Genomic DNA, 84859 nt, shown 5'->3' on the forward strand with positions numbered 1-84859 from the left:
GGCAACAAATGATGAATGGGATGAATACCGCGTTTTTTATGAGGTAATGGATAAAGTAGTCGATAACTTTTTCCCGATTGTATACGAACTCGAAGATAAAATTAATGAGGTGGAGGAAAATCCGGATAATAAATCAATGGACGTTCTTTTGGACAATTTATTTGATTTTAGACATGCATTATTAAAATTGCGGCATACAATCAACCCAATACGAGATTTATTTTACCGTGTTTTGAACTCCCATCATTTAGAAGGAATAAAGGATCGGCGGGAATATTTTGCGGATATCTATGATCATTTATTGAAGCTATCAGAAATGGTTGCATCTAACAGAGAGATTACAAATGATATTCGGGATAACTTTATTTCCCTCAACTCTTATCAGCAAAATAAAGTTATCCAAGTATTAACTGTTATTACATCCATATTCGCACCACTCACCTTCATAGCTGGCATCTATGGTATGAATTTTGTAAACATGCCTGAATTAACGTGGGAGTCTGGCTATTTTGTTGTATTGATCATCATGTTCGTTCTTACAGTAGCCATGGTCCTCTGGTTTAAGAAAAAAGGCTGGTTTGGCGGTAAAAGTTAATACATTGATTTTGCTTTGGTTTGAGTTTATCCAATTTAAACGGTGCCTTAGCAGCCTTAACTGCCAAGGCACCGCTATTAGAATCCCTTTTCCAAGGCCTTCACTACTTCATCAAGTGACTTATTCATTCCAGATTCAACAGCCGCTACGTAAGATCCTTCCAACAATGGGGCTTCAACAATTTTAATGTTATCTTTTTCGGACATTTCAATTGCCATTTCAGCATTCATTTTTGCACTTCCCAAATCATACATCAATAAAACGCCCTTTTCACTATAGGCTTTATCAATTGCCACTTGAATTTTTTCAATACTTGTACCAATTTCGTTCTCATCCGTTCCACCAGCTAGTTCAATAGGAACGTCATGAATCACTTGTCTGATAATATCTTTGATGCCCTCAACCACTTTTGGGCTATGAGAGATTAATACAATTCCAACGTATGACATATCATCATGCTCCTTCATTTATTACTTCTGCTAAAGACTCGAATAGATAAAATGAAGAAACGGAACCCGGATCCAGATGTCCGATGGAACGATCTCCTAAATATGCTGCACGTCCCTTCGTAGCCTTTATATCCTTTGAACCTTCCATTCCCGATTTAGCTGATTGCAAAATCACTTCACTATCAAATCCTTCATTCTCCCGAAGTGCATTTGCAACCGCCGACCAGACATCTACAAGCGTCTTTTCACCAATTTCAGCTTTTCCGCGTTGTTTTACACCATTTAGCGCATCCTCAATTCCTTTAGAAAAAGTGGCATAATCCACGTCCGTTCCTTTAAAAGTCATGGACAGCTTCAAAAACGCTGTTCCATACAACGGTCCTGCTGCACCACCTACTTTGGACATCAATGTCATGGCTGCATCCTTCATAACATCGGCTGCATGCTGATATGCTTCTCCGTTCAGTTTTTTCATGACTTCCCCGAAACCGCGAGCCATATTAATTCCATGGTCTCCGTCGCCAATAGCCTGATCGAGCGTGGTTAAATACTCCTTATTATCCTGTATCTTTTCGTTCGTTTTTGCCATCCAATCCAGTGCATGTTCAACCTGTAAATTATCCACGTTAGACTTCTCCCTTCAATCAGCTATGAAAAGCGGATCCAAGAGCCTCCGCATCAAGCAATTCTTTCAATTCGTCATCTAATTTCAACAAAGTCACAGAGCATCCTGCCATTTCTAATGATGTCATGTATTCTCCTACAAATGTTTTGTATACATTTATACCCTTTTCCGCCAAAATGTCATGCACTTTTCCATTCAAAATAAAAAGTTCCATTTCTGGAGTTGATCCGAGTCCATTCACCATAACTGCTATTTCATCATTACGTTTAAGTTCAAGATCTTCTAAAACTTTTCCAGTAAGCTCAACCGCAATTTCATCTGCTGAAGCAATTTTTGTCCGTTCAATACCAGGTTCTCCGTGAATGCCCATACCAACTTCCATCTCATCAGCAGCTAACTCAAAGCTTGGCTTGCCCGCTGCAGGCACTGTACATGGACTTATTGCCATACCCATTGAACGCACGTTAGCTACTACTTTCTCAGCAATCACTTTCACCTCATCCAGTGATCCGCCTTTTTCCGCCATCGCCCCGGCAATTTTATGTACGAAAATTGTTCCAGCAATGCCCCTGCGCCCTGTTGTAAATGAGCTGTCTTCAACGGCAACATCATCATTAACAACTACCTTCTCTACCTTAATCCCTTCTGCTTCCGCAAGTTCAGCAGCCATTTCAAAATTTAGTACATCTCCAGTGTAGTTTTTAATAATTAAAAATACACCAGAGCCACTGTCAACTGCTTTTATTGCCTCAAAAACCTGATCGGGGGTTGGTGAGGTGAATACTTCTCCAGCAACTGCAGCATCGAGTAACCCTTTTCCAACAAATCCAGCGTGGGCAGGTTCATGTCCGCTCCCCCCTCCACTAACCAGTCCAACTTTATTAGCGACAGGAGCATCTTTTCTCGCAATAACTGTTGTTCCCTGTAATTGCTTGACACTGTTAGGATATGCAGCAACCAATCCTTTAATCATATCTTGTACAACTTGATTCGGATCATTAATAATTTTTTTCATTTAGTGCTCACTCCTTAAACAATATTTTGAAAAGAGACCATTCCCAAATCTGTGGTACTGGTCTCTTTTGCTTAACTTAATTAAATGGTCGCACATTGCTTATTTAAAAACTCTTGTAGCCTCAACTGCCTTTTTCCAGCCACTGTATAGCTCGTTACGCTTCTCCTCTTCTAATACATTGTTAAACGTTTTTTCATTTTGCCACTGTTTTGCAATTTCATCCTTATCTGCCCAATATCCAACAGCTAATCCTGCTAGATATGCTGCACCTAATGCCGTTGTTTCCTGTACAACAGGACGTTCTACCGGTACACCCAGGATGTCGCTTTGGAACTGCATAAGAAAATTATTTTTTACTGCACCGCCGTCTACACGCAATGTTTTTAAATCAATACCAGAATCCGCAATCATGGCATCTAATACATCCTTTGTCTGGTATGCAAGTGATTCAAGTGTGGCACGAATAAAGTGTTCCTTGGTTGTACCGCGTGTTAACCCAAAGACCGCACCTCTTGCATCACTATCCCAATAAGGTGTTCCAAGGCCGACGAAAGCAGGAACTAAATACACACCATCTGTTGAGTCCACCTTAGCAGCAAAATCTTCACTTTCTGGCGTATTTTCAATAATCTTCAATCCATCACGCAGCCATTGAATTGCTGAACCTGCTACAAAAATACTACCTTCAAGGGCATATTCAACCTTTCCATCAACGCCCCAGGCAAGGGTAGTCAACAAACCATTTTCAGACGCAACCCCTTGTTCACCAGTATTCATAAGCATGAAACAACCTGTTCCATACGTGTTTTTCGCCATCCCTTTATCAAAACATGCTTGACCAAACAATGCTGCCTGCTGGTCACCTGCAATTCCCGCAATCGGAACTTCATGGCCAAAGAAATGATAGTCAACCGTATTCGCATAAACCTCAGACGATTGTTTCACTTCCGGAAGCATGCTCTTTGGAACAGTGAGAATATCAAGCAGCTCTTCGTCCCATTTAAGATCATAAATATTAAACATTAACGTTCTGGATGCATTTGAATAATCCGTAATATGTGTTTTCCCGCCAGAAAGTTTGTAAACCAACCAAGTGTCCATCGTTCCAAATAACAAATCACCATTGTCAGCCTTTTCCCTCGCGCCTTCAACATTGTCAAGAATCCATTTTACCTTTGTACCAGAGAAGTACGGATCAAGCAATAATCCAGTTTTTTCTCTAAACAAATCATTGTATCCCTTTTCACGTAATTCTTTACAGATACCATCTGTTTGTCGAGATTGCCAAACGATTGCTTTATAAATTGGCTTTCCTGTATTTTTGTCCCAAACAACTGTTGTTTCCCGTTGATTCGTAATACCAATCCCTGCAATGTCACTTGGGTCGGCATCTGCCTTTCGAAGAACCTCTGCTACACATGCTAGAACCGATGTCCAAATTTCATTTGCATCATGTTCTACCCAGCCTGGCCGCGTGAAAAATTGCTCAAATTCTTTTTGGGCAGTTTCCACAATTGCACCACTATGGTCAAAAAGAATTGCACGTGAACTAGTTGTCCCTTGGTCTAGTGATAAGATATACTGTTTACTCATCATTCATTTCCCCTTTAGCTTATTTTTTCTTCTACCTGATCGGCTACCGTTTCGCCTTTTTTTAGCTCGGCACTAGCGGCACCAATTACAATAACAGCTACTACAATACTTAATACCCAGAATAGCACAGAAAATTCACCCAAAAACATTGCTTGATAGAATACTGCACCATAGACACCTCCAAGAATCGGTCCGAGAACCGGGATCCAAGCATAACTCCAGTCAGATCCTCCCTTGCCCGGAATCGGCAATAGTGCATGAGCAATTCTTGGTCCAAGGTCACGGGCTGGGTTTATTGCATATCCAGTCGCTCCCCCAAGTGACATACCAATTGCAATTATTAATGCACCAACAATCAACGGATTTAGTCCCTCAGTAAATTCATTGGCACCAATAAACATCAGACCTAACAACAGAACAAATGTACCAATCATTTCACTAACAAGGTTGGAAAAAGGACTGCGGACTGCGGGATCAGTTGAAAATACGCCTAATTTAGCTGCTTGATCCTTTGTTTCCTTCCAATGCGGCAAATAATTTAAAAATACAATACAGGCACCAATAAAGGCACCAATCATTTGAGCACTAATATACATTGGCACTTTCGACCATGGAAATTCACCAGCTGCCGCAAACCCCAAAGTCACTGCAGGATTAATGTGTGCACCTGTAAAATTGCCAACAGCATATACCCCCATCGTAACCGCTAGCCCCCAGCCGATCGTAATAACTACCCAGCCGGAATCCTCTGCCTTCGATTTTTTTAATACAACGCCACCAACTACACCTCCACCAAAAATTATTAGAATCATTGTACCAATCAATTCCGCTAAAAACTCTGACATGTACTGCACCCCTCTTTATTTAAATTTGTGAACCTACACTTTTATCAAGAAAAATTGATGGATAAGAAAAAAGACCCACACTTCAATAAACGCACTTTACCTAAGGCACGTACTATTGCAATGTGGGTCTCCGAATCTCAACCACGAAAATTAACTTGTTCTAATAATATAAACCATAATGAAAACGTTGTCAATGGTTGTACAATATATTACCATAGCTCTGCTCCGAGAAGTGGTTACCGCTATAGCACCACCGACAATTGCGTATTGAACCTCCTGTATTGTATGAACAAGTCCACCTGCAATAACTGGAATAGTTGCCCTTTCATAAATTTCTTCAAATAGTTTAGGAACAATCCCCGGCAAAACTTCTATTAACATTATTGATAATTGCAATATTTTTATCCAAAGCACGCGAATCCAGTGCAATAATCGCTGAATCGCTATTAGATTATTCCTCTTCCCCAATGCTATTATAATTAACCCTGAATTCCATTTAACACTGATATTGGGTATCACTTTTTGATTAAAACCGTATTGAATTTGTCCAAAATGGTATATTAATCTTTATGAATTTAGGGCTATGATTATTACTAAGTAGGATAAATAAAAATGTCCCTATTTGTGGACTTTATTATCTGCTCTCCTGCCAATGTTTCCGTATTTACGGGCTGCTAGTATGAAGATATATAATTTTTTTATTCCCGCCATTTTGGTGATTACATCGCAGTCTAGTCTTTTATGTAAAAATAAACATTTTAAATGCAGCAAAACTAAAACCAAAAAGTGCTTGGGAATGCCCAAGCACTTTTTTTATGCGATTAACTTCTTACCATGCCATGGGGATCAATTACAAACTTTTTCGATGCGCCGCCATCAAATTCCTGATAGCCTGCCGGAGCTTGATCAAGTGAAATAAGTGTAGCGTTAACAGCCTTAGCTATTTGAGCTCGACCGCTTAAAATAGAATTCATTAGATCTCGGTGGTATTTCATAACTGGAGTTTGTCCAGTTACAAAGGTATGAGCTTTTGCCCATCCTAGACCAAGACGGATTTTAAGCGTTCCTTCCTTTGCGTCCTCATCAATAGCTCCAGGGTCCCCTGTCACATACAGACCCGGAATTCCCAATCTTCCACCTGCCCTAGTTGCCGTCATAATCGAGTTCAATACCGTGGCAGGTGCTTCTCCAGCACCTTCTCCATGGCCGCTAGCCTCAAATCCAACGGCATCAACTGCGCAATCGACTTCTGGCACTCCTAAAATTTGTTCAATTTGCTCCCCTAGATCAGCATGTTTGCGTAAGTTAACCGTTTCACAACCAAAACTTCTTGCTTGTGCTAGACGTTCCTCATTTAAATCACCAACGATAACAACGGATGCACCCAATAATTGAGCTGAGTGGGCAGCGGCTAATCCAACAGGTCCCGCCCCTGCAACATACACAGTTGATCCCGGTTTTACCCCTGCACTGACCGCACCATGATATCCAGTTGGGAAAATATCGGAAAGCATAGTCAGATCAAGAATCTTTTCCATCGCTTGGTCTTTATCAGGAAACTTTAAAAGCTGGAAATCAGCATATGGCACCATGACATATTCAGACTGTCCACCGACCCAGCCTCCCATGTCTACATAGCCATATGCGGACCCAGGTCGATCGGGATTTACATTTTCACAAATATGAGTGTCCTGATTTTTACAGCTTCTGCATCGGCCACAAGCAATGTTGAATGGAACTGATACTAAATCACCTTTTTGGATAAATTCTACATCACTGCCAACTTCAATAACCTCACCAGTGATTTCATGACCTAACACTAACCCACTTGGTGCTGTCGTTCGTCCTCTAACCATATGCTGGTCACTGCCGCAAATGTTCGTTGTAACAACCTTAACAATGACCCCATGGTTGCATTTCCTTCCAACATTCAGCGGATTTACACCAGGTCCATCCCGAAGCACCAGGTCAGGATAATGAATATCCCGAACTGCCACTTCACCTGGTTTGACATACACTACTCCACGATTACCAGCCATACCGAACCACTCCCTTTTATTGTAATAGTTTGTATATAATACAAGCCGTTACCATTCTATGATAGAAGCAGGAAAATATGACTACAAACGAAAGAGTAGTAATTTCTATCATTTTATCCAAACGTATAATTGAATAGCTTTTCCCTGGAAAAATGGCCCTTTATCCCCCTTTTTCCATAAAAGTAATCGATAATTTCTGAATGACCTAAACCTAGTTCCAAAAGCCCGTTTGCTATAGTAGATAAATAGGCAGACGATGGTTTATTATAAAGATATTTATCCATAGGGGCGTTACTTGTAAACGTGAACATTGGATACCCTTCTTTATCACCTAAATAGATAATTCTTCCGTACCAGCCATCTGTTATTTGCTGGTAGCCCCTTGCTATGACGCTGCTAAAGTTTATTCGTAATTTACGTTTATTGTTTTCCTGGGAAACAACTTCTGAAAATTGCTCATCAGTAATTAAGAACATTCGCCCAATAGTTGTTTCATATACATTCTGATCGTGTCCAATAAATGCAACTCCACCAATACCCCATTTACTCTGTTCCTTAGCAAAATAGAGCGGATAAGGAATAGCAGCTTTTCTGCTGGCTTTTGGTGGTGTTTTATCATGACATCCAGTCTCCCTTTGATCCGATCCAAGTGGTCTATCCCCATTGATATAGCACATAAACCGATCCTCACAGAGGTTGGAACCATAACTCACGTACCAAACATCCACCTTAATTCCCCTTCCTATTGTGGCCTGTGATCTAAAAAGTTTTGATACGCAAAACCTTTCACTTCATTCTCAGAATAATAGTTTAGCAGTTCATCTATTAGATTTTGATAGTGTGACGCATTCTCCAGTCCTTCTGTGAAGCTTGTGATCCCATCAAAATCAGAACCAAAACCTATGCGACTGACTCCACCAAGTGAACATAAATGGTCAATATGTTTAATAAGATCGGCAATAGTTGTCTTTTCTAAGTCTCCCTTAATGAATGGCGGCCAAAATACAATGTGAACAAGGCCATTATTTTGAAACATACTTTTTATTTGATCATCATAAAGGTTTCGCGGATGATCACAAATTGCACGCGTATTTGAATGACTAGCGATCGGATAATCTGCTAGTTCAATTATGTCCCAGAACCCTTTTACCGTTGAATGGGATACATCCGTGAAAACACGGTTCTCATTATTTAGCTTTACCACTTCTTTACCAAGCAATGTCAACCCTCCGCCACGCGGTTCTTCCGCGCCATCTGCACAAAGATTTGCATTGTTCCATGTTAAGCCAATTGAAAGTACACCGAGTCTATAAAGATGACGTAATTTGACAAGATCATTTCCAAACGCATCAGCACCTTCCAAAGTTAGAACTGCACCAATTTCACCGTCGGCTAAGCAATCAAAGTCCTCCCATTGTTTAATGTGTTTCATTTCGGGATTTTTCCCTAGAATTTCGCTATAAAATAAATCAATTTGCTCCAATGCATGCTGCCATTTTTCATCTGAAGGTACATCAGGATGAATAAAAATTGCAAAAAACTGTGCCACAACACCGCCCTTTTTTAAACGGTATAAATTACTGTTTAATTGTTTGGAACTTTTGAAACTTAATGGTTCCCTATCGTACATTATTCCTCTTTTTGCCGTTTGCAGTTTTAGTAGAACATCACAATGTGTGTCAATTATTTTCACCTGAAAACTCTCCCTTTTGCTTACATGATGTAATGAATCCTTGAAAAATCTTCTGTGAGTCTTTATCATCAATCATGCTTTCTGGATGCCATTGAAGACCAAGAACAAATGGCAGATCTATACTCTCAATCGCTTCAATGATCCCGTCGTTTGCCTTTCCGCTAATTTGAAAGGAATCTGCTACAGCACGATTCGCTTGATGATGACGGCTATTAACTTTTAACGTTTCTTTGCCAATTAAATGATGGAGAAGACTTCCCTTACACACATTGACGAGGTGTGATCCATGCGTTGATGGAGCATTTTGATTGTGCTGCAATAACTCATGATGAATCTGCGCATAAATATCCTGATACATATCCCCGCCAGCAGCAATATTTAAAATCTGGCAGCCGCGGCAAACTGCGAGTACCGGCTTACCCAATTCAAACATCTTTTGTATCAAGGGAATCTCAAATGCGTCGCGTGACGGTATAATCGTACCAAGGTTTGGATGTGGTTCCTCAGTAAAATATGTGGGATCAATGTCATATCCACCAGTTAAATATAATCCATCAATTGTAGACGCCAATTGGCCAACATCTTCATCTGCCAGCAAATACGGAAGCATAACCGGCATTCCTCCTGCCCCGGCAATAGCATTTATATTATCCTTGTTAATCATATAATTCGTTTCATCCAATTCCATTGATGACGTAATTCCAATAAGCGGCTTCAAATCTTTCACCCCATATCCTTTTCAGGAAAATTCTTATATAGCTTTCGAATATCAACATTTCCACCTGAAAGAACGCAGGCCACCTTTTTATCCGATATTCCCAATTTATTAAACATGGCAGCTGCAACGGTCACAGCACTGGAAGGTTCAATTAATTGTTTCATCCGCTCCAATACAAAAAACAATGCATGCCGGATCTCCTCTTCACTTACTAGCATGATATCATCCACATATCTATTGATTATCGGAAATGTCATATCCCCAGGCTGATTCACCCGCAGCCCATCCGCAATCGTAGCAGTACCAGATATCGAAGTAATCCTGCCGCTCTCTAATGAAAGGTATGTGTCATTCGCCATTTCCGGTTCCACGCCGATTACTTTAACGTTTGGTTTCGTTTCCTTTATCGCGGTAAGTATTCCGGAAATTAAACCGCCCCCACCTATAGGGACGACAACAACGTCTACATCTTCTATTTGTTCAAGTATTTCCAAGCCGACGGTTCCCTGACCCGCAATAATATACGGATCATCATATGGTGGAATAAAGACACCATTTTTCAGTTTTGCCAGTTCATTCGCTCTTGGCAAACGTTCAGCTGATGTTGTACCGCATTTTTCGATATTTCCATTGTAGCCTTTTATTGCATTTAGTTTACTAACAGTCACATCCTCAGGGACTACAATTGTTGCAGGAACTCCAAGAATATTCGCTATATATGCCACTGCCTGACCGTGATTTCCAGATGAAGCAGCGGTTACAAAAGAAGCACCTTCCCTTACTGTCTGCTTCACCTTATTCGTTGCACCCCTAATTTTGAAAGAACCAGTCTTCTGTACATGCTCGCCCTTTAAAAAAATCGAGTTGCCGCAAATAGAAGAAAGCTGATTGGAACTGATTATTGGTGTTTCATTAATAATGGCTTTGATTTGCTCACGTGCTTCATAAACCTGTTTAATTGTCACCATATGATCTACTCCTTATTTTGATCGATGAAAAAGAGCGTGAACCAAAAATCCATCCACAGCTCTTCCACATAATATGTTATAGTCGTTTTATAAATTCAATGCATTTTTCAGCAATTAATTCCTTATCATTGTCCAGTGTAGCAACATGATAGCTGTTTTCAAGTACAATAATAGAACGATCTTCTGATGAAATAGTTTGATAGATTTCCTGTGAATTTTCCGGTGGTACAACGTGATCAACGGGCGACGAGAAAATTAAGGCAGGAGTATTTATTTTATCCAGATTTACCCGTACCTGTTCTGAAAGAGTTATAATCTCTCCCATTGATTTTACCGGTGTTTTGGGATAAGCAAGTTCTTTGACACCTTCTTTTTTAATATCCGAACCAATCCCATCTACAAATCTAGTATCTGTGGAAGCAAGTGCTGCATACGTTTCGATTAACTCTGGCATATTTATAGCAGCATTAATCGGCATAATACCTTTTATTTTGGGGTAATTTTCCGCTAAATACAGTGTTAGTGTTCCACCCATTGATAATCCAGCAACATAAATTTCCGAACAAGTTTCTTTTAATTTTTTCAATCCATTTTCAACCGTTTGAATCCAATCCTGATATTTTGCATTTTCCATATCTTCCGGAGTGGTACCATGACCTGTCAGTCTTGGTCCATAAACCGTTAGACCAGCTTCAGCTAATTGTTCGCCAAGAAACCGCATACTTTGTGTTGTTCCTGTAAATCCATGTATGACTAGAACTCCTGTCTTATTTCCCGTAAAATAAAACTCTTTAGCATCTTCCATTACCTGAAAAGTTTCAGCCATTGTATTTCCTCCTTCACACTATCGAAATTCATATTTTAAATTTCAGATAATTATATATTAACATATTCTTCACTTAATATAATATAATTAGGGCTAAGCAACATAACCATTACTCAGCCCTTCGTTTATTAAGCATTCGCCGAACCTTCTCCACCCTGCTCAATCATTGTCTGATAAATATCATCAAGCGACCATGTTTTTCCTTTTTCATCTTTATAAACTACGTGTTCCCTCTTAAAATGCACTGGAGAGTCTAACCCAGCAGCTGCCGCTAGACGAAACAACCCCTTACGCATGGTAATCACGTAATTAGCCGTGCGGTATTTTTTCTCATTGATTACGAGCGCTTTTTGCAGCTCGGGATCTGTTGTTGCAACACCGACAGGACACGCATTTGACGAACATTTAAGTGTTTGGATACACCCCACAGTAATCATAAAACCACGCGCGATATTAACGAGGTCAGCTCCCATTGCCAGGGCTATAGCAACCCTGTCAGGGGAAAATAACTTCCCTGAGGCTATAATTTTTACTGTATCTCGTACTCCATATTTTTTTAAAGCATTATCCACCAACGGTAATGCAGATTTTATAGGTAGTCCAACACTGTCAACCAGCTCCTGGTATGAGGCACCTGTACCACCTTCTCCACCATCAACCGTAATAAAATCCGGCCCTTTACCCGTATCTCTGATATTTTTCGCAAGCTCATCCGCCTCCGAATGACTCCCAATTACAATTTTCATTCCAACTGGTTTTCCAGTATGTTCCCGGATTCGTCCTATGAAATCAAATAGTGATGGAAAATCGTCAAATTCCGGAAAGCGGTTTGGACTATCAACCGATTTAAAAGGTTCAACCATCCGGATTCTTGCAATTTCCTCTGTAACTTTTTCACCATCAAGGTGTCCTCCACGCGTTTTCGCACCTTGAGCTAATTTCACTTCAAAGGCTTTCAATTGCGGTATTTTACTCTTTTCTAACAGTTCGTCCCAGTTAAAGTTTCCTTCACGGTCCCTGACACCGAACATCGCCGGTCCAATTTGCATGATGATATCGACCCCGCCTTTTAAATGGTAATCAGATAATCCACCCTCACCCGTATTCATCCACGTTCCTTTAGCAATCCCTAATCCTTCTGACAATGCAGTAATTGCACGGTCACCCAACGACCCATAACTCATGGCAGACATACCTATTTGCCCTCTTGCACGAAATGGATATTTACATTTTTCTCCTACTACGATTGCATCTTCTTCTTTCAGTAAATATACGGGAGACTCATGCTCTTCCCAATATTCCTTCCGCTGCGTGAATAAGGGGTCCTTAACAAGCAAATAGCGATTGGTTGTCGCCTTTACCTCTTTATCCATATTCAATTCTTCGGTTAATTTTGGAAACATTGAATTTCTTATATAATATCCCGGTTCTTCAAAATCACGCTCCGAACCAAACCCAAAAACATCACGCTTATATTTTGCCTTTTTCACAATATGTGTATAATCGTAGCGCGAGAAAGGCTTTCCCTCTAGATCACTGCTGAAAAAATACTGACGTAGCTCCGGACCGATTTTTTCAAAAAAGTATCGTGCTCTCCCCACTACAGGATAATTACGGAGTACTGGATGCTGCTTTTGTGTGCGATCAACAAAAAATATATATCCAACAATACTTATTAGTATAAGAACCACAAGGACAACAGCGATAAAACCAATAATAATAAATATATCTGCCACATTCATCTTCTAGTCCCACCTTTATAAATAACTATATAAATAATTATATAAAGTTAGGATGTATCGTTAGCAAAAAACTATCCATTTTATTGCATCGATTGATCTGTACAAGTTTTTTTACAGTTTTCATACTTACAAAAAAAGGAACCCTTTAAAAGAGTTCCTTTTTCCGTATGCTATTTGTTTCCATTCTGCATACTTGATTCGGCGATTTTGATCATTCGTTTGACCATTTCGCCCCCCACCGATCCGTTTTCGCGTGCTGTAGTGTCTGCCCCTGGCTGAACACCGAATTCATTTGCAATTTCTTCTTTCATGTTATCCATTGCATTTTTCGCACCAGGCACTAACAATTTGTTGCTATTATTGTTTTCAGCCATAACCGATCACTCCATAGCGGGAATTTGAACAGTTAAAATCTGTTCTTCACTTAGGTTATGAACACTAACCTTCTTTACACCTGTAAAATAATGACACAGGCTATTTCCACAAATTTTGTTGCCCTTATGCTGACAAGTTTCCGTAGACTGCGACGTAATGAAATGCTTAGAATATCGTTTCGGAAATACACTAATGTGATATTTTATAACTTCATACGTTTATAGGGATGAGGAAATAAAAAAAGCATATTCATTCCTACTAGCAGCCCGTATACACGGAGACTCCTGTGGGAGATGAGGCATCGGTGAGACCCCGGAGCGCGTCAGCGTGAGGAGGCTCATCAGCCGCCCACGGAAAGCGGAGTGTATACGGGCTGCGGGGTCAAAGAGCAACATAAAATGCAAAATTTACCTCGCAGTTTACGTCTGCTGCGAACAATCAATAAACTTTTTTGTAAACAGCATTACACAATGTAACATCAGCTATTAATTTCATCCCAGGTTCTTATCAAACCATCAACAATTGGTTCAATGACATCATTATCAGAACTATATTTAATATGGGAGAGCGGATTCCAGCTCGTCAATAAACCGCCGGCGTTCACCGCTACATCATCAGTCACATGCGTTTGAAAAATATCATTCAAGGCTTTAAGCGGAAACGAAAGGACATCATCCTTATCGTAGAAATTTAACCACTCACCTTTTAAATTTGGGTAATAGTTGTTCAATAATGGTGAAGGGACACTTATTGGCGAGCCAAAATCAATATAACGGAGCGACCACAATGCCATAGGACTTCCCATTGTATAGAAAAGTGTTAATGTGTCTCCTTTTTCTAATGGTGTATCTTCAACAATATTTTTCGTGAGATCACCTAAGCTTCCCTGCCGATACTGCATATCAAAAAAATAATTACTTGCAATTATGGAGCCGAGACTATGGCTGATCACACATAACGGGGCTTTTGATCCTGCTTTTTTCTTTAACCTTCTGAGAGATTCTGCAAAAAAAGAATGGACCTTATCATAATTCTGATTACCTATTGTTGTCGGCTGATATGCAATTGCATCTGCAAGAAATTCAATCGCAAATCGCCGTAAATAAGTGAAATCCAATTCCGCATTCCGCTGTACTCTCTCCCATAGTTCCTCTTGTTCGCGTTCAAAAATAGATGACCAGAATACAGGTTCAAATACCAATGACTGTTCGGTATTTTTCGTGTGCAATTTTTCAGCAAAACGTTTCGATATTGATTGAATCATTTCTTCTGCAAAATTTTCTTTTGGTGTACCTGCGCCGTGAAGTATCGCAATAGCAAGCTTCTGGGTCATGCGCTCACTCCTCAGGATATAATTGACCTTGATTTGAAGAAGACTTTATAATTAGGTTAATCGTACGCTAATTCGAGGATTAATTTAATGGAGATTTTGACCTATTTATTTGTTTTATTATTATTTTCGTTAGTCCCGAACCGTTACATTATACTTTCTCATCCAGTAATCAATCTGGCATAAATGGGCAATGAGCTGTGGTCCTTTCATTAACTGGCCATACCATGGATCCTTAAATTCCTTCCCTTCATTTCTTACAATTTCCCCTACTTTATCGCGATTCAAAAATTCAAATAGGGGTGCATTTTTGTCTGCTAATATTTCGTTCATCCACTTTACTGTCTCTCTCGTATACATTGGCTGAAACGTTTTCGGGTAAGGACTCTTTTTGCGATATAAAATTTCATCTGGCAGCATTCCTTCTAATGCTTTTCGTAATATACCTTTTTCCCTGCCATGCAACGTTTTGATGTCCCATGGTACGTTCCAGACGTATTCAACTAATTTATGATCGGCAAATGGAACCCTTACTTCTAGACTAGCCCCCATACTCATCCGGTCCTTACGATCTAACAATTGAGCCATAAACCAATGCATATTTAAATAAAAAAGTTCACGCCTGCGTGCATCCTTCTCGTTTTCACCATCTAAACGGGGAGTTTCATTAATTGTTTCCTGATAACGATCATGTACATATTCTTTTAAATTTAATTTCTTTTGCCACTCCGGATGAAGCAAATTAATTCTTGATTCCAATGATGTCACCCAGGGAAAATCATTATCCTTTGCTTTAGGCGGGTCATGAAACCATGGATATCCGCCAAATATTTCATCGGCACATTCGCCTGACAAGCTAACTGTCGTATGCTGCTTAATTTGCCGGCAAAACCATAATAGCGAGGAATCAATATCGGCCATTCCAGGCTGATCACGTAATTCAACCGCTTCTCTTAAAAAATGTGCTAAGTCTTCTCCAGATATAACTTCATCATGATGATCAGTCGAAAAGCTGCTTACCATCTTCTGAATCCAGGGTTTGTCGCTGGAAGGCTGAAACTTGCTCACTTCAAAATGTTGATCATTTCCCTCATAATCGATTGAAAAAGTAGCAAGCGAACCCTTACCATTCGCTTTGAAATAGTCAGCTGCAATTGCAGTAATGGCACTCGAATCCAATCCCCCAGATAAAAACGTTGATACTGGTACATCCGCAACTAATTGCCTTTTAACAGCATCAACAAATAACTCTCTTACCTTTTCTGATGTTTCTTCAATAGAATCATGATGCTCTTTACTTTGAACATTCCAGTATCTCCAAACATTTAAACCATTTTTGGAAAAAGTTAAGGAATGTCCTGCTCTCAATTCTTTAACACCCCTAAATAATCCGTGACCAGGTGTCCGTGATGGACCTAATCCAAATATTTCTGAAAGTCCATCACGATCAACCTCTGATCTCACAGTAGGATGTGCCAGTATCGCTTTTAATTCAGACCCGAAAATAAAGCATCCCGATTCTTCCAAAAAAAATAGCGGCTTTACACCTAGTCGATCGCGAGACATAAATAGTTGTTCTTTACCATCATCCCAAACACCAAATGCATATATTCCATTTAAATAATCAACACATTGCTCTTTCCATTCGATATAAGCGGTTAATAAAACTTCAGTATCTGATGATGTTCTAAATGAATACCCTCTATTACGTAATTCACTTCTTAATTCCTCTGTGTTGTAAAGTTCACCATTATAAACAAGTGTGTACGTAATGCCATTCTTTTCCTTCAACATCGGCTGCTTACCGCCGTCAAGATCAACAACTGCAAGTCTTTTGTGTCCAAAGCAAACATGTTGATCAAACCAAAGCTGTGAATCATCTGGTCCTCGCAATGTCAATGTATCCGTCATTCCCTGTAATGCAGTTCGTTCAGCCCTAACGTCTTTCTGCCAATTAACCATACCTGTGATTCCACACAAAGTGTTTCATCCTCCCTTGGAAAATATTAAACCGTTTTTTACTTGGTCATTGTATGCGCTTGGATGTTGGAATATTCCAGAATAACAACTTATGAATATATGAATAAAGAATATTTTTTATGCGTATAATTCTTAGTTCTCGCAGTTTATGTAATTTGTATAATGAATGGTAAATGCTGATAACAATCAGTAAAGACATTACATCCAGCAAATACGATAATGAATTATTTCTGGAATATAAAGGAATATTAATTATTAAAAGTGAAATTAATAAATTTATCAGGGAAATATGAACTTAATATCTTGATAACACAAATGAAAAGAAATTGTAAGATTATTTTCACCAATTTGGGTAATAGCGTTATAAATGAAGTTTACCAAATAATTAGGTCCAGGAGTGGTATTCATGAAGGGCATTATTCTTGCCGGCGGTAGCGGCAGCAGATTATCCCCAAGTACAAACAGCATCAACAAACATCTGTTAGCAGTTTATGATAAACCAATGATTTACTATCCATTATCTGTTTTAATGCTAGGCGGAATGAAGGAAATTATGATTATCAGCACACCGTATGACAGACCAAGATTTGAGGAATTGCTTGGCGATGGATCAGCTTTTGGAATTTCACTTACCTATAAGGAGCAGTCAGAGCCAAATGGGATTCCAGAGGCATTTATTATCGCGGAAGACTTTATTGGAAATGATGATGTCACACTAATTCTTGGCGACAATATCTTTTATGGGCAAGGCTTCACAACTCTGTTAAGGAAGGCAATAAAAAATCATCACTATGCTACTGTATTTGGTTATCGGGTTAAGGACCCTGAACGTTTCGGAGTAGTAGAGTTCGATCATCTTAAGAAGGTAATATCGTTAGAGGAAAAGCCAGAAGAACCGAAATCCGACTTTGCTGTGACGGGATTATACATTTATGACAATCGATGTATTGACTTCGCAAGAAAACTCAGTTTTTCCAAACGAGGTGAACTTGAAATTACGGATCTGAACAAGGAATATTTGAAACGCAGTCAATTGGATGTTCAATTGTTGGGCAGAGGGTTCGCCTGGATGGATGCCGGTACACATGAATCTTTATTTGATGCAGCAGAATTTGTAAAAAATATTCAGCAGCGTCAAGGTTTTAAACTTGCTTGTCTTGAGGAAATCTCTTATTACATGGGGTATATCGATAAAGAGACTTTATTCAAAAAAGGAAAATCAATGGAAAAGAATGATTATGGAAAGTACTTGCTGGAAATTGCCGACCGGAAACATACACAGCAGTATTGGGAAGCTATTGACCGCAATCCGATGTTAGGACTGGTAGAAAATGAATAACCGACAGCCAACACTCCTTGTAACCGGTGGTGCAGGATTTATCGGTTCAAATTTTATCACATATTTTTTGAATAAGTATCCGGAACAGCAGCTAATAAATTTTGATAAACTCACATATGCAGGATTGACAAACAATCTCAATGAGGTGGAAAATCTTGATACCTATCACTTTATTAAAGGTGATATTGCAGATGAAAAAGCAGTTAATGAGGTTTTCACAAGCTTTGATATCTTGGGAGTTATAAATTTTGCCGCTGAATCTCACGTTGACAGGTCTATCCAAAACCCAAAAGCATTTATTGAAACAAATGTGTTAGGTACGAATGTTCTTCTTCAGGCAGCAAGGAATACTTGGGAAAAACAAGGCGTGCTGACAAATAGACGATTTCACCAAATATCAACTGATGAGATCTATGGGTCCTTAGGTGCAACGGGGAAATTTCACGAATATACGTTATATGACCCTCGCAACCCATACAGTGCATCAAAAGCTGGTGCCAATTTGCTAGTGAAGAGCTTTGGCCATACGTATGGAATGGATGTTGTTATCTCTAGCAGTTCAAATAATTTCGGACCAAAACAGCATTCCGAGAAACTCATTCCCACAATAATTTCAAAAGCACTTGAATTGAAGCCAATACCCATTTACGGAGATGGCAAACATATAAGGGATTGGCTTTATGTTATGGACCATTGCCGTGCATTGGAGCTCATCTTTCATCATGGGAAAACCCTTGAGACGTATAATATTGGCGGTGGCAATGAACGGACAAATGTTGAACTTGCAATGGAAGTTTGTGAAATACTCGATTTATTAAAACCGGAAATCAAATCAGAAGTTGCAATTGAAAGTTTTAAGGATTTAATTACATTTACCGTGGATCGCCAAGGTCATGATAGGAGATATGCCGTTGATGACACAAAATTAAGACAGACATTGGGCTGGAAACCAGATATAACATTTAAGTCAGGACTTTATCAAACAGTAGATTGGTATGCAGAACAATGGAACAACATTACCCTTTAATTTCTGTAGTAGTCCCGGTTTACGGTTGTAATAGCTGTTTGAAAGAGCTTTGCAGCCGTGTTGCAATCACCATTGAAAAAATTCCAGCCCAACTGGAAATAATCTTAGTAAACGATGCAAGTCCAGATAATGCTTGGGAGATAATCAAACAATTAAGTGTGGATGATAAACGAATCAGGGGGATTGACCTTGCCAGGAATTTTGGTCAGCATCACGCGATAACAGCAGGTCTTGATTATGCCGACGGAGACTGGGTCGTTGTAATGGATTGTGATCTTCAGGACCGCCCAGAAGAAATTAGAACATTATATAACAAAGCTCAAGAAGGATATGAAGTTGTTTTTGGCAAACGAATGGAGCGGCAGGACAGCTTGCTGAAACGGAAATCTTCTCAATTCTTTTATCGTGTCTACGATTATTTTGCAGGCAGCAAGTCCGATCACACGATTGCCAATTACAGCATTAGCGCAAAAAAAGTAATTAAGAGCTTTCGCAGAATGAAGGAGCAAAACCGTTTTTTCCCGCTGTTTATCCAATGGATGGGGTTTAATACAGCTACGGTACACGTCGAACACAATGCCAGAAAGACTGGAAAAACGTCTTATAATGTAAAAAAACTGATAAAGCTGGCTACCGATGCAATTATTTCTCAATCCAATAAACCGCTTCGATTATCTATCCAATTTGGCTTTTTAATCGCGTTTGCATCGTTCATTTACGGTGTGTATTTATTTGCACGGTATTTTTTCTTAGCGGAACCTGTTCAAGGCTGGACCAGTGTTATGGTCTCGATTTACTTTATTGGAGGGTTAATATTTTTTAACATTGGTGTCCTTGGATTATATATCGGAAAAGTATTTAACGAAACGAAGGGCAGACCACTTTATCTAATACGAGAGACGACTGATGAAATAAATGAATTTGACAAACGGAGCTGATCATCTAATGACTTATTTAAGACCTACCCCGTGGGATAAGCGGAATTTTAATATCAACACCTATGAAGTCACCTCGTCAGGAGAAGATGCGCTTCAGGAAACAGATAAACACGAAGGGCATTTCACCCTGAAGGTAAACCCATTAGAGAATCCAAAAGAACTATTAGCACACGGTTTTTATTATATGGATACGTTGATTGAACCAGTTTGCAAAAAAGAAAACCTGCGTTACTTTGAGCATGAAAATACCTTCATTTCACAAGAATATAATGCCCAGGAGGTCTTTGACATTGCAGAGGAAGCATTCATGCATGGCCGATTTCATCGCGATTTTCACATAGCTTCATCCTTAGCTGATTTGCGCTATTTAAACTGGGTAAAGGATTTACATGAAAAGGAGCAGCTATTTGGTCTTTATTTCGAGAATAGGTTAGCAGGATTTTATGCTTTTGAAGACGACAAAGTACTGTTACTAGGAATTAAAGAACAATTTCGCAATAAAGGACTTGCCAAAACATTTACAAGTCAAGGATGCAAAGAGCAATTTAAGCTCGGTAACCAAAAATTAAGAACATCCATTTCTGCAGCAAACGTTGCATCCCTGAATCTGTTTTATTCACTTGGGTTTAAATTGACAAATACGATTGATGTATACCATAAATTAACTGGCCCATCGCCATCGGAAGTGCTGTAATGGGGTACGCATATATTTTCGGCACCATCTTTTTTACTGTTTATGGACAATTAATTTTGAAGTGGAAAATTGACAAAGCGGGCAGTCTTCCAGATGGATGGAAGGATAAGCTTGTGTTTCTGCTGCAGCTGCTGCTTGATCCAATCATTTTATCTGGGTTTCTATCGGCATTTGTAGCATCCCTATTTTGGATGGCGGCAATGACTAAATTTAATATCAGTTATGCCTATCCATTTATGAGCCTGTCGTTTGTTCTTGTTTTTTTACTTTCAGTGGTGTTATTTCAGGAACCAGTAACAATTCAGAAGATAGCAGGTTTGTCGCTCATTGTTTTAGGCATAATCGTGACAAGTCAGTCTTTATGAGGTGATAACAATGATTCCGTTTAATAAGCCATGTGCAATCGGAGTAGAGGAAGCAGCAATCAATGAAGCAATATCTTCAAGTAAACTAGCAGGTAACGGTCCATTTGGAAAGAAATGTTCTGATTGGCTGGAAAATCGATTGTCATGCGAAAGGGCATTATTGACTCCATCGTGTACTGCGGCATTGGAAATGACTGCATTGTTAACGGAAGTCGGTACCGGCGATGAAGTGATCATGCCGTCGTATACGTTTGTATCAACAGCAAATGCCTTCGCAATTAGAGGTGCGAAAATTCGATTTGTCGACGTTACACCAGATACACTGAACATTGATCCAGGGAAAATCGAAGCTGCCATAACAGAACGAACAAAAGCTGTAGTTGTTGTACACTATGCTGGAATTGCATGTGATATGGACGCAATAATGGATATTGCCTACAGACATGATTTATGGGTCATTGAAGATGCTGCCCAGGCGTTATTAAGCACATATAAGGGTAAACCATTAGGATCCATTGGACATTTTGGTACCATTAGCTTTCACGAAACAAAAAATTATACTTGTGGTGAAGGTGGTGCTTTAATTATTAATGATTCATCAGCTGTCGAACGTGCTGAGATAATACAAGAAAAAGGCACAAACCGATCGCAGTTTAAGAAAGGAATGGTCGATAAATATACATGGCGTGATATTGGCTCATCCTTTTTATTGAGTGATCTGAATGCGGCCTACCTTTATGTACAGCTTCAGCATGCAGATTCCATAAATGAAAACCGCATCCAATCATGGAGACAATATGAAGATACATTAAAAACAGTTGATTCAATAGCAATTCCCTACGTACCGGATCATTGCAAGCATAATGCACATATGTTTTATATCAAAACAAAGGATGAAAATGAACGCGATCAGCTTATCCGCTTTTTATATGAAAACAATATCATGGCGGTGTCCCATTACGTTCCATTACACACCTCACATGCAGGTGAAAAATACGGTGAATTTATTGGCATGGACCAATACACTACAACCGAAAGCGCGCGATTACTGCGTCTACCTTTATATTACGGAATAGGAGAAGAGGCAATCGATCATGTGGTCAGCACTATACAAACATTTTACCAACCATAAATATATCTGTTTCGCATGCCTCATTATCCTTGCTTACCTAATGCCTTACTATATTCTGGGCGAAGATACCCACATCAGAGTTCACGACAATCTGGATTCAAATATTGTTTGGTATAAATTACTTGCTGAAAGTGGACAGATATTTTCCCTGACAGACGTAACGATACCGAACGTTATAAATGGTTTGCCGAGAAGCTCTCTTCCGTCCGCTCTTGATGCAATGGTATGGCTATATGTAATTTTTAAGCCTATGACCGCCTATGCAATCGGTCAAACAATTATGAGATTTACCGCTTTCTTTGGTATGTATTTACTGTTAAAAAACCATGTATTCCGTGATGATAAACTTCCATTAATAACTGTTGGTTCGGCATTGGCATTTGCACTGCTGCCTTATTGGCCATCCGGACTCTTATCAATTGCAGGGTTACCGTTAGCTCTTCACCTATTTCTGTCAATCAGAAAGATGGGAAGAGCAGCCCCCAGCTATTACTGGGTTGTTTTATTTATCATTCCGTTCTTCTCCAATTTTATTTTAACGTTTGTGTTTTTCTTAAGTCTAATGGGATTATTCTGGTTGATTGACTGGATTCGCATGAGGCACTTTAATGGTACATTTTTCGCAGCAATTGCTGGAATGACAGCAATTTTTATAATTAAAAACTATTTGCTTATATATGCGATGTTCTTTAATAGCGGCTTTACTTCTCATCGCAATGAAAATGATCTTGGACATAAGAATTTGTCTGGTACGTTAGACTTATTCGTGGATAATTTCGTCAATGGACATACACATGATATGTCAATCCATTACGCGATTATTCTCCCTGTTATTGGACTCGCGCTGTTAGTCGCTGCATACCATAATTTGAAACCCCTCAAGCTTGTGATCCTTTTCATTGCCAATATAATCCTTTCTTTTTGGTATGCGTTGTGGTACTGGGAAGGATTGCGTGTGATTAAAGATCATTTCATGGTTGCTAATACGTTTAACTTTAGCCGTATCCACTTTTTTGATCCAGCTATTTGGTATATTTGTTTTGCTATTGGATTAGCTATTTTATGGAAGCATTTAAAATTTGCCAAGCCATTCATTAGCATATTAATCATCGTCCAATGCTTCTTGCTATTTCAATTGAATGAGGAAAACAAGTATAGCAAGATAGGTACACCAACATTTAAGGAATTTTATGCAGAGGAATTATTCCAGAACATTGAGGATTATATCGGAAAGAACCAATCAAGTTATCGTGTGGTAAGCATTGGACTTCATCCAACAATTGCGCAATATAATGGATTTTATACACTTGATACATACAACACCAGCTACCCGCTTGCCTATAAATTCAAGTTCCGGGAAATTATTGCACCCGAGCTTGAGAAAAATCTTAAATTAAAAAATTACTACGACACATGGGGCAGCAGGGCATATATGTATGTAAGCGAATTAGGAAAGCATTATATGTTTACCAAAAAAAGTGATAAAGTAATTCATAATCTTGATATTAATACGGATGCTTTAAAAGAATTGGGCGGCAAGTACGTTTTTTCTGCTTTGCCTATTGAGAATCATGCTGCGATTGGTCTTCAATTGGAACAGCAGTTTGAGGTAGAAGGATTACCTTGGAAAATCTGGCTGTATCACTTGGAATAGAGGCATATTAAGAAAGAGTGCATGCCTGATTGCACTCTCTCTTGCAAACTAGTTAGTAAAAATTTCAGTGTCTGCATATTCATTTAACAACTCGACAAACCTGTCACCGACCTCTCCCGTTGATGCACTGCCGCCTAAATCAGGTGTTAGCTGCATTGTTTCTTTTAGCATATCTTTAATGCAGGAAAGCACAGCTTCTCCCCATTCTTTCTCTCCAAAAAAGTCGAGCATCTGACTGACAGACCAAATTGCCGCAATCGGATTAGCAATCCCTTTTCCAGCTATATCCGGGGCAGAACCATGTACAGGCTCAAACATGGAAGGAAAGTCTTTTTCAGGATTAATATTTGCTCCAGTCGCAAGCCCAAGCCCGCCGGTAAGTGCAGCACCAAGATCAGTTAATATGTCACCAAAAAGATTAGAAGTAACAACGACTTCAAACTTTTTCGGATCTGTAACAAAATACAGACTGGCAGCGTCAACAAGATACGAATACGTCTTCACATCAGGATATTCTTTTCCTATCTCATCAAAAACTTCATCCCAGAAAACCATGGAATAATTCAATGCGTTACCTTTACTAATGCTCGTTAATGTCCTGTTCGATTTACTTGCTTCTTCATATGCATAACGTATAATCCGCTCTGTACCTTTCCTTGTGAACACCCCTGTTTGCAATACTACTTCTTCCTGATTTCCTTTGAATAATCGTTCTCCCGCACCAGCATATTCACCTTCACTATTTTCTCGGATTACAAGGAAGTCAATATCTTTTTCCATTTTCGATTTCAATGGTGTCAACGATTGGTTTAAAAGTGTAACGGGACGCAAATTTACATATTGATCAAATTCTTTTCTAATCCTTAACAAAAGGTCCCATAATGAAATATGGTCTGGAACCCCAGGATAACCGACAGCACCTAGATAAATAGCATCAAAAGTCTTTAGTTTGTCGATACCATCATCGTCCATCATTTTACCGTTATCAATATAGTACTCACATCCCCATGGGAACATCGTGAAGGTAAATGAGATGCTGGAATCCAGTTTTTCAATCGCTTTTAAAACTTTTACACCTTCTGCCACAACCTCTGGTCCAATTCCATCACCTGGTATTAATGCAATATTGAACGTTTTCATCTGTGACCTCCTTAATCGCTTAAATTGTTATTTTTCTAATAGGTTATTTTATTATGTTCTTTCGGTAGACATAAACTTTATTACACATACACACGTCGAATTCGTTGCGTCATGCTAGCCAGTACTTCATCGACAATACTATTCATCCAGCCTGCCATTTCACGTGCAGTAATTTCATCATTCCCTTGTTTCCCCATTACAACAACTTCATCCCCAACTTCAACACCAGGAATATGGGTAACATCAATTAACGTTTGGTCAAGGGAAACAGTCCCAACAATTTTTGCCCTTATCCCTTTTACCAGCATTTCTCCGTTATTTGAAAATGATCTTTTGTAGCCATCACCAAGACCAATCGGAACAACTGCTATCTTTTCAGTTGATGTAGTTACATAATTTCCACCGTAACCAACTGCTGTATTCGGTGGAAGCTCCCTTATCTGGAGAAGCTGCGACTTTAATTTCATAACCGATTTTAATGGAGCAATATTCCGTTGGCGAAGTGCCGGATGATAGCCAAATAAAGCAATCCCGGGCCTTATCATGTCAAGCCGCATATCTTCCCTTTCAATTGTAATGGTTGAGCCCCCAACATGGTGAATGGAAAAAGTGAATCCAGCATTTTTCAGTTCCTGAACAGTGCCCATAAATAATGCAAATTGTTTCCCGGTCGTCACCCAATCCCCCTCATCGGCTCGTGAGAAATGTGTGTAAATTCCTTCCCAATTCAGTCCTGGCTGATGATAGCATGTCGTGCAAAAGTCTATAGCATTGTCCGGGTCGACCCCAAATCTGTGAAGACCTGTATCTATTTTCAAATGTACAGGAATGATACGGTTCTTTAGTGTCGCTTCCCTGCTGAGTTCTTTAGCAAGCTGCAAAGAGGAAATCGAAGCTACCAGGCTATATGTAATAACGTCAGCTACCTGCATTGGAGAAATGGTACTCAAAATATGAATGGGTGCAGTAATACCACTTTCACGGAGCATTGCACCCTCTTCAACTGTACTCACACCAAGACGGTCCGCCCCCGCTTTAATTGCTTCATGCCCAATTGGAACAATACCGTGCCCGTATGCATTTGTTTTAATGACCGCTAACAAGAGATTGTTTTTCGTATGCTTTTTTAACACCTGTATATTCTTTCTAAAAGCTTTCAGATCAATTTCTGCAATAGTTGGGCTATAAGATGATAAACGTAATGATTGCAGCACAGTACTGTCCCCCCAGTGGTTAATTATTTTTAATTTTACTTATGACCGTTTCTTTACATTTTGTTGATAGAGTGAACGAAATGCCTGTAAAACTTTTTTCGTTGCTTCTCCCGGAATACCTGTCCCAATCATGTGGTTATCAACTTTTAAAATTGGTACAACATCCAACTTAGTTGCCGTTATAAAAACTTCATCCGCATCCAGCAACTCATTAACCGTAAACGTAGCTTCTTTTATCTTCAAATTTAATTCATCACATAATTGAAGTACTTTTCGCCTTGTAATTCCATTCAAAATAAAGTTGTTAGCTGGGTGGGTCCATATTTCACCGTCTTTAACCATAAACACGTTTGAGGCACTTGCCTCCGTGATCGTTTCGCCACGGTGGAGTATAGCTTCAATTGCATTATTTTCCACTGCCTTTTGCTTTGCCAGAACATTTGGAAGCAAATTAAGTGTTTTTATATCGCACCGTAACCAGCGTATATCTTCTGTGAGTACTGCTGCTGCTCCCTCATTTTCAACATCTGTCATTCTGTCCTCCGCTCTTGTATATGCTACAGTAACTGGAGATACATCTGCTTTCGGAAACTCATGCCACCTTGCCGCTGTTCCCCTTGAAACCTGCATATAGATAATGCCTTCAGCCAATTCGTTTCCCGCGACTAACTCTAGCAATTTATTTTTCAAGTCACCAATCGAATCTGGTAATGTAAGCTGAACCTCTTTAGCACTTCTCTCTAACCGTCCCAAATGTTCATCCAGCATCAGCGGTTTTCCATCGTAGACACCGATTACTTCATAGATTCCATCACCAAATTGATAGCCCCGGTCTTCTATATCGATTAGGTTCTCCCGCTCCATAATTTTGTCGTTATAAAGCATTTTACTCAAATTAAAACCTCCCTCAATTATAAATATCAATCATTCTGGGATTTTGGATTTATATTTCTCTGCTATATCCAATATGACGGACGTGTCGACACTGCTGCCAGTGATTACAACTGCCACATGAGAACCTAGTCGAACTTTATCATGTAAAATTGCACTAATCCCTGTTGCTGCAGCACCTTCAATTACCATCTGATGTTTATCAAGCATGAATGCCATGCCTTCAGCAATCTCAGCCTCATTCATTAAAAAGATTTCATCAACATAACGCTGAACCATATCAAATGTATATTGATTGTTAAGACCTATTCCTCCTAGCAAACTATCAGCTAATGTATCCTGTTCCTCCATTGTAATCGGTTTTCCAGCCTGGATACTCTCATACATCGTTGCCCCTCGTTCGGTTGACAGGCCAACAACCTGAATCGAGGGATCGGTCGATTTCAATGCAACCCCTAATCCAGAATGCAGACCACCACCGGATAAACCCGCGATTACAGTATCCACTTCAGGTAAATCCTCCAGTAACTCCAGACCAATCGTACCTTGCCCTGCAATAATGTATGGATCGTCAAACGGATGAATAACTGTTTGGCCACACTCCTTTTCCAGCTCATAGCTCCGCTTCTCAGCATCATCCTGTGACACACCAAAAATTTCTATCTTTGCACCTGAACGTTTCAATTGTTCCACTTTCACTCTTGGAACCCGATTAGAAATACAAATCGTCGCATTAATTCCCAGTTTTTTGGCAATATATGCAACACTCATTCCGAAATTCCCTGTAGAAAAGGTCGTTACACCATGTTGCCGTTCCTCCGGCGTCAGACTCAAAATCTTGTTCGCTGCTCCCCTGATTTTAAACGAACCACTGACATTCAAATTTTCCAGTTTTAAGTAAACTGAGGTCCCTGCATACTCGGATAATGCTTTAGAATATATTAAAGGGGATTTCTGTACGATAGATGAAATCCGCTTACGTGCCCTCCATATGTCACGCAAGGCAATTGGTTTTTCTGCCATTCTATTCCCCCCTATGGCATTTTATTCATTCCCGGTGGTTACGCACCCATTTTCTATTATTTTCCATACACTCCAATTGGTTAAGCGTTCCATTCCGGTATTTCGGTCCTATCCAAATTACCGCGTCCTTCACTATTCAGCTGCCAAAAACCGTCTTGCTGCTTCTGTCAAAATAGAAACGCCAACAGGCAATACACGTTCATCGATATCAAAATGTGGTGTGTGCAAATCCCGATTCTCTCCGTCCCCAACAGCACAGCCGAGAAAGAACATCGCCCCCGGTACAGCCTGGGTCATATGAGCAAAATCCTCCCCGCCTAAGCCAAAGGGAGTTTCAAACACAGTATAGTGCGGGTAAAGATCTTTAATCGTTGCCCTAATTAAGCTATTAACACCTGGATCGTTTTTAAGTGCCGGATCCTCGGGTGTAATCGTTAATTCGTATTTACCGTCCAATGCACTAACCAAGGAAAATGCCTTGTCTAATTCAGTATGCAGTAATTTCCGAACGTTAGGATGATAGCTGCGGATTGTTCCGCTAATCACTACCTCAGATGGAATAACATTGCTGGCAGCACCACCTCGAATAGTGCCAATACTAATCACAGCAGGGTCTAAAGGAGATACGCGTCTCGCCGCAATACCGTGCAATGCCTGTAATACGGGACCGAGCATCCATATTGGATCTGTGCCAAGATGTGGATAAGCGCCATGCCCGCCTGTTCCAATAACTTTTGCTTCAAACACATCCACATTTGCCATACTATAACCATCATGAACACGCACCTCGCCAAGCTGGTTCTCCGGGCTCATATGGAGCGCCATTACACAATCCACATCTTCTAATGCACCTGCCTGAATCATATACGGAGCACCGGTTGAACCAAATCCATCCGCCATTTCCTCAGCAGGCTGAAACAAAAATTTTACAGTACCTTGAATTTCACCTGCTTGAAAACTTTCACCCAGTAAATTTGCGACACCTAACACAATTGCGGTATGGGCATCGTGTCCACACGCGTGCATCACACCGTCATGGATGGATCTATAGTCATGATTATTTTCCTCTTGAATTGGCAATGCATCCATATCTGCACGAACAGCAATTGCCGGGCCAGAACCGGACGAAAGTGTACCAACAACTGCCGTTTGATATCCTGCCCCAACCTCCACATGCATGCCGGGAATTTTTCTCAAATTGTCAGCGACAAAGCTTGATGTTTCCAATTCCTGAAAACTTAGCTCCGGGAACCGATGAAGGGTTCGCCGCCACTCAACAAGCTGCTTGGAAATCCCTTTCGTCCGAATCAGTATTGCCTTATTTTTCGTAACCACAACAATCCCCCCTTATTAAAAAGAAGAGAGTCACTTCAACTCCCTTCACAGTGGATTAATTCACGGATGCAATAGCGGTAATTTCTACTTTTACTCCCAGCAGCTGACTGCCAACAGTAATACGTGCAGGTTTTACCTCAACGTCTTCAAAGTAGGTAGCATAAACCCTGTTAAACTCATTAACATTCTCTTGATTTAATTCAGATAAATGACACGAAACATGAACAATATCGGATAGCCTTGCACCTTTTTCTGCTAAAACATGTTTGATATTTTCCAGGCTAGCTGCTGCTTGTGATGCAATCGTATCTCCTGCCAATTCTCCATTCGGATGTACGCCATCCATACCTGACACAAATATAAATTCGCCAGCTTTTACGCCTTGCGAATACGGACCACTTGGCTTGGGAGCATTTCCGGTTTGAATAATCTCTTTCAATAAGACCACAATCCCTTCTCCAATTTACTCCATTCCAATTGAAACGTATTGCGATTCTACAAATGCATCGATTCCTTCGTGTCCACCCTCACGGCCAATGCCGCTCTCCTTCATTCCGCCAAAAGGAACTTGAGCAGCTGAAGGAGCACCATCATTCCAGCCAACTATGCCGAAATTAAGCTGTTCGATTACTCGTGTCCCCCTCGCAACATTTTCAGTGAAAACATAGGCGGCCAAACCATATGGTGTATCATTAGCCAACTTAACTGCTTCAGCCTCTGATGCAATTTTTTGAACGGGTGCTACTGGACCGAATGTTTCCTCTTGCATCACGACCATCGATTGATCCACATCCTTGATTACGGTAGGTGCAAAGAATACACCCCCATCTTTTGTAATAGGCTCTCCCCCTGTTACAACCGCCGCACCTTTCGATAGTGCATCCTGTACATGATGGTTCACCTTATCCAATCCGGCCTGATTGATCAATGGCCCAATATCGACCTCTTCACTTGCGCCGTTACCAACCTGTAATTTCTTAACTGCTTCAGCAAATTTTTCTACAAAATCATTATAAATACCCGCCTGGACATAAATACGGTTTGCGCAAATACATGTTTGACCGGCATTTCTGAATTTGGATGCCATAACGCCTTTAACTGCCAAATCAACGTTCGCGTCATCCAAAACAATTAACGGGGCATGCCCTCCTAGTTCTAATGACAATCGTTTTACCTGTTCTGCACTTTGCCTGATTAAAATTTTGCCAACCTCTGTTGATCCAGTAAACGTAATTTTACGAACCCTTGCATCGTCCATAATTGCTTTAGCTATTTTGGATGATGAGCCTGTGACCAGGTTGACGACACCTTTTGGAAATCCTGCTTCCTCACATAACTCCATCAGTTTAACAGCCGATAAAGGACTTTCACCCGACGGCTTCATAATCACGGTACAACCTGCCGCGAGTGCTGGCCCTATTTTGCGTGTTAGCATTGCTGCTGGAAAATTCCAGGGTGTGATTGCAGCAACAACACCAACAGGCTTCTTCCATACCTGCAGCCGCTTACTCCCTGCGTGTGAAGGAATCGTTTCACCATACACTCGTTTTCCTTCCTCGGCGAACCACTCAATAAATGAAGCAGCGTAATTGACCTCTCCTCTGGATTCATTAATTGGCTTCCCCATTTCCATGGTCATTAATTGCGCGAGTTCTTCCTGGTTATCTAGCATTAGCTGATGTAAACGCTTTAAATATCCAGCACGTTCATATGCAGTTGTTTGTGACCATGTAAGGAAGGCATGATGTGCTGCCTCAATTGCTTGTGCAGCTTCCCTTTCTCCACCATTTGGCACGGTACCAACAATTTGACCATTGGCGGGGTTAACAACCTCTAGTAAATCTAGCCCTTCCCCAATCCATTCTCCATTTATACTCATCCGATAATTTTTCGTTTTAACTTCATTCACCTTTACTCACTCCAATCTTCAAAAGCGTTTATTTCCAAAACTAATCTGCCATTCTAGTTAACTTTCAGCACCAACGAGAACCGCTTCAATAGATTCCTCTAAAATATTCAACCCTTCTTCAAGCTGTTCATCCGTGATAACAAGTGGCATTAGCAAGCGAATCACATTATCATAAACACCGGCTTTAAGTGCAATAACGCCGCGGCTATGTGCTTCTTTAAGAATCTGGTTACTTATTTCCTTGGCAGGTGTTTTACTTAAACGGTCTTCAACAAACTCAAGTGCGCACATTGCCCCAAGACCTCTATAGTCACCGATCACGTCATACTTATCGTGTAAATCTTTAAATTTCCCCATGACACGTTTGCCTATTTTTTCAGCACGTTCATTAAGGCGCTCTTTTTCCATAACTTCCAGTACAGCGAGTCCTGCGCGGCATCCAAGTGGACTTCCGCAATACGTTCCACCCAATTCACCAGGACGTGCCCTGTCCATAACCTCTTCCCGGCCAATCACCCCACTTATTGGCAAACCAGCAGCCATTGATTTTGAAATCGTAATCAGGTCGGGCACAACGCCATAATGCTCCATTGCAAAATATTTACCCGTACGTCCAAACCCTGTCTGAATTTCGTCGGCTATGAATAAAATGCCATGTTCTTTACATAATTCATATACCCCTTGAACAAATGCTTTATCCGGAATGATAAACCCACTTTCCCCTTGAACCGGCTCCATAATAAAAGCAGCTACTAGACTCGGATCAACTTCACTGATAAAAAAGTCTTCCACTTGTTTTAATAAAAATTCTGTATATGCCTCATCGGTCATCGAATCTGGACGCCGATAATTATAAGGGAATGGTGCATGATAGACCTCTGGTGCAAATGGTCCATATTCATATTTATACGGTTTTACTTTTCCAGTTAGTGACATCCCCATTAGTGTGCGTCCGTGAAATCCACCGGAAAATGAAACAATTGCTTGGCGATTCGTATATTTTCTAGCAATTTTCACTGCATTTTCAACTGCTTCAGCACCACTGTTTAAAAACATCACTTTCTTTTTAAAATAACCGGGAGCAAGTGCTGCAACTTTTTCTGCAAGTTCGATGTATGGATCGTACATCATGACATTGAATCCAGTGTGAATATAGCGGTCAACTTGATCATGCAATGCATTTACCACTGTATCGTGACTGTGCCCAACATTAATACATCCAATCGCCCCGGCAAAATCAATAAAACGATTCCCATCAACATCCACAAGCAGTGCGCCTTTTGCATTATTTACAAATGTTGGAATACCATAACTGACCCCATGCGGCACAACGTTTTGTCTGCGTTCGAGCAATTCTTTTGCCTTAGGTCCCGGCAATTCTGTTTGAACGGTTGCAAACTTTTTGTTCATTTGATTATACCTCCTCTTTTTCTAATTCACTTTTTTGGCCTGCTCCGACGCCAAGCAATTTTTCCTCAACGTATTCGATGTGGTTTTTAACCCTTTCGTTAACGATCTGAACGTCTTTAGATGCTAATGCCTGAAGCAATTCTTTATGTTCATCATAAAATGATTGATGACTGGAATAATACTGATCCAGATGCATGAGAAACGTTCGAATTTGCACTTGCAGTGAATCATAGATTTTTATAATACGTGAATTCCCGCATAAATTAACAACATAGCTATGGAATTTCATATCCAGATCAAACAATTCATTCCAATCTTTTTCATCAACCTTTGCCTTCATCTGATTGGTTATTTCTTCAAGATCCCGAAAATGCTTTTGATCCAGATTATTAACCGCATGTTTAAATGCTTGCGACTCGATTAATGTACGCAATTCAATAATTTCATCTAAATCCTGCTGTGTGAAATCTGCAACATAGGTACCCTTTCGTGCCTGGCTGATGACAAGTTCCTCAATTTCAAGAATTTTCAACGCCTCGCGTATCGTACTTCGGCTAACATCATATGTTTCGGCCAGATCAGTCTCGAGTAATCTTTCACCAAACTGAATTTCTTTATTCCATATTCTTCTCTTTAACTGATCCGCAATGAGCTGACTTAATGGTTTTTGCAAGATAATACTATCTTCATCCATATGCAAAACCCCTTTCTTCATTTCATCAATGTTTAATGTCGACAATCGACATAATCTTATCTTCATCATAATTCAGACTATTTGGATTGTCAATTATTATTTTAATAATTTTAAATTTTATATTTTTTTATTGACATTCATTTAAATTGTGTCTATTTTTAGGGTAGAAACTTTGTCAGGACTACTATAAGAAACGAGGGGAGTTATTTAATGAAGAAAAAAATTATTGCATATAACCGTATAGAAAAACCTGTATTGGAAGAGCTGCAGAGGAAATATGATGTTGAATTTTTTAGAAACATTGATACAAATAATGATTCTAATTTTTTAAAACAATTAAATCTGGCAGAAGGGATTATCGGTTTGGAATTGGTTGTCGATCGCAAGCTCCTGGACCGTGCCCCAAATCTGAGAATCGTCAGTAATGTCTCAGTCGGGTATAACAATCTGGACATGAATGAACTCACCAAACGAAATATTATGGCAACCAATACTCCAGGGGTCCTTACCGATACTGTAGCGGATACAGTCTTTGGCATTCTTATCGCCACAGCTAGACGCATTCCCGAACTCGATCAATTCGTTAAAAATGGTGAATGGACATCTGAGGCAGTTGATCCCGAACAGTTTGGGACAGATGTGCATCATAAAAAGCTGGGCATTATTGGCATGGGAAGAATCGGGCAGGCAATAGCTAAACGTGCCCACTTCGGATTTGATATGGACATTCTTTACCATAGCCGAACACGGAAGCCCAATGTTGAGAACAAATTTGATGCCGTATTTTGTTGTCTTGATGATTTATTGGAACAATCTGATTTTGTCTGCTTGATAACCCCCTTAACACAGGAAACTGAAGGTCTTATTGGGAAACGTGAATTTCAGCTAATGAAAAAATCAGCAATTTTTATTAACGGATCCCGAGGAAAAACCGTTGTGGAACAAGATCTAATCCATGCACTTAAGACTGGAGAGATTGCTGCTTGCGGGCTGGACGTATTTGAACAAGAACCGATTACTTTAAATAATCCTTTGCTGAAAATGAAGAATGTAGTCACAACCCCTCACATTGGGTCTTCTACATATGAGACCGAGTTGAAGATGTCCCAACTGGCTGCCATAAATCTAGAAGCAGGGTTGAGTGGGGATAGACCACCAAACTTAATAAATTCAAATGTTTGGTTCTAATTACATAAAACGAACCCAAAGGCGGCGAAACGTTTGGGTTCGTTGGATATTCGGAAATGTCAGCTGATTTTATCGCTCATCTCCTAAACCTTCGCAAGAAACTATCCAGCCTCTCATTTTCTGAATGCCCAAACACTTCACTCGGTGTCCCTTGTTCTGCAATTACACCTTTATCCAAAAACAGTACCCGATCCGCGATATCACGGGCAAATTCCATTTCATGTGTAACTAGAACCATTGTCATTCTTCCCTCGTGTGCAATATCCCGAATAACCTCCAGTACTTCTTCAACAAGCTCGGGATCAAGCGCGGAGGTCACCTCATCAAACAGCATGATCTTTGGTCGCATTACTAATGCACGCGCCATTGCTACACGCTGTTTTTGTCCACCAGAAATTTGGCTAGGGTAATTATCAAGTTTATCACCCAGTCCTACTTTATCGAGCATCTCTATTGCCCTTGCTTTTGCCGATGCTTTATTTTCTTGTTTTACATGGATTGGTGCAGTCATGCAATTTTGTAATATCGTCATATGCGGAAACAAATTAAAGTGCTGAAATACCATTCCTATATCCCCGCGAACCTGGCGCAAATGCTTTTCATTAGCAGTAACGAGCCGGCCGCTTTTTTCCATTTGCCAGAGATTTTCTCCATCCACAATTATTGACCCTGATGTCGGCTGCTCCAGCGTCATCAGCATTCGAATGATCGTTGTTTTCCCAGAGCCGCTAGGACCGATAACGGCAACCTTTTCGGCAGGCATTAGGTCCAAATTAATTCCTTTTAGCACCTCTACATCGCCAAATGATTTATGCACGTCTTTAAATTTTACCATTGGTTCATTCATTACATCACTGCTCCTTTTCCCTTGTTCATCCTGCCCAGAACCGTCTTTTTATCAAACCGGCGATTCATTTTTTTCTCCAACCTGTTTATCAAAATTGCTGATGGATAGCTTAAAATCAAAAATAGGATTGCTACAATCGTTAAGGGCTCCAGGTATCTCCAATATTGTGCCCCGTAATCGTTTGCCATTGAGAGGATTCCAAGTACACCAATTGTTGATGCAAGCGGGACCTCTTTAAACATAATGATTAAATAATTTCCTAACATTGGAATAGTTGGTGGTATTGCTTGAGGCAAAATAATCTTTGTCCATTTTTGCCGATTTGAAAAATTCAGTGCTGTTGAAGCCTCCCACTGTCCAGAATCTACATTTTCAATACCGGATCGATATACTTCCCCAATATATGTGCTGTAATGTATCCCAAGTCCGAGTACAGCGCTTGTAAATGGATCCAATGCAACACCGATTACAGGTACCATTGGCCATGCATAAAAGATGAAAAACAATTGAACAAGTGGCGGGGTGGAACGGATAAATTCCATTACCCATATGATGAGCCATCTGATTGGTTTTATAGGAATTCTTCTAATAAATGTCCAGCCAAACCCAAATACCAGTGCAAATAAGTAACAGGCAATTGTCAAAGAAATGGTTATACCAAGGCCTTCCAATACGGCAGGAAATGCATCAAAGAATACCTCCCAGCTCCAGCTATTCATTGACTCGCCACCCCTTTCTTAGAAAACCCTTCCAATTTTCTTGTTAGCCAAATTAATGGCAAAGCTAAAATAAAGTAGAAAATTAATACTAATAAGTAAACCATTGGCGCTTGTGATAGATTAGAGCTCCGCAAAATGTCACCATAGTAAAGAATATCGGTCATTCCTATTAACGAAACGAGCGATGTGGATTTTAGCATAAGAATAAGATAATTACCAAACTCCGGTAACATCATGCGAACCGCTTGGGGGAAGACAACTAATCTCATGCGTTGAAACCGTGACATATTAAGTGCAGTAGCCGCCTCTGTTTGTCCTTTTGCAACCGATAGAATTGAACCCCGAACAATTTCTGACATGTAAGCACCATAATTTAAAGAAATTGCTAAAACACCTGCCCAAAAGTTGCTGCCCACTTCAATCCCGAATAAAATTGGAAAAGCATAATAAAGCCAAAATAACTGGACAATTAAAGAGGTGCCGCGAAAAACTTCAACATAGAATCCGGTTATTTTACGAAGGATAACATTTTTGGATAAACGGCAAAATCCCGCAACAAATGCTGTAAGATACCCCAACACAATTGAGGCAAGCAATACAGAAACTGTTATTTTAATTCCCTGAATCAAAATAGGAAAGACATCATTTAGCGCATTAATTGTAATCACTCCCTTTAGAGAATATAGAAAAAATAGGGTCCCTAACCCCTGCCTTGAGGGATCTGGACCCTATCGAGCGTTGCGGGGAAGATTAAAGTTTAATACTGTTCACCGCTGCAAACTCCTTCTGTTGTAATATCTGCTGGAACTGAATTACCTTCAGCACTGAATCCGTTAGCTTCCAATATTTCTTCCACCGTTCCATCTTCTTTTAATTTTGCTAGTTGTTCATTATAAGCTTCTCGTAAAGCATCATTATCTTTATGAAACGCGGCTGCACCATAGCTTGGTATTCCCTCAATATCTGGTTGTTCGAAGTCCTGAACAAATTCGAGCTTGTCATTTCCGGAAGACTCTAAAGCCATTTTCACAGTCATTTCTGTACCGGTTGTTGCATCCGCACGACCGGATTCTACAGCTGAGAATGTTGCAGGAATATCTGGTGCACTTTGAATTTGATCGTCTTTTACACCTTCATGCTTAACATATTCATTCTCAGTTGCGCCTGCCATAATAGATACTGTGGCCCCCGATGAAGCAATGTCGTCATAACTATGTAAATCCATTGGGTTCCCCTTTTGAACAATAAGTCCCTCACCGTACATCATTTCCGGTTCACCAAAATCGGCATTCTCACAACGGTCTGGATTAATGGCCATACCAGCAGTTATTACGTCGAACTTACCAGCGTTTAAACCAGGAATTAACTGACCGAAATCTGATAGCTGCCCTTCTACCTTGTCAATCCCCATTTCTTTAAATACAGCTTCTGCAATATCTACCGCAGCGCCCTTTAACTCACCATCCTCTTGATATGCATACGGTTTTTCATTGGCAAAACCAACTGTAACCGTACCCTTTTCTTTAAGCTCCGCTAGTTTATCTTTTCCGTTATCCCCACCATCACCACTGGCGTCATCTGAACCACATGCAGCAAGCAGAATGAAAGAAAAGCTAAAAATGAACACTATTAATAACTTTTTCATCAGCTAACAAGACCTCCCCTTCCTATTTTGAATACAATTGTCTAAGTTCATGTCTATGTTGTTTATTAAAAAAACCTAAATTGGTAAAGCTTGTGGAGAAGAACACACTTCTCCACTGGTATTAGGCCAACCGAATATTAGGTTTAATCATAAGTTCACGAGGAAAATCAGCAAGGACCTCACATCCTGTTTCAGTCACACGAAATGACTCGCTAATTTCAACCCCCATGTTTTCCATCCAGATGCCTGGAATTAAATGGAACGTCATATTTGGCTTGAGAATCGTTTTGTCTCCTGGTCTAAGACTTGCTGTATGCTCTCCCCAGTCGGGAGGGTAGTTAAGACCCATGGAATAGCCCATGCGCGATTCTTTTTTAATCCCGCTTTTTTCTATGACCTTTCGCCAAACAAGTTCAAGCTCTTCACATGTAATGCCAGGTCTGACAGCATCCAATGTAGTATTTATTCCTTCAATTACAACATCTGAAACGAATTGCATTTCTTCTGTTGGCATCCCGATAACTGCTGTTCTGGCAAGCGGTGAATGATACCGTTTATAGCAGCCAGCAAGCTCAATAATAACTGGGTCGCCTTGTTTAAATCGATCATCGGTCCATGTCAAATGACATGCGGATGTTTTTTCACCAGTAGGAAGCAGTGGAACAATGGCCGGATAATCCCCACCGAAATCCTCCGTCCCGCTTATTTGGGCGTGAGCTATTCCCGCAACGACATCACATTCCCGAACCCCTTCATTTATCGCATCAAAAGCAACCTGCATCGCCTTTTCTGCTATTTTAGCAGCATGCTTAATATACGTTATTTCATTTTCAGACTTGATGATACGAACCCAGTTAACCATATTCGTACCATCTTTAAATATTGCATTTGGCATGCCTTGGATTAATCGCATGTAACATTTAGCTGTAAAATAATATGCATCAAGTTCTACCGCGATAGTTTGCTTATCACGATTTCTCTCTTTCAATAAATCACATACAAAGTCCATTGGGTGCCGAACTGTTGATTGAACATAGTTATCCGCATAGGGAATTATATGATCTTCCTGAAGCCACGTGGTATGCATTGCCGCACTTCTATCCTGGCCGCGGCCAACCCAAATTGGCTGTTCCTCATCAATCATAACGATAAGTAATTGATGGACGTAAAATGACCACGCATCATATCCTGTCAAATAGTTCATGTTAGCCGGATCAGTTACTAACAGGACGTCAATCCCAGAGTCAGCCATACGCTGCTTTGTTTTGGTTAATCTCTCTTGAAACTCTGAAATAGGAAATGTTAACACAACCATCCCTTCCCCTCGTACTTAATATTGTTGGAAACGCTTACTTATTACTATGAATTTATAAGTCTTTCATTGATGAAATTTTTGCGATTAGTTGAATTGTTAATTGAAGATTTTTAGAATTGAGTAGTTATTATTATGACAAATGGTGCAGTTCAATAGATGGACAATGGCAAATTGATGGGTAAAATTATGAGCACATTGTCTTAGATGTATTTATACATGAAATGCATAAATGACTATGATTAAAACATACTATTATTCTGTCGATTGTCGACATTGTCCTTAATGATATTATAGTTTAGAGTATTTTAGAATGTCAATAATTATTTTAATTATTTTAAATTTTATATTTTTTATTTTCGGTTTATAATCGCTTATTACTTAATATAAGGCCAGAATACACCTCCGTTTCCCAGTGGAAGTCAATCCTGGCCTTATTAATCATCTAAAAATTTGGTTAAGCAATCCGATCAATTTCTTTTTTCATATGCTCCTCTGCATACCCTTTACCGTACTTAACCATGGAGATCTTATAAAGTATTATACCTAAAACCGCCCATAAACCCACAATTGCCCATTCATATGGCCAAATAAGCGCTGAAGGCATTCCCGGCATATAAAGAAGTGCAATTCCTGTTGCCATAACCACTGCAATCCAGCCTAAAGCTGTACCTCCGGGAAGTTTAAAAGGACGTTTCATATCAGGAGCTGTTTTACGCAAAATAATAAATGATATTGCCACCATCAACCATGCAACGACCAGTCCAAGCCCGCCTGCATCAACTAACCAGACAAGTGAGGGACGTCCGAGCAATGGTGCAATAGTAGAAAAGAAACCAATTAACAATATTGCTTTATGCGGGGTTTTATATTTTGGATGCAATTCTCCTAAGCTTTTTGGCAGCATACCAGCGTTGGCAAGGGCATAAATCGCACGGCTCCCACCTACATAAAAACCAATCCAGCTCGTAAGTATTCCACCGATACCACCGAGAACCAGTATATTGCCCATCATTTGACTATCACCAAAAGCTTTAGCCATGGCATCAGCCGTTACTAAATTTGATTCACCAATTTCGGCGGGATTTAATATCCGGGAGACACCGAAAATGACAGCAATATACCAAACAACAGCAAGTAATACAGAGAAGATTAATAACTGTCCAATTCTCTTTCGCGGCAAATTAATTTCTTCAGCAGCCTGTGGGATGACATCGAATCCCACAAACATGAATGGGGTCATAATGATTACCGTTAATAAACCAGCAATTCCTTTTTCAAATAACGGCTGCATATTTTGCACGTTCCCCCCCACCGTACTGCCAGTAATTAATAATATCCCCGCAATTGCGATCAGCAGTGTAAGAATAAACATAATGGAAGTAGAAAACTTTATCCCCCGGTAATTAATCCAGGTAATTAGAATAGATCCTGCAATACCAACACCAGCCCAGGTTGCCGTAACATCCCATCCAGCGATTGTATACATGTAGCCTTGACTGTAATTTGGAATGAGATATTCAAAAACTGTTGGAAGTGCAACTGCCTCGAAAGCTACGACGGATACATAACCCAAAATAATTGCCCAAGTTGTTATAAACGAGGCAAGTCTACCCATTGCCTTATAACTGTACACGTGCTCTCCACCAGCTAACGGGAGAGCAGAAGCCAATTCGGCATACGTAAGTCCGACAAAAATAACGAGTGTACCACCAATGGCAAACGCGAGAATCGCTCCAACAGAACCTGCCTCTGTAATCCATAATCCAGTTGTTACGACCCATCCCCAGCCTATCATTGCACCAAATGCAAGTGCTAGGACATCTTTGTTCCCTAAAATTTTTAACAATTTTTGATCATTATTCATCATCTTCCCCCCAGTCCGGTTTTAGCAAAACATGAATTTGCGGATTACTGAAAAAACTGTTGCCGTAATGCTTCCTTATTTCTAAACTCCGCGTGCAGATTTTATTCTTAAATTTATTACATGTATGCTTGAAAACATGAATATTGGAGACAAAGGCATCCCTTTTTTCATGTACTATTCTTTATTCCAGATGCTTCTGAACAGACAAAATTGCATCCTGTAATCTTTCAACTACAGTATTAACCTGTGATTGGTTTATAATTAGCGGCGGTGCAAAACAAATAATATCTGTATTCTCATACGTAACAGCTCTGCAAATTACACCTCTTTCGTGCAGTGCCTCAATCACGTTTGAAGCAGCTTTTAATTCTTTAGGGAATCGCTTATTCGTCTCCGGATCCTGAACAAGCTCGACTGCTCCAAGTAGTCCCATGGTTCGAACATCCCCAACAATATCTAATTCGTTCTTCATATTTTGAAAACCTTTTAATAACGCACTACCCATTTTCCGCGAATTTTCAACAAGCCCCTCCTGCTCCATAATTTCAATGTTCTTCAAGGCTACAGCAGCGGCAGTAGGATGACCGCTATATGTGAAACCGTGGAATAAAGTACCTGCCGATTTTTCTTTCAGCACCTCATGAATATGATCTGATACGACGACACCTCCAAGTGGGATATAGCCGCTCGTAACACCTTTAGCAAATGTCATCATATCGGGAATCACTCCCCAATTTTCCATGCCAAACATTTTACCTGTTCGTCCGAATCCTGTAATGACTTCATCGGCAATGAACAATATGCCGTATTCGTCACATAGACTGCGAATTTCCTTCATATAGTCTTCTGGAGGAATTAGAACACCGCCGGCTCCTTGTACAGGCTCTGCTATAAATGCTGCGATTGTTTCCGTACCCTCCACCTCAATTGTATGGCGAAATGAAGCGATCGCCCTTTCGGTATTGCTTCCGTACGGTGTATCTGCATGGGTTATTTCAGTCATCATATGACCAGCCATTCCCCAGAATTCAGGAATCCCTGTGACACTTGTAGAGGCGGCAGCAACCCCGTGATACCCACGTTTTAATCCAACAATTTTCCGTCGTTCCGGCTTCCCTTGTATTTTCCAATAATGACGTACTAGTTTAACAGCAGAATCATTGGATTCCGATCCACCTGAGGTGAAGAAAACTGCATTTAATCCATTGGGAGCAAGTGAAGCAATTTTTGCAGCCAATTTAATAGCGGGTTCATGACTAAAGGTTGAAAACGCTGAACTAAACGCTAATTTTTTCAGCTGCTCTGCTGCGGCATCAGCTAACTCCTTCCTGCCATGCCCGACATTAACGTTCCATAGTGATGACATCGCATCAATGTATACGCTTCCATAATTGTCTGTTAAATAGATTCCTTCTCCTTTTTCCATAATTACCTTTGCCCCATCCGTTTGCTGCTGCTGAATGGATGAGGTTGGGTGAATGAAATGTTTTTTATCCAATTCAATTAGGTTTTCCACCATGATTCCTCCTCGTAGCCTTAATTTAAAATATAAAAAACCAGCAATATGGACAGGAGTCAATAAAGAGCACACTCCCGTCAATATAACTGGTTTTGACCTAAGGGCTGCTCCACTTCATCAGTAGAGTCAATTAGATTTAGCAGTTAGTAGAAATCTTTTATTAGTATTAATTTAGCAAAGATTAAAATTGTGGTCAACCATATTTTCAGAAAATTTATGATAGAATATTAATATAAAATTACATTGCTTTATTCTAAAATCTTGGAATTATGAAATACACCTATGATATTTAATTTCACCACCGATTATAGTCATGTCTATGTCCGTCTTCAACAGTTCATCAGGATCTTCCATCTCGAATGGATTTTTGGAATAAACAGTCATGTCAGCTAACTTCCCTCTAGAAATGGTTCCTTTTACAGTTTCTTCATTTGTTGGATATGCACCCAGTTCAGTAAACAGTTTAAAGGCGTCATACATTGACAATTTTTCCCACTCATTCCAACCTGCATGATTTTGACCCGGGGCTCTTCTAGTAACTGCAGCATGTATTCCCAGCAGCGGTTCAACTGGTTCAACCGGAGAATCGGAACCGCCAGCACAAATGACACCAGCTTCCATTAACGTTTTCCATGCATATGAGAGCCCAATTCGCTTCTCTCCAAGTCTCTCCTGTACCCACGGGAAATCTCCAACGATAAATCTTGGCTGAATATCCGCGATTATGTTTGGATTTGCCAGACGATTAATAAGTTCTTCTTGTAAAACCTGAACATGAATAATTCTGTCACGATGTGAAGCTGCCGGCAATTTATCTAAAACATCTAATACATTTTCCACTGCTTTATCACCAATTGTATGAACAGCAATTGGCATCGAAAGGTCTCGTGCACTGCGTACTATTTCATAAAGTGCATCTTGATCATACATTGCTTCACCATATTCACCAGGTGCATCACTATAAGGCTCTGACAATAAGGCGGTTCTTCTTCCGAATGCACCATCAGCAAAGATTTTCACAGCTCCTATCTGCAGGGTATCATTTCCATAACCGGCATACATTCCGTTCTTTTTTAAGTCCTCAAGAAATTCATGGTTAATCAGTAAATTACATCTAAGACCGAGCTTTTCCTGATTCAGCAATTCATCATATATTTTATAAGTTTGATCAAGTCCACCTAAATAGAGTGGATCATTTGTATGAACGCTTGTTAATCCTTTTTCCATTGTATATTGAATTGCTTCTCTCATTGCATTTTTCAATTCATCGTAAGAACGTTCCGGTATATATCGTTTTATAAGTTCAGAGGCTGATTCAAGAACTACTCCAGTTGGTGTTTTGGTCACCTCATCTAAGACAATTGATCCACCTTCAGGAATCGTAATTGATGGATGATATTGACTAACTTCTAACGCCTTCGTATTAACAAGATGTGCATGACTGCAAATTCTTGTTAAAAATAACGGACAGTGTGGTGCAGCATAATCAAGTTCTGTTATAGTAGGAATCATTCCGTCGGTAAACAGGTTCTCGTCCCATCCTGTACCTAGTAACCACTCACCTGGCTTTAGGGTACTTGCTTTAACACGTATTTTCTCTAGCATCTCCCTTTTTGAGGTTATACCGGTTAAATCCAAAATTAGAAATTTGTTTGCAATCATTGATAAATGAAGATGGCTGTCCGTTAAACCCGGGGTAACTGTTTTCCCATGCAAATCAACCATTTCATTGGCTGTACTTCCCCATTGAAGCTGCATCTCCTCATTCGTTCCCATATCGATAAAACGACCATTTTCAATTACTACTGCCTGAACATACGGTTTGCATGGATCAAACGTATAAACCCTTCCATTTGTATAAATTTTCCTCATTCTAACTATCTCCTTTTGGTTAAGACTGCACGTGTAATAGTCAATAAAATTAAAAACACCCCCTTGATTCGTGGGAGTGCATGGATTAAGGATGAAAAGAGGCGATATTGCAGAGGAATGATTCGGAATTTCATTCTATGTATAAAAAGAATTCAGGTATCTGAACATACTTTTTAATACAAAAAAACAACGATAGAAAATAACCCATCATTGTTTTACAATATACGTTATCCTCCATTTCGATCAGTAGTTCTCCATACACATAATGCATGACAGTATACCTCTTATTCAAAGACATACCAGCTATCATAAGTTCGACCCTTATCACGCTTCGGCAAACAATCCTTTCATCAACAATCATAGGTGTCATTCTCATGTTGAGTACTCATATAATCTGCACCTCTACCTCACCGATCTGAGGTTTGCTATGAAATTATGAAATTACTATACTAGAATTTTTACTGGTTTGCAAGGATAATTTCTTCCGAGTAAAACCTAATTACTGCGCAAGCATTACCCTTAGCTGTACGTAAACTTGCACTGCGGCATAAATAACAACCGCATATTTCCAGTTAAACTGAATCCCGTTTTTTAATCCGCCCAAACCGTTAACACCACTCAGTGCTATTATAGGCATAATCAATGGTGATAATAAAATGGAAATAGCACTTCCAGATGTCACTGTCAGGACAATTAATTCAGGCTGGTATGGCAAATCAAGACTCCCCAATATTCCGCCAACCAAAACCATAACAGTCAATGGTCCAAGGCCGAAAAACCCTAAAATGATCACCATAAATGGGAGAAAGTATAATACATTGATAAGTGGTAAGGATTCCTTTAAAGAATAAATACCATCTATAACGATTGCAGCAAAATCTGTCTGATTTAATGCTGAAATCATCATACCAGCACCAAGCATAACAGACAGCTGATATGCTTGATGCTTAATATCCCTTCCAATATATACTTTGACTTCTTTCATCAATTTGTGTGGTCTTTTTTTAATCATATAGAATACAAGAATCCAAATTAAAACTACTAAAGGAATTAGAAACAATAACTCCATAGCTAAAAAAGAGTGCAAAATAAAAATGGAACCGAATAAACTTACAAAAAGAATGACGAACTCAACGACATTACGCTTAATTTGTCCTTTATTTGCAGTATGCCGCAATACTTCATCAATCTCATTCTGTAGTCCAGCGGTTAAATCTGCACCATATCTTTTTTCCTCGAAACGAGAGAAAATAACCGCAAGCATAATACCGCAAACAGACAATCCCAATCCCTGTAAAATGGAAATCCAAAGAGAAGCATCCATCGTCTCAACCACAAAAGCAAAACTCGGAATACTGACTACCCACATGGTTGAGAGTGCAAATCCACGTAATAGTGCTGTTCCTTTAAAATTTTCCCATGCCTCTCCTTTTTCATCTTTTAAAATCATATTTGCGAATTGATACATCATTGGAATGGAACCAAAATTTAAGAAATAGGCAATAACCTGTGTAAAGGATATCATTCCAAAATAAAACTTACGGCTTGTATTCAGCATTTTATGGCTGAAACGGATTATCGATTCCATATATGCCTCTTCTTTTAACACCCAGCTAATCATTGGAACAACGATCAATAATCCAATCATATTTCGCATTTGCCGAAATCCATTTAACATCCCATCAGCAATCGGTGCACCAGAAAGTGTTAAAATCACAACCCCTGTAAGAAAAAGTGCAAATGGTAATTTCATTTTTGTAATCGTTCGCGCCGCAATGGCAAATACCAAAATACCAAACCCGCAGATGCCCAAGAAAGAAAGTAAAATTTTGTTTTCAAAGAAATAGGTGACAAAATGTAAAATTGCATAAACTAAAATAAAAAATCTTAGTGAAACATTGATGAATGATTTCATATAATAAGCCCCTAACTAGCAGTCCTTCTGATGAATGTAATCCTATACTATATTAATACAGTATATCTGCAATTGAAAAGGAGATGTTCCAAAAAAGAACATCTCCGTTAGTATATGATATTATAAAGCGGTTTTTCGCTCTGTTCTCCTAGAAATACTCCCATTAACGATGTGAGCGTAATCATAAGTACATTTCCAAGCGTTGCGTCAATCATCAACATTTCATTGAAAAAGCCAAAATATGGACATCCATATTTTATCCGTATTCAGGAAAAAGTTTACTTAAAGAGCAGCTGCAAGATAATTCTACTAATCTCCAATCATACAGGAGCAGGTTCTTCAATTTCGTCTCCTGCAATCTGTAATCTAACATCCAATCGGAATTGACTGTCCCGTTTTAGCCTTCAGCATCTGCGTTCAATTTTACCGTATTTTTATCTAGTTCAACAACGCGATCTGCAGCAATTTTTTCGGCTCCAATTGAATTGATTTGATTTATTTCATCATTCTTCATTCGGTTTAAATACTAATCTGCTTTGGGTATATATATTTAAACAAGTAAATTATTCAGACTACGTGATATTACCAAGGAAGCATTAATTAATCGACTATCAAAAAAATATTTGACAACTTTGTGAACAAATAGAATAATATAAGAAAAGGAGGCTGTGTGTGATGAAACAATCATATGCAAAAATGTTACGTGCAACTAGATATACAGGGGCCACTGTGTTAGCGGTTGGAATTGCTATTTTCCTTTATGGATTTTTTGTAAGCGAATACAGTGCGGTAACAGGGATTGGAATTGGCACTGTTATGGGGGCAGTTTTTATCTTTTTAATTGGCGTGTTCCTTGTTGCATCAGAGGAAATGCTGGACAAAAAGTATAATGATGACCAAACAACAAAAGCGGAAGCGCCCGTTTAGCGACGTGTGGACTGCGCCTCGCCATGCGGGGTGGTTCGGCGTTGCCGCGCAAAGCGGCGGTTTTAGCCGAACATTCCTTCGCAGGAGATAAAGGAAACTCGGGTGAGCGTAAGCGAATCGATGTTGACCTTATCGTACGGAGGTGAGGGAAGTCCATCACAGCTTTAGCGCTGGAGCTGGACGCGGCTTACCATGTCACTAGCTGAATAGCGCTAAATTTTATACTTCCTTTATATAAAAAAAGGAGTGCCATTATAGACACTCCTTTTCCGAATTAAACGTAACCCCAAACCATAGCGAGCAGCGTACCAAAAACAGTTACCAACGCTATTATTAATCCGTAATATATATTTGTAAAGATTAACCCTTTGTCCTCTGTTTCACCAGCATGCATAAACACGATAAACTGCAGACCGGCTTGTATAAATGCGGTTACCAGCAATACCGTCATTCCGACAGCAAATGACATATCTAAAAAGTATACCAGAAGTGCTGCTGCGGTCAGAACTAAAGAAAATACAAAGCCCATTACTTGTTTACGTGGGAATAATTCTTTCATGTTTACATCATTCCTTTCAAGTAGATGAAGCTGAAAATAAAGATCCAAACAACATCTAGGAAATGCCAGTAAAGTGAAAAAATAAATGATTTATTAGCAGTTTCAGGTGTCAGCCCGCGTTTTTTCACTTGCAGGATAATGAATAATCCCCAGAACAGCCCAAACGTAACGTGTGCACCATGCGTTCCGAGTGTCGTAAGCAGGATAGAGGTAAACGCACTCGCTTGTAACCCCGCCCCTTCATGCACATAATGAATGAACTCAAAAATTTCAAAGCCTAAGAATCCTAGACCAAGAATCAACGTAATTGAAAAGAATGCCAGCATTGCTTTCTTATTTGCAATCCGCATCGCATGAACGCCAAGTCCAATGGTAAAACTACTCGTCAACAACAAGAATGTTTCAACAAGAACTGGTGTTATTTCAAATATTTCTGCTCCTGTAGGGCCGCTTCCCGTACGACCCTCCAAGGTAAAATAGGATGCAAAGAGTGTACCAAAGAGCATAATTTCAGCCCCAAGGAAAATCCAAAATCCAAATATATTTAAGCGGCTTTGTTCCGTCTTATATTCAAGAGGCATTGTGTTATCTGTTTTCATGTTCAGCACCTCCGCGTTCTGCTTCTGTCTTCTCAATCTCTTCTACTGAAATGTGATAACCATGATCTTTTTCGAATGATCTGTGTGCCAAGCAAGCAAAGACTCCGATTAATGAGATAATGGCAACAATCCACAAACTGAACACTAGAGCAAACCCAAGTACAAAGAACAGAATACTCATTATAAATGGCATACCGCTGTTGTTTGGCATATGGATTTCTTTAAATGGTCCTTTAAACAATTTATGACCATTTTTCTTAGAATCCCAAAAAGCCTCACTTGAATTGACTTGCGGTGTAATTGCAAAATTGTATTCTGGTACAGGATTGTGTGTAGCCCATTCAAGAGAACGTGCATCCCACGGATCATCACCAATATCTCTTGAAGCATAACGCGTACTGTAATAAACGTTATATACGATCAAAATAAATCCTGCTGCAAGTCCAAGAGCCCCGATGAACGAAAGCATATTCCATATTCCAAATCCTGTTGCTTCCGAATAGGTGTACATACGGCGTGCTTGCCCATCGAGTCCAGAGATAAACATTGGGAAGAAGGCTAAACAAGTACCACCCGCAATAAACCAGAATGTCCATTTCCCGATTCGTTCATTCAACATGAAACCGAACATTTTTGGCCACCAATATGTCATACCAGCAATCATAGCGAATACAACACCAGGAATAATTACTAAGTGAAAGTGAGCCACCAGGAACATCGTGTTATGATATTGATAGTCGGCAGCTGACATTCCGAGCATAACCCCGGTTACCCCGCCAATTGTGAAAATCGGCAAAAATCCTAAAGAATATAGCATTGGTACGGTAATCTTGATTTTCCCTTTCCAAAGCGTAAATAACCAGTTAAATATTTTAATCCCGGTTGGAACGGCAATTGCCATCGTTGAAATCGAGAAAATACTGTTCACAAGTGCTCCCTGTCCCATCGTAAAGAAATGGTGAACCCATACAAAAAATGAAAGCAATGAGATCAGTACCATTGATGCAACCATGGATTTATAGCCATATAAATTTCTCCGTGCAAAGGTCGGAATAATTTCACTGTATATGCCAAATGCCGGTAAAATTAATATATAAACCTCAGGATGTCCCCATACCCAGAACAGGTTTGCCCAAAGCATATCCATACCGCCATCGGAAGTTGTAAAGAAATTTGAACCAAATAACCGATCCATCGTACCCATTGCAAGGGCAACTGTTAGCACAGGGAATGCAAAAACAATAATTAAGTTTGTTATGAGTGCAGACCATGTAAACATTGGCATTTTCATCAATGTCATTCCAGGTGCACGCATTTTTAGTATAGTAGCAATAAAGTTAATCCCGGTCATGAGTGTCCCAATACCGGAAATCTGAATCGCCAGCATATAGTAGTTCGTTCCAACTGATTCACTAAATTCATTGCCGGCAAGCGGAAAATACGATGTCCAGCCTGCACTTGGTGATCCGCCAATAACAAATGACAGGTTGAATAACATAGCCCCCATAAAATATAACCAAAAGCTAAGATTATTCAAACGCGGAAATGCAACGTCTCGTGCACCAATTTGCAAAGGTACCACGAAGTTCATTAAAGCTATAATAAATGCCATCGCCATGAATATAATCATTACGACACCATGTGTTGTAAAAATTTCGTTATAATGCTGTGCCTCGAGCAGCGTATTTTCTGGTACTGCAGTTTGAGCACGCATCATCAGTGCATCTACCCCACCCCGGAATAGCATCAATAGGGCAGATAATAAATACATAATACCAATTCGTTTATGATCCACAGTCGTTATCCATTCACGCCATAGATATCCCCATTTTTTAAAATAGGTTAACCCAGCGACAATTGCGATAACGGTCAGCCCGATTGCAACCATCGATGCATAAATAATTGGACTTGGGTGCGGGATCGCAAATCTATCAAAGAAATCCATGTCTCTTGTAGCTCCTTTCGGGAAACATATATTTTAGTTATGAAACCCAGATACTAGTACACTATTTTGTCAACATCCTATCTTAATGATCACTGTGTTCCTCATCGGAATGACTATCTGAATGGCCAGAATCTGACTCATTGTCACTGTTTCCCGACATCTCAGTGTGTTTATCAGCTGATCCCGACCCATGATTATGTCCGCCATTTTCAGCAGATGGAGGTGGCAGGAATGTCAAATGTGTTCCTTTAAACGTTAATTGCCCTAGGTGGCCAGGTTCTAATAATTGGTCGAATTCTTTTTCCGTAAGAGGATCGGCAGTATTATTAACTTCATCTACCCACTCATCAAATTCCGCTTGTGGCATTGCTTTCACATTAAACGTATTTTCGGCAAAGCCTTTTCCGCTGAAGTTTGCATTTCTTCCCATGTATTCACCTGGAGCATCAGCAGCTAAATGCAGTGTTGTAACCATGTCGGACATAGCATATTTTTGTCCTCCAAGCTGTGGAATCCAGAAACTAGTGATTGGCCCATAGGAATATAATTTAAATTCAAGTGGGCGATCTGTTGGGATGTATAAGTAGTTAACTGTTTCGATATTCTGCTCCGGATAACTAAAATGCCATTTCCAGTTCGATGATGATGCATAGACAACTAATGGTTCCTTCTCACCATATCCCTCTGGAGATGATTCAACTTCATAGTTGCTTTGTACCGACACAATTGATAGGAATGCAACGATTAAAACTGGAATACCTACACAAATTGATTCCACGATAACATTTCCTTCAATATGCGGCGGCTCATAATCATCGCTTTGTTTGGAAGCGCGGAACTTAACTAACATGTAAATCAAGATCGCAAAAACCGCAACAACGATAAACAGCATAATACCAATGGATAACCAGATAACATCTGCTTGCGTTTCTGCTTGAGGCCCTTTAGGATTCAAAACCGCGAGAGGTTCACATCCTGTTAACACTGTGACAATAGTGAAAATTGCCGCAAGCATTGCCCATTTTATTTTCATTCGAGGTACCCCTTTCATGGATGTATTACGGTATAAAATACAAGACTTTTAGCAAAGATCTTTGTTACGTAATTCACAAAATCTACGATAATCTTAATACCGTATACGTTCAACTTCAATAGTTTGTGATGTATGTCACAAAATAGTCATGGATTTTCGTACAATATGTGAATAAAAATTGAAGGAAATGTGTCTGTGTTGTTTCGAGTGGGAAAATACTATTTTTTCGGAATATGAAAAGAGATAAAGCTGAATAAGAAATTCCTGCTTGTTGATAGTCACAGCCTGTCTACTATTGATTCAACCATTGAGAATGAGCTGCCTTTAATAACATGATTACTCTATTCTGCAAAAAAGAAATTTTGAAGTTCTGTATAGGGGGACAGCAGTAAATATTTTCGAAAAATAAATCATTGCCGGATTGGAAACCCAACTTTAAAACCCTGGACACTCAATTTGTGAGTACCCAGGGTTAATTATTGTACATCTATTTTCTTACTAAGCGGAGAAGTTCAGTCTTCCCGCCAGTTGCTGAATCTTTGGAATGGTTCCAATGTCCATATTGCCCCCACTTACGATGACACCACAATGTCTTGATTTTATTCGCTTATTGTGGGTAAACAATGCTGCCAAAGCCGCTGCACCGGCACCTTCCATTAATGTTTTATTGCGTTCGAGCATATAAACGATAGCTGAAGCAATCTCCTCATCTGTGACAGTTAAGATATCATCCACGTAATCACGAATTATTGGTAATGTATTTTTACCCGGTTGTTTAACTGCGATCCCCTCTGCTATTGTAGAAACAGATTTTAGGGTCTTTACTTTATTATGATGATAACTTTCATACATGGCGGAAGCTCCACTTGCTTGAACGCCGATAATCTTAATATTACGATTCACATGTTTTGCTGCAACGGCAATTCCACTAATAAGACCACCGCCGCCAATCGGCACAATTATCGTGTCCATCCTATCTTCCTGCCGCAGCATTTCCATAGCAATCGTGCCTTGTCCAGCCATTACATCATAATCGTCAAATGGATGTATATAAACAGCCCCGCATTGCATCTGTTTTCTCAAACTCGCTTCATACGCTTCTTGAAAGGTCTCTCCGATTAGAACAACTTCAGCACCATAGGCTCTAGTCGCATTTACTTTAGCTAATGGTGTGGATTCTGCCATGAATATTGTTGCTTTTGCACCTAATTTGGCTGCTGCATGAGCAACTCCCTGTGCATGATTTCCTGCCGATGCGGTTATAACACCCTTGCTTAATTCATTTTTTGTTAGCTGCATCAGCTTAAAGCTTGCACCCCTAAACTTAAATGCACCTGTTTTTTGTTGGTTTTCCATTTTAAAATAGACTTGTTTACCAACCAATTTGTTAGTAGTTGTTGATGTTATTAATGGTGTACGGTGAACGATAGGGGCTAAGCGCCCCATCGCAGTATGAACTGTTTCACCAGTTAAGCAATCCCCAATTATTTCACACTCCTTATTATTTCAAAAAATTGCCTGCCCACTTTACCTCATCTCATATGCTTCAATTTTATCCTCAAGTTTAAGCGTCAATGCAATTTCGTCCCAGCCATTTAACAGTTTTTCTTTGTGATATGCCGGGATATCGAAATACACTGCATTGTGTTTGGCATCACGAATCCGTTGCTCCTTCAAGTCCACCTCTAACGTAAATTCAGTTTCTTCCGCTTGACGCATCCACAAATCAACCTGTTCTTTTTCCATCTGAATAGGTATAATCCCATTTTTCAGTGCGTTGTTATAAAAAATATCCGCAAAACTAGGTGCTATGACTACCCGGAACCCATAATCCAATAATGCCCACGGTGCATGCTCTCTAGAAGACCCGCAGCCAAAATTTTCACCGGCAATTAAAACAGATGCATTATTATATTCAGCTTTATTTAATCCAAAATCAGGGCGCTTTTTCCCTTCTTCGTCGAATCGCCAATGATAGAAAAGAAATTGGCCAAAACCAGTTCGTTCAATTCGTTTTAAAAACTGCTTCGGTATAATTTGATCCGTATCGACATTTGTACGATTCATAGGGTAAACCAGTCCTGTATGTTTTTGAATAGCTTCCATGACATATCACCTCCTAATTAGGTACACCTGCAATCGTGCGAACATCAACAAAATGTCCTTCTATAGCAGCAGCTGCTGCCATTTCTGGGCTTACTAAATGCGTTCGCGCTCCGTTCCCCTGTCTTCCTTCAAAATTCCGGTTTGATGTTGAGGCACATCTGCCACTATGTGGTACGATATCATCATTCATTGCAAGGCACATACTGCAGCCAGCTTCACGCCACTCAAAGCCTGCCTGTTTAAATATCGTGTCGATGCCTTCTTTTTCAGCCTGTAATTTTACACTGAACGAACCAGGAACAACAATTGCCCTTACACTTGATTTAACCTGCTTTCCTTCAACAATTGCCGCTGCCTTTTTCAAATCACTCAATCGAGAATTTGTACACGATCCAATAAAAACATGGTCAATTTCAATAGAAGTAATTGGCTGATTTTCCTTCAGACCCATGTATTCCAATGCACGCTGAACATCTTCTTTATATTCAACTTCATTTAATACAGGTGTTCTGCCACTTACAGGTACACACATACCCGGGTTTGTTCCCCAGGATACTTGCGGTTCAATTTCTTCTGCATGTATTGTTACCGTTTTATCGTAAACTGCACCTTCATCAGTAGCGAGAGCCAGCCAGCTTTCAGCCAATTCGTCAAACGCTTCTCCGGAAGGCACATATTCTTTTCCTCTTAAAAATTCAACTGTTTTTTCATCAGGACTTATTAAACCTGCTCTGGCACCCGCTTCAATGGACATATTGCAAACAGTCATGCGCTCTTCCATTGATAAATTCCGAACCGCATCACCCGTATATTCAATGACATATCCAGTTCCAAACCGTACACCGAACTTAGCAATGATGGCTAGGATTAAATCCTTTGCCGTAACTCCTGCCCCAAGATCGCCCTTCACCTGTACATTCAGTGTTTTGGGCTGCTCTTGCCATAATGTTTGCGTAGCCAAAACATGCTCAACCTCACTAGTGCCAATTCCAAATGCGAGTGCACCAAATGCACCATGCGTAGATGTATGACTATCACCGCACACAATCGTTTTACCAGGCTGTGTTAATCCAAGCTGCGGACCAATCACGTGGACAATCCCTTGATCTGGATGATACATATCTGCTAAAGCTATCCCATTCTTCTCGCAATTCTCCCGTAATGTTTCCATTTGCTTATTCGCAATTTCATCTTTTACTACATCCCGGTTTTTCGTTGGAACATTATGATCCATTGTTGCATATGTTAAATCTGGGCGCCGTACTTTTCGATTGTTCATGTGTAACCCCTCAAATGCTTGTGGAGAGGTTACTTCATGAACAAGATGCAAATCAATATAAAGTAAATCCGGCTTACCTTTTTCCGCGTGTACAACATGTTTATTCCAAATTTTATCAACGATTGTTTCTTGATTTCCCATATTATTGTCACCTCCATCAATTAGGCATACGTACTGCAAATAAAGTTTGAAACACTTTTTGTTGTTAAGTTATCTACTACTATTTCTGTCATTTCCTTTGTAGTTACTTGTTTACCACCCTTAATTTGTAAATCAGGAGTGTGGTATCCTTGCTCAAGGGCATCATGAACAGCTTCTTCAATTTCAGCGGCTTCTTCTTCCATCCCAAAAGAATACTTTAGCATCATTGCTGCTGACAGAATCATGCCCATTGGATTTGCAATACCTTTTCCTGCAATATCCGGCGCAGATCCATGAACAGGTTCATATAGCCCAACACCATCAGAACGTATACTAGCTGATGGCAGCATTCCTAATGAACCAGTTAATACGGAAGCCTCATCGCTTAAAATATCGCCAAACAAGTTTTCCGTAACGATAACATCAAATTGGTTAGGCTGGGTAATCAATTTCATTGCAGCAGCATCCACAAGTACATGCTCTACCGTTACATCAGGATAGTCCTTCGATTTTTCGTTAACAATTTCACGCCACATACGGCTCGACTCCAATACGTTCGCTTTATCTACAGATGTTAAGTGATTGTTTCTTAATCTGGCACTTTGAAATGCTTTGTCGATAATCCTTTCCATTTCAGAGCGATGATAAGAGAGCGTATCTACAACAGCATCTCCATTTTCACGACGTTCACTTGGCTGACCGAAATAAAGCCCTCCTGTTAATTCCCGAATAATTAAAATATCACTGCCTTTTATTACATCCTCTTTTAATGGAGAGGCATGCAGCAAGGGGGCAAATCCTTTCACTGGACGTAAATTAGCAAATAACCCTAACATTTTCCTAATTCCTAGCAGCCCTTTTTCCGGTCTCATGTGTCCTGGAAGGGAGTCCCATTTCTTCCCTCCAACAGCGCCCAATAAGATGGCATCTGCTTGACGGCACGCATTAATGGTATCCTCAGGTAACGGTGTCCCATTGTTATCAATGGCTTCACCACCAATTGCATGCTGATGAAATGTAAAGCTATGGCCAAATTCACTGGCTATCGTATTTAATACGTGCTTTGCCGACTCCATAATTTCCTTTCCAACACCATCACCCGGAAGCAGAATAATTTGTTTATTCATAATCTCCCCTCCTCCTTCTTTTTATTTTACCGCTTCTTTTTTAGAAGCTTTCTGTTGTACCAGAAACCGATTTACTGCATTTAAGAATGCGTTTGCCGATGCCTCCATTACATCCTGAGCAGACCCTCTTCCATTCATTGGCTCGCCATTAATAATTAACTGCACATGTGATTCAGCAAGTGCATCTTTCCCGCGGCCGACGGAGTTAAGCTGATAGTCTACTAATTGAAGATCTTCAGTAATTAATTCATCCAATGTTTTGTATAAAGCTTCGACACTTCCCTGACCAGTACACGCTGTTTGCACCATATCGCCCTCTGGATTCTTCAACAAGACAGTCGCTGTCGGAATGTTCGCTGTACCATATTGCACCTGGAACATTTCTAATTGATACTTTTCCACTGTTGAAGTGTCTGTTTGGATCTCTGTTAAAATCGTAAATAAGTCATCATCTGTTACTTCCTTTTTACGATCTGTCAGCAGCTTAAATAGGTTGAACGCCTCTTTTAATTTTTCTTCAGATAATTCATATCCAAGTTCCTTCACTTTGTCCTTGAATGCGTGACGTCCTGAATGCTTTCCTAGAAATAGAGTGTTTGAACTTACTCCAACCAGTTCTGGGGTGATAATTTCATATGTTGAAGCATTTTTTAATACACCGTCCTGGTGAATACCTGATTCATGTGCAAAAGCATTGCGGCCGATAACGGCTTTGTTTGCCTGCACATACATTCCGGTTAATTTTGCTACGAGATCACTAGTCCGCTTAATTTCATTTAGTTTCAAGTCTGTTTTATAAGGATAAAAATCGGAACGAATCTTTAAGGCTACTGCAATTTCTTCCAATGACGCATTTCCAGCACGTTCACCAATTCCATTAATGGTCCCTTCAACCTGTGTTGCCCCATTTTCGACCGCTGCAATTGAATTTGCTACCGCCATCCCTAAGTCATTATGGCAATGACATGAAAGTCTGACACGATCAATATTTGGAACCGTTTCTTTAATGAATTTAAACAAATTTCCGTATTCTAATGGTGTCGTATAGCCAACAGTATCTGGCAAATTAATAACAGTTGCTCCCGCATCAATTACCTGCTCAATTATTTGTGCTAAGAAGTTCCAATCCGACCTTGAAGCATCTTCAGCGGACCATTCAACCTGCGGAAACTTCTTTCTTGCATAGGAAACCATACTAACTGCGGTTTCAATGACTTCTTCCGGTGTCTTTTTCAGTTTATATGTCATGTGTATTGGTGATGTTGCCAGGAAAAGGTGCAGACAAGGTTCCGAAGCACCCTTCAAAGCATCCCAAGCTGCATCAACATCAGATTTCACAGTTCTGGCAAGACCTGTAACAGATGTCTCTTTAATGGTTTCTGCAATTGTTTTTACTGCGTTAAAGTCTCCTTTGGAGGAAGCTGGGAATCCCGCCTCCATCCTGTCTACACCAAAACGTTCAAGCTGTTTAGCGATTTCCAATTTTTCTAGTTGGTTCAGGTTAACACCTGGTGATTGTTCACCATCTCTTAACGTTGTGTCGAAAATCTTAATTTGTGACATGCACCTTCACATCCTTTTGCTTTTTTTGTAATGGCTGTTTGACAAAAGGCATTAATTCACGTAACTCCCTTCCCACTTTTTCGATTGGATGCTGATTTTCTTTCGCGTTGGTAGCATTAAATTTAGGACGATTTGCCTGATTTTCAAGAATCCATCCTTTTGCAAATTCTCCTGATTGAACGTCTGCAAGGATTTCTTTCATTCGTTCTTTCGTTTCTGCGTTAATTACACGAGGTCCAGATACAAAATCACCCCATTGTGCTGTATCTGAAATGGAGTAGCGCATGTTCTCTAATCCACCTTCATAAAGCAAATCAACAATTAATTTCATTTCATGCAAACACTCAAAGTAGGCAACTTCTGGCTGGTAACCTGCTTCGGTTAATGTTTCAAATCCAGCTTTGATTAAACTTGTAACCCCACCGCAAAGTACAGCCTGCTCACCAAACAAGTCCGTTTCCGTTTCTTCCTGGAATGTTGTTTCAAGAACACCGGCTCTAGCAGCACCAATTCCCACGGAGTATGCTAATGCAAGTTCTTTTGCATTTCCGGTAACATCCTGGTACACACCGTATAGAGCTGGGACACCTGCCCCCTCCTCGTATGTACGACGCACTAAATGTCCAGGACCTTTTGGTGCAACAAGAAATACATCAACATCCAGCGGTGGAACTACTTGTGTGAAATGAATATTAAACCCATGTGCGAATGCAATAGCACTTCCAGATTTAAGATTAGCCTGAATGCTTTCGTAATACACTGATGGCTGGAGTTCATCAGGTAAAAGTACCATAACAACATCTGCCACGCTTACCGCTTCAGCTACTGAGAGTACTTCAAATCCATCTTCCTCCGCTTTTTCTTTCGATTTCCCTGGTCGCAATCCTACAACAACATCGTATCCACTGTCACGAAGGTTCTGTGCATGTGCATGACCTTGTGAGCCGTAACCGACAACAGCAATCTTCTTTTCCTGTAGTACCTCTTTTTGAATATCCTTTTCATATAGTACCTTTGACATTTGGATCTCCCTCTCTTTTAATTATTTATTTATTTATTTATGCGCCACTTAACTGGCGTTTTTACTATATATTAAATTGAAATGGAATTAATCTCTGTGACCTGTTTTGGCTGCTGTCCTCTTAAAAAGGCAGTAACCCCTGTTTTTGTTAATTCCTTAATTCCATAAGGTCTTAGCAATGAGATTAGCGCTTCAACCTTATCCGGTTTTCCCGTTACCTGTATGGTTAAGCTATCCTTGCTGACATCGATGACAGACGCACGAAATGGAGTGATAATACCTTGAATTTCGGCACGTAACTGACCAGTCCCACCAACCTTGATAAGAGCTAATTCCCTTGCAACGATTGCTTTATCCGTAATATCAGACACCTTAATAACATCAATTTGCTTATTCAATTGTTTTGTTAATTGCTCCAGCTTTTGATGATCACTAATCTCAATAACAAATGTCATTTTGGAAATGCCTTCTGTTTCAGAACTGCCTACAGAAATACTGTCAATATTGAATTGACGCTTGTGCAGCATTCCGGTAATTCGGTTAAGGACACCACTTCGATCCTGCACTGTCGCTGTTATAATTCGTTTCATTTTGTCACCCCTAACATTTCGTGAATCCCTTTACCAGGGGCAATCATGGGATAAACACACGCCAGTTGAACAACTCGGCAATCGACAACAACAGGACCATCGTATTGAAATACATCTTCTAAGACTTCAGCTACCTCGTCTTCGCGGTCAACCCTTAAACCACGAATACCATAGCTCTCCGCAAGCTTTACAAAATCAGGATTTGCTAAAATCGATTCCGAATATCTTTCTTCATAAAAGCTTTCCTGCCACTGCCTTACCATTCCTAGTGCCTCATTATTAACAATAATTACTTTAACTGGAAGATTCCGTTCTTTAATAATGGACAATTCCTGAAGTGTCATTTGAAACCCGCCATCACCAACTACGGAAACGACTAAATCAGCCGGGGCCCCTAGCTGAGCACCGATTGCCGCGGGAAAGCCAAATCCCATTGTTCCCAGCCCCCCGGAGGTTACCCAACGGTTCGGTTTATCAAATGGATAGTATTGAGCCGCCCACATTTGATGCTGACCGACATCAGTTGTCACAATTGCCTCTCCATTTGATATTCGATAAATCTGTTCCAATAACCATTGAGGTGAAATAAGTTCGTTTGAACGTTCATACCATAGCGGATAATTCGCTTTATTATTTTGCAGTTTTTCTTTCCACAATTTATGATCTGGCATGGTAATAGAACTATTTAATAATGCATGTAATGCCTCTTTTGCATCCGCTACAACTGGAATATCGGTTGAAATGTTTTTCCCGATTTCCGCTGGATCAATATCAATATGGGCAACTTTAGCATGTGGTGCAAAATGTTCTATGTTACCAGTTAAACGATCATCAAATCTTGCTCCGATATTGATAAGCAAATCTGATTCGTAAATTGCCATATTAGCTGCGTACGTTCCATGCATACCCGCCATACCCAATGAAAGTGCATGTGAACCTGGAAAGCTTCCTAATCCTAACAATGTATTCGCTACAGGCAACTGGTATTTCTCAGCAAACAAAAGCAATTCCTCAGATGCTTTTGCAAATACTGTACCTGCACCCGCAAGTAACACTGGACGCTTCGCCCGACCTAAAGCATCCGCAAGCTTTATAATTTGTAATGGATTAGGATTCTTTGTTGGCTGGTAGCCGGGTAAATTAAATTCATTATCATAATCCTCCAATGTAATTGCTGCAGAAATGTTTTTCGGGATATCCACAACTACTGGACCCGGGCGACCTGTAGAAGCAATATGAAAAGCTTCCTTAACGATTCTTGGTAATTCTGCAACATTTTTTACTTGATAATTGTATTTTGTAATTGGTGTTGTTATGCCCATTACATCAGCTTCTTGAAAAGCGTCCGTTCCAATGACACTATTTGCTACTTGCCCAGTAAATACAACAAGCGGCAAGGAATCCATCATGGCATCAGTAATTCCTGTAATTAAATTGGTTGCTCCTGGTCCTGAAGTAGCGAGAACTACACCAGGTTTTCCGGTAACACGTGCATAACCTTCAGCCGCATGAATGGAACCCTGCTCATGGCGGGAAAGTATGTGTTTAAAAGGAGCATTACTGCGATATAATGCATCATAAATCGGTAAGACAGCACCGCCAGGATATCCGAATATTGTATCGACCTGTGCATCAACCAATGTTTCAATTAATAAATCGGAACCGGTCCTTAATTCTTTTGTACTTTCCAACTCACGTTTTACCTCCACTTTCACTACTCCATACCTCCTCTAATTAATCAATTAATATAAAAAAAGACCCTTTTCTCCCTATATTTCTGCACAAAATCAGAATTATTGGGGAGAAAAGAGTCTACTTTTCACGGTACCACCCAGGTTCATAGCACTCTCGCGAATACTACCTTACAAGGCAATTGATCAGCCTATTTTGATAACAGGTACAAATTAATGCACCTGGCCAAGTCTAGTAAGCATAAACCTTTCAACTTAGCACTCAGAGATGATGTCGGAACAATATGTACTTCTAGGCTTCCAGCAACCCTAGCTCTCTGTGAATACATATACCATGTTCCTTTTTTCCCGTCATCGAGTTAATCTTATTTATAGTTTCCAAGATTAAGATAATTTTAGTTAATTAAATTTATTTCTTTTAAAAATGATGTTTGAAAATGTTAATATTGCCGACAATCATATAACGTTTTTTCACGTTGGTCAATAGGTTTTTCAAAAGTTTTTTGACACTTTAGATAAATCTAAATAATTGTATGCGTTTACAACGCCAGCATGTCAAGGTAAATTGTCAGAAAAAAGTTTTTGTTACAAATTTATTACGTGATTGAAAAAGGCTGCCTCATAAGATCAGATCCTTCCACCGCAACACCTAGTACGATAAACATAAATATATACCAGATATTGTATTGATAGGCTTATACCTCTATGATTAAAAAATCGACGTGTTTCCTAAAAAATTGATCCTCTGATTATTTCAGGTTTATTCTGACAAAAAGCGTCCACACACATGCATTTTCAATTTATATAATAATTTCAATTAAATTGAATAAATAGAAATTAGGTCTTGCGTTAATATTTAATATGGCTTATTATTAGTATTAAAATTTTTAGCATAGGGGATAGTGACATGGAAGAACGTACAATTCAAGTGGATCTTTGTTCAACAAAGAAGGAAAAGCCAAAATCAGACCAATTGCAGTTTGGAAAAGTATTCACCGATCACATGTTTATCATGGATTATTCGGATCCTTTAGGGTGGCATGATGCACGCATTGTACCATATCAACCAATTACAATTGATCCCTCTGCCATGATATTTCATTATGGCCAATCCGTTTTTGAAGGCTTAAAAGCATATCTATCACCAGAAGGGGAAGCTCAATTATTTCGCCCTGAAAAAAACATGCAGCGATTAAATCGGTCTAATGATCGGCTTTGTATCCCACCGATTGATGAAGAATTTGCACTCCAAGCAATCAAAGAACTAGTCGCTTTGGAAAGGGATTGGATACCAGCGTCTGAAGGAACCTCCCTTTATATTCGGCCATTTGTTATTTCAACCGAGCCTTATATTGGAGTTGCGCCATCTCGCCATTATAAATTTATTATTATTTTATCTCCTGTAGGTGCATATTACGCTGAGGGAATTAATCCTGTAAAAATCGCGGTTGAAAATCACTATGTACGTACTGTAAAGGGTGGTACCGGTGAGGCAAAAACCGGGGGAAATTATGCCGCTAGTCTTAAAGCACAAGAAATGGTTGCAAATACTGGGTATGCACAAGTATTGTGGCTAGATGGAGTTGAAAAGAAATATATTGAAGAAGTTGGCAGCATGAACGTATTTTTTAAAATTAACGGTGAAGTGGTTACCCCTGCATTAAACGGAAGCATTCTAGAGGGTGTCACAAGAAATTCTGTCATACAATTACTAAAACATTGGAACATACCCGTTGCTGAGCGCAGAGTCTCCATGGAAGAAATATACCAGGCTGGAAAAGATGGCTTGTTAGAAGAAGCATTTGGTACTGGTACAGCTGCAGTAATTTCACCAATCGGTCAATTAACATGGAATGATGAACATCTTTATGTAAATGATGGTAATACCGGCACAGTCGCCAAGCGTTTATATGATACATTGACCGGAATTCAATATGGGAAAGAAAAAGATCCATTCGGCTGGATTGAACAAGTTGAAGAAGTAAGCCGAGTGAAGTAATCAAATAAATTTATCATGCCAACTGGATTTATACTAACCAGTTGGCTTTTTCATATGCAAGCTTTTACATATTAGACATAAACCGCAACGTAAATTTTGTATCTTACGTTGCTCATTTAACCCACAGCTCCTATGTTTCCTGGGAGGAGACACGCCTTTAAAAGGGGTTTTTAAAAAAATTAAAAAAGGGAATATGAGTATCAAACTGGAAAAGGAGTTCATATAAATGTCTAATCTATTTAAGGTAAATAACCCAGCAACAGGAGAAATCATTCAGGAGGTAAAGAAACATTCAGCAGCAGAAATCAACCAGGCAATAAAAAATGGCCATGAATATTTTAAAAAATGGTCAAAAAACAATGCCCATGAACGGTCTGGATTGTTACGGTCATGGTCGAAAAAAATAACAGAGAACAAAGACGAAATTGCTAGAGTCATGACGTTAGAAAATGGTAAACCATTAAAAGAGTCTTTAGGCGAAGTTGATTACGCTGTCAGCTATATTGACTGGTTTGCAGAGGAAGCAAAACGATTATACGGAAAAACCATTCCAGCCAATACAGAATCAAAACGAATTATTGTCAGCCGGCAACCGGTGGGACTCGTTGCTGCTATCACACCTTGGAATTTCCCAGCAGCTATGATGGCAAGAAAAGCAGCACCAGCTTTAGCAGCGGGATGCACATTCATTATTAAACCAGCTGCAGAAACACCATTGACTGCAATAAAATTCATTGAACTTGCACATGAAGCGGGAATCCCGGAACATGCCATACAATATGTAAACGGTCCTGGAAAAGAAGTCGGTAAATTGTTTACATCTAGTGAATACATCCGAAAAATCACCTTTACAGGGTCAACACCAGTAGGAAAAACATTAATCAAGAACAGTGCCGACACCATCAAGCATGTATCAATGGAATTAGGTGGTCATGCACCATTGATTGTAGCTGAAGATGCGGACATTGATTTTGCAGTGCAGCAAACAATCGGAACTAAATTCAGGAATGCCGGACAGACATGTGTTTGTGCAAATCGAATTCTTGTTCATGAAAACATCACCGATATATTTACCGAAAAGTTTGTTAGTGAAGTGAAAAAGCTTAAGGTCGGAAATGGACTTGAAGAAGGAATAGATATTGGACCGATTATCAATGCGAAAGGGTTCGACAAGATTGTATCGCACATTGATGACGCAGTAGAAAAAGGTGCAGAAATTTTAGTTGGTAATGAATATGACGTGGACAATGAAAGAGAAATCTATTTTGTCCACCCAACCGTATTGAAAAATGTCTATTCCGATATGGCCATCATGCATGAAGAAACGTTCGGTCCAGTCGCTCCAATTGTGAGCTTTAAACATATAGATGATGCAGTAGAAATTGCTAATTCTACACCATATGGACTTGCAGCATATTTTTTCACAAACGACTATAGAACTGGATCCTACCTGCATGATAACCTAGATTTCGGTATTGTCGGCTGGAATGACGGTGGCCCATCTGCTGCCCATGCACCATTTGGCGGCATGAAGGAAAGCGGACTTGGCCGTGAAGGCGGACAAGAAGGGATTGAGCCATATTTGGAGACAAAGTATATGTCGATTGGAAACTTATAAGGAAATATACAAGAATGGGGCTGTCTATAATCGGGCAGCTCTATTTTTATGTTTGCAGCTTCCCCACTAGCTTAATACACCTTCAAGATCATAAAAGCATCATACCTCCTGGAAACTATTTTTACTAGTTATGTATAATAATAGGTTTTCTTGGCTATTCTTGTATATTATCAAACTATTTAATAACAGGAGGACATTATGATAGTTAAACAGATAGTCACAGTCGGTATCAGTTTTCTGCTTTTTTTAATTATCTTTGTCTCACCAGTTCATGCTGAAGATGGGAATTTGTATCAGGTTGGCACTGATGCAGTTGAGATGAGGAATGCACCTGCCAAGAATGCTGAGGTAATAGGACATCTGGTAAGAGGAGATATGCTTACTACTTTCCAGGAAAAATTCGGCTGGGTGCAAACCTACTATAACGGAAATGAAGTTTGGGTTGCATCACAATATCTTATCCCGATGGATGCAGATATGCAAAATGCGAAAGCTTCGAATTCAAAACATGACTCCAATGCAAAAACTGACAATAATAAAGTAAAAGAATCAGATAAACCTAATGTTCTTGAATCCCATAGAATGATAGCAGGTTCCTTGGAAATTACAAATAACACATTGCCATCAAAAGGACATGACAATAACGGTGCACTTTCAGGTATTCACATTGTTCTTGATCCTGGACATGGAGGTAAAGATGCGGGAGCAATTGGTATCGATAAAGTCCATGAAAAAGAATTAACCTTAGCTACAGCCAAATCGGTAGCAGAGAAATTGCATAGAGAGGGCGCTGCCGTGACATTAACAAGATCTGACGACACATTTATTTCATTGGAAAAACGCGTACAAATCAGCAACTCGCATAAAACAAATGTTTTTATCAGCCTGCATTATAATGCTTTTAACGACCCTAATGTGAAGGGAATTAACACTTTCTATTATTCAGGTAAAGAAGGGCTTAAAATGGCCAAGTCCATTCAGCATTCACTTATAAACCAGGTAAATCTGAGTGACCGTGGTGCAAAACAGGCCAATTATTACGTACTCCGTAAAAATAGTAAACTAGCTATTTTAGTGGAACTTGGATTTATTACGAATTCCAATGACCTAGACCAAATTCAAACGAAAGAATATAGGGAAAAGGTGTCCAAAGGGATTGCTGAAGGTGTAAAAGATTATTTCAATCTATAAAAAGAGAAAGCTGTCCGATTTGGGCAGCTTTTTTTACCATTATTTTCAGGATCAAATACTAGTTTTTCTTAGTCAGTTCATGGGCCCAAACCTCCAGATTCGGATCCCATACCGAACCGTGATGGATGGATGTAAGAGCCTGTATATATTCGTCCAGATTCCGATAGCCTTCCTGTCTCGCGTTTTCCTCAGTAACCTGACCAAGCTTTTGATGGTATACATTTTCCACAATAAATTGATGACCATCCAGCTCTAAGGTATCACCTTTATCCGCATATCGGTCATTTCGGCGAACCGCTGTCTTCTCCCCATTAATTATTTTTTCAATATCCTTTTGTTTCGTTATAAGTAGATTAATATCTTTTTTTTCATTTGACATTGCAATACCCCGCTCCTTCTTTCCAGGTTATTGTCTATTATATCGAAAGTAGCTACCAATAGAAAGATAAACAAACAGTACATTGGGGTTTTACAAATTATATTATATTGGCTTACAGTACCTTACTCAAAAACGCTTTCGTGCGATCACTTTTTGGCATGTCAAACACATCTTCTGGCGTACCATCCTCAATCAGAATACCCTCATCCATAAACAATACACGGTCTCCCATTTCCCTTGCAAACCCCATTTCATGTGTAACCACAACCATTGTCATCCCTTCATAAACAAGCTGTTTCATAACATCCAGCACCTCTTTAACCATTTCAGGATCAAGGGCTGATGTTGGCTCGTCAAACAACATGACTTTCGGCTGCATAGCTAGGGCTCTTGCGATTGCAACCCGCTGCATTTGTCCTCCTGAAAGCTGTTCCGGATATGCATCCGCTTTGTCAGCAAGTCCAACCTTATCCAGCAGCTGCCGGGCCAAGGCATTAGCTTCTTTAGAATCCATTTTGCGAATCTTCCTTGGTGAGATCGTAATGTTGTCTAATACTGTCATATGCGGGAAAAGATTAAACTGTTGAAACACCATCCCGACTTCTTTACGAATTTCATTAATATCTGTACCGGGATCATTTACTTTTACCCCATCAATAAAGACAACGCCATCCGTAATATCCTCCAATAAATTTATGCAACGCAGGAAAGTACTCTTCCCCGATCCACTTGGCCCAATTACACAAATAACTTCCTTTTCATTTATTTCATAATCAATTCCCTTTAAAACTTGCAAATCTCCAAACGATTTATACAGTCCCTGAATTTTGATCATCTATTCACCCTCCTGCCGCCGAACGTCCAAATGAGAAAATTCGTCTTCTCTGTGAAGGTACATAACTATTACTAAAACGCTTTTCCACGTAAGTAATAACCTTGGTGAAAATGTATGTGAGCAGTAAATATAAAATGGCGACAGTTATATAAGGCTCCCAGAACCTGGCATAAGCACCTGCTACAACCTTTCCGGCATATAATAAATCATTCGCCGCAATAACAGTAACTAATGATGAATCTTTAAGTAACGCTATTAATTCATTTCCGAGTGGCGGAACCATGCGACGAAAGGCCTGAGGCAAAATAACATATCTCATCGCAACCCCTCTAGGCATCCCAAGTGACCTTCCTGCTTCCATTTGTCCTTTTTCTATCGATTGAATACCCGCACGAATAATTTCCGCATTGTATGCACCACAGTTTAATGAAAGCGCGAGTGCTCCCGATACAAAATACCCCAATGATTCACCGAAAACCGTTGGAATTAATGCTAAATGTATAAGCAGGATTTGCACTAAAAGTGGTGTTCCGCGGAAAAAATCCACATAATATTTACAAGGATAATAAATCCATTTTTTCTTGGACAGCTTTCCCATTCCTAAAAGCAGACCTAGTATAACTCCACTGACATAGCCTATTAGCGTAAGTCCAAGCGTAACCCAAATCCCTCGAATAAACAATTCCTTATAGTTCCAGATCATGTCAAAACGTATATCCGGGAAATCGATTGTAATCACCTCCAAAGTATGAGTAACTGGTAAATAATCATATGCTGCTTAACAATTACTCCACTTTAAACCCAGTGATTTCTTCAAGCTTTCCACTATCTTTAATTTTTTGAATCCCTTCGTTAAGTAAATCGATTATTTCTGTATTTCCCTTCTTCACCATCAAGCCATAATATTCTTTTTCAAAACTATCATCTTCTATAATTTTTAATTCGACATCAGGATTGTTCTTTATATAAGCATTAACAACAGAATTATCTCCAACAGATGCATCTGCATTTCCATTTAACAATTCATTAATTGCCAGTGGCATGGTTTCAGTAGCCACAATGTCAGAACTTGTATTTCCTAATAATTCTTTCACTGCGACATGGCCGGTTGTATTGATTTGAACGGATACTTTTTTCTCCTTTAAATCTTCAAAGCCCGTAGTATCAGAACCTTCTGGAACAAGAATTACTTGATTTGCTACATAATATGGATCTGTAAAATCAAATGATTCTTTACGTTCATCTGTAATTGTAATGGAGGAAACAGCAAAGTCTACCTCCCCGTTATCTACTGCAGGAAATAATGGTTCCCAGCCAATATTCTTATACTCCACCTCAACATCGAGGGCCCGAGCGATTGCATCCACAATCTCAATATCTATTCCTACGATATTTCCATCCTTATCCATGTATTCCATTGGTGCATATGTAGCATCTGTCCCAACAACAAGCTTTTGCTTACTATCATCTGATGACTCTCCACCGTCTGATGCCCCTGAGGTTTCTGAATCTCCACAGCCAAACAGGACAAAACCTAGACACAGCAAAAGAAATCCTAAGGTAAAAAATCGTACCATCTTTTTCAATCCAATCCCCCCTATTATTTAACTGTTCTATCACCCAAATGAAGTCTAATTTTTCAGATGATTTCTATTATTATATATGAATAGGACAAAAGATTCAATCGAAATTTCCAAAAATTAAAAACCATATACATTCCACCTAGCTTTTTGAAGGCACGATGATTAAAAATCGATGGGCCTTGTCATATAGCCTGAATTTAGAAATCACTGCTATTTCTCCAGATATACAAAAAGCCGCCAATTCACGATTGGACGGCTTTTTATTAGGTTTTTTCCCTTAACGTTATTCATAGACATACACATACTAATCGAGTCAATCAAACTATCAATTCAACTTACACTTTTATCATTAATTAACCAAAATGGCAACTTGTGAAAGTCGCGTCCCTGCTAAATTCAATTTGCTGTCTTCCAATTATAAATATGGATCAATTCCTGGCCCAAACGGTATACCGGTAAAGAAGAATATCAGTAATAAAATGACCCACGTTATTAAGAAACAAATCGAATACGGTATCATTAATGAAATTAACGTTCCAATTCCAGCCTTCTTATCATATTTTTGCATGAACGACAGAACAATAACCATATATGGCATTAAAGGGGTTACGATATTGGTCGATGAATCCGCAACACGATAAGCTACCTGTGTGAATGCTGGGTGATAGCCAAGCTGCATAAACATAGGAACAAAAACTGGTGCCTCAAGTGCCCATTTTGCCGAACCAGATGTAATTAGAAAGTTTAGTGATGCTGTGAAAATGATATACCCAATAATTAACCATATTCCGGTAAAATTAATATCCTTTAGTAATTCCGCACCATTTACGGCAACCCACGTACCAATGTTCGACCAGCTAAAGTAAGCAATAAACTGTGCAATTGCAAAAATCAATACGATATAGCCTGACATGTCCTTCATGGATTCTCCCATATATTTTCCTACGTCTTTACTCGATTTAATTTTCCCAACAGTCATACCATAGGCAACCCCAATAGTAATAAAGAAAAAGAGAATAATAGGGACAATGCCATCCAAGAATGGAGAAGGTACAATTCCTCCATTTTCATTCCTAAGCGGGCTATTGGGTAAAAATATTGCAATAGCTATGATCGCCAAATATATTGCTCCAGCAATTATGGAATTTCGAAACGCCTTGCCTGCCTTAGGATGTTCTTCCTCTAATTCCACTTCAACCGCATCACCTTTATACTTGCCTAACCTCGGTTCGATAATCTTATTCGTGACAAGCCCGCCGACAACCGTCAGTACAAATACGGAGACAATATTAAAATACCAGTTGTCAACAGGGGTTACGACAACAGATTCATCAATAATAGCGGCAGCTTCGGTCGAGATACCTGCCAAAAGTGCATCCGTTCCAGCGATGAGCAGGTTTGCAGTAAAACCCGCCCCAGCTGCCGCATAACCTACAGCAAGGCCAGCAAGCGGATGCCGTCCAACTTTATAAAATACCATCGCTGCAAGAGGTGGAATCAGTACCATTGCAGCATCGGATGCAATGTTACCCATGATCCCTACGAATACTACTGTATAAGTGATGAGGGCAGGGGGTGATTTTAGAATTGTCTTTTTAATTGCGTAATCCAGCAACCCTACTTTTTCAGCAAGACCAATCCCTAACATCATTGCCAGTACAAGTCCAAGCGGTGCGAATCCAGTAAAGTTATCGAGCATGGATGTTAGAATGTATTTTACACCCTCACCGGAAGCCAAACTTTTTACCGGCAGCTCTTCTCCGGTACCTGGATGAATAACCGATGCGTTAAATAAACTAAAAATATAGGACGCAATAATAACCAGAACAGCCAGAACCGCGAATAGAACAAATGGGTCCGGAAGCTTGTTGCCTGCCTTTTCAATGAGATTAAGAAACTTTGAAAATATCCCTTTTTTATTGTTCTCCATGTTACCCCTCACTTTACAATAGGATTAGTTGGAATGTGCCAACACTTATTCATGATTTAATTTTGATGTCTCTACATCCTTAGGAATCGGACAGCTATAAGGGTTTTTTTCTTTAAACACCTTAAATTCCTGTTGGATAAGGTTTACCGCTGCTTGATCAGTTAATAGGTCGACAGCTGTTAAGGACATTGCCTCAGCTGCCCTTAGCATTCCTTTATGTGCATAGCTGCTTATTCCTTGCGTGGTCATTTGCCATGTGTGCAATGGTGTTCCAAGTGCAGATGTGGATGCTGTTAATTGGGCTGTTGGCACTACCCAGCTGACATCAGCAACATCGGTTGAACCTGCAAGTACTTCCCAAGATTCAATATATGGAGATATCGTATCCGCTAAATATTTTCCTGCAAATTCACTCCCATCACCACTATAGCCAAACCCTCTTATCACATCTAAATAGCCTTCTTTTTCACCTTCTGTAAATGAAGACCAAAGTTTTTCCGCAAATGAAATTTCATCTTGAGAAGGTGGTTCAATTCCGGCAGTATTTAGGTTTTTATACAATAATTTTTCTAAATTTCGATTTTGAATATAATTGGAACATGCTTTATCAAATTTGATGGTTAACGCTGTCTCCGTCATTAAAGCAGCACCTTCAGCTATTTTTGTGACACGCTTAAAGATTTCATCAACCTGCTTTACTTTAGGAGCGCGGATTAAATATAAAACTTCCGCATCTGCTTGAACCACATTAGGTGAAATCCCTCCTGTATTTGTTACTGCATAGTGCATGCGGGCTTCCGAAATAACGTGTTCACGCAAATAATTGACACCGATATTCATCAATTCAACGGCGTCCAGTGCACTTCTGCCTAAATGTGGAGAATTGGCCGCATGGGAAGCAACACCTCTAAATTTAAAATAAACCTGGTAATTGGCAAGACTGGACAAACTCATAATGCTGTTAGCTGGTGATGGGTGCCAGGTTAATGCCGCATCAACACCTTCAAAAACACCTTCTCTAACCATAAATGTTTTACCTGAACCACCTTCCTCACCAGGACACCCAAAAAATTTAACAGTACCCGGCAAGTTATTTTCCTCAAGGTATTTTTTCGTCGCACATGCTGCTGCAAATGCTCCAGTCCCTAGCAGATTGTGACCGCAGCCATGTCCAACGTTTTTATCACCAGGCTCATATGCTGTTTTATTCGGAACCTGACCAAGACCTGACAGTGCATCAAACTCACCCAGGAATCCAATCACGGGCGAATCACTGCCGTAGGATGCGACGAATGCAGTTTCGATTTTGGCAACGCCTCGGTCAACTCTGAACCCTTCTTTCTCACATTCCGATGCTAGAAATTCCGACGATGAATATTCTTCAAATCTTGTTTCTGGATGATAATATATATATTCACTAACGTTTTTAAAACGATCCTCGTTAGTTTCTAAATAACGTTTAACAAATTTGTTTGAATGTGCCATGTATACCCTCCAGTTGTAATAGATTTCTACAAAAAATGACAATTTTCCAAAAATAATTTATTCAATGATACCGATTACATAAAAGAAAGTCAATGGTATTATTTTACTCTTTAGAATATACAGTTTCCTTGAAATGAATTAGCTATATAACCCTGTTTCCAACTTTACAAACTCAGCTAAAACCCTTGTACCCTTTATCAAATCTTCAATTGATGCAAATTCGTCCGGATGATGACTAAGTCCATTTTACAAGGAATAAAAATAAGCCCGGACAGCTATTTCGCTTCCATGTTCCTGCTTCATCCTGATGCGTGACAAGCTCAAGCTCAGCTGCAATTTTTCAAAACTGTAAATGTGCTTTCTTTTCTTCCTTTGAAAAGCATAATCGGCTGAATCCACTGGTAGTCTCCATCGTGTCGGTAAGATTGAGATTGCATAATTTCTAAGCTAGCCATGCTTCTTGCAATCTGGAGATCCTCCCTTCAAAATGTTAACGTAAGTTTCTAATGCAACTGGCAAAACTTCCTCCTGAAAATCAAATGCCGGGTGATGATGCGGATAATTTAATTCCGTTCCAAACAGCATATAAGTAGCTTTTCCTCCCTTTTGCTGAACACGATTCATCATAAAACTGGCATCCTCTGAACCGGAGACTTGTGCTATAGGAATAATTTCATTAACTAATTCACTATTGCTGCACCAATTTTCTATCTTTGGAATCAGTGCTGTATCACAGGCTATTTCTTCAGTTACACCCACTTGATCAATTCTGCATGTAACGTTATGCATGTTCGCTGACGCATGAATTATGCGCGACGCTTCGTCAAGCATATATTGATTAATCTTCTGTGTTTCGCCACGAGTCTCGACTTCAATATAACCTTTTTCAGGAATAATATTTCGTCCGCTTCCAGCCACAATTTTTCCTACATTGATACGGGTAATTCCATCACTATTGCGTGGGATAGCATACAAATTATTTGCCGCAGTGGTAGCTGCGAGCAGTGCATTTCTTCCAAGTTCTGGGTGCATTCCGGCATGTGAAGCAACACCTGAAAAATACGCATTTAATTTTGTCGATGCAAGAAATCCCTGTATTGCAGCTGCCACTGTTCCTACTGGCAGTGATTGAATTCCAATATGACCCGCGTAAAAATAGTCTACATCGTCCAGCCATCCCTTTTCAGTCATTGCTTTAGCGCCTCTTCCCCCCTCTTCAGCAGGTTGAAATAATAATGTAAAGCGCCCTTTTAAGCTGTCTTGGTGTGCAGCAATATAAGCAGCGACCCCTAGCCCTATCGTCATATGACCATCATGGCCGCACGCATGCATGACATTCTTTTCGTTAGAGGCAAAATGATTTAAGGATGGAAAATGCTCCCCATCTGCAATCTCATTAATCGGCAGGGCGTCAATGTCAAAACGAAATGCTACATGGTCACCTTCTCTTCCAGTATCCCATGTTGCAACTAGACCCGTAAAACCGCCACGCATTTTATCTAACCATGCTTTCTCAACACCCTTCAATTCCGCTTTTTCCTCCTGTATTTTAAGGTCAGCTTCGTTTGGCAGTCCTAAGCGGGATTCATCATCTAATGCCTGTTTTCCAACATTTAGGTTAAAGCCAAGTTTTTGCAGCTCCTTGCCAAGTTTATATGTCGTCACATATTCCATAAAACCCAATTCAGGTTCACAATGAAATGAACGGCGCCATTTTATTAATTGAGGGGTTATATTTTTAATAAAATTTCCAGTCATAAAGAATCATCCCTTTTCCAAGTGTATGTTTGCTGTAAAAACTATAAATATTTCTCCATAAACTGAACAATCATTGTATTCATATGAATATGATTTTCTATTTTTTCCGTTTGATGTCCCTCATCCTCAAAAATCACGAGATCCACTTGTTTCCCCTGACCTTTTAGATCCGCCGTCAGCTGTTCAGCCTCATTTACCGGTACTCTTGTATCGTTTCGACCATGAAAAATCAATAATGGAACAGAAATCTTGTCTGTATGATTTAAAGGGGCAATTTGTTCAAAAAATTCTGTGTCATTTGCTAATGATCCATATTCGAACTCCCTTAATTTTCTTCTCCATGGTCCGGTATTTTCTAAAAATGTCTTAAAGTGTGATATACCAACGATGTCCACTCCTGCCGCCCAGACATCCGGATAGTGTGTCAATGCAGCCAGCACCATAAATCCGCCATAACTGCGTCCCATTATCCCAACCTTTTTAGGATCAACTTTTTTATTATCGACTAGGTCTTTAACAAGCCATTTTAAATCAGCAACGGAATCCATCCGCTTTCGTCCATCGTCCAGTTTCACATAATTCCTGCCGTATCCCATACTGCCACGAACATTCGGAGCTGCTACAGCAAAGCCATTTGCAGCTAAAAATTGTATAACAGGATTAAACTCGGCACGGATTTGGCTCTCTGGACCCCCATGTACATATACGACAACAGGCTGTGATCGCTTCTTATCCCCATAATAAAAATACGGTACTTCTAATCCATCAAAGGAAATGAAGCTGGCCAATTCTGGTTCCGTCCATAAATGTTGTATCTCCTCCGCTTCACCAACAAAGGTAACCCGTTCTGTCTTCCAGTTATATAGATTGATTTTCCATACATCACCCGGAAGTACAGCGCTTTTTACATTAATGAGTAATTCCTGATCACATAACCAGGAAAGGGATTGCATGACACCAGTTGGAACTCCTTTGATATAGTTGTATGTCTGTGTATCAAAATCATAAATGCCAAGCCGGGAAGTACCACCTTCGTTTACGGTGAATGCAAGCTTTTTTTCACCTGGAGACAGTTTTATTTCCTCAATATCCCACTTTTCAACAGTGACCAGTTCCGTTAGCTTGGATGGTTCAGTGAATGAAAACCGGTAAACGCCTAAAGTGTCACGATCTATATCAGATAAAAGAATTCCTCCCATGCCATCCTTTGTCAATTGTAATGATTGGTACCTCGCTAATGTATCTTCTTTGCCTAATTTATAAGACTCTTTTGTTTCTGCATGTAACACATATAATGATTGATCAATGTTCGTATCCGGCATACTTAGGATTAGGCTTTTCCCATCTTTTGTCCAGCAAATTGGTGTACAGTTTCCGTCTACCTTATACACGAGTTCCTCTGTCTTTGTTGCAATATCCAGTATAAAAACATCAAAATAACCTGGATGACGGCGGTTACTTGAAAAGGCTATTTTCGTCTCATCTGGTGACCACCCGCCAAATTGATGAAAATGTTCACTTGATATGACAAGCTCCTCCACTATCTCACCATTCTTACGCAACAAATATAATTGCTGTTTTTCATTCCCTTTATAATCCATCCCAACTACTGTTTTATCTCCTGATGGGGAATGATGGACAGAAAGAACGCGATCCTTCAAGTCGGTATATTGTTTAATTTGAGATGTTTCCTCATCCCATTTCCAAACTTGTGGTATTCCCGTTTCTTTTGAAATAAATGTAAAAGCCTTTTGATTCGGGATTACTTTTGGTTGATATGCACCATATACATGTAAATAGGTGGACAATAGTTGATCTTTTGACGAATTAGCCATGTTTGAGCTCCTTTATAAAAATTGTTAATTACTGTAAAAAACAACTAATCCAATAATAGATAGAAGGGTTGATGCCGAAGAAAAACTTGACACAAAAAGAAGCAGCCATTTTGCTGTAGATTGTTTAAATTGTTTTAACCCTTCATCATTGGCAAATCGCTGGTCTGCTCGCTGCAGAGATCTGGACTTGCCAGCAGGCATTAAGAATTGCCCCATTGACCGAAATCCATTTATAAATAAATCCAAAAATTTGGTTTGCCATATCTTGATGCAAGCGGTGACGATTGAGGAAATCAATCCAAACAGAAAGGTGTAGTTTATCCATTCCACCAGTGACCAATCTAAAACTAGTTTACAGCCAATCCAAACAACTGCAACAAAACAATTCAATCCGATAAATTTCCTCATTTTCATCATCCCCAAATTAAATCTCATTTCACATATTTTGTTAACCTTGTACCTCGCAATTTCGGAAAAATGCGCAATATATTAACCATTTCAAATAGTTTATAAAACCCGCAGCCCGTATACACTACGCTTTCCGGGGAGCGGAGGGCGATTAAAACTAAACTTAATTATTACTTACATCACAGTATTCATATTTTGCAATACTAAACAACAATCCTCTGAAAATAGCATAATGAAGAGGATAAAGCCCCTTGTGAATCCAACTCGCAAAAAGCTAATTATTGGAAAGGGGCTTTATCAATATATAAACTATACTATTCAGCAGATTTTGATGCCCATTTGAGATTAGGATAACGATTGACGTAATAGACAATATCCTCAAATTGTGTATTTACCAGATAGTTATTTTTGTAGAAATATACTGGCATAAACGGCATGTCATCAAGCAAAATTTTCTCAGCCTCATGGAGCATCTCATACCGTTTTTCCTGATCCTGCTCTACTTTGGATTTTGCCATGATGGAATCAAATTCTTCATTAACCCAGCCTGTACGGTTATTCGGACTATCACCCAAATAGTAGTCAAGGTTTACAACTGGATCTAGGAATATACCAATCCAGCCCATTCGAGCCATTTGGAAATTGTGCTGTTTCGTTGTTTCTAAATATGTTCCCCATTCTTGGTTGCCCAGTTGGATACTCACACCTAGATTTTTCTTGATCATTTCCTGAACAGCTTCTGCTACTTTTTTATGGTTTTCCGATGTATTGTACATTAATGTAACTTCCGGCAACGTATCCCAGCCTTCTTCTTCCATACCCTCTTCAAGCAGCTTCTTAGCATCTTCAGTCTTTTCTTCAAATTGCGGACCACCATTTTCACGGAAATCCCCATTTGGCGTATTTGCCCCTGGTGGCACCATTGCATATGCCGGTGTTTCGCCACCTAATGTTACGTTTTTCGTTAATGCTTCACGATTAATTGCCATGGCAAATGCTTTACGAACTTTTTTATTGGTAAAAGGTTCTTTATCTACATTAAACATATACATATAGGTTCCATAATAAGGGACCTCTTTATATTCCGGATTTTCCCTCTCTGTTGCAATAACATCAGTTGGTAATGTCATCACTAGGTCCAGTTCACCCGTTTTGAACATTTGGTAATATGTTGTTGCCTGGTTTACTAATTCAAATGTAACTTTTTCTAAATTCACTACATCTTTATCATAATATTCATCGTTTTTTTCAATAACGACATAACTATCGTGTTTCCATTCTGACATTTTAAATGGACCATTACTTACAAACGTATCTGCCTCTGCTGACCAATTTTCATTTGCCTCAACGGCTTCTTTTTGTACTGGATAGAATGTCCACAATGTTAGTAAACTATCAAAATATCCTAGTGGTGAATTCAGCTGAACTTCAAATGTTGTATCATTTACTGCATTAATACCAACATCTTCAACTGAACCATTGCCTTTGTTGTACGCTTCAGCGCCTTTAATATAGTACATATAAAAAGCAAAAGCACTTCCCGTTTCAGGGTTCAACACACGCTTCCAGGCATATTCAAAGTCCTCTGCGGTTACCTGTGAGCCGTCCGACCATTTCGCATCTTCACGTAATGTAAAGGTGTATGTTTTACCATCCTCTGATACTTTTACATCCTTTGCTGCACCTAGAACTGGATTCCCTTCTTTATCCCGTGTATATAACCCTTCAAAAATATGGTCTAAAATCCAGCCAGAAGTCGTGTCAGTTGCTAATGCCGGATCAATTGCCGGCGGTTCTGTCATAGCATTTACGACGATTTCCTGTTTTACTTCACCACTATCCTTACTATCGGTGGAGGACTCCTCATCTCCTCCCCCGCCATAACATCCTGAAAGAACAGTAGAGATTGTCAGTAACATTACCAATGCTAGAAACCCTTTTTTCATTTCCCTTCACTCCCTAATATTTTTATTGTATCTTCATCACCTGAGCCAGGTGTAAAGCTCACCCCCTAAAAGTTAATATAAATGGCAAGCTGTCCAGTGGTCATGTTCCACCTCTTTCCATTGTGGCTCCTGGTGAGAGCAGATCTCCATTGCATGCGGACACCTTGTACGAAAACGGCAGCCACTGGGTGGATTTGTCGGGCTAGGCGGATCACCAGCAAGCACAATCCGATCCCTTTTTGCAGTACGCGGATTTGCCTGTGGGATTGCGGATAATAATGCCTGTGTATATGGATGCAATGGACGATTAAACATATCATTGCTGCTGCTTAGTTCCATCATTTTCCCTAGGTACATGACACCGATGCGATCACTAATATGTTTTACCATTCCAAGATCATGGGCAATAAATAGATATGTCAATCCCTCAGATTTCTTCAAATCCTCCATTAAATTAATTACTTGTGCCTGGATGGAAACATCTAATGCAGAAATTGGTTCATCAGCCACAATAAATTTCGGTTCAACTGCCAGTGCTCTGGCTATACCAATCCGCTGTCTTTGTCCACCACTAAATTCATGCGGATACCGTTTTGCATGTTCTGGACGTAACCCGACACGCTCCAGTAATTGATAAATCCGATTCGTACGCTCTTTTCCTTTAAGAAGTTTATAGGCATCCAATCCTTCTGCAATAATATCCCCTACCCGCATTCTGGGATTAAGTGATGCATGAGGATCCTGAAAGATAATTTGCATTTCCTTGTTTACTTTTCGTTTCATTTCTTTATTAAATTTCGTTACATCTAGACCATTGTAGATGATATTTCCTCCGGTGGGCTGCTGTAGTCCTACTAGCGTTTTCCCCAACGTGGATTTGCCGCTTCCACTTTCACCTACCAGTCCAAATGTTTCTCCTTTTTTCACTGTAAAAGATATATTGTCAACAGATTTGACCGAAAGATCCTTTTTAATTGGAAAATACTTCTTTAAATCTTGGACTTCAACAAGCTGTTCCGTCACCATTCTTCCCTCCCAAGCGCGACCAGTTCTTCTTCCTTAGGTGCACGCGGATCATTCAGCCAGCATTTGGCAACGTGACCGCCATCGATTTCATATTCTGATGGCATTTCTTCTAAACAAACCTCCATTGCATACTTGCATCGCGGTGCAAACGGACATCCTTTGGGTGGTGCAAATAGATCTGGGGGTGATCCATCAATTGGTTCCAGTTGTTTCTTCTCTTCTTCATCAATGTTTGGTATTGAATTTAATAATCCCCATGTATACGGATGTTTTGGATTTTCGAATATATCAAATACGGTTCCACTCTCCACCATCATTCCGCCATACATCACGATAACTCGCTGGGCTGTTTCTGCTACGACACCAAGATCATGCGTAATTAAGATGATGGATGTTTTTGTTTCTTCCTGTATTTGTTTCATCAACTCCAGTACCTGTGCCTGAATCGTCACATCTAATGCAGTTGTTGGTTCATCAGCAATTAACAGTTCTGGATTACAAGCGAGCGCGATGGCAATCATGGCCCGTTGCCGCATTCCCCCACTAAACTCGTGCGGATATTGATTGTAACGTTCTTCAGGATTGGGGATACCTACAAGCTTGATCATTTCAATTGCGCGCTTTTTTGCCTCTGATTTTGATAGTCTCTGATGAATTATTAATCCTTCTTCGATTTGCTTCCCAACCCTCATAGTAGGATTCAATGATGTCATTGGATCCTGAAAAATCATACCGATCTTAGAACCTTTTACTTTCCGTAATTCCTTTTTAGGCCTTCTTAAAAGTTCTTTTCCTTGAAATCGGATACTGCCACCTTTAATAATGCCTGGTGGTGTTGGGATAAGGCCCATAATTGATTGTACGGTTACACTTTTGCCACTGCCGCTTTCTCCGACAATTGCTAAAACCTCACCCTTATCGACGTGAAAGGAAACATCTCGAACAGCCTTTACTTCGCCGCCATATGTTTTAAAATTTATTTTTAAATGGTTAACCTCTAATAAATGACTCATATTGCCTACCTCCTAATTACGTGCTTGTGGATCGAGCGCATCCTGTAATCCGTCACCAAACACATTAAAAGCAAACATGGTTAGTGAGATCATAAAGGCTGGAAAAAATAGTCTCCACCATTGTCCACTTAAGATAACGCCCAATGCATCGTTAGCCATCGTACCCCAGCTAGCAAATGGGGCTTGTACCCCAAGGCCCAAGAAGCTTAAAAATGCTTCAGCAAAAATCGCCGTTGGAATGGTAAATGTCAAATTAACAATAATAATTCCAAGCGTATTAGGCAGCAGATGTCGAAAAATTATTTTTGCATGTGACGTTCCGAGTTTCTCCGCAGCCATTACATATTCCTGTTCCTTTAGCTGCAGAACCTGTCCGCGAATAATTCGTGCCATTCCTACCCAGCCGGTAACAGATAATGCAATAATGATTGTCAGCACACCAGGCTCCATAATTACCATTAAGAGGATAACTACAAGTAAGTAAGGGATACCATATAAAATCTCTACGATTCGCATTAATATATTGTCAATTCGGTCTCCTATTTTCCCCCTGCCAGCCATATAACCCGATACACCGCCAACAATTACACCAATAACGAGGTCAATTAATGCTGCAAAAAAACCAATTGTTAATGATACCCTTGCCCCCTGCCATGTTCTGGACCACATATCACGCCCCAGATCATCCGTTCCAAACAGATGCTCACCAGATGGCGCTATATTCGCCCCGGTTAAATCTTGTTCAGATGCACTGTATGGAACCATGGATGGACCAAATATCCCGAAGAAAATAATAACCAAAAGAAGGACTAGTCCCAATACAGCTAATTTGTTTTTTACAATACTTAACAATGTATCCTTCCAAACACTTAAACTCGGACGCTGAATCGAATCTGCCTGCAATTTAGTTGGATCTGCCGGTCGAAACAAAGTACTATCCAGCTGCTTTCCCATGATCAATCCCCCTTACTTGTCAGCTTAATTCTTGGATCAATTAATCGATAGGAAATATCGATTAAAAACAAAGTAAAAACTAAAATTACGCTAAAAAATACTGTTGTACCCATAATTACTGGATAATCACGATTAAAAATACTGTCAACAAAATATTTACCGATACCTGGAATAGCAAATATTTTTTCAATAACGAAAGTACCCGTAATCAACGACACGAAGAGTGGGCCAATAAAGGATACGACAGGTAAGATCGCATTCCGTATTCCATGTTTGAGAACAATCTTAAATGACGATAACCCTTTTGCATCAGCTGTTTTAATGTAATTCTGATTCATAACGTCCAGCATACTCGAACGCATAAACCGGGCAACAACTGCCAAAGGTGTAGTTGCCAATGCTAACGTAGGCAGTATGGAATGTTGAAAAGATCCCCATGATGCAACTGGAAGCAAGCCCCACTTAACCGAGAAATAATTGATTAGTAATGGAGCTAAGATAAAGCTCGGTACAGATATCCCAACAATGGCAATGACCATCGACACATAATCCAGGAATCTGTTATGGTATAATGCTGCGATGATCCCTAACAATAATCCAAATACTATGGCAATAAGCAATGACTGAAGTCCCAATGTTGCAGAAGCTGGAAAACCCGATGCGATAATGTCATTTACGGTACGTGTCTCCGATTGGATGGATGGACCCAAATCGAACATTGCCAGATTTTTAATATAGAGCACATACTGAATAGGAATTGGCTCGTCTAAATTGTATTTCGCCCGCATGTTCTCAACAACTTCTTCTGGAAGAACATCCGCGTCCGATGCAAACGGATCACCTGGAATGAACTTCATAATGACAAACGTTAAAGAAGCAATTACCCATATCGTGAGCAGCATCGTTAAAAATCGTTTTACAATATACATAGCTTAATAGCACCCCCATCATAATTAGTTTTCTATGTTTTTACGCATTAACATTTCCTAAAACTCCATTTGTTGCGGTTATTGCAATAATGACGCAAGCCCACATATGTTTGTATGCCTCAACCATGTCATTACATGTAAAGCGGATTTTCTTAGGACTTATTAATTCAACTGTTGGGAGTGTAGTTGTCATTTTAGCTTGCTGGGGACCTTTGAATTCCAGTTCAAATGTAATTGGCCCGTTTAATGTTACTGGCTTCTGTTCTTTTACCTTTTGAACAGCAGCTTCCGATTTTTGTCGTATGGCATCTTGAGCTGTTTCAGGATGAATCAACTCCGCTGCAAAGCGATCAACTGCACGCTTGGTAATGGCTGATTCGACATTTGGTAATGTTTCTTTCACTTCTTTTATGTAGGCATCATCCCCGCTAATGAATAACGGTGGAACCCCAAATGCACCTGCAACATAAGCGTTAAGTTCCGTTTCGCCTACAATTTTTCCGTTAACTTTCATCTCATTTACACAAACACCCGCTAATGTATGACTGATAACCGTTAGATCTGAACCACCTTCGCGACCGTGATGCCCGACAAACATAATTCCGGCGAATGAATCATCCAACCCTTCTAACTGGCACATCACCCGATTACTTCCGGAAACAAGTCTTGCTCGCGTGTCTAAATCTTCTATTAATATGTTGGACATATTCCCATGTCCATCAGCCACCACCACTTCTGTTGCCCCTCCATTAATAGCTCCATCAATTGCTGCATTCACATCAGCCGTCATTAATTTACGAAAACGCTGATATTCACTTGGAGTTTTTAATTGTTGATTTGTTGCCACTCCTGAAATTCCTTCCATATCAGCTGAAATAAACACTTTCATTTTTATCCACTCCTATGTATTTTTATGTAAAAATCTTTATGCAAAAAGATGTTTAACCCCTTCATTTCTATTCACAACAGATAATCAAACGTATTTTTATAAACTTCCAGCTGTACAATTGTGTTAACACCAGTAACTTCCTCCATTTGATTTATATCATGCAAAACCTTTGTGATTTGATCCTGATCTTCTACCGTTATTTGAACTAGGATTGGATATTCCCCTGTAGTTAACGTAATATAACGGATCAATTTTAAATTTCTTAACTTCTCAATTACAGTCGAAATAGATTTTGATTTTACTTTTAATTGGATAATTGCCCCAGCTTTCAACCCTAAAGCAATTGGGTTCACTACCCCTACTACATCTAAAATTTCTTTATCAAGTAAACTTTTGTAGCGTAGGCGAATCGTTTTCTCTGTTACATTCAGGCGTGCAGCTAATTCTGTGAAAGACATCCTCCCATCATTTGATAAAAGCTTAATAATTCCACGATCTAGTTCATCTATTTTATAGTTCATATATACTACCTGCTTTCTGGACATTTAGGACTATATACTGGTTAAATTAGGTACTATTAAAATTTTTAAGGCTACTTTACAATATTAAAAATATATTTTATTATCTAAAAAAGGAATAATGTTAGAGGTAATTATATCGGATGTATTTTCAGAAATCAATCACTTTTTTAAAAATTTTTGGAGGTTTTGTCATGTTAGCAATTAAAAATTCCACAATTTATGACGGAAAAGGCAATATCCTGGAGGATAAAGTTCTCTTGATAAGTAATGGAAGGTTCAAATCTATCATATCGAATGATGATGTTCCAAAAGGGTGTAAAGTAATAGATGCAAGGGATAAAATTGTCACACCAGGATTAATTGATGTACATACACATCTAGGAGTTTCCGAGGAAGGGGTTGGAAAGGAAGGCTCAGACTTTAATGAAACAAGTGACCCAGTTACACCTCAAATACGGGCAATTGATGGCATTAATCCGATGGAGCTGGGCTTTGATGATGCACGAAAAGCTGGAATAACGACTGTTCAGGTGATGCCTGGAAGTGCAAACGTCATTGGCGGAGAAATGGCTGTGCTAAAAACAGCAGGGAAAATTGTTGATGAAATGGTAATAAAATCACCTTCCGGAATGAAAGCCGCAACTGGAGAAAATCCAAAAAGATTTCATGGTGAGAAAGGAAATATGCCAGTTACCAGAATGGGAGTTGCTGCTAGATTAAGAGAAAAACTAATCGAAGCTCAAAATTACATAAATACCAAGCACACGGAAAGAAAACTAGATCTGGAAAATCTGGCTAAGGTATTGAACAAAGAAATTCCGTTACGTGTCCACGCTCACCGGGCAGATGATATTGTAACCGTGCTTCGCATCAAACGCGAGTTCAATATTGATGTAACAATTGAACATTGTACGGAAGGTCATCATATCGCTGATTATATTGCTAAACATGACGTAAGTGTTTCGTGCGGGCCAACAATGTCTACACGTTCAAAGGTAGAGCTGAAGGATAAAGGATGGACAACCATAAAAACACTACTGGATGCCGGGATTCCCTGTTCGATCACAACCGATCATCCCGTTGTAGGCATTGAATATTTGGTGACAAGCGCCATTCATGCTATCAAAAATGGGATAACGGAGCAACAAGCTTTAAAGGCAATTACATATAACGCTGCAAAACACCTTGGCGTAGAGGAAAAGGTCGGATCAATCGAGGCAGACAAGGATGCTGATTTTGTAGTGTGGAGCGGTAACCCGTTTGATCTTAAAAGTAAGGTCGAAAAAGTGTTCATCAATGGTACAGAAGTTTAAAAACGGAGATATGACTTGGACAAAAGTTTTTTAGTCAAAATTGATATCCGAACGATGAATTCTTCAATTTGAATTTGTTTAAGTTCGGATCTTTTTTGGGTTTAAGTAATCCTTACTGTCAATTGTCCGTAGACTGCGACGTAATGAAATGCTTAGACTACCGTTTCGGAAATACACTAATGTGATATTTTATAACTTCATACGTTTATAGGGATGAGGAAATA

Annotated in this window: 76 protein-coding genes and 1 riboswitch (1 of these 77 cut by a window edge); of the genes, 14 read left to right on the top strand and 62 right to left on the bottom strand. The window is 39.7% G+C overall.

The features are described from left to right. A protein-coding gene (corA, locus tag IEV74_RS04885; RefSeq protein WP_188454216.1) for a magnesium/cobalt transporter CorA crosses the window boundary here: on the top strand, window positions 1–595 show its 3' portion. Its footprint begins 365 nt before the window's first position; the window shows 595 of its 960 coding nt (coding positions 366–960); the start codon falls outside the window, past its left edge; it ends in the stop codon at window positions 593–595. Window positions 596–672: 77 nt separating this feature from the next. Here the strand turns inward: corA and dhaM are convergent, their stop codons facing one another. The 16 genes from dhaM to asnB form a co-directional block, all read right to left on the bottom strand. Then, on the bottom strand, window positions 673–1044 hold the full coding sequence (gene dhaM / locus IEV74_RS04890; RefSeq protein ID WP_188454217.1) for a dihydroxyacetone kinase phosphoryl donor subunit DhaM: 372 nt from the start codon (window positions 1042–1044) through the stop codon (window positions 673–675). A gap of 4 nt (window positions 1045–1048) precedes the next feature. Beyond that, the gene (gene dhaL, locus IEV74_RS04895; protein ID WP_229683064.1) at window positions 1049–1669 is read right to left on the bottom strand and encodes a dihydroxyacetone kinase subunit DhaL; all 621 of its coding nucleotides are present in this window, start codon (window positions 1667–1669) and stop codon (window positions 1049–1051) included. Window positions 1670–1688: 19 nt separating this feature from the next. Beyond that, the gene (gene dhaK, locus IEV74_RS04900) at window positions 1689–2684 is read right to left on the bottom strand and encodes a dihydroxyacetone kinase subunit DhaK (protein ID WP_188454218.1); all 996 of its coding nucleotides are present in this window, start codon (window positions 2682–2684) and stop codon (window positions 1689–1691) included. A 99-nt stretch (window positions 2685–2783) separates the two neighbouring features. After that, entirely contained in the window at window positions 2784–4277 is a 1494-nt protein-coding gene (gene glpK, locus IEV74_RS04905; RefSeq protein WP_188454219.1) for a glycerol kinase GlpK, read from the bottom strand. A gap of 14 nt (window positions 4278–4291) precedes the next feature. Next, on the bottom strand, window positions 4292–5122 hold the full coding sequence (locus IEV74_RS04910; RefSeq protein WP_188454220.1) for an MIP/aquaporin family protein: 831 nt from the start codon (window positions 5120–5122) through the stop codon (window positions 4292–4294). A 150-nt stretch (window positions 5123–5272) separates the two neighbouring features. Further along, window positions 5273–5590: a glycerol-3-phosphate responsive antiterminator gene (locus IEV74_RS04915; RefSeq protein ID WP_229683065.1), complete on the bottom strand. Its 318-nt coding sequence runs from the start codon at window positions 5588–5590 to the stop codon at window positions 5273–5275. A gap of 353 nt (window positions 5591–5943) precedes the next feature. Continuing rightward, the gene (fdhA, locus tag IEV74_RS04920; protein WP_188454221.1) at window positions 5944–7161 is read right to left on the bottom strand and encodes a formaldehyde dehydrogenase, glutathione-independent; all 1218 of its coding nucleotides are present in this window, start codon (window positions 7159–7161) and stop codon (window positions 5944–5946) included. Between the two features lie 113 nt (window positions 7162–7274). Continuing rightward, complete coding sequence (locus tag IEV74_RS04925) at window positions 7275–7889, bottom strand: hypothetical protein (protein WP_188454222.1); 615 nt, start codon at window positions 7887–7889, stop codon at window positions 7275–7277. A gap of 14 nt (window positions 7890–7903) precedes the next feature. Then, entirely contained in the window at window positions 7904–8854 is a 951-nt protein-coding gene (locus IEV74_RS04930) for a dipeptidase (protein ID WP_188454223.1), read from the bottom strand. Continuing rightward, a complete protein-coding gene (locus tag IEV74_RS04935; RefSeq protein ID WP_188454311.1) occupies window positions 8841–9572 on the bottom strand; it encodes a gamma-glutamyl-gamma-aminobutyrate hydrolase family protein in 732 nt (243 codons plus the stop codon). The genes IEV74_RS04930 and IEV74_RS04935 overlap by 14 nt, the downstream gene beginning before the upstream one ends. 5 nt (window positions 9573–9577) lie before the next feature. After that, the gene (locus IEV74_RS04940) at window positions 9578–10540 is read right to left on the bottom strand and encodes a threonine ammonia-lyase (protein ID WP_188454224.1); all 963 of its coding nucleotides are present in this window, start codon (window positions 10538–10540) and stop codon (window positions 9578–9580) included. Between the two features lie 76 nt (window positions 10541–10616). Next, window positions 10617–11366: an alpha/beta hydrolase gene (locus IEV74_RS04945; RefSeq protein WP_188454225.1), complete on the bottom strand. Its 750-nt coding sequence runs from the start codon at window positions 11364–11366 to the stop codon at window positions 10617–10619. Window positions 11367–11494: 128 nt separating this feature from the next. Beyond that, window positions 11495–13108, bottom strand: a complete 1614-nt coding sequence (locus IEV74_RS04950) for an FMN-binding glutamate synthase family protein (protein WP_188454226.1) — start codon at window positions 13106–13108, stop codon at window positions 11495–11497. A 170-nt stretch (window positions 13109–13278) separates the two neighbouring features. After that, window positions 13279–13482 (bottom strand): alpha/beta-type small acid-soluble spore protein, encoded by a 204-nt coding sequence (locus IEV74_RS04955; RefSeq protein ID WP_188454227.1) that lies wholly within the window; start codon window positions 13480–13482, stop codon window positions 13279–13281. A gap of 479 nt (window positions 13483–13961) precedes the next feature. After that, window positions 13962–14816 (bottom strand): chemotaxis protein, encoded by an 855-nt coding sequence (locus IEV74_RS04960; RefSeq protein ID WP_188454228.1) that lies wholly within the window; start codon window positions 14814–14816, stop codon window positions 13962–13964. A gap of 129 nt (window positions 14817–14945) precedes the next feature. Further along, on the bottom strand, window positions 14946–16793 hold the full coding sequence (gene asnB, locus IEV74_RS04965; RefSeq protein WP_188454229.1) for an asparagine synthase (glutamine-hydrolyzing): 1848 nt from the start codon (window positions 16791–16793) through the stop codon (window positions 14946–14948). A gap of 406 nt (window positions 16794–17199) precedes the next feature. Here asnB and rfbA point away from each other — a divergent pair, with 406 nt between their 5' ends. From rfbA to IEV74_RS05000, 7 genes are read left to right on the top strand one after another with little or no spacing between them, the layout of a single operon-like run. Further along, window positions 17200–18132, top strand: coding sequence for a glucose-1-phosphate thymidylyltransferase RfbA (rfbA, locus tag IEV74_RS04970; protein ID WP_188454230.1), 933 nt, complete (start codon window positions 17200–17202; stop codon window positions 18130–18132). Continuing rightward, on the top strand, window positions 18125–19159 hold the full coding sequence (gene rfbB / locus IEV74_RS04975; RefSeq protein ID WP_188454231.1) for a dTDP-glucose 4,6-dehydratase: 1035 nt from the start codon (window positions 18125–18127) through the stop codon (window positions 19157–19159). The genes rfbA and rfbB overlap by 8 nt, the downstream gene beginning before the upstream one ends. Further along, window positions 19138–20097 (top strand): glycosyltransferase family 2 protein, encoded by a 960-nt coding sequence (locus tag IEV74_RS04980; protein ID WP_188454232.1) that lies wholly within the window; start codon window positions 19138–19140, stop codon window positions 20095–20097. The genes rfbB and IEV74_RS04980 overlap by 22 nt, the downstream gene beginning before the upstream one ends. Further along, a complete protein-coding gene (locus IEV74_RS04985) occupies window positions 20075–20791 on the top strand; it encodes an N-acetyltransferase (RefSeq protein WP_229683066.1) in 717 nt (238 codons plus the stop codon). Before IEV74_RS04980 ends, IEV74_RS04985 begins: the two co-directional genes overlap by 23 nt. Then, the gene (locus IEV74_RS04990) at window positions 20791–21156 is read left to right on the top strand and encodes an EamA family transporter (protein WP_188454233.1); all 366 of its coding nucleotides are present in this window, start codon (window positions 20791–20793) and stop codon (window positions 21154–21156) included. The genes IEV74_RS04985 and IEV74_RS04990 overlap by 1 nt, the downstream gene beginning before the upstream one ends. Before the next feature lie 10 nt (window positions 21157–21166). Next, window positions 21167–22288: a dTDP-4-amino-4,6-dideoxygalactose transaminase gene (gene rffA, locus IEV74_RS04995; protein ID WP_188454234.1), complete on the top strand. Its 1122-nt coding sequence runs from the start codon at window positions 21167–21169 to the stop codon at window positions 22286–22288. A 40-nt stretch (window positions 22289–22328) separates the two neighbouring features. Further along, window positions 22329–23942 carry a DUF6044 family protein gene (locus IEV74_RS05000; protein WP_308418971.1) on the top strand — a complete coding sequence of 538 codons (1614 nt, stop codon included), beginning with the start codon at window positions 22329–22331 and terminating at the stop codon, window positions 23940–23942. A 48-nt stretch (window positions 23943–23990) separates the two neighbouring features. On the opposite strand, the gene IEV74_RS05005 is transcribed toward IEV74_RS05000, so the two are convergent. The 9 genes from IEV74_RS05005 to IEV74_RS05045 all read right to left on the bottom strand — a co-directional run bounded on the left by IEV74_RS05005 (window position 23991) and on the right by IEV74_RS05045 (window position 33603). Beyond that, entirely contained in the window at window positions 23991–25082 is a 1092-nt protein-coding gene (locus IEV74_RS05005; RefSeq protein ID WP_188454236.1) for a tartrate dehydrogenase, read from the bottom strand. Between the two features lie 80 nt (window positions 25083–25162). Then, window positions 25163–26296: an alanine racemase gene (gene alr / locus IEV74_RS05010; RefSeq protein ID WP_188454237.1), complete on the bottom strand. Its 1134-nt coding sequence runs from the start codon at window positions 26294–26296 to the stop codon at window positions 25163–25165. Window positions 26297–26335: 39 nt separating this feature from the next. Continuing rightward, window positions 26336–27190 (bottom strand): D-amino-acid transaminase, encoded by an 855-nt coding sequence (gene dat / locus IEV74_RS05015; RefSeq protein ID WP_188454238.1) that lies wholly within the window; start codon window positions 27188–27190, stop codon window positions 26336–26338. Window positions 27191–27220: 30 nt separating this feature from the next. After that, the gene (gene eutB, locus IEV74_RS05020; RefSeq protein ID WP_188454239.1) at window positions 27221–28210 is read right to left on the bottom strand and encodes a hydroxyectoine utilization dehydratase EutB; all 990 of its coding nucleotides are present in this window, start codon (window positions 28208–28210) and stop codon (window positions 27221–27223) included. 132 nt (window positions 28211–28342) lie between these two features. Then, on the bottom strand, window positions 28343–29545 hold the full coding sequence (locus IEV74_RS05025) for a M20 metallopeptidase family protein (RefSeq protein ID WP_188454240.1): 1203 nt from the start codon (window positions 29543–29545) through the stop codon (window positions 28343–28345). A gap of 55 nt (window positions 29546–29600) precedes the next feature. Further along, window positions 29601–29993 carry a Rid family hydrolase gene (locus IEV74_RS05030; RefSeq protein ID WP_229683067.1) on the bottom strand — a complete coding sequence of 131 codons (393 nt, stop codon included), beginning with the start codon at window positions 29991–29993 and terminating at the stop codon, window positions 29601–29603. Window positions 29994–30008: 15 nt separating this feature from the next. Continuing rightward, window positions 30009–31424 (bottom strand): NAD-dependent succinate-semialdehyde dehydrogenase, encoded by a 1416-nt coding sequence (locus tag IEV74_RS05035; protein WP_188454314.1) that lies wholly within the window; start codon window positions 31422–31424, stop codon window positions 30009–30011. A gap of 87 nt (window positions 31425–31511) precedes the next feature. After that, window positions 31512–32864 carry a 4-aminobutyrate--2-oxoglutarate transaminase gene (gene gabT, locus IEV74_RS05040; protein ID WP_188454241.1) on the bottom strand — a complete coding sequence of 451 codons (1353 nt, stop codon included), beginning with the start codon at window positions 32862–32864 and terminating at the stop codon, window positions 31512–31514. A 4-nt stretch (window positions 32865–32868) separates the two neighbouring features. Further along, complete coding sequence (locus tag IEV74_RS05045; protein WP_229683068.1) at window positions 32869–33603, bottom strand: GntR family transcriptional regulator; 735 nt, start codon at window positions 33601–33603, stop codon at window positions 32869–32871. A gap of 165 nt (window positions 33604–33768) precedes the next feature. On the opposite strand from IEV74_RS05045, the gene IEV74_RS05050 reads away from it, so the two are divergent. Beyond that, window positions 33769–34746 (top strand): 2-hydroxyacid dehydrogenase, encoded by a 978-nt coding sequence (locus IEV74_RS05050; RefSeq protein WP_188454243.1) that lies wholly within the window; start codon window positions 33769–33771, stop codon window positions 34744–34746. 76 nt (window positions 34747–34822) lie between these two features. Here IEV74_RS05050 and ehuA read toward each other — a convergent pair whose 3' ends face one another. The 9 genes from ehuA to IEV74_RS05095 all read right to left on the bottom strand — a co-directional run bounded on the left by ehuA (window position 34823) and on the right by IEV74_RS05095 (window position 46442). After that, window positions 34823–35593 (bottom strand): ectoine/hydroxyectoine ABC transporter ATP-binding protein EhuA, encoded by a 771-nt coding sequence (gene ehuA, locus IEV74_RS05055; RefSeq protein WP_308418972.1) that lies wholly within the window; start codon window positions 35591–35593, stop codon window positions 34823–34825. Next, window positions 35593–36312 carry an ectoine/hydroxyectoine ABC transporter permease subunit EhuD gene (gene ehuD / locus IEV74_RS05060; protein WP_188454244.1) on the bottom strand — a complete coding sequence of 240 codons (720 nt, stop codon included), beginning with the start codon at window positions 36310–36312 and terminating at the stop codon, window positions 35593–35595. Before ehuD ends, ehuA begins: the two co-directional genes overlap by 1 nt. After that, complete coding sequence (gene ehuC, locus IEV74_RS05065; RefSeq protein WP_188454316.1) at window positions 36309–36971, bottom strand: ectoine/hydroxyectoine ABC transporter permease subunit EhuC; 663 nt, start codon at window positions 36969–36971, stop codon at window positions 36309–36311. The genes ehuD and ehuC overlap by 4 nt, the downstream gene beginning before the upstream one ends. 98 nt (window positions 36972–37069) lie before the next feature. Further along, window positions 37070–37957, bottom strand: a complete 888-nt coding sequence (gene ehuB / locus IEV74_RS05070) for an ectoine/hydroxyectoine ABC transporter substrate-binding protein EhuB (protein ID WP_188454245.1) — start codon at window positions 37955–37957, stop codon at window positions 37070–37072. A 121-nt stretch (window positions 37958–38078) separates the two neighbouring features. Further along, window positions 38079–39272 (bottom strand): M24 family metallopeptidase, encoded by a 1194-nt coding sequence (locus IEV74_RS05075; RefSeq protein WP_188454246.1) that lies wholly within the window; start codon window positions 39270–39272, stop codon window positions 38079–38081. A gap of 454 nt (window positions 39273–39726) precedes the next feature. Beyond that, a complete protein-coding gene (locus IEV74_RS05080) occupies window positions 39727–41136 on the bottom strand; it encodes an APC family permease (RefSeq protein WP_188454247.1) in 1410 nt (469 codons plus the stop codon). Between the two features lie 181 nt (window positions 41137–41317). Continuing rightward, window positions 41318–42655 (bottom strand): aminotransferase family protein, encoded by a 1338-nt coding sequence (locus IEV74_RS05085; protein WP_188454248.1) that lies wholly within the window; start codon window positions 42653–42655, stop codon window positions 41318–41320. Window positions 42656–42922: 267 nt separating this feature from the next. After that, entirely contained in the window at window positions 42923–44527 is a 1605-nt protein-coding gene (locus IEV74_RS05090; RefSeq protein ID WP_188454249.1) for an amidohydrolase, read from the bottom strand. Window positions 44528–44766: 239 nt separating this feature from the next. Beyond that, window positions 44767–44940, bottom strand: a riboswitch (Lysine riboswitch). Between the two features lie 86 nt (window positions 44941–45026). Beyond that, entirely contained in the window at window positions 45027–46442 is a 1416-nt protein-coding gene (locus IEV74_RS05095) for a hypothetical protein (protein WP_188454250.1), read from the bottom strand. 675 nt (window positions 46443–47117) lie between these two features. On the opposite strand from IEV74_RS05095, the gene IEV74_RS05100 reads away from it, so the two are divergent. Further along, complete coding sequence (locus IEV74_RS05100; RefSeq protein ID WP_188454251.1) at window positions 47118–47369, top strand: hypothetical protein; 252 nt, start codon at window positions 47118–47120, stop codon at window positions 47367–47369. A gap of 274 nt (window positions 47370–47643) precedes the next feature. Here IEV74_RS05100 and qoxD read toward each other — a convergent pair whose 3' ends face one another. The 12 genes from qoxD to ilvB form a co-directional block, all read right to left on the bottom strand. Then, window positions 47644–47928: a cytochrome aa3 quinol oxidase subunit IV gene (gene qoxD / locus IEV74_RS05105; protein ID WP_188454252.1), complete on the bottom strand. Its 285-nt coding sequence runs from the start codon at window positions 47926–47928 to the stop codon at window positions 47644–47646. A 2-nt stretch (window positions 47929–47930) separates the two neighbouring features. Further along, window positions 47931–48527: a cytochrome aa3 quinol oxidase subunit III gene (qoxC, locus tag IEV74_RS05110; protein ID WP_188454253.1), complete on the bottom strand. Its 597-nt coding sequence runs from the start codon at window positions 48525–48527 to the stop codon at window positions 47931–47933. Beyond that, the gene (gene qoxB / locus IEV74_RS05115; protein WP_188454254.1) at window positions 48514–50472 is read right to left on the bottom strand and encodes a cytochrome aa3 quinol oxidase subunit I; all 1959 of its coding nucleotides are present in this window, start codon (window positions 50470–50472) and stop codon (window positions 48514–48516) included. Before qoxB ends, qoxC begins: the two co-directional genes overlap by 14 nt. Before the next feature lie 82 nt (window positions 50473–50554). After that, complete coding sequence (gene qoxA, locus IEV74_RS05120; protein ID WP_188454255.1) at window positions 50555–51505, bottom strand: cytochrome aa3 quinol oxidase subunit II; 951 nt, start codon at window positions 51503–51505, stop codon at window positions 50555–50557. A 498-nt stretch (window positions 51506–52003) separates the two neighbouring features. Next, window positions 52004–52951 (bottom strand): threonine ammonia-lyase, encoded by a 948-nt coding sequence (gene ilvA, locus IEV74_RS05125; RefSeq protein WP_188454256.1) that lies wholly within the window; start codon window positions 52949–52951, stop codon window positions 52004–52006. A gap of 81 nt (window positions 52952–53032) precedes the next feature. Further along, window positions 53033–53611 carry a 3-isopropylmalate dehydratase small subunit gene (gene leuD / locus IEV74_RS05130; protein ID WP_188454257.1) on the bottom strand — a complete coding sequence of 193 codons (579 nt, stop codon included), beginning with the start codon at window positions 53609–53611 and terminating at the stop codon, window positions 53033–53035. A 13-nt stretch (window positions 53612–53624) separates the two neighbouring features. Next, window positions 53625–55031, bottom strand: coding sequence for a 3-isopropylmalate dehydratase large subunit (gene leuC, locus IEV74_RS05135; protein WP_188454258.1), 1407 nt, complete (start codon window positions 55029–55031; stop codon window positions 53625–53627). A 20-nt stretch (window positions 55032–55051) separates the two neighbouring features. Further along, window positions 55052–56158, bottom strand: coding sequence for a 3-isopropylmalate dehydrogenase (gene leuB, locus IEV74_RS05140; protein ID WP_188454259.1), 1107 nt, complete (start codon window positions 56156–56158; stop codon window positions 55052–55054). 21 nt (window positions 56159–56179) lie between these two features. After that, window positions 56180–57721 carry a 2-isopropylmalate synthase gene (locus IEV74_RS05145; protein WP_188454260.1) on the bottom strand — a complete coding sequence of 514 codons (1542 nt, stop codon included), beginning with the start codon at window positions 57719–57721 and terminating at the stop codon, window positions 56180–56182. Next, window positions 57708–58742 (bottom strand): ketol-acid reductoisomerase, encoded by a 1035-nt coding sequence (gene ilvC, locus IEV74_RS05150; protein WP_188454261.1) that lies wholly within the window; start codon window positions 58740–58742, stop codon window positions 57708–57710. The genes IEV74_RS05145 and ilvC overlap by 14 nt, the downstream gene beginning before the upstream one ends. A 71-nt stretch (window positions 58743–58813) precedes the next feature. Beyond that, entirely contained in the window at window positions 58814–59332 is a 519-nt protein-coding gene (ilvN, locus tag IEV74_RS05155) for an acetolactate synthase small subunit (protein WP_188454262.1), read from the bottom strand. Then, complete coding sequence (ilvB, locus tag IEV74_RS05160) at window positions 59329–61047, bottom strand: biosynthetic-type acetolactate synthase large subunit (RefSeq protein WP_188454263.1); 1719 nt, start codon at window positions 61045–61047, stop codon at window positions 59329–59331. Before ilvB ends, ilvN begins: the two co-directional genes overlap by 4 nt. An 883-nt stretch (window positions 61048–61930) precedes the next feature. Between ilvB and IEV74_RS05165 the strand changes: the two genes are divergently transcribed. The 3 genes from IEV74_RS05165 to IEV74_RS05175 all read left to right on the top strand — a co-directional run bounded on the left by IEV74_RS05165 (window position 61931) and on the right by IEV74_RS05175 (window position 65831). Beyond that, entirely contained in the window at window positions 61931–63022 is a 1092-nt protein-coding gene (locus IEV74_RS05165; RefSeq protein ID WP_188454264.1) for a branched-chain amino acid aminotransferase, read from the top strand. Between the two features lie 226 nt (window positions 63023–63248). Then, a complete protein-coding gene (locus IEV74_RS05170; protein WP_188454265.1) occupies window positions 63249–64640 on the top strand; it encodes an NAD-dependent succinate-semialdehyde dehydrogenase in 1392 nt (463 codons plus the stop codon). A 198-nt stretch (window positions 64641–64838) separates the two neighbouring features. Further along, window positions 64839–65831, top strand: a complete 993-nt coding sequence (locus IEV74_RS05175) for an N-acetylmuramoyl-L-alanine amidase family protein (protein ID WP_188454266.1) — start codon at window positions 64839–64841, stop codon at window positions 65829–65831. Window positions 65832–65889: 58 nt separating this feature from the next. On the opposite strand, the gene IEV74_RS05180 is transcribed toward IEV74_RS05175, so the two are convergent. The 16 genes from IEV74_RS05180 to IEV74_RS05255 all read right to left on the bottom strand — a co-directional run bounded on the left by IEV74_RS05180 (window position 65890) and on the right by IEV74_RS05255 (window position 83322). Beyond that, window positions 65890–66210: an ASCH domain-containing protein gene (locus IEV74_RS05180; RefSeq protein ID WP_188454267.1), complete on the bottom strand. Its 321-nt coding sequence runs from the start codon at window positions 66208–66210 to the stop codon at window positions 65890–65892. Between the two features lie 112 nt (window positions 66211–66322). Further along, a complete protein-coding gene (locus IEV74_RS05185) occupies window positions 66323–67045 on the bottom strand; it encodes an amino acid ABC transporter ATP-binding protein (protein WP_188454268.1) in 723 nt (240 codons plus the stop codon). Window positions 67046–67049: 4 nt separating this feature from the next. Continuing rightward, the gene (locus IEV74_RS05190; RefSeq protein ID WP_188454317.1) at window positions 67050–67775 is read right to left on the bottom strand and encodes an amino acid ABC transporter permease; all 726 of its coding nucleotides are present in this window, start codon (window positions 67773–67775) and stop codon (window positions 67050–67052) included. 55 nt (window positions 67776–67830) lie between these two features. Beyond that, on the bottom strand, window positions 67831–68631 hold the full coding sequence (locus IEV74_RS05195; protein WP_229683069.1) for a basic amino acid ABC transporter substrate-binding protein: 801 nt from the start codon (window positions 68629–68631) through the stop codon (window positions 67831–67833). A 412-nt stretch (window positions 68632–69043) separates the two neighbouring features. Then, window positions 69044–70558, bottom strand: coding sequence for an AbgT family transporter (locus IEV74_RS05200; protein WP_188454269.1), 1515 nt, complete (start codon window positions 70556–70558; stop codon window positions 69044–69046). A 45-nt stretch (window positions 70559–70603) separates the two neighbouring features. Further along, window positions 70604–72043, bottom strand: coding sequence for a M20 family metallopeptidase (locus IEV74_RS05205; RefSeq protein WP_188454270.1), 1440 nt, complete (start codon window positions 72041–72043; stop codon window positions 70604–70606). Window positions 72044–72490: 447 nt separating this feature from the next. Continuing rightward, a complete protein-coding gene (locus tag IEV74_RS05210) occupies window positions 72491–73801 on the bottom strand; it encodes an amidohydrolase (RefSeq protein ID WP_188454271.1) in 1311 nt (436 codons plus the stop codon). A 41-nt stretch (window positions 73802–73842) separates the two neighbouring features. Continuing rightward, window positions 73843–75636 carry a S9 family peptidase gene (locus IEV74_RS05215; protein WP_188454272.1) on the bottom strand — a complete coding sequence of 598 codons (1794 nt, stop codon included), beginning with the start codon at window positions 75634–75636 and terminating at the stop codon, window positions 73843–73845. Between the two features lie 24 nt (window positions 75637–75660). Next, entirely contained in the window at window positions 75661–76044 is a 384-nt protein-coding gene (locus tag IEV74_RS05220) for a DUF3899 domain-containing protein (RefSeq protein WP_188454273.1), read from the bottom strand. Between the two features lie 314 nt (window positions 76045–76358). After that, window positions 76359–77990 carry a peptide ABC transporter substrate-binding protein gene (locus IEV74_RS05225; RefSeq protein WP_188454274.1) on the bottom strand — a complete coding sequence of 544 codons (1632 nt, stop codon included), beginning with the start codon at window positions 77988–77990 and terminating at the stop codon, window positions 76359–76361. A 72-nt stretch (window positions 77991–78062) separates the two neighbouring features. Continuing rightward, a complete protein-coding gene (locus IEV74_RS05230; protein ID WP_188454275.1) occupies window positions 78063–79013 on the bottom strand; it encodes an ABC transporter ATP-binding protein in 951 nt (316 codons plus the stop codon). After that, on the bottom strand, window positions 79010–80029 hold the full coding sequence (locus tag IEV74_RS05235) for an ABC transporter ATP-binding protein (protein WP_188454276.1): 1020 nt from the start codon (window positions 80027–80029) through the stop codon (window positions 79010–79012). Before IEV74_RS05235 ends, IEV74_RS05230 begins: the two co-directional genes overlap by 4 nt. 12 nt (window positions 80030–80041) lie before the next feature. Continuing rightward, entirely contained in the window at window positions 80042–80983 is a 942-nt protein-coding gene (locus IEV74_RS05240; RefSeq protein WP_188454277.1) for an ABC transporter permease, read from the bottom strand. 2 nt (window positions 80984–80985) lie between these two features. Next, window positions 80986–81912 carry an ABC transporter permease gene (locus IEV74_RS05245; RefSeq protein ID WP_188454278.1) on the bottom strand — a complete coding sequence of 309 codons (927 nt, stop codon included), beginning with the start codon at window positions 81910–81912 and terminating at the stop codon, window positions 80986–80988. A gap of 40 nt (window positions 81913–81952) precedes the next feature. Then, window positions 81953–82801: a M55 family metallopeptidase gene (locus tag IEV74_RS05250; protein ID WP_188454279.1), complete on the bottom strand. Its 849-nt coding sequence runs from the start codon at window positions 82799–82801 to the stop codon at window positions 81953–81955. Window positions 82802–82872: 71 nt separating this feature from the next. Further along, a complete protein-coding gene (locus IEV74_RS05255; protein WP_188454280.1) occupies window positions 82873–83322 on the bottom strand; it encodes an Lrp/AsnC family transcriptional regulator in 450 nt (149 codons plus the stop codon). A 191-nt stretch (window positions 83323–83513) separates the two neighbouring features. Between IEV74_RS05255 and IEV74_RS05260 the strand changes: the two genes are divergently transcribed. Further along, on the top strand, window positions 83514–84635 hold the full coding sequence (locus IEV74_RS05260) for an amidohydrolase (protein ID WP_188454281.1): 1122 nt from the start codon (window positions 83514–83516) through the stop codon (window positions 84633–84635). Window positions 84636–84859 lie beyond the last annotated feature (224 nt).

It is taken from the genome of Virgibacillus oceani (assembly GCF_014638995.1).
GTDB classification, from domain to species: Bacteria; Bacillota; Bacilli; order Bacillales; family Amphibacillaceae; genus Virgibacillus_E; species Virgibacillus_E oceani.

Excerpts from the sequence above, each read along its gene's own strand:
- IEV74_RS05200 (WP_188454269.1), bottom strand. The coding sequence starts at position 70,558 with ATGGAGAACAATAAAAAAGGGATATTTTCAAAGTTTCTTAATCTCATT.
- IEV74_RS05075 (WP_188454246.1), bottom strand. The coding sequence starts at position 39,272 with ATGGTTGTGTTAACATTTCCTATTTCAGAGTTTCAAGAGAGATTAACC.
- IEV74_RS05000 (WP_308418971.1), top strand. The coding sequence starts at position 22,329 with ATGCCTTACTATATTCTGGGCGAAGATACCCACATCAGAGTTCACGAC.
- IEV74_RS05170 (WP_188454265.1), top strand. The coding sequence starts at position 63,249 with ATGTCTAATCTATTTAAGGTAAATAACCCAGCAACAGGAGAAATCATT.
- IEV74_RS04960 (WP_188454228.1), bottom strand. The coding sequence starts at position 14,816 with ATGACCCAGAAGCTTGCTATTGCGATACTTCACGGCGCAGGTACACCA.
- IEV74_RS05205 (WP_188454270.1), bottom strand. The coding sequence starts at position 72,043 with ATGGCACATTCAAACAAATTTGTTAAACGTTATTTAGAAACTAACGAG.
- qoxB (WP_188454254.1), bottom strand. The coding sequence starts at position 50,472 with ATGGATTTCTTTGATAGATTTGCGATCCCGCACCCAAGTCCAATTATT.
- IEV74_RS05255 (WP_188454280.1), bottom strand. The coding sequence starts at position 83,322 with ATGAACTATAAAATAGATGAACTAGATCGTGGAATTATTAAGCTTTTA.
- IEV74_RS05225 (WP_188454274.1), bottom strand. The coding sequence starts at position 77,990 with ATGAAAAAAGGGTTTCTAGCATTGGTAATGTTACTGACAATCTCTACT.
- qoxC (WP_188454253.1), bottom strand. The coding sequence starts at position 48,527 with ATGAAAACAGATAACACAATGCCTCTTGAATATAAGACGGAACAAAGC.
- IEV74_RS05210 (WP_188454271.1), bottom strand. The coding sequence starts at position 73,801 with ATGACTGGAAATTTTATTAAAAATATAACCCCTCAATTAATAAAATGG.
- fdhA (WP_188454221.1), bottom strand. The coding sequence starts at position 7,161 with ATGGCTGGTAATCGTGGAGTAGTGTATGTCAAACCAGGTGAAGTGGCA.
- IEV74_RS04945 (WP_188454225.1), bottom strand. The coding sequence starts at position 11,366 with ATGGCTGAAACTTTTCAGGTAATGGAAGATGCTAAAGAGTTTTATTTT.
- IEV74_RS05095 (WP_188454250.1), bottom strand. The coding sequence starts at position 46,442 with ATGAAATCATTCATCAATGTTTCACTAAGATTTTTTATTTTAGTTTAT.
- IEV74_RS04990 (WP_188454233.1), top strand. The coding sequence starts at position 20,791 with ATGGGGTACGCATATATTTTCGGCACCATCTTTTTTACTGTTTATGGA.
- ehuD (WP_188454244.1), bottom strand. The coding sequence starts at position 36,312 with ATGAATAGCTGGAGCTGGGAGGTATTCTTTGATGCATTTCCTGCCGTA.
- ilvC (WP_188454261.1), bottom strand. The coding sequence starts at position 58,742 with ATGTCAAAGGTACTATATGAAAAGGATATTCAAAAAGAGGTACTACAG.
- IEV74_RS05165 (WP_188454264.1), top strand. The coding sequence starts at position 61,931 with ATGGAAGAACGTACAATTCAAGTGGATCTTTGTTCAACAAAGAAGGAA.
- IEV74_RS05180 (WP_188454267.1), bottom strand. The coding sequence starts at position 66,210 with ATGTCAAATGAAAAAAAAGATATTAATCTACTTATAACGAAACAAAAG.
- qoxD (WP_188454252.1), bottom strand. The coding sequence starts at position 47,928 with ATGAAAGAATTATTCCCACGTAAACAAGTAATGGGCTTTGTATTTTCT.
- IEV74_RS05185 (WP_188454268.1), bottom strand. The coding sequence starts at position 67,045 with ATGATCAAAATTCAGGGACTGTATAAATCGTTTGGAGATTTGCAAGTT.
- glpK (WP_188454219.1), bottom strand. The coding sequence starts at position 4,277 with ATGAGTAAACAGTATATCTTATCACTAGACCAAGGGACAACTAGTTCA.
- IEV74_RS04910 (WP_188454220.1), bottom strand. The coding sequence starts at position 5,122 with ATGTCAGAGTTTTTAGCGGAATTGATTGGTACAATGATTCTAATAATT.
- IEV74_RS05035 (WP_188454314.1), bottom strand. The coding sequence starts at position 31,424 with ATGAGTATAAATGGAGAATGGATTGGGGAAGGGCTAGATTTACTAGAG.
- ehuA (WP_308418972.1), bottom strand. The coding sequence starts at position 35,593 with ATGAATGAACCAATGGTAAAATTTAAAGACGTGCATAAATCATTTGGC.
- IEV74_RS04985 (WP_229683066.1), top strand. The coding sequence starts at position 20,075 with ATGAATTTGACAAACGGAGCTGATCATCTAATGACTTATTTAAGACCT.
- IEV74_RS05145 (WP_188454260.1), bottom strand. The coding sequence starts at position 57,721 with ATGTCACAAATTAAGATTTTCGACACAACGTTAAGAGATGGTGAACAA.
- IEV74_RS04940 (WP_188454224.1), bottom strand. The coding sequence starts at position 10,540 with ATGGTGACAATTAAACAGGTTTATGAAGCACGTGAGCAAATCAAAGCC.
- ehuB (WP_188454245.1), bottom strand. The coding sequence starts at position 37,957 with ATGAAAAAGTTATTAATAGTGTTCATTTTTAGCTTTTCTTTCATTCTG.
- leuC (WP_188454258.1), bottom strand. The coding sequence starts at position 55,031 with ATGGGAAATCAAGAAACAATCGTTGATAAAATTTGGAATAAACATGTT.
- dhaM (WP_188454217.1), bottom strand. The coding sequence starts at position 1,044 with ATGTCATACGTTGGAATTGTATTAATCTCTCATAGCCCAAAAGTGGTT.
- IEV74_RS05085 (WP_188454248.1), bottom strand. The coding sequence starts at position 42,655 with ATGGTGGAAAACCTAATTGAATTGGATAAAAAACATTTCATTCACCCA.
- rfbA (WP_188454230.1), top strand. The coding sequence starts at position 17,200 with ATGAAGGGCATTATTCTTGCCGGCGGTAGCGGCAGCAGATTATCCCCA.
- IEV74_RS05050 (WP_188454243.1), top strand. The coding sequence starts at position 33,769 with ATGAAGAAAAAAATTATTGCATATAACCGTATAGAAAAACCTGTATTG.
- IEV74_RS05175 (WP_188454266.1), top strand. The coding sequence starts at position 64,839 with ATGATAGTTAAACAGATAGTCACAGTCGGTATCAGTTTTCTGCTTTTT.
- IEV74_RS05100 (WP_188454251.1), top strand. The coding sequence starts at position 47,118 with ATGAAACAATCATATGCAAAAATGTTACGTGCAACTAGATATACAGGG.
- IEV74_RS05220 (WP_188454273.1), bottom strand. The coding sequence starts at position 76,044 with ATGAGGAAATTTATCGGATTGAATTGTTTTGTTGCAGTTGTTTGGATT.
- rfbB (WP_188454231.1), top strand. The coding sequence starts at position 18,125 with ATGAATAACCGACAGCCAACACTCCTTGTAACCGGTGGTGCAGGATTT.
- IEV74_RS04955 (WP_188454227.1), bottom strand. The coding sequence starts at position 13,482 with ATGGCTGAAAACAATAATAGCAACAAATTGTTAGTGCCTGGTGCGAAA.
- IEV74_RS05250 (WP_188454279.1), bottom strand. The coding sequence starts at position 82,801 with ATGAAAGTGTTTATTTCAGCTGATATGGAAGGAATTTCAGGAGTGGCA.
- IEV74_RS05245 (WP_188454278.1), bottom strand. The coding sequence starts at position 81,912 with ATGTATATTGTAAAACGATTTTTAACGATGCTGCTCACGATATGGGTA.
- IEV74_RS05005 (WP_188454236.1), bottom strand. The coding sequence starts at position 25,082 with ATGAAAACGTTCAATATTGCATTAATACCAGGTGATGGAATTGGACCA.
- leuB (WP_188454259.1), bottom strand. The coding sequence starts at position 56,158 with ATGAATAAACAAATTATTCTGCTTCCGGGTGATGGTGTTGGAAAGGAA.
- IEV74_RS05090 (WP_188454249.1), bottom strand. The coding sequence starts at position 44,527 with ATGAGGAAAATTTATACAAATGGAAGGGTTTATACGTTTGATCCATGC.
- ilvA (WP_188454256.1), bottom strand. The coding sequence starts at position 52,951 with ATGGGGCGCTTAGCCCCTATCGTTCACCGTACACCATTAATAACATCA.
- rffA (WP_188454234.1), top strand. The coding sequence starts at position 21,167 with ATGATTCCGTTTAATAAGCCATGTGCAATCGGAGTAGAGGAAGCAGCA.
- eutB (WP_188454239.1), bottom strand. The coding sequence starts at position 28,210 with ATGGCAGAAAAACCAATTGCCTTGCGTGACATATGGAGGGCACGTAAG.
- qoxA (WP_188454255.1), bottom strand. The coding sequence starts at position 51,505 with ATGAAAATAAAATGGGCAATGCTTGCGGCAATTTTCACTATTGTCACA.
- IEV74_RS04950 (WP_188454226.1), bottom strand. The coding sequence starts at position 13,108 with ATGAATGTGGCAGATATATTTATTATTATTGGTTTTATCGCTGTTGTC.
- IEV74_RS05260 (WP_188454281.1), top strand. The coding sequence starts at position 83,514 with ATGTTAGCAATTAAAAATTCCACAATTTATGACGGAAAAGGCAATATC.
- dhaK (WP_188454218.1), bottom strand. The coding sequence starts at position 2,684 with ATGAAAAAAATTATTAATGATCCGAATCAAGTTGTACAAGATATGATT.
- IEV74_RS05080 (WP_188454247.1), bottom strand. The coding sequence starts at position 41,136 with ATGAATAATGATCAAAAATTGTTAAAAATTTTAGGGAACAAAGATGTC.
- IEV74_RS05215 (WP_188454272.1), bottom strand. The coding sequence starts at position 75,636 with ATGGCTAATTCGTCAAAAGATCAACTATTGTCCACCTATTTACATGTA.
- IEV74_RS05235 (WP_188454276.1), bottom strand. The coding sequence starts at position 80,029 with ATGAGTCATTTATTAGAGGTTAACCATTTAAAAATAAATTTTAAAACA.
- IEV74_RS05240 (WP_188454277.1), bottom strand. The coding sequence starts at position 80,983 with ATGGGAAAGCAGCTGGATAGTACTTTGTTTCGACCGGCAGATCCAACT.
- IEV74_RS04980 (WP_188454232.1), top strand. The coding sequence starts at position 19,138 with ATGGAACAACATTACCCTTTAATTTCTGTAGTAGTCCCGGTTTACGGT.
- gabT (WP_188454241.1), bottom strand. The coding sequence starts at position 32,864 with ATGAACAAAAAGTTTGCAACCGTTCAAACAGAATTGCCGGGACCTAAG.
- leuD (WP_188454257.1), bottom strand. The coding sequence starts at position 53,611 with ATGGAAGCTATTCAAAAACATACAGGACTGGTTTACCCTATGAATCGT.
- ilvN (WP_188454262.1), bottom strand. The coding sequence starts at position 59,332 with ATGAAACGAATTATAACAGCGACAGTGCAGGATCGAAGTGGTGTCCTT.